The organism is Amycolatopsis sp. cg9, from assembly GCF_041346945.1.
GTDB lineage: Bacteria > Actinomycetota > Actinomycetes > Mycobacteriales > Pseudonocardiaceae > Amycolatopsis.
Window position 1 is genome coordinate 8,046,579 of record NZ_CP166850.1, and the last position, 115,343, is coordinate 8,161,921.

79 protein-coding genes, 2 tRNA genes and 1 pseudogene (2 of these 82 cut by a window edge) are annotated in these 115,343 nt (G+C 72.9%); 40 read left to right on the plus strand and 42 right to left on the minus strand.

All coding sequences use genetic code 11. The features are described from left to right. A protein-coding gene (locus AB5J73_RS37405; RefSeq protein ID WP_370963531.1) for an oxygenase MpaB family protein crosses the window boundary here: on the minus strand, positions 1-706 show its 5' portion. The gene continues 215 nt to the left of window position 1, outside the view; only the first 706 of its 921 coding nucleotides appear in the window; the start codon lies at positions 704-706; its stop codon lies beyond the left edge, outside the window. An 84-nt stretch (positions 707-790) separates the two neighbouring features. On the opposite strand from AB5J73_RS37405, the gene AB5J73_RS37410 reads away from it, so the two are divergent. The 5 genes from AB5J73_RS37410 (at position 791) to AB5J73_RS37430 (ending at position 5,587) form a co-directional block, all read left to right on the plus strand. Then, entirely contained in the window at positions 791-1,381 is a 591-nt protein-coding gene (locus AB5J73_RS37410) for a TetR/AcrR family transcriptional regulator (RefSeq protein WP_370963532.1), read from the plus strand. A 52-nt stretch (positions 1,382-1,433) separates the two neighbouring features. Beyond that, entirely contained in the window at positions 1,434-2,219 is a 786-nt protein-coding gene (locus AB5J73_RS37415; protein WP_370963533.1) for an IclR family transcriptional regulator, read from the plus strand. A 95-nt stretch (positions 2,220-2,314) separates the two neighbouring features. After that, positions 2,315-4,138: a glycosyl transferase gene (locus AB5J73_RS37420; protein ID WP_370963534.1), complete on the plus strand. Its 1,824-nt coding sequence runs from the start codon at positions 2,315-2,317 to the stop codon at positions 4,136-4,138. A gap of 17 nt (positions 4,139-4,155) precedes the next feature. Next, positions 4,156-5,004: a DUF4397 domain-containing protein gene (locus AB5J73_RS37425; RefSeq protein ID WP_370963535.1), complete on the plus strand. Its 849-nt coding sequence runs from the start codon at positions 4,156-4,158 to the stop codon at positions 5,002-5,004. Next, complete coding sequence (locus AB5J73_RS37430; protein WP_370963536.1) at positions 4,994-5,587, plus strand: class F sortase; 594 nt, start codon at positions 4,994-4,996, stop codon at positions 5,585-5,587. Before AB5J73_RS37425 ends, AB5J73_RS37430 begins: the two co-directional genes overlap by 11 nt. On the opposite strand, the gene AB5J73_RS37435 is transcribed toward AB5J73_RS37430, so the two are convergent. From AB5J73_RS37435 to AB5J73_RS37460, 6 genes are all read right to left on the minus strand, one after another. Further along, positions 5,584-6,687: an LLM class flavin-dependent oxidoreductase gene (locus tag AB5J73_RS37435; protein WP_370963537.1), complete on the minus strand. Its 1,104-nt coding sequence runs from the start codon at positions 6,685-6,687 to the stop codon at positions 5,584-5,586. The genes AB5J73_RS37430 and AB5J73_RS37435 overlap by 4 nt on opposite strands. Next, complete coding sequence (locus AB5J73_RS37440) at positions 6,684-7,694, minus strand: ABC transporter substrate-binding protein (RefSeq protein ID WP_370963538.1); 1,011 nt, start codon at positions 7,692-7,694, stop codon at positions 6,684-6,686. Before AB5J73_RS37440 ends, AB5J73_RS37435 begins: the two co-directional genes overlap by 4 nt. Further along, positions 7,681-8,385 (minus strand): ABC transporter ATP-binding protein, encoded by a 705-nt coding sequence (locus AB5J73_RS37445; RefSeq protein ID WP_370963539.1) that lies wholly within the window; start codon positions 8,383-8,385, stop codon positions 7,681-7,683. Before AB5J73_RS37445 ends, AB5J73_RS37440 begins: the two co-directional genes overlap by 14 nt. Continuing rightward, positions 8,370-9,185 carry an ABC transporter permease gene (locus AB5J73_RS37450; RefSeq protein ID WP_370963540.1) on the minus strand — a complete coding sequence of 272 codons (816 nt, stop codon included), beginning with the start codon at positions 9,183-9,185 and terminating at the stop codon, positions 8,370-8,372. The genes AB5J73_RS37445 and AB5J73_RS37450 overlap by 16 nt, the downstream gene beginning before the upstream one ends. A gap of 125 nt (positions 9,186-9,310) precedes the next feature. Then, on the minus strand, positions 9,311-10,021 hold the full coding sequence (locus AB5J73_RS37455; RefSeq protein WP_370963541.1) for an MBL fold metallo-hydrolase: 711 nt from the start codon (positions 10,019-10,021) through the stop codon (positions 9,311-9,313). A 57-nt stretch (positions 10,022-10,078) separates the two neighbouring features. Next, positions 10,079-11,230 carry a helix-turn-helix domain-containing protein gene (locus AB5J73_RS37460; RefSeq protein WP_370963542.1) on the minus strand — a complete coding sequence of 384 codons (1,152 nt, stop codon included), beginning with the start codon at positions 11,228-11,230 and terminating at the stop codon, positions 10,079-10,081. A 6-nt stretch (positions 11,231-11,236) separates the two neighbouring features. Between AB5J73_RS37460 and AB5J73_RS37465 the strand changes: the two genes are divergently transcribed. Beyond that, a complete protein-coding gene (locus tag AB5J73_RS37465) occupies positions 11,237-11,602 on the plus strand; it encodes a hypothetical protein (protein ID WP_370963543.1) in 366 nt (121 codons plus the stop codon). A gap of 5 nt (positions 11,603-11,607) precedes the next feature. On the opposite strand, the gene AB5J73_RS37470 is transcribed toward AB5J73_RS37465, so the two are convergent. Then, on the minus strand, positions 11,608-12,483 hold the full coding sequence (locus AB5J73_RS37470; protein WP_370963544.1) for a LysR family transcriptional regulator: 876 nt from the start codon (positions 12,481-12,483) through the stop codon (positions 11,608-11,610). A gap of 96 nt (positions 12,484-12,579) precedes the next feature. Here AB5J73_RS37470 and AB5J73_RS37475 point away from each other — a divergent pair, with 96 nt between their 5' ends. Beyond that, complete coding sequence (locus AB5J73_RS37475; RefSeq protein WP_370963545.1) at positions 12,580-13,185, plus strand: dihydrofolate reductase family protein; 606 nt, start codon at positions 12,580-12,582, stop codon at positions 13,183-13,185. On the opposite strand, the gene AB5J73_RS37480 is transcribed toward AB5J73_RS37475, so the two are convergent. Beyond that, positions 13,154-14,128: a zinc-binding dehydrogenase gene (locus AB5J73_RS37480; RefSeq protein WP_370963546.1), complete on the minus strand. Its 975-nt coding sequence runs from the start codon at positions 14,126-14,128 to the stop codon at positions 13,154-13,156. The two genes, AB5J73_RS37475 and AB5J73_RS37480, sit on opposite strands and share 32 nt — an antisense overlap. 79 nt (positions 14,129-14,207) lie before the next feature. Between AB5J73_RS37480 and AB5J73_RS37485 the strand changes: the two genes are divergently transcribed. Further along, on the plus strand, positions 14,208-14,777 hold the full coding sequence (locus AB5J73_RS37485) for a TetR/AcrR family transcriptional regulator (protein WP_370963547.1): 570 nt from the start codon (positions 14,208-14,210) through the stop codon (positions 14,775-14,777). Here AB5J73_RS37485 and AB5J73_RS37490 read toward each other — a convergent pair. Further along, positions 14,733-15,869, minus strand: coding sequence for a hypothetical protein (locus AB5J73_RS37490; RefSeq protein ID WP_370963548.1), 1,137 nt, complete (start codon positions 15,867-15,869; stop codon positions 14,733-14,735). The genes AB5J73_RS37485 and AB5J73_RS37490 overlap by 45 nt on opposite strands. A gap of 455 nt (positions 15,870-16,324) precedes the next feature. Next, the gene (locus tag AB5J73_RS37495) at positions 16,325-16,837 is read right to left on the minus strand and encodes a DinB family protein (RefSeq protein WP_370963549.1); all 513 of its coding nucleotides are present in this window, start codon (positions 16,835-16,837) and stop codon (positions 16,325-16,327) included. Positions 16,838-16,881: 44 nt separating this feature from the next. On the opposite strand from AB5J73_RS37495, the gene AB5J73_RS37500 reads away from it, so the two are divergent. Genes AB5J73_RS37500 through AB5J73_RS37510 form a run of 3 tightly spaced genes read left to right on the plus strand, consistent with a single transcriptional unit; the run spans position 16,882 to position 21,217 of the window. Continuing rightward, complete coding sequence (locus AB5J73_RS37500) at positions 16,882-17,745, plus strand: hypothetical protein (RefSeq protein ID WP_370963550.1); 864 nt, start codon at positions 16,882-16,884, stop codon at positions 17,743-17,745. Positions 17,746-17,798: 53 nt separating this feature from the next. Then, the gene (locus AB5J73_RS37505; RefSeq protein ID WP_370963551.1) at positions 17,799-19,469 is read left to right on the plus strand and encodes an ABC transporter ATP-binding protein; all 1,671 of its coding nucleotides are present in this window, start codon (positions 17,799-17,801) and stop codon (positions 19,467-19,469) included. Next, complete coding sequence (locus AB5J73_RS37510) at positions 19,466-21,217, plus strand: ABC transporter ATP-binding protein (RefSeq protein WP_370963552.1); 1,752 nt, start codon at positions 19,466-19,468, stop codon at positions 21,215-21,217. The genes AB5J73_RS37505 and AB5J73_RS37510 overlap by 4 nt, the downstream gene beginning before the upstream one ends. 65 nt (positions 21,218-21,282) lie before the next feature. Here the strand turns inward: AB5J73_RS37510 and AB5J73_RS37515 are convergent, their stop codons facing one another. From AB5J73_RS37515 to AB5J73_RS37530, 4 genes are all read right to left on the minus strand, one after another. After that, positions 21,283-21,492: an MbtH family protein gene (locus AB5J73_RS37515; RefSeq protein WP_370963553.1), complete on the minus strand. Its 210-nt coding sequence runs from the start codon at positions 21,490-21,492 to the stop codon at positions 21,283-21,285. A gap of 11 nt (positions 21,493-21,503) precedes the next feature. Beyond that, positions 21,504-22,529 (minus strand): ABC transporter substrate-binding protein, encoded by a 1,026-nt coding sequence (locus tag AB5J73_RS37520; protein WP_370963554.1) that lies wholly within the window; start codon positions 22,527-22,529, stop codon positions 21,504-21,506. A 97-nt stretch (positions 22,530-22,626) separates the two neighbouring features. Next, positions 22,627-23,037 carry an aspartate 1-decarboxylase gene (panD, locus tag AB5J73_RS37525; RefSeq protein ID WP_370963555.1) on the minus strand — a complete coding sequence of 137 codons (411 nt, stop codon included), beginning with the start codon at positions 23,035-23,037 and terminating at the stop codon, positions 22,627-22,629. A 4-nt stretch (positions 23,038-23,041) separates the two neighbouring features. Then, positions 23,042-41,236, minus strand: a complete 18,195-nt coding sequence (locus AB5J73_RS37530; RefSeq protein ID WP_370963556.1) for an amino acid adenylation domain-containing protein — start codon at positions 41,234-41,236, stop codon at positions 23,042-23,044. 136 nt (positions 41,237-41,372) lie between these two features. On the opposite strand from AB5J73_RS37530, the gene AB5J73_RS37535 reads away from it, so the two are divergent. The 4 genes from AB5J73_RS37535 (at position 41,373) to AB5J73_RS37550 (ending at position 44,852) form a co-directional block, all read left to right on the plus strand. Continuing rightward, positions 41,373-42,410 carry a FecCD family ABC transporter permease gene (locus AB5J73_RS37535; RefSeq protein WP_370963557.1) on the plus strand — a complete coding sequence of 346 codons (1,038 nt, stop codon included), beginning with the start codon at positions 41,373-41,375 and terminating at the stop codon, positions 42,408-42,410. Position 42,411: 1 nt separating this feature from the next. Beyond that, positions 42,412-43,470 (plus strand): FecCD family ABC transporter permease, encoded by a 1,059-nt coding sequence (locus tag AB5J73_RS37540; protein ID WP_370963558.1) that lies wholly within the window; start codon positions 42,412-42,414, stop codon positions 43,468-43,470. 3 nt (positions 43,471-43,473) lie between these two features. Next, the gene (locus AB5J73_RS37545) at positions 43,474-44,286 is read left to right on the plus strand and encodes an ABC transporter ATP-binding protein (RefSeq protein WP_370963559.1); all 813 of its coding nucleotides are present in this window, start codon (positions 43,474-43,476) and stop codon (positions 44,284-44,286) included. 80 nt (positions 44,287-44,366) lie between these two features. Further along, a complete protein-coding gene (locus tag AB5J73_RS37550; RefSeq protein ID WP_370963560.1) occupies positions 44,367-44,852 on the plus strand; it encodes a DinB family protein in 486 nt (161 codons plus the stop codon). Here AB5J73_RS37550 and AB5J73_RS37555 read toward each other — a convergent pair. Beyond that, a complete protein-coding gene (locus tag AB5J73_RS37555) occupies positions 44,839-46,146 on the minus strand; it encodes a lysine N(6)-hydroxylase/L-ornithine N(5)-oxygenase family protein (RefSeq protein ID WP_370963561.1) in 1,308 nt (435 codons plus the stop codon). The genes AB5J73_RS37550 and AB5J73_RS37555 overlap by 14 nt on opposite strands. Positions 46,147-46,261: 115 nt before the next feature. On the opposite strand from AB5J73_RS37555, the gene AB5J73_RS37560 reads away from it, so the two are divergent. From AB5J73_RS37560 to AB5J73_RS37580, 5 genes are all read left to right on the plus strand, one after another. Next, positions 46,262-47,206 (plus strand): methionyl-tRNA formyltransferase, encoded by a 945-nt coding sequence (locus AB5J73_RS37560; RefSeq protein ID WP_370963562.1) that lies wholly within the window; start codon positions 46,262-46,264, stop codon positions 47,204-47,206. Positions 47,207-47,262: 56 nt separating this feature from the next. Next, the gene (locus AB5J73_RS37565; RefSeq protein ID WP_370963563.1) at positions 47,263-49,353 is read left to right on the plus strand and encodes an alpha-galactosidase; all 2,091 of its coding nucleotides are present in this window, start codon (positions 47,263-47,265) and stop codon (positions 49,351-49,353) included. A gap of 109 nt (positions 49,354-49,462) precedes the next feature. Continuing rightward, positions 49,463-50,734: an extracellular solute-binding protein gene (locus AB5J73_RS37570; RefSeq protein WP_370963564.1), complete on the plus strand. Its 1,272-nt coding sequence runs from the start codon at positions 49,463-49,465 to the stop codon at positions 50,732-50,734. Between the two features lies 1 nt (position 50,735). Beyond that, positions 50,736-51,626 (plus strand): carbohydrate ABC transporter permease, encoded by an 891-nt coding sequence (locus AB5J73_RS37575; RefSeq protein ID WP_370963565.1) that lies wholly within the window; start codon positions 50,736-50,738, stop codon positions 51,624-51,626. Further along, complete coding sequence (locus AB5J73_RS37580) at positions 51,623-52,432, plus strand: carbohydrate ABC transporter permease (protein WP_370963566.1); 810 nt, start codon at positions 51,623-51,625, stop codon at positions 52,430-52,432. The genes AB5J73_RS37575 and AB5J73_RS37580 overlap by 4 nt, the downstream gene beginning before the upstream one ends. A 10-nt stretch (positions 52,433-52,442) precedes the next feature. Here AB5J73_RS37580 and AB5J73_RS37585 read toward each other — a convergent pair whose 3' ends face one another. Continuing rightward, a complete protein-coding gene (locus AB5J73_RS37585) occupies positions 52,443-52,943 on the minus strand; it encodes an N-acetyltransferase family protein (RefSeq protein ID WP_370963567.1) in 501 nt (166 codons plus the stop codon). After that, positions 52,940-54,577 (minus strand): ABC-F family ATP-binding cassette domain-containing protein, encoded by a 1,638-nt coding sequence (locus AB5J73_RS37590; protein ID WP_370963568.1) that lies wholly within the window; start codon positions 54,575-54,577, stop codon positions 52,940-52,942. The genes AB5J73_RS37585 and AB5J73_RS37590 overlap by 4 nt, the downstream gene beginning before the upstream one ends. Positions 54,578-54,724: 147 nt before the next feature. Between AB5J73_RS37590 and AB5J73_RS37595 the strand changes: the two genes are divergently transcribed. The 7 genes and pseudogenes from AB5J73_RS37595 (at position 54,725) to AB5J73_RS37625 (ending at position 63,758) form a co-directional block, all read left to right on the plus strand. Continuing rightward, complete coding sequence (locus tag AB5J73_RS37595; RefSeq protein ID WP_160694433.1) at positions 54,725-55,636, plus strand: PaaX family transcriptional regulator C-terminal domain-containing protein; 912 nt, start codon at positions 54,725-54,727, stop codon at positions 55,634-55,636. Between the two features lie 2 nt (positions 55,637-55,638). Next, a pseudogene (locus AB5J73_RS37600) lies at positions 55,639-56,416 on the plus strand (enoyl-CoA hydratase/isomerase family protein). 161 nt (positions 56,417-56,577) lie between these two features. Then, the gene (locus AB5J73_RS37605) at positions 56,578-58,791 is read left to right on the plus strand and encodes a glycosyl hydrolase family 18 protein (protein WP_370973449.1); all 2,214 of its coding nucleotides are present in this window, start codon (positions 56,578-56,580) and stop codon (positions 58,789-58,791) included. 166 nt (positions 58,792-58,957) lie between these two features. Further along, entirely contained in the window at positions 58,958-60,130 is a 1,173-nt protein-coding gene (locus AB5J73_RS37610; protein WP_370963569.1) for an alginate lyase family protein, read from the plus strand. A 118-nt stretch (positions 60,131-60,248) separates the two neighbouring features. Then, a tRNA-Pro gene (locus AB5J73_RS37615) sits at positions 60,249-60,322 on the plus strand. A 295-nt stretch (positions 60,323-60,617) separates the two neighbouring features. Beyond that, a complete protein-coding gene (locus AB5J73_RS37620) occupies positions 60,618-62,888 on the plus strand; it encodes a pentapeptide repeat-containing protein (RefSeq protein WP_370963570.1) in 2,271 nt (756 codons plus the stop codon). A 66-nt stretch (positions 62,889-62,954) separates the two neighbouring features. Next, a complete protein-coding gene (locus AB5J73_RS37625; RefSeq protein WP_370963571.1) occupies positions 62,955-63,758 on the plus strand; it encodes an SAM-dependent methyltransferase in 804 nt (267 codons plus the stop codon). Here the strand turns inward: AB5J73_RS37625 and AB5J73_RS37630 are convergent. From AB5J73_RS37630 to AB5J73_RS37640, 3 genes are read right to left on the minus strand one after another with little or no spacing between them, the layout of a single operon-like run. Then, entirely contained in the window at positions 63,748-64,098 is a 351-nt protein-coding gene (locus AB5J73_RS37630) for a ClpX C4-type zinc finger protein (RefSeq protein WP_370963572.1), read from the minus strand. The two genes, AB5J73_RS37625 and AB5J73_RS37630, sit on opposite strands and share 11 nt — an antisense overlap. A gap of 25 nt (positions 64,099-64,123) precedes the next feature. Continuing rightward, a complete protein-coding gene (locus tag AB5J73_RS37635; protein WP_370963573.1) occupies positions 64,124-64,513 on the minus strand; it encodes a hypothetical protein in 390 nt (129 codons plus the stop codon). Positions 64,514-64,564: 51 nt separating this feature from the next. After that, complete coding sequence (locus AB5J73_RS37640; protein WP_370963574.1) at positions 64,565-65,812, minus strand: GDSL-type esterase/lipase family protein; 1,248 nt, start codon at positions 65,810-65,812, stop codon at positions 64,565-64,567. Positions 65,813-65,943: 131 nt separating this feature from the next. Here AB5J73_RS37640 and AB5J73_RS37645 point away from each other — a divergent pair, with 131 nt between their 5' ends. Further along, a complete protein-coding gene (locus tag AB5J73_RS37645) occupies positions 65,944-66,192 on the plus strand; it encodes a hypothetical protein (protein WP_370963575.1) in 249 nt (82 codons plus the stop codon). On the opposite strand, the gene AB5J73_RS37650 is transcribed toward AB5J73_RS37645, so the two are convergent. From AB5J73_RS37650 to AB5J73_RS37660, 3 genes are all read right to left on the minus strand, one after another. Then, positions 66,189-67,031: a lysozyme gene (locus tag AB5J73_RS37650; protein ID WP_370963576.1), complete on the minus strand. Its 843-nt coding sequence runs from the start codon at positions 67,029-67,031 to the stop codon at positions 66,189-66,191. The genes AB5J73_RS37645 and AB5J73_RS37650 overlap by 4 nt on opposite strands. Positions 67,032-67,122: 91 nt before the next feature. Further along, on the minus strand, positions 67,123-68,571 hold the full coding sequence (locus AB5J73_RS37655; protein ID WP_370963577.1) for a radical SAM protein: 1,449 nt from the start codon (positions 68,569-68,571) through the stop codon (positions 67,123-67,125). Further along, positions 68,571-71,144 carry a glycosyltransferase gene (locus tag AB5J73_RS37660; protein ID WP_370963578.1) on the minus strand — a complete coding sequence of 858 codons (2,574 nt, stop codon included), beginning with the start codon at positions 71,142-71,144 and terminating at the stop codon, positions 68,571-68,573. The genes AB5J73_RS37655 and AB5J73_RS37660 overlap by 1 nt, the downstream gene beginning before the upstream one ends. A gap of 138 nt (positions 71,145-71,282) precedes the next feature. On the opposite strand from AB5J73_RS37660, the gene AB5J73_RS37665 reads away from it, so the two are divergent. From AB5J73_RS37665 to AB5J73_RS37680, 4 genes are all read left to right on the plus strand, one after another. Beyond that, the gene (locus AB5J73_RS37665; RefSeq protein ID WP_370963579.1) at positions 71,283-72,365 is read left to right on the plus strand and encodes a sensor histidine kinase; all 1,083 of its coding nucleotides are present in this window, start codon (positions 71,283-71,285) and stop codon (positions 72,363-72,365) included. Beyond that, entirely contained in the window at positions 72,362-73,015 is a 654-nt protein-coding gene (locus AB5J73_RS37670; protein WP_370963580.1) for a response regulator, read from the plus strand. The genes AB5J73_RS37665 and AB5J73_RS37670 overlap by 4 nt, the downstream gene beginning before the upstream one ends. A gap of 92 nt (positions 73,016-73,107) precedes the next feature. After that, entirely contained in the window at positions 73,108-73,497 is a 390-nt protein-coding gene (locus AB5J73_RS37675) for a hypothetical protein (RefSeq protein ID WP_370963581.1), read from the plus strand. Between the two features lies 1 nt (position 73,498). Continuing rightward, positions 73,499-74,809 (plus strand): DJ-1/PfpI family protein, encoded by a 1,311-nt coding sequence (locus AB5J73_RS37680; protein WP_370963582.1) that lies wholly within the window; start codon positions 73,499-73,501, stop codon positions 74,807-74,809. On the opposite strand, the gene AB5J73_RS37685 is transcribed toward AB5J73_RS37680, so the two are convergent. Further along, positions 74,775-76,331, minus strand: a complete 1,557-nt coding sequence (locus tag AB5J73_RS37685) for an alpha-L-arabinofuranosidase B (protein WP_370963583.1) — start codon at positions 76,329-76,331, stop codon at positions 74,775-74,777. The genes AB5J73_RS37680 and AB5J73_RS37685 overlap by 35 nt on opposite strands. Positions 76,332-76,591: 260 nt before the next feature. On the opposite strand from AB5J73_RS37685, the gene AB5J73_RS37690 reads away from it, so the two are divergent. Next, on the plus strand, positions 76,592-80,248 hold the full coding sequence (locus AB5J73_RS37690; protein ID WP_370963584.1) for a family 78 glycoside hydrolase catalytic domain: 3,657 nt from the start codon (positions 76,592-76,594) through the stop codon (positions 80,246-80,248). A gap of 282 nt (positions 80,249-80,530) precedes the next feature. Here the strand turns inward: AB5J73_RS37690 and AB5J73_RS37695 are convergent, their stop codons facing one another. Then, on the minus strand, positions 80,531-80,875 hold the full coding sequence (locus AB5J73_RS37695) for a hypothetical protein (RefSeq protein WP_370963585.1): 345 nt from the start codon (positions 80,873-80,875) through the stop codon (positions 80,531-80,533). Positions 80,876-81,056: 181 nt separating this feature from the next. Between AB5J73_RS37695 and AB5J73_RS37700 the strand changes: the two genes are divergently transcribed. From AB5J73_RS37700 to AB5J73_RS37710, 3 genes are all read left to right on the plus strand, one after another. Further along, positions 81,057-82,316, plus strand: coding sequence for a cation:proton antiporter (locus AB5J73_RS37700; RefSeq protein WP_370963586.1), 1,260 nt, complete (start codon positions 81,057-81,059; stop codon positions 82,314-82,316). 94 nt (positions 82,317-82,410) lie between these two features. Continuing rightward, positions 82,411-82,593 carry a CsbD family protein gene (locus AB5J73_RS37705; protein WP_247023071.1) on the plus strand — a complete coding sequence of 61 codons (183 nt, stop codon included), beginning with the start codon at positions 82,411-82,413 and terminating at the stop codon, positions 82,591-82,593. A gap of 67 nt (positions 82,594-82,660) precedes the next feature. Continuing rightward, positions 82,661-83,533, plus strand: coding sequence for an alpha/beta fold hydrolase (locus tag AB5J73_RS37710; protein WP_370963587.1), 873 nt, complete (start codon positions 82,661-82,663; stop codon positions 83,531-83,533). Here the strand turns inward: AB5J73_RS37710 and AB5J73_RS37715 are convergent. The 3 genes from AB5J73_RS37715 to AB5J73_RS37725 form a co-directional block, all read right to left on the minus strand. Further along, positions 83,530-85,251, minus strand: a complete 1,722-nt coding sequence (locus AB5J73_RS37715) for a SelB C-terminal domain-containing protein (RefSeq protein ID WP_370963588.1) — start codon at positions 85,249-85,251, stop codon at positions 83,530-83,532. The genes AB5J73_RS37710 and AB5J73_RS37715 overlap by 4 nt on opposite strands. Continuing rightward, positions 85,242-86,525 (minus strand): L-seryl-tRNA(Sec) selenium transferase, encoded by a 1,284-nt coding sequence (gene selA / locus AB5J73_RS37720; RefSeq protein WP_370963589.1) that lies wholly within the window; start codon positions 86,523-86,525, stop codon positions 85,242-85,244. Before selA ends, AB5J73_RS37715 begins: the two co-directional genes overlap by 10 nt. Beyond that, a tRNA-Sec gene (locus AB5J73_RS37725) sits at positions 86,525-86,619 on the minus strand. Before AB5J73_RS37725 ends, selA begins: the two co-directional genes overlap by 1 nt. Positions 86,620-86,673: 54 nt before the next feature. On the opposite strand from AB5J73_RS37725, the gene selD reads away from it, so the two are divergent. Both selD and AB5J73_RS37735 read left to right on the plus strand, forming a co-directional pair. Then, positions 86,674-87,666: a selenide, water dikinase SelD gene (gene selD / locus AB5J73_RS37730; protein WP_370963590.1), complete on the plus strand. Its 993-nt coding sequence runs from the start codon at positions 86,674-86,676 to the stop codon at positions 87,664-87,666. A gap of 34 nt (positions 87,667-87,700) precedes the next feature. Further along, positions 87,701-87,913, plus strand: coding sequence for a DUF2795 domain-containing protein (locus AB5J73_RS37735; protein WP_370963591.1), 213 nt, complete (start codon positions 87,701-87,703; stop codon positions 87,911-87,913). A gap of 3 nt (positions 87,914-87,916) precedes the next feature. Here the strand turns inward: AB5J73_RS37735 and AB5J73_RS37740 are convergent, their stop codons facing one another. Beyond that, positions 87,917-88,207, minus strand: a complete 291-nt coding sequence (locus tag AB5J73_RS37740) for a ribosomal protein L7/L12 (protein ID WP_370963592.1) — start codon at positions 88,205-88,207, stop codon at positions 87,917-87,919. A 54-nt stretch (positions 88,208-88,261) separates the two neighbouring features. On the opposite strand from AB5J73_RS37740, the gene AB5J73_RS37745 reads away from it, so the two are divergent. Continuing rightward, positions 88,262-88,828: an isochorismatase family protein gene (locus AB5J73_RS37745; RefSeq protein WP_370963593.1), complete on the plus strand. Its 567-nt coding sequence runs from the start codon at positions 88,262-88,264 to the stop codon at positions 88,826-88,828. Positions 88,829-89,137: 309 nt separating this feature from the next. On the opposite strand, the gene AB5J73_RS37750 is transcribed toward AB5J73_RS37745, so the two are convergent. Genes AB5J73_RS37750 through AB5J73_RS37760 form a run of 3 tightly spaced genes read right to left on the minus strand, consistent with a single transcriptional unit; the run spans position 89,138 to position 91,284 of the window. Further along, complete coding sequence (locus tag AB5J73_RS37750; protein ID WP_370963594.1) at positions 89,138-89,470, minus strand: antibiotic biosynthesis monooxygenase; 333 nt, start codon at positions 89,468-89,470, stop codon at positions 89,138-89,140. 45 nt (positions 89,471-89,515) lie between these two features. Beyond that, the gene (locus AB5J73_RS37755; RefSeq protein WP_370963595.1) at positions 89,516-90,418 is read right to left on the minus strand and encodes a serine hydrolase; all 903 of its coding nucleotides are present in this window, start codon (positions 90,416-90,418) and stop codon (positions 89,516-89,518) included. Continuing rightward, positions 90,415-91,284: a LysR family transcriptional regulator gene (locus AB5J73_RS37760; protein ID WP_370963596.1), complete on the minus strand. Its 870-nt coding sequence runs from the start codon at positions 91,282-91,284 to the stop codon at positions 90,415-90,417. The genes AB5J73_RS37755 and AB5J73_RS37760 overlap by 4 nt, the downstream gene beginning before the upstream one ends. A gap of 107 nt (positions 91,285-91,391) precedes the next feature. Between AB5J73_RS37760 and bla the strand changes: the two genes are divergently transcribed. Further along, complete coding sequence (gene bla / locus AB5J73_RS37765; protein WP_370963597.1) at positions 91,392-92,300, plus strand: class A beta-lactamase; 909 nt, start codon at positions 91,392-91,394, stop codon at positions 92,298-92,300. Positions 92,301-92,363: 63 nt separating this feature from the next. On the opposite strand, the gene AB5J73_RS37770 is transcribed toward bla, so the two are convergent. The 9 genes in view from AB5J73_RS37770 to AB5J73_RS37810 are tightly spaced (at most 57 nt apart) and all read right to left on the minus strand, a layout consistent with a single transcriptional unit that may run on beyond the window. Beyond that, positions 92,364-92,999, minus strand: a complete 636-nt coding sequence (locus AB5J73_RS37770; protein WP_370963598.1) for an NAD(P)H-dependent oxidoreductase — start codon at positions 92,997-92,999, stop codon at positions 92,364-92,366. Continuing rightward, positions 92,996-93,934, minus strand: a complete 939-nt coding sequence (locus tag AB5J73_RS37775) for a TauD/TfdA family dioxygenase (RefSeq protein WP_370963599.1) — start codon at positions 93,932-93,934, stop codon at positions 92,996-92,998. The genes AB5J73_RS37770 and AB5J73_RS37775 overlap by 4 nt, the downstream gene beginning before the upstream one ends. Further along, positions 93,931-95,193 (minus strand): ATP-grasp domain-containing protein, encoded by a 1,263-nt coding sequence (locus AB5J73_RS37780; protein ID WP_370963600.1) that lies wholly within the window; start codon positions 95,191-95,193, stop codon positions 93,931-93,933. Before AB5J73_RS37780 ends, AB5J73_RS37775 begins: the two co-directional genes overlap by 4 nt. Continuing rightward, positions 95,190-96,452, minus strand: a complete 1,263-nt coding sequence (locus AB5J73_RS37785; protein WP_370963601.1) for an ATP-grasp domain-containing protein — start codon at positions 96,450-96,452, stop codon at positions 95,190-95,192. Before AB5J73_RS37785 ends, AB5J73_RS37780 begins: the two co-directional genes overlap by 4 nt. Further along, a complete protein-coding gene (locus AB5J73_RS37790; RefSeq protein WP_370963602.1) occupies positions 96,449-101,848 on the minus strand; it encodes an amino acid adenylation domain-containing protein in 5,400 nt (1,799 codons plus the stop codon). The genes AB5J73_RS37785 and AB5J73_RS37790 overlap by 4 nt, the downstream gene beginning before the upstream one ends. Next, a complete protein-coding gene (locus AB5J73_RS37795; protein ID WP_370963603.1) occupies positions 101,845-104,829 on the minus strand; it encodes an amino acid adenylation domain-containing protein in 2,985 nt (994 codons plus the stop codon). The genes AB5J73_RS37790 and AB5J73_RS37795 overlap by 4 nt, the downstream gene beginning before the upstream one ends. A 10-nt stretch (positions 104,830-104,839) precedes the next feature. After that, positions 104,840-110,050, minus strand: coding sequence for an SDR family NAD(P)-dependent oxidoreductase (locus tag AB5J73_RS37800; protein ID WP_370973451.1), 5,211 nt, complete (start codon positions 110,048-110,050; stop codon positions 104,840-104,842). Between the two features lie 44 nt (positions 110,051-110,094). Further along, the gene (locus AB5J73_RS37805) at positions 110,095-113,529 is read right to left on the minus strand and encodes an amino acid adenylation domain-containing protein (RefSeq protein WP_370963604.1); all 3,435 of its coding nucleotides are present in this window, start codon (positions 113,527-113,529) and stop codon (positions 110,095-110,097) included. Positions 113,530-113,586: 57 nt separating this feature from the next. Then, positions 113,587-115,343, minus strand: partial view of a beta-ketoacyl synthase N-terminal-like domain-containing protein gene (locus AB5J73_RS37810; protein WP_370963605.1) — the 3' portion only. Its footprint extends 1,675 nt past the window's final position; the window shows 1,757 of its 3,432 coding nt (coding positions 1,676-3,432); its start codon lies beyond the right edge, outside the window; the stop codon is at positions 113,587-113,589.

Below are 115,343 nucleotides of genomic sequence, written 5' to 3' on the forward strand. Positions count from 1 at the left end.
GCTCGGACCAGCGCAGGCCGAGCAGGTCGCGGATCTCGGGGTCGTAGAGCCCGGTCGTCAGCCAGACGAAGTTCTTCGCGATCAGCGCGCTCAGCGGCCGCCAGAGCGGGTCCGGCAGCCACGGCAGGAACGGCGGTTTCGCGATCCCGCGCAGGTCGAGGACGTCGCGGGTGGCCTTGTTGTCCTCGAGGACCTCGGCGCACATGTGCTTCCAGTAGCGCTGGAAGTCCGCCCAGCTCTCCGGCACCGGCCGCATGGTCATGTCGTACATCCGCCACCACGTGACGTGCTCGTCGAACAGCCGGCGCTTTTCGGCCTCGCCGATCCCGCCCATGAAGTGGTCGGCGATGAGGATCGTGCTGACGAAGAACGTCGAGTGCGCCCAGTAGTAGGTGTCGGGGTCGAGGGCGTGGTAGCGACGCCCCTTGGCGTCGACACCCTTGATGCGGTCGTGGTAGCCGCGGACCTGCAGAGCGGTCGCGTGGGCGCGCGGGCCGTCGTAGACGACGCCGCCGATCGGGTAGAGCGAGCGGAACAGCCGCTGCCAGCGCTCCTCGAAGAACCGCGAGTGCTGCTCGACGCCGGCACCGAGACCGGGGTGCATGTTCTGCATCGACCCGGCCCACAGCGCGATGAGCAGGCCGCGCCAGTCGCCGAAGTACTTCCACGTCAGCGAGTCGGGGCCCAGCGGTTCGGGGGCGTCCATCGGCGGCTCCTAGTCGAGTCGAACTGACTACGGCTGTTGTCAGGCTAGGATCTGACAACACACGTAGTCAACCGAGGAGTGATCATGCCGGGCCGCACGTGGGCGGGCACGACCCTGGACGACCGCAAGGCGCAGCGGCGCGAGCAGCTCGTGGCCGCCGGCCTCGAACTGCTGGGCACCGACGGGTCGGCCGGGACGAGCGTCCGCGCGGTGTGCCGGCACGCGAAGCTGACCGAGCGCTACTTCTACGAGAGCTTCGCCGACCGCGAAGAGCTGGTCGCCGCGGTGTACGAGCACGTCGGCGAGCAGGCGCGGCAGGCGCTCGTGGCCGCGGTGCGGGACGCGCCGAGCCCGGTCCTGCGGGCCGAGAACGCCGTGCGCGCGTTCGTCGAGCTGATCGTCGACGACCCGCGCCAGGGCCGGGTCCTGCTGCTCGCCCCGCTGACCGACCCCGCGCTGACCCGCCGGGGCCTGCACCTGCTGCCGGTCTTCGCCGCGCTCGTCGGGGAGCAGCTGTCCCACGGCGACGACACCGAACGCCAGATGGTCGCTGTCGGGCTGGTCGGCGCGCTGAGCAACGTCTTCATCGCCTACCTCGACGGATCGCTGAAGGTCTCGCGCGAGCGGCTCGTCGCCCACTGCGTGAAACTCGTGCTCGGCGCCGACGATCACTGACCTCACCTCCGACCTGGTGACAGTCGCGCGGGCGATCGGGCACACTCAACCCATGCGTACCGCTGGGCGGAACGAGGGCGTGAGCGGCGACGGCCTCGTCGCGGCCCGGCTCGCCGCGCTCCTCGAAGCCTTCCGGCCGGGCGACGAGACCCTGGGCGTCTCCGAACTGGCCCGCCGGACCGGGCTGGCGAAGACGACGGTGCACCGCCTCGTCGGGCACCTCACCGGCACCGGCCTCCTCGAGCGCGAAGCCGGCGCGGTGCGGCTCGGGCTGCGGCTGTTCGAAATCGGCCAACTGGCCTCACCCCGCCGGGGACTGGTCGAGGCGGCCCGGCCCTACCTCGCCGACCTGCGCGAGGCGACGCGCAACACCGTCCACCTCGCCATCCTCGAAGGCACCGAAGTCGTCTACCTCGACGTCTTGCGCGGCCCGGACGCGCCGACGCTGCCCTCGCGCATCGGCGGCCGGTTCCCCGCGCACGCCACCGGGGTCGGCAAGGCGATCCTCGCCTTTTCTCCGGAATCCGTGGTGAACCAGGTGATCGACGCCGGATTGCCCCGGATGAGCCCGAAGACGATCACCGCGCCCGGCCTGCTCCGACGGCAGCTCACGCGGATCCGGGAGGACGGGATCGCCTTGGAGCGCGAGGAATCCGGCGTCGGCGTCGTGTGCGCGGCCAGCCCGCTGCTCGACTCGCGCGGCGTCGCGGTCGCCGCCGTCTCGATTTCCGGGTGGGCCAACCGGATGCGGACCGAACGGGTTGCGCCCGCCGTCCGGACGGTGGCACTCGCGTTGACCCGGACACTCTCCGGCTCCACTCGCGACAGTCGGAAATAATCTTGCCGGACAAGGGTTTCGCGGTGCATAGGCCGTCCGGCTGACATAATCGTCCCGAGCTGGACCGGTGATCGGGAGCGGCTACGATCCGTCCAATGGCCCAGCACAGCGCGGAAACGACCGGCCCGGGCCGCTCCCCCGCGACGATTCCCGGGCCGGCGGTCACCGGCTCCTCCGCCGCGCACCGGTTGCTGTCGCTCGACGTCGTGCTCGCGCTCCTGGCGCTGGCCGGCGGCCTGCGGGTGCTGTACCTCGCCGCGCCCGCGCCGGCCCTGCCCGCCGAAGCCGCGAACGTCGCCCACGCCTACGCGCTCGGCCACCTCACCCCGTTCACCGACGCCGGCGGCGCCGGGATCAGCCGGTTCGGCTGGTGGCAGCTCTCGGCCTACACGATGGTCACCGACGCGTTCGGGCGGTCGGCGACGGCACTCGCGGCGGTCCGCGAAGCCGTGCTCATCGCCGCGGTGCTCAGCGCCCTGCTGCTCTGGTTCCTGGCGCGCCGGCTCGGGTTGACGCGGTGGGCGGCCGCGGCCGCGGTGCTGCTGCTCGCGGCGTCCCCGCTCGCGCTCGGCCTGCAGCGGCTGGTCGTCGTCGAGCACCTGGCGGTGGTGTGGGCGCTGGGCGCGCTGGTCCTCATCACGAAACCCGGCGCGCGGATCCGCCACGATGCCCTGGCCGCGGCCTGCCTGCTCGCGGCCGTGCTCACTTCGCCGCTGGCGCTGGTCTTCCTGCCCGCGGCGGGCTGGCTGCTGGTGCGGCGCGCGCCGGCCCGCGCGGCCTTGGTGGCGGTGCTGCTCAACCTCGGGCTGGGCATCGCGTTCGGCCCGGCGGCCGCCGCCCTCCGGCCGCACCTCGCCGACAGCGGCCGCCCGTCGGTCGCCGACTGGGTCGCCCTCGACCCGGCGTGGGCGGTGCTCTCGACCGTGGCGCTGGTGGCCGCGCTGGCCGTGACCGCCTTGCGGCCGTTCGCGGTGTCCGGCCTGCTCCTCGTGGCGGCCCTGCTCGTTCCCGGCGTGCCGGACACCGCCGTGCTCGCGCTGCTGCTGCCGCTCACCCCGCTGCTGCTGGCCGCGCTCGTCCAAGCCCTGTCGCGGCAACCCGTCTCGGCGCACCGGTGGAACCCCGGCCGCGGTCCCGGCCGGGCGCTGGCCGCGGTCGTCCTCCTCGCCGTGGTCGCCGCCGGCTGGACCTACGGCTACCCGGCCCTGCGGCCGACGACCGACCGCGGCGGGCCGCTCACCGAAGCGCAGGAGTGGTTGCGGGCCAACGCTTCCGGCGCCCGGGTGCTGGTCGACGACGGCGCCTGGGCCGAGCTCGCCAAGGCCGGCTGGCCGACCGGGTTGCTCGTCCCGCCCGCCGCGTGCGCGGCCACCTGCCCGCCGGTCGAATGGGCGGTCTTCGCGGACGGCGCCACCGACCTCCGTGGCCGCTACCCCGCCATCGGCACCGCCTTGGCGGAGGCCGGCGCGACCGCGGTGTTCGGCACCGGCGACCGCGCGGTCACCGTGTCCCGCCTCGGCCTGCCGGCCGCCGACCCGGCCGCGCCGTCGGAGGAGTCCGCCCGCACCCACGCGGGCGAAGCCCTCGCGGCGTCGGCCCGGATCACCCTGCCCCCGGACGCCGCCGCCGTACTGCGCGCCGGTCAGGTCGACCCGCGGCTGATCGCGACGATCGCCGCGCTCGCGGCGCTCCGCCCGGTCAGCGTCGGGGCGTTCCCCGCCGTCCCCGGCGAAGACCCCGCCGGCCAGCCGCGCCGCCAGGTGCTCCTGACGGCGGGCAAGGACGCCGTGGCCGCGTTCTACACCGGCCAGCGCGACCTGTTCCGCCCGACCTCGGTCACCGAGACCGCGGCCGGCGTGCTCGTCACCTACCCGCTGTTCGCACCCCCGGGACTGCTGGTTCCGTTCTCCTCCCCCTGACGGCGAAAGGACCTCCCATGCGCACCCTCCCGTCCAGACTGCTCAGACCCGGCGGGCTGACCGCCGCGGCCCTCCTGCTCGTCGCGCTGGCGCCGGTGACGGCCGAGGCGGCGACCGCCCCCGGCCCGGGCGTCGGCTGGATCCGGGTCGGCCACCTGTCGCCGAAGGTCCCGCCGGTGGACATCTACTTCGCCCCCTTCGGGCAAGCCGAAAAGGTCGTCATCCGCAAGGCCGGCTACGGCGCCGTCACGCCGTACTCCTCGCTCGACCCCGGCAAGTACACGCTGTCGATGCGGCCTGCCGACGCCTCGTCGAGCACGCCGCCCGCGCTGTCGGCCACCATCGAAGTCGCCGAGCGCAGCGCCTACTCGCTGCTGGTGTTCGCGAACGGCCCGGACGGCACGCTCAAGGGCGACCTGGTCACCGACGACCTCAGCGCGCCCGCCGCCGGCAAGGGCCGGGTCCGGGTGGTCGAAGGGTCGGCGGCGATCGCGCCGGTCACCGTGGCCGGACCGCAGGGCGTCACCCTCGCCAGGGACGCGGCCTACGGCCAGACGTCGTCCTATGTGGACGTTGCGGCGGGACGCTGGCCGCTGCAGCTCTCGGGCGGGGCGGTGAAGTCGGCCGCCGACGTCGACGTCAAGGCGGGCTCGTCGACGACGCTGCTGGTCACCGAGAACTCCGGAGCGCTGAAGGCGAACGCCATCGCCGACGGCGCCTCGCTGCCCGAACCGCCGAAACTGGGCGTCGAGACCGGCGGTGGCGGCACCGCGCCGTCGTCCGGTACCCCGCTCTGGCCGGCGCTGGCAGCGGTGGGGTTGCTGGCCGCGCTGCTCGGGGGACGCCGGGCGGCTCGTGCGCGCTGACCTCGGCGCGCTGCTCGTCGCGGCGCTGCTGGCCGGAGGCTGCTCGGCGGCCCCGGCCGCACCGCCACCCGCCGTCCGGGCCCCGTCCGCGCCCCCGGCGGCGACCGGGCCCCTGCCGCTGCCCGCCGCGGCCGACGTCCGCCCGGTGCGGCTGCGCATCCCCGCCATCGGCGTCGACGCACCCGCGCTCGTCCCGCTCGGGCTCGGCGCGGACCACCAGCTCGAAGCGCCCGCGCGCTTCCAGGACGTCGGCTGGTACGCCGCCGGACCGGTGCCGGGTGACCCCGGCCCGGCGGTGATCGCCGCGCACGTCGACTCCCGCGCCGGACCGGCGCCGTTCTTCCGGCTGCGCGACCTGCACGGCGGCGACCAGGTGTTCGTCGCGCGCTCGGACGGCCAGGAGACCCGGTTCGTCGTGGACGCCGTCCAGCGCTACCCGAAGGACGCGTTCCCGACCGACGCGGTGTACGGGCCCGCGCCGGGCAGCGCGCTGCGGCTCATCACCTGCGGCGGCAGCTTCGACGCGGCGAAACGCTCGTACCGCGACAACATCGTCGTCTACGCCTCGACCCGCTGGGCCTAGAACTCCTTGATCAGCCCGCGCCGCGCCAGCTCCGGCCGGACGCCGTCGCCGAACCAGTACGCCTCCTCCAGGTGCGGGTAGCCCGACAGCACGAACTCGGTCACGCCGGCGCTGTGGTACTCCTCGATCAGGTCCGCGACCTCGCCGTGGCTGCCGACCAGCGCGGTCCCGGCGCCGCCGCGGACCAGGCCGACACCGGCCCAGAGGTTCGGGTGGATCTCCAGGCCGCGGACGCCGCCGTCGGTCCGGCCGCCGTGCAGCGCCACCATCCGCTGCTGCCCCACCGACTCGCTCGCCGCCAGCTGCGCCTGCGCCTTGGCGACCTGCTCCGGGCTCAACGCGTCCAGGAGCTTCTGCGCCTCCGCCCAGGCATCGGCCGAGGTGTCGCGGGAGATCGTGTGCAGCCGCACGCCGAACCGGATCGGCCGGTCGCCCGCCAGCTCGCGGACCTTGCCGATCTTCTCCGCGACCTGCGCGGGCGGCTCGCCCCAGGTCAGGTAGACGTCGGCGTGCCGGGCCGCGACCGGCAGCGCGGCCGGTGACGAGCCCCCGAAGTAGATCGGCGGGACCGGGTCCGGCGCGGCCAGCGTCGTCGCGCCTTCGACGCGCAGGTGCTCGCCTTCGAACGTGAACGGCTGCCCGGACCAGACCCCGCGCACGATGGTCAGGAACTCGTCGGTGCGCGCGTAGCGGGCGTCGTGGTCGTGCCAGTCACCGAAGCGCCGCTGCTCCACGGCGTCGCCACCGGTGACGATGTTGAGCAGCACCCGCCCGGCCGACAGGCGCTGGAACGTCCCCGCCATCTGGGCGGCGAGCGTCGGGGAGATGACGCCGGGCCGGAACGCGACCAGGAACTTCAGCCGGGTCGTCTCGCGGATCAGCGCGGCCGTGGTGAGCCACGCGTCCTCGCACCATGTGCCGGTCGGGGTCAGGACCCCTTCGAAGCCCTGCCGCTCGGCGGCGCGGGCGACCTGGGCGAGGTAGTCGAGATCCGGCTGACGCTGCGCCGACGGGCCCTGGGACCGGTTGGCGTGGAAGCGTTCCACGATCGTGCGGCCGTCGCCGCTGGTGGGCAGGAACCAGTGCAGCCTGATGCTCATCCGTTGCTCCTCGCCTGGTCCAGGTCAGGGGCGAACCGCCGGTCGGCGAACGCCGCGAAGTCCACCTTGCCCGGCAAAGTCTTCTCTTCGGTGAACGCGTCCGCGAGCTGCTGCTCGGACGCGATCACGGAGTCGTCCAGCGCGATCGGCAGGTCACGCCCGGCGTCGACCGCCTTCTGCGCCACTTCGAGCTTCAGTCCGGTCTCCTTCGCCCAGGCCGCCGCCCATTCCGCCCGGTGCGTGTCGGCCCACTTCTGCGCTTTGACCACGCGGACGGCGAAGTCGCGCAACGCCGAGTTCTTGCCGGGGTCGGCCAGCGCGACGGTGCCCGCGGTCAGGAACCCGAGGCCGTTGGAGGCACCGCGACCGTCGGCCAGCACTCGGGCGTGCGCTTCGAGCTGCGCCTGCGCGGTGTAGGGGTCCCAGATCGCCCAGGCGTCGATCGTGTGCTGGGTGAACGCGGCATAGGCCTCCGCCGGCTGCAGGAAGTTCAGCTTCACGTCCTTTGTGGACAGTCCGTTGTTGTGCAGGGTGTTCAGCAGCTGGCCGTGGGCCGAGGTGCCCTTGCCGACACCGATCGTCTTGCCCTTCAGCTCGGCCACGCCGCGCAGCGGCGAATCCGGCGGGACGAGCACGGCCTCCCGCTCGACGTTGCTGCGCGAAACGCTGATCACCTTGATCTTCGCCTTCGCCGCGGCCGCGAAGATCGGCGGCGTGTTGCCGACGCGGCCGGTGTCGATCGCACCGGCCGACGCGGCTTCCAGCAGCGGCGGGCCGGAGGTGAAGGTGGCCCATTCGATCCTGTACGGCGTCCCGGCCAGCAGACCGGCCGCGGTGAGCAGCGACTTGACGCCGCCCTTCTGGTCACCGACCTTGAGCGTCACCTTCGCCAGGTCCGCCGCGCTCACCGGGCCCGGCACGGCCGCCTGGTCGGTACCGGTCGCCGAGCCGCACCCGGCCAGCACGACCGCGGCCGCGACCGCGGCCACTCCCCTACGCCACAGCATCTTCGGTCACTCCCAGGTCCGCCAGCACGCGGCGGCGGAGGTCGTCGTGGTCGTCGGTTTCGCGCGGCCGGTGGGTGGCCACGATCCGGCCGCCGTCGAGCACCAGGACCCGGTCGGCGAGGCGCAGGGCCTCGTCGACGTCGTGGGTCACCAGCAGCACGCCGGGCCGGTGCCGCCGCCAGAGGTCCAGCACCAGGCCGTGCATCGCGATGCGGGTCAGCGCGTCAAGGGCGCCGAACGGCTCGTCGAGCAGCAGCAGGTCGGGTTCGCGCACCAGCGCGCGGGCCAGCGACACGCGCTGCGCCTCGCCGCCGGAGAGCGTGAGCGGCCAGTCGTCGGCGTGCTCGGTCAGCTGGACCTCGGCGAGCGCTTTCTCGGCCAGTGCCCGGTCGCGGGACCTGGTGACGCCGTCCTGGCGCAGGCCGAGGACGACGTTGCGCCAGACCTTCCGCCACGGCAGCAGTCTCGGCTGCTGGAACGCGACCGAGACCGTGCCGGTGACTTCCGCGCCGCCCTCGACGTCGCCGTCGAGCCCGGCCAGGACGCGCAGCAACGTAGACTTTCCGGACCCGCTGCGGCCCAGCAGGGCGACGAACTCGCCGCGCTCCACGGTCAGATCGAGTCCACTGAGGACGGTGCGGTCGCCGAACCGCTTAGTGAGGTCGCGGACCTCGGCTACCGGGTTCGCCACCGCAGCACCTTCCGTTCGAGCAGCCGGACCAGCGCGTCGGTGACCAGGCCGAGCAGGGCGTACAGGACCAGGCCGACGACCACGACGTCGGTGCGCAGGAACTCCCGCGCGTTGTTGATGAGGTAGCCGACGCCGGCGTCGGCGTTGACGGTCTCGCCGACGATCAGCGCGAGCCAGGCGATGCCGAGCGACTGCCGCAGCCCGACGAGCGCCTGCGGCAGCGCACCGGGGATGACGACGTGCCAGAGCCGTTCCGCGCGGCTGAACCCGAGCGCCCGCGACGCTTCGACGAGGTTCGGGTCGGCGCTGCGGATTCCCGAGTGGACGTTGAGGTAAAGCGGGAAGGCCACGCCGAGCGCGACCAGCACGATCTTCGTTTCCTCGCCGATGCCGAACCACAGGATGAACAGCGGGATCAGGCCGAGGAACGGCAGCGTGCGCAGCATCTGCACCGGCGGGTCGACCAGCACCTCACCCCAGCGGGACAGCCCGGAGACGATGCCGAGGACCACCCCGACGACGGCGCCGATCGCGAACCCGGCGCCGACCCGGCCGAGCGAAACCGCGAACGCGTCACCGAGTTCGCCGCTGCGCGCGACCTCGACACCGGCCTGCACGACCGTCCACGGTGAACTGAGCTTGTCGGGCGGCAGGACGCCGGTGGCGCTCGCGAGCTGCCAGGCGGCCACGAGCACCACCGGGCTGATCCAGCGCCGGAGGTCGAGGCGCCGCGCCTTGCGCGGTGGCCGGTGGCCGGCCGGCCGGGCGCGCGCGAGCACGCCCGTGGTGGAAATCGACACGGATTTCTCCCGGGGACGGGGGTTTCTTCGATTGCGTGGCCCCGACCTTCCGGCCCTTGGGAAGGGAAGTCAATCCGCGCCCACTCCGTGAACGCCCCGCGTTTCAGCCCGTGGAACGGCTTGGCTCAGCCGCCGAACATGACCTTCCATTCGTCGAGCGACCGCGGCCGGTAGACGAAGTTGCTGCGCTTGACCTCCGACAGCGCGGCCGACGGCTCGGCCGAGTACTGGTGCCCCGGGTAGACGACGGGATCCCCGGCCAGCCCGGCGAGCGCCTGCAGGCTGCGGTAGATCTCTTCGGCGTCCCCGCCGGGGAAATCGGTGCGGCCACAGCCTTCGAGGAACAGCGTGTCCCCGGAGACGAGCTTGTCCTCGACGAGGAAGCACTGGCTGCCCGGCGTGTGCCCGGGCGTGTGCAGCAACCGGATCGGGATGGCACCGACCTCGAGGACGTCGTCGTGGTCGTGCGCGCACAGGTCCGTCCCGGACACCCCGGTGACCCGCCGCACCCACTCGGTCTCGGCCCCGTTGACGTGGATCGGCACCTGCTCGACGGCCAGCAGCTCGGCGATCCCGGGGAGCGAGAAGCCGAGCATCTCGCCCCCGACGTGATCGGGGTGGTGGTGCGTGGCGAGCACCCCGGTCAGCCGCATCCCGTCGTTCTCGAGCACGTCCAGCAGATCCCGCACGGCGTAGGCGGGATCGACGATCACCGCGTCCCCGCTCTCGCGGTCGCCGATCAGGTAGGCGAAGTTCAGCATCTGCGTGGCCACCGGATCCCCGACGGCGAAGTCGCGGCCGGCGAGCAGCTGCCGGAAGTAGAGCCGATCAGTCATGCCGGACACCTTACGGTCCGCCCGCCGCCGAGGTGGCGGCCCGGACGAGGGATCGCGTCAAGCCGTCTTGAGGAGCCCCATCCGGTCCGCCATGCCCCGCACCTCGCGGGCGACGCCTTCCCGGCGCGTCCGAGCGAGCATGGTCGAGATGATCTCTCGCACGAAGGGATTGCTCCGGGTGCGGATGTGCCCGAGCTTCTCCGCGCGGACGAGCAGTGCGACGACCTCCTCGTCCGGCCTGCGGATGCCGTAGAGCGCACGTGCGTGCTCGATCAGGAACGTCGTCCGGCGCGAATCGATGGCCAGCTCCCCCGGATCGATGCGGTCGGCGAGCCGCGCGGCTTCGGCGTGGTCCCCGCGCTCGAGCGCGGACGAAATACGCCAGAGGACGACATTGACCGGACTGAACAGCAGGAAGTTCTTGTTCCCGTGTTCGACGTGCTCCGCCAGCCCGGCCGCTTCATCGAGGGCCGCGGTCGCGTCCCCACCCAGCACGGACTCGGTGTACCCGGTGGTCAAGGTGAGTGCACCGCGCACGTCGTAGGCATCAGCCGGGACACCGTCGAGGGCTCGTTCGGCGAGCTTCGCCGCACGCCGGTGCGCGCCGAGCCCCGACAGGGCCTGCGTGCGCGCGAACTCGGCCAAGGCGATCCAGCCGGGCTCCCCCAGCCGTTGCGCGGCCTCGTGTCCCCGATCCGCGGCTATCCAGGCCAGCTCGAACGCACCGAGTCCCTTCGTGAGGAGCGCGGCGGTGTGGGTGGCGGTCACCAGCGAACGCAACGCTTCGGGTTTGTCCACGTGGGTGTGCAGTGCCACCAGCAGATCGGGGAGCCGAGCACCCACCTCGGCATCCTGGTTCGCCTGCCGGAGCGCGGCCAGCAACTGCGTCTCCGACAGAAGCGCAGCGAGCTCACCGACCGGCGATTCCGCGCCCTCGAGGTCCGTGCTCAGCAGCGCGTCGCGGATCGCCGGAACGGCGGTGCCCGCCTGCGGGTCGCGGATCTCCAGTCCGTCGCCGGTGATGTCGTACAAGCTGACGCGCAACGCCCCGGCGATCGCCACGAGTGTCGAGCGCTTGTCGATCGCCGAGCGTTCGTTCTCGATCTTGGACAGGTAGCCCTTCGACAAGCCGGACAGGCCGGCCAGCTGGTCGAGCGACATACCGCGCCAGCGGCGGAACCGTCGAATCGTCACGCCGATCGAGTCCATGCGGACATGCTACTCAGCCGGGTTTCCTCCAAGGAAACGTTTGTGAACTGCGCGTTTGTAGATTTCCTGACCATGCGTGATCATTTGCTCACTCCGCGAACCTGCCCAGGCTCCGACCCGAAGGCGGTGATCTACATCGACCCGGAGGGAATCCACCCGATCGTCGACGGGGAATGGCACCGTGCCCGGCTGACCGGCATCCCGCAGGCCGGGCAGAGCGTCATGATGCTGTGCGGCGTCACCGCCTCCGCCACGTTCCGGCCGCTTGATCAACGCCGGGACCACGGGGTACCGACAGCGTGCTCACGCTGCGACTCGATCCACCGCCGGGAACGCGGCATCCCCCAGCAGCACACTCGACAGAGCGGCTGAAGGGGCTAGCTGTCCGCCGGGGTGGCGGCCCGGACCAGCGCCGCCAGGACCGCGGCCACCGCCGGGGGGTCCGGGGGATCGCCGTACGTGGCCGCGTGGATGCGGCGGTGGGCGCCCGGCAGCTCGGTCGCGTGGATGTCCGGGTGGCGGTGGGCCGCCAGGGCGAGGCCGGGCAGCGTGGCCACGCCGGTGCCCGCCGCGACCAGGGACTGGACCACCACCATGTCGTCGCTGTGCGCAGCGATTCGCGGGGTGAAGCCCGCTCGGCCGCACACCGCGTCCAGCTCCGCGCGGCAGTGGTCGCAGCCGCCGATCCAGGCGGAGTCGCGGTGGGCGGCCAGCGTGTCGCCCGGGTGGCGGCTGATGATGTGGATCGGGTCGTCGGCGAGGTGGCGGAACCGGAAGCCCTCCCCCTCGAGCCGGGAACCGGCGTACTGGAAGACCAGGGCGACGTCGAGGTCGCCGCGGCGCAGCAGGTCCAGGGCCTCCGCCGGGTGCTGGTCGGCCAGGCTCAGCTCCAGTCCCGGGTGGTCGCGCGCCAGGGCGGCGGCCGCTTTCGGGACCAGGGTGCTCAGCACGGACGCGTTCGCGGCCAGCCGGACGCGCCCGGCGCGCAGGCCGATCTGGGCGGCCAGTTCGGTGGCCGCCGCGTCGACGCGGCCGACGATCTCGGCCGCGCGGTCGGCGAGCAGCCGCCCTTCCTGGGTCAGGCGGATGCCGCGGCCGACGCGCTGGACGATCTTGGCGCCGGTGGCCGCTTCCAGTCGGGACAGGTGGTGGCTCACCGACGGCTGCGAATAGTGGAGCTCGCGGGCCGCGCCGGTCACCGACCCGTGCCGGGCCACCGCGGCCAGGACCTTGAGCTGGACCAGGCTGAGCATTCATCGAAGATATCAATGCTTCGACACCGCGATTGGCATTGGACGTCATGTCCGGCCCGGTCCATCCTGGTGCGAATCCCCGAGGAGGGCACGACGATGACGGTGACCTGCGATCTCACGATCACGCTCGACGGCTACGCGGCCGGGCTCAACCAGACCGAGCAGCGCCCGTTCGGCGACGACGGCGGCGACGGCTGGGGCGACCGGCTGCACGCCTGGTACGGCGAAGGCCACGACGAGCACCCGGCCGAGTTCGACCGGATGCTCACCGCCAAGGCGTTCATCATGGGGCGCAACATGTTCGGCCCGGTGCGCGGCCCGTGGGACCGGCCGTGGACGGGCTGGTGGGGCGAAAACCCGCCGTACCACGGCCCGGTCTTCGTGCTCACCCACCACCCGCGCGACCCGCAGCCGATGGCCGGCGGCACCACGTTCCACTTCGTCACCGACGGCATCGAGGCCGCGATGGACCGCGCGCGCGAAGCGGCCGGCGACGGCGGCATCTCCGTCCACGGCGGCGCGACCACCGTCAACCAGTACCTCGCCGCGGGCCTGGTCGACGAGCTGCGGCTGCACGTCTCGCCGTTCACCCTCGGCGCCGGCGTCCGGCTGTTCGACGGCGTGCCGCCGCTGAACCTCGAGCAGGTGGACTCACGCACGACGCCATCGGTCACGCACCTGCGGTACCGCGTGCTCCGCTGAAGCTCGCCGTGGTCAGCACGAGCCGGCCGAAGACCCCGCCCGCGTCCAGCTTCCGGTGCCCCGCCTCGGCTCGCTCCAGCGGCAGCACCTCGTGCACGACCGCCCGCAGGCCACCGGCGAAGAGGTCGGCGATCGCGGCGGACCGGTCGGCCACGGGCACGGTGTCCGCGCTGAAGGTCGCGAAGGACAACGACCGGCGGAACGCCGTGAACAGCTCTTTCCCGAAGTCCGCGGGCGGCTCGCCGGCCATGATCCCGACGGCCACCAGACGGCCGTTGGGGTTGAGCTTGGTGAAGAACGACGGGAGGTCCGGACCGGCGACGACGTCGAGGATGACGTCGAAGCCCTCCGCGCCCCCGCCGTCGCGGCCGAGCACGTGCGTCGCGCCCAGCTCCCGCAGCCGTTCGCCGCGCTCGGGCGACGACGTCGTCACCGCGATCGCCCCGGCCCCGCCGCGGGCCGCCAGCTGGACCGCCATGGTCCCGATGCCGCCGGCCGCGCCGCGCACCAGCACCGACTCGCCCGGGGCGAACCGGGCGTGGCGCAGGCCGAAGTGGGCCACCATGTCGGAGCTGCCGAGCGTCACCGCGTCGACCGGTGACAGGGCCGGCGGGAGCAGGACGAGCGTCTCGACGGGGGCGACCGCCTGCTCGGCGTACCCGCCGCCGACACCGGCGAAGGCCCAGACCCGCCGTCCGATCCACGCCCGGTCGACGCCCTCGCCGACCGCGGCCACCGTGCCGGCGATCTCGCCGCCGAGGACGTGCCCGGGCCGGAAGCCGTAGGCCGCGAGCGCGCCGCTGCGGATCAGCGCGTCGACACCGCCGACGCCGATTGCCTCAGTGGTGACCAGTACCTGCCCGCCGGCCGGGTCCGGGGCCGGGAGGTCGACGACGGCCAGCCCTTCAGGGCCGCCGAATTCCCGCACCGCGACTGCTTTCACTGTCTTCTCCGTCGTTCCGGGGTCCATGATCGACGCGGACGGTAACGGACGCCCCCGTCCGGTTGGCTAAACTGAGGGAGTGACCGAGGTTTTGCCTCACCTCCGGCGTTCCGACGCCCGGGACAACCGCGAACGCATCCTCGAAGCGGCCCGCGCGGTGTTCGCGGCCGACGGCCTGGCGGTGCCGATGCGCGAGATCGCCCGGCGCGCCGAGGTCGGCCCGGCGACCCTGTACCGCCACTTCCCGACCAAGGAAGCGCTGGCCACCGAAGCGTTCGCCGACCAGATGCGCGCGTGCTACGCGATCGTCGACGAAGGACTCGCTGACCCCGATCCGGGGCGCGGCTTCACCTCGGTGATCGAGAACCTGTGCGAGCTGTACGCCCGCGACCGGGGCTTCACCGCGGCGTTCACAGCGGTGTTCCCGCACGCGCTGGACTTCGCGGCGGACCGCGAACGCGCGGTGAAGTCGATCGCGGAGCTGACCCGCCGGGCCCGCGAAGCCGGTCACCTGCGCCCGGACGTCGGGCTCGACGACGTGATCCTGATCCTCATGGCCAACGGCGGCATCCAGGCCGCGTCACCGGCGGCCCACGTCGCGGCTTCACGGCGTTTCGCCGCTCTCGCGATCCGGGGCTTGCGGGCCTGACGCCCACTGGTGGCCGCTCCCCTGGTGCAGGGCGGCGTACGCGCGGTCCCGGAGGACGTTGGCCTCGTGGTCGGACAACGTTGCGCCCAGCGGGCGGAGCACCAGGCGGACCAGCAGGTTCTTCTGCCCGCGGTGCGCCCCGAGCCGGGCGAGCGCGGCCGCCGGCAGTTCCGCGCACGGCGTCTCCTGGCGGATCTCGACCGACTCGACGACGTCGGCTTCGTCGCCGAGCGCGTCCCGGACGCGGTCACCGAGGTCTTCGGCCCGGTCGTCCGCGTCGACCGCGATCGAGAGGTCGCGGCGCACGGGCGGCAGCGCGGACACCGGCCGGTAGGGCGCGAGGTCGGTCAGCTGAGCGGCGACGGCCGGTTCGGCCGACCGCAGGAGCCGGATGTCGGGAATGCCCTTGCGCAGCATCACCATCCGGTCGAGCCCCATGCCGAGCGCGAGCCCGGACCACCCGGGACCGAGACCGGCGCGCGCGAGCACGGCGGGGTGCGCGAGCCCGCACTCGGCGACCTCGACCCAGCGGCCGTCGTGCTCGACGTCGAGCTGCGCACCGTCCACTGTGTACGGATGGCGGCGCGGCTCGAGCCGCCACCTCGCGTCCGGCACGAGCGCGGCGACCATGTCCTCGAGGTCGGCCCGGCCGCGGGGGCCGCGGGTGATCCGCCACAGGTCGAGCTGGTGCGGCGTGCCGCTGTGCAGCCGGTCGATGCTGTCGCGCCGGTAGACGACGCCGGGGCAGACGAGCAGGACGTCGTCGGCCGGGCAGGCGGCCAGCGCCCGCAGCGCCGCGGGGACCATGGCGGTGGAGTGGCTGCGCAGAACGTGGTCGCGGTCGACGTACCGGGTGTAGCGGGCGTCGCGGGTGACGTCGGCGGGGTCGTAGCCGAGGTTGTCGTAGTTGTCGGCGACGGTGACGATCCGATCGCCGGGCCACCACCGCACGGCACAGCGCCATCGGGCGGCGAGCGCATCGACGGCCTGGCCGACGACGAGCTGCACGGCATGGGTTCCGGCCCGCGCATCGGTGAGATCCCGGACGGCGAGCGCACGGGTGAGCTGGGCAGGGGTGAGTGGTTCGGGCATGGGTGGGCCTCCGGGGTGAGCGGGTCGCGTGGAGGGACGGCTCCCCCTGGCCCGGGCGCTCCGGCGAGGTCAGTGCAGGCGGCGTCGCACCTGATCCCGGCCGTCAGCACATGCCGACGGCGGACGTGGCACCGGAACCCCGCTGGCACCCGCGAAGGGCCAGGGGGCCGGTAAATCGGCGGTACTCCGCAACGACGGCCACAAACCAAGGTTAGCGGCGCCGTCACCCGGATTTCCGCGTCGCCGCAGGGGGTCGCCGCCGGCCCACCGCTCGCGAGCGCCCGCCGGCCGCACCCGGGCGCCGGTCGCTGCCAAGCGGATCCCGCGCCGGCCGAAATCCCGGTCTGATCCCGCTCGCCGGCGGCCACCACCGCCTGCCCCCTTTCACCAACGGCGTGTCCCGCCCGGTCCGTCACCTCGGACCGTGCGTTCCCGCCGAACGGCTCACCCCTCCCTCACTCGCCCACCTCCCCGTCCGCCAGCTCGCGCAGCACGTCCAGGTGTCCCACGTGCCGCGCCGTCTCCTGGACCACGTGGGCCACCACCCAGCGCACCGTGAACTCCGACCTCCGCCGCGTCCGGTCGTCCGGGCCCAGCCGGCGCAAGGCCTTCTCCGCTCGGCCCCACTCCGCGCGGTACGCCGCGACCACGGACTCCGGGGTGTCGGACTCCGCCAGGTCCCAGCTCGGGTCCGGGGTTCCCGCCCACAGCGACGGCAGGTCCGCCCCGCCCGCCTCGATGCACAGCCACCAGCGCTCCACCGCCGTCAGGTGCTTCACCACACCCAGCGCGCTCAGCCGCGGCGAAGTGGGCAACGGGGTCGCTGCCGCCAGTGGACGTGGCAAGCCCGCCAGCTTGTTCACCGCCGTCGCGCGGAGGAACTGCAGGAAGTCCAGCTGAAGGCGCAGTTCGTCGGCCGCCAGCCTCGCGGGCCAGCGGCGGTGCGTCTTCGAACTCGTGTTCGACATGACCGCAACGTACCCCACGGGTCCGACAAAATAGAGTGATCGGCATGTGGTGGGGACTGCTCTGCGCCTTGGGCGCGGCTATCGCGTACGGCGTCGCTTCGGTGATGCAGGCGGTCGCCGCGCAGGCGACCGACACCGGGGCCGACGGCGGCGTCGATCCGAAGCTGCTCGTGCGCGTGCTCGGCCAGTGGAAGTTCGTCCTCGGCCTCGCGCTGGACATCCTGGGGTTCGGCGCGCAGATCGCCGCCCTGCACGTCCTCCCGCTGTTCGTCGTGCAGGCCGCGCTCGCCGCGAGCCTCGCCGTCACGGCCGTCGCCGCGCGGTTCCTCGGGGTGCGGCTCGGGCGCCGCGAGTGGGCCGCCGTTGCCGTCGTCTGCGCGGGGCTCGCGCTGCTCGGGGCCGCCGCCGAAAGCGAAGGGTCCGATCCCGTCGGGCTCGGGTTCCGGCTGGTGCTGATCGGCGCGGTCGTCGTGCTGGCCGGCGCCGGGATCGCCGCGGGGAAGGCGAGCCGCCGGGTGCGGACGCCGGCGCTCGGGCTCGTCGCCGGGCTGAGCTTCGGGGTCGTCGCCATCTCCGGGCGGATCATCCCGAGCCTCGCGCCGCTCGACCTGCTCACCGATCCCGCGACCTACACCGTCGCGGTCGCGGGCGGGATGGCGATGTTGTTCTACGCCACCGCGCTGCAACGCGGGAGCGTCACCACGTCCACGGCGATGATGGTGCTCGGCGAGACCGTGTTCCCGTCGCTGATCGGCGTGTTCGCGCTCGGCGACCGCACGCGGCCGGGCTTCGCGGTCGTCGCCGTCGCCGGGTTCGTGCTCGCCGTGGCCGCCGCGCTCGCGCTCGCGCGGTTCGGGGAACCGGCCACCGAGCCGCGGACTGAGACGAAGCCGACCGTTTTCCCGTAACTCTTTTACTTAGACTAGCCTTACCTATCCACGACGCGGACAGGGAGGCGCGGGTGAGCACGACGGGACGGGAAGTCCTCCGCCGGTCGATCGCCGGGCAACGACGATCGGTGACCCTCGCGGCGCTGCTGACAGCGTGCCACCAGGGCGGCGAAGCGCTGGTGCCGGTGGTGATCGGCGTGGTGATCGACCAGGCCATCGCCGACGGATCGGTGGGCACGCTCCTGCTCTGGCTCGCGGTGCTGGGCGTCCTCTTCGCCGCGCTGTCGACCAGCTACCGGCTGGGCGCCCGCTTCGGGGAGCGCGCCGCGGAACGCGCGGCCCACGAACTCCGGCTCGACGTCGGACGCCGGGTGCTGCACCCGGGCGGCGTCGCCGACTCCGGGACACTGGCCGGCGAACTGGTCAGCATCGGGACGTCGGACGCGAAGCGGGTCGGCACGGTCAACGGCGTCCTGCCGTTCGCCGCGGCCGGGCTGGCCGGGCTGCTGGTCAGCGCCGTCGCGCTGCTGACCATGTCGCTGCCGCTGGGCCTGCTCGTGCTGCTCGGCACGCCGCCGATGCTGTACCTGGCCCACCTGATCGGCAAGCCACTGGAACGCCGCAGCGAGGCCGAGCAGGAGCGGTCGGCGTTCGCGTCCGGCATCGCCACCGACCTCGTCGCCGGGCTGCGCGTGCTCAAGGGCGTCGGGGCCGAAAGCGCCGCCGTCGACCGCTACCGCCGCACCAGCCAGGACTCGCTGAAGGCGACGCTCCGGGCGGCGCGCGCCCAGGCCTGGCACAACGGCACGCTGCTGGCGCTCACCGGCGTCTTCATCGCGGTGGTCGCGCTCGTCGGCGGAAACCTCGCCGCGGCGGGCGACATCAGCGTCGGCGACCTGGTCGCCGCGGTCGGGCTCGCGCAGTACCTCATCACGCCGTTCACGATCTTCTCCTGGGTCAACGGCGAACTCGCGCAGGGCCGCGCGTCGGCCGCGCGCATCGCCGACGTGCTCAACGCGCCGCACGCGGTCGGCGCCGGGGACGCCACGCTGCCGGTCCCGGCCGCCGGGCACGTCAAGCTGGCCGCGCTGAACCGCGGTGCACTGCGAGACGTCGGGTTCGAAGCCCGGCCCGGCGAGCTGCTGGGCGTGGTCGCCACCGACCCGGCCGCCGCGACGGACCTGCTCGACTGCCTCGGCCGCGCCGCCGACCCGGCGAGCGGCTCGGTGTCGGTCGACTCGGTCGACCTGTCCACTGTGGACCCGAGCCGGGTCCGGGAGGTGGTGCTGGTCGCCGCGCACGACGCCGACCTGTTCGCCGGCACCGTCGCCGAAAACGTCGAAACCGGGCCCAGGACCGCCGAAGCGATGACCGCGGCGGCCGTCGACGAGGTGGCCGGCGCGCTGCCGGACGGCGTCGCGACCGCCGTCACCGAACGCGGGCGGTCGCTGTCGGGCGGGCAGCGCCAGCGGGTCGCCCTCGCCCGCGCACTCGCCGCGGACGCGCCGGTGCTCGTGCTGCACGACCCGACGACCGCGGTCGACACCGTCACCGAGGCGCGGATCGCCGCGGGACTGGCCGAACTGCGGCGCGGCCGCACGACGATCCTCGTGACCACCAGCCCGGCGCTGCTCGCCGCGACCGACCGCGTCGTCCTGCTCGACGACGGGCGCGTGACCGGCGAAGGCAGCCACGCCGACCTGGCGGGCCGGGATGACTACCGGGCGGCGGTGCTCTCATGACCCGTGAACTCCTCCCTGTGGCCGACGGCCGCCGGATCCGCGCCGTCGTCGGCGAGCTGCTCGGCCGCGCCAAGGGGCGCACGGCCGCGGCGGCCACGATGCTCGTCGCGGCGACGGCGATCGGCCTGCTCACCGCGCCTCTGCTCGGCCGGGTCGTCGACCTGGTCGCGACGCGCCACCCGGCCGCCGACCTCGTCACGCCGGTCGTCGGCCTGGTGCTGGTCGCGCTGGCCCAGGCGATCGCGACCGCCATCGGCGTGTCGATGGTGGCGCGCCTCGGCGAGACGATCCTTGCCGAGCTGCGGGAACGCTTCGTCGAGCGAGCCCTCGGGCTGCCGCTGGAACAGCTCGAGCGCGCCGGCTCCGGCGACCTCACCGCCCGCGTGACCAACGACGTTTCCGTCGTCGCGGAAGGCGTCCGGCAGGCGCTGCCCGAGCTGGGCCGGTCGGTGCTCACCGTCGTCCTGACGCTGGGCGCGCTGGCCGTGCTGGACTGGCGGTTCCTGCTGGCCGCGCTGGTGGCCGTGCCGGTCCAGCTGTGGACCGTGCGCTGGTACGTGCCGCGCGCGAAGCCGTTGTACGCCAGCCAGCGCGAGGCCGTCGGCGCGCAGCAGCAACAGCTGTTGGACACGATCGGCGGGGCGAAGACGGTCCGCGCGTTCCGGCTGGCCGACACGCACCTGGAGCGGGTGCGGCAGCGCTCCGACGGCGCCGTCGAGCTGGCGCTGCGCGGAATCCGGCTGGTGACGCGGTTCTACGCGCGGCTCAACCTCGCCGAGTTCCTGGGGCTGTCCGCCGTGCTGGCGATGGGGTTCCTGCTGGTCGGCGCGGACGCCGTGTCGGTCGGCGTGGCGACGGCGGCGGCGCTGTACTTCCACAGCCTGTTCGGGCCGATCACCACCGCGCTCGCGCTCGTCGACGACGCGCAGGCGGCCGCGGCGAGCCTGGCGCGGCTGATCGGCGTCGCCGACCTGCCCGCCGAGGCCACCCCCGCGCAGCCGGCCCGGCCGGTCGACGCGTCGGTGAAGACGGCGGGCATCGGGTACTCCTATGTGGACGGTCACCCGGTGCTGGGCGACGTCGACCTCGCCGTCGCCCCCGGCGAACGGGTGGCGCTGGTCGGCGCGAGCGGCGCCGGGAAGACGACGCTGGCCAAGCTGATCGCCGGCATCCACCGCCCGGCCACGGGTTCGGTCACCCTCGGCGGCGTCCCGCTCGACGAGCTGGGCCCGGCGGCCACCCGCCGGACGGTCGCGCTGATCAGCCAGGAGGTCCACGTCTTCGCCGGTCCCCTGGCCGACGACCTGAGGCTGGCGCGCCCGGCGGCGACCGACGCCGAACTGCGGGCCGCGCTGGCCAAGGTGGGCGCGCTGACGTGGGTTTCGTCCCTGCCGGACGGTCTCGCGACGGTCGTCGGCGAAGGCGGCCACCAGCTGACCGTGACTCAGGCGCAGCAGCTCGCCCTGGTCCGGCTGGTGCTGGCCGACCCGCCGATCGCGATCCTCGACGAGGCTACGGCGGAAGCGGGCAGCGCCGGCTCCCGGGTGCTGGAGTCGTCGGCCGCGGCGGCGCTGGAAGGCCGGACGGCGCTGGTGGTGGCGCACCGCCTGACGCAGGCGGCGGCGTCGGACCGGATCGTGGTGCTCGACGCGGGCGCCGTGGCGGAGTCCGGGACCCACGACGAGCTGGTCGCGGCGGGCGGCCAGTACGCGAAGCTCTGGACCGCCTGGTCCGGCCAGCGCGCCTGACCTGCCGAGCACGCGAAAGCGCCGGGAGCCACGCGGGCTCCCGGCGCTTTCGTCTTCCCGGAAGGTCAGTCGTCCATGGCGTCGGCCAGGGACTTCGGCCGCATGTCCGTCCAGTTCGCTTCCACGTGGTCCAGGCACGCCTGGCGGCCGGACGGCCCGAAGGCCACCGTCCAGCCGGCCGGGACGTCGACGCGCTCCGGCCAGAGGCTGTGCTGGTTCTCGGCGTTGACCAGCACCAGGTACGTGCCGTCGGGGTCTTCGAACGGGTTGGTCACGGCGGGCCTCCTCAGGCGGTGATGTCCGTGCGGGCGCCCTTCACCAGCGCGGTCAGCTTCTGGATGACCGGGGTGGCGAGCAGGTGGTTGAAGCGCGGCTCGGCCGACCAGTCGCCGAGCTGGTTGGCCTTGACCGCGGGGAGCTGGTTCCACGTCGGGAACTGCGTCATCTGGGCGCGCGGCAGGGCGTAGGAGCGCGAGTCGGTCAGGATCAGGTCCGCCGGGTACTTGCCCGCCTGCTCCCAGGACAGCTGCTCCCAGTAGTCCTCGGTGCCGCCGCCGGAGACGATGTCGAGGCCGAGCTCGCGGTAGTAGGCCAGGTCGGCGAAGAAGTCCGGCTTGGCGATGTACAGGCCGTCCTTGTCGCCGTAGAGCACCAGGACCTTGAGGCCGGCCTTCTCCTTCGCGGCCGCGCGCAGGTCCTCTGACGCCTTGTCGAAGTCCTCCTTGGCCTTCTTCATCGTCTCCGAGCCGGCGTCACCGCCCAGCGCGACGGCCAGCTGCGAGTAGCGCTCGATCACCTTCGGCAGCGTGACCTTGTACTCCGAGAGCGCGACGATCGGCGCGACCTGCTGCACCTTGGGGCCGAGGTCGTCGGTGAGCACCCACATGTCCGTCGGCTTCGCGCCAGTGAGGCCGGTGACGACGAGATCGGGCTTCAGCGCGGCGAACTTCTCCACGCTGAAGTCGTCCCAGGCGTTGCCGATCGAGGTCACGGAGTTCAGGTCGATGTTGCCCGCCTGGATCTCCTTGCCGCCGTCGGCGGTCTTCTGCGGGCCGAACACGCCGACCGGGCGGACGCCGTAGTCCCACAGCGCGGCGGCCGAGCTGGCGTAGGCCACCACCCGCGTCGGACGCTGGTCGCGCGCGGCCTTCTGGCCGCGGTCGTCGGTGAACTCCCAGGGACCGGAGGCGGCGCCCGCCTGCTTGTCGCCGCCGCTGCCGCAAGCGGTCAGTGCCGCCGCCGCGGCGACGCCACCGGCGCCGATCAGGAATCCACGCCGGCTGAGCCCGGCAGCGCCTTGAAACACGGACATGTGAACCTCTCGCGCAGCTTTTAGGATAGGCACACCTTATTTAGGGGGGCCTGACAAAGCAACCGCCGCGGCCGACCTGTGTCCACCCCCACCTGCGTCAATTCCGGCCCGACAGCTGGGCCTCGGCGCCGGGAACCGGCTCGGCGGGGTCCTGTCCCAGGTGGACCTGCCGGTTGTCGCCGTCCACGTGCACCACCCGCGGCCGGTGCGCGGCGCGCTCGGCCTCGTGGACCTGGGCGTAGGTGATGATGATGACCAGGTCGCCCGGGTGCACGAGGTGCGCGGCCGCGCCGTTGACGCCGATCACGCCGGAGCCCGCTTCGCCGGTGATGGCGTAGGTCTCCAGCCGGGCGCCGTTGGTGATGTCGACGACGTGGACCTGCTCGCCTTCGACGATGTCGGCGGCGGCCATCAGGTCCGCGTCGATGGTCAGCGAACCGACGTAGTGCAGGTCGGCCTGGGTCACGGTGGCGCGGTGGATCTTGGCGTTCATCAGGGTGCGGTGCATCGGATTACCTCGCGTCTCGGGTCACCAGCGCGGCGAGGCCGGCGGCGGTGGGGGTGCGGAAGAACTCGGCGATCGGCAGTTCGGTCCCGAGCCGTTCGGTGATCCGGTTGCGCAGGACCACGAGCAGCATCGAGTGACCGCCGAGGGTGAACAGGTCGTCGTCGGCGCCGACGGCGGCGACGTCCAGCACCTCCGCGAAGATTTCGCAGAGGGCTGTCTCCAGCGGTGTTTCCGGGGCCCGGCCCCGGGTTTCGAACTCGGGCACCGGCAGCGCGGCCCGGTCGAGCTTCCCGTTGCGGGTCACCGGGAACGCGTCGAGGGGCACGATCGCCGCCGGCACCATGTACTCCGGCAGCGAGCGGGCGACGAACTCCCGCAGCCGCACCGGGTCCGCGGTGGCCGGCGTCGTGTACGCGACCAGCCGCTTGTCCCGGTCCTCGCGGACGACGACGAGCGCTTGGGCCACGTCGTCGTGCCGGGTCAGCGCCGTCTCGATCTCGGCGGGCTCGATCCGGAACCCGCGGATCTTCACCTGGTCGTCGGTGCGGCCGAGGTATTCGAGCTGCCCGTCCGGCCGCCACCGCACGAGGTCGCCGGTGCGGTACATGCGTTCGCCCGGCGGGCCGAACGGGTCGGCGACGAACCGGTCCGCGGTGAGCGCGGGCCGGTCGTGGTACCCGCGGGCCAGCCCGGCGCCGGCCAGGTAGAGCTCGCCCGGCACCCCGGCCGGGACCGGGGTCAGGCCGCCGTCGAGGACGTACGCCCGGGCGTTGTGCACCGGACGGCCGACCACCGGCCGGTCCGCGTCGGCGAACCGGCCGACCAGAGCGTCCACAGTGGCCTCGGTCGGCCCGTACAGGTTGTACGCCGCCGTTCCCGGCATCGACCGCAACGCCTCCCACAGCGGCTGGGACACGGCTTCCCCGCCGACGCCGACGACGCCGAGCGCGCACTTCCCGTCTTCGACCACGCCCGCGTCGGCCAGCTGCGTGAAGTGCGACGGCGTGAGTTCGAGGAAGTCGAGCCCGCGTTCGCGCACCACCGTCGCCAGCCGCGCGGGGTCGCGGCGGGTGTCGTCGTCGACGACGTGCACCTCGTGCCCGTCGAGCAGCCACAGCTGCGGCTGCCAGGACGCGTCGAAGAAGAACGCCCACGCGTGCCCGACCCGCAGCCGCCGCCCGCCCGCGGCGGCGACCGCCGGGCGGTAGAGCGTTTCGCGGTGGCTGTGGAAGAGGTTCACCAGCCCCGAATGCGGGATGACGACGCCCTTCGGCCGGCCCGTCGAACCGGACGTGTAGAGCACGTACGCCGGGTTCGCGGGCGACGGCGGCTTCAGGGCCGCGTCGGTGTCCACGATGTCCTCGACGAACAACGCCCCGGGAACCGGTGAGGCCAGCGCAAGGCTGGTGAGGACCAGTGAAGCACCGGAGTCGGCGAGGATCGCGGCGATCCGGTCGGCCGGCTGGTCCGGGTCCACCGGCAGGTACGCCGCGCCCGTCTTGAACACGCCGAAGATCGCCTCGACGACCGCCGCCGACCGCGGCAGCACGAGCGCCACGACCTGTTCGGGGCCCGCCCCCTGCGACGCGAGCCACCGCGCCAGGCGGTCGGTCCGCGCGGCGAACTCCGCGAAGGTCCTGCTGGAATCGGCGTCGCTCAGCGCGGTCGCGTCCGGGGTCGCCGCCACCTGCGCGGCCAGCCGGTCGACCACCGTCGGCGCCGCCGTCGTCAGCGGCTCGCCGCTCCCCCACTCGCGCAGGATCCGGTCCCGCTCACCGGTTTCGAGGACGTCGATCCGGCTCAGCGGCCGGTCCGGGTCCGCGACGACGGCGGTCATCAGCCGGACCAGGCGTTCGGTGAGCGTCCGGGCGGACGGCTCGTCGAAGAGGTCGAGGCTGAACTCCAGGTCGCCCTCGATGCCGCCGGGGGTTTCGACCAGGTCGAAGGACAGGTCGAACTTCGCCTGCCGCAGCCCGGTGTCCCGGTAGGCCGCGTCGAGCCCGAGCAGCCGCTCCCGCTCGCTCCCGGAGTGGTACACCGCGAGCATCACCTGGAACAGCGGGTGCCGGGCCAGTGACCGCGCCGGGTTGAGCAGCTCCACGAGGTGCTCGAACGGCAGTTCCTGGTGGGCGTACGCGGCGAGGTCGGCCTCCCGGACGCGGGCCAAGAGCTCCCGGAACGTCGGGTCACCGCCGGTGTCGGTGCGCAGGACCAGCGTGTTGACGAAGAACCCGGCGAGGTCCTCCAGCGCGTGGTCGGTGCGGCCGGCCACCGGCGTCCCGAGCGGGATGTCGGTGCCCGCGCCGAGCCGGGTCAGCAGCGCGGCCAGCGCCGCCTGCAGCACCATGAACGTGCTGGTGTCGCTGCCGGTGGCCAGTGCGCGCAACCCGCGGTGGACTTCCGCGGGCACGGTGAACGGCACGGCGGACCCGCGGTTGGTCGAACGCGCCGGGCGCGGCCGGTCGGCCGGGAGCGCCAGCTCGTCGGGCAGCCCGGCGAGGGTGTCCCGCCAGAACGCCGCCTGGCGGCCGAGCAGGCTGTCCGGGTCGTCGGCGCGGCCGAACATCTCGCGCTGCCACAGCGTGTAGTCCGCGTACTGCACCGGCAACGGTGTCCACTGTGGACGCTCGCCGCGGAGCCGGGCCGCGTAAGCGGTGTCGATGTCCCGCTTCAGCGGCGGCAGCGACCAGCCGTCCCCCGCGACGTGGTGCACCAGGAGCACGAACACGTGCCGCTCCGGTCCGGCCGAGACGAGGGTCGCCCGGATCGGGATCTCGGCGTCGAGGGTGAAGCAGTACGACGCCGCCGCGGTGACGCGCTCGTCGAGGTCGGTGGCCGTTTCGCGGACCAGGGCCGGGCGGGCGCGGTCGTCCCCGGGGTCGAGGACGACTTGCCGCGGGGTGCCCTGCTCTTCGACCAGCAGGGTCCGGAGCACCTCGTGGCGCGCCACGACGTCACCCAGCGCGGCCTGCAGCGCGCCGGCGTCGACCGGGCCGGTCAGCTCCCACGCCCACGGGATGTTGTACGTCGCGGACAGCCCGTCGAGGCGGTCGAGGAACCACAGCCGCTGCTGCGCGAACGACAGCGGCAGGACGGCCGGCCGCTCGGCCGGCACCAGCGGCGGGCGGCTTCGGCGGCCCGGGTCCAGTGCCTCCGCGAGCCGGGCCGGGGTCGGCGCGTCGAACACCGCGCGGATCGGCACTTCGACGCCGAGCAGCGCGCGGATCCGGCTGACCAGGCGCGTCGCCAGCAGCGAATGCCCGCCGAGGGCGAAGAAGCCGTCGTCCGGGCCGACCGCCGGGACGCCGAGGACGTCGGCGAACAGCTCGCACAGCGCCTGCTCGGCCGGGGTCCGCGCGACGCGGCCCGAGGTCCGGACCTCCGGATCGGGGAGCGCGGCGCGGTCGAGCTTGCCGTTGGCGTTCACCGGGAGTTCCGGCAGCACGACGATCGCCGAGGGCACCGAGTACGCCGGCAGCCGCGCCGCCAGTGACGCCCGCAACGCGGCCGGGTCGCCCGCCGGCGCGACGTAGGCGATCAGCCGGTTCCCCCGGGCGACGACGACCGCGCGGGCGACCGAGGCGCCGGCCGTCAGCGCGGCTTCGATCTCGCCCGGCTCGACGCGGAAGCCGCGGACCTTGAGCTGCTGGTCGGCCCGGCCGGCGAAGTCGAGCGCGCCGTCAGGACGGCGGCGGACGAGGTCGCCGGTGCGGTACATCCGCTCCCCCGCTTCGAACGGCGAAGCCACGAACCGTTCCGCGGTGAGCGCCGGACGGCCGAGGTAGCCGCGGGCGAGCCCGGCACCGGCCAGGTACAGCTCGCCGCGCACGCCCGGCGGCACCGGCCGCAACGCGGCGTCGAGGACGTACGCGCGGGTGTTCGCGACGGGACGCCCGATGGCCACCGGCCCGCACTCCTGCGCGAGGCTGTCGCCGGCGACCTCCGAGCAGCCGTAGAGGTTGACCAGTTTCGCCGAGGGCCACCGCCGCGCCACCTTCTCGGCGAGCGCTTCGGAAAGCGGTTCGCCGCTGGTGATCCAGGTGGTCACCGAAGCGAACGCGCCGGCACGGGCGTCCTCGGCGAAGGTGTCGAGGAGGCTCGGCACCACGGTCAGCACCTGGGCGCCGGACGTCCGGGCGAGTTCGGCGAGCGCGTGCGGGTCCGTGGCGGTCGCGTCGTCGGCGAGGACCACCGGGTCGCCCGCGACGAGGCCGCCGAGCAGCTCGGTCGAGCCGTCGATGAAGGTCAGCGCGCTCTTCGCGACCCGGACGCCTTCGGTGATCCCGCGCCCCCAGTGCAGCCGGTTGGCCAAGGCGAGCTGCGTGCCGGCGACCGCCTTCGGGCGCCCGGTCGAGCCGGACGTGAAGATCACGTACGCCGGGTGGTCCGGGCGGATCGGCGGCCAGACCGGTGCGGGCCCGGTGTCGCCGGGCCGGACCAGCCGGTCCCCGAAGCCGTCTTCCGCGATGACCAGGTGCGGATCGGCGTCGGTGAGCATCAGCTCGACGCGCTCGGCCGGGTGGTTCAGGTCGAGGGGCAGGTAGGCGGCGCCGGTCTTGAGCACCGCGAGCAGCGCCACGACGAGGTCGGCCGACCTCGGCAGCGCGACCGCGACGACCCGCTCCGGCCCGGCACCCCGGGCGAGCAGCGCACGGGCGAGCGCCGTGGCCTTGGTGTCCAGTTCGGCGTAGGTGAGCCGCTCGCCACCGAAGACCAGCGCGGTCGCGTCCGGCGTACGTGCGACCTGAGCCGAGAACAGCTCGGCGGCCGTCTCCGCGGGCAGCGGGGTCGCGGGATCGGGGGCGAGCTGGTCGTGTTCGGCGTCGGTGAGCAGGTCGACGGCGCCGATCCGGGTGTCGGGATCGGCGACGACGGCGGCCAGCAGCGTCCGGAGCCGCGCCAGGATCGCTTCGACGCTCGCGCGGTCGAAGACGTCGCTGTTGTACTCGGCCGTGCCGCGGATCCCGGCCTGGGCACCCGGGCTCTCGCCGACGAAGAACACCAGGTCGGCGCGCGAAGTGCCGGTGCGAACCGGCTCCTCGGCGACGGTCAGGCCGGGCAGGGTCAGGTCGGCGACGGCGTTGTTCTGCCACGCCAGCATCGTCTGGAACAGCGGGTGGTACGCCAAGGACCGCGTCGGGTTCAGCGCCTCGACCAGCCGCTCGAACGGGACGTCCTGGTGGGCGTAGGCGTCGAGGCTTCGGTCCCGCACGCGGGCGACGAGGTCGCGGAACGTCGGGTCGCCACCGGTGTCGACGCGCAGGACCAAGGTGTTGACGAAGAAGCCGACGAGGTCGTCGAGCGCCTGGTCGGTGCGCCCGGCGACGGACGTGCCGATCGGCACGTCGGTGCCCGCGCCGAGCCGGGTGAGCACCGCGGTGAGCCCGGCGTGCACGACCATGAACACGCTGGCCCCGCACGCGCGAGCCAGGTCGACCAGTCCACTGTGGAGGCGCGCGTCCCAACCGAAGGCGAACTGCCCGCCGCGGTAGGACGCTTCGGCCGGGTGCGGCCGGTCGGTCGGCAGCTCGATGCGTTCGGGCAGCCCGGCGAGGGCCTCGCGCCAGTACGCCAGCTGCGGTTCGATCACCGGCTCGCCGAGGACGTCCCGCTGCCACAGCGTGTAGTCCGCGTACTGCACCGGCAGCGGAGTCCACTGTGGAGCGTCACCGGCCTGGCGGGCGGTGTACGCCGTGGCGAGGTCCCGCCACAGCGGCGCGGTCGACCAGCCGTCCGACGCGATGTGGTGGAACACCAGCACGAGGACGTGTTCCCGGGCACCCAGCCGCAGCAGCTCGGCGCGCAGCGGGATCTCCGACTCCAGCTCGAACACCGTCCGGGCCACTGCCGACACCGCGTCGGCGAGCGCGGCACCGGTGACTTCGCGGACCGGCAGGGGGATCGGCACGTCGTCGAGCAGCAGCTGCCGCGCTTCGCCGCCGACCTCGGGGAAAACCGTGCGGAGGGCTTCGTGGCGTTCGACCACATCGGACAGCGCGGTGCGCAGCGCGTCGACGTCGAGCGCGCCGGTGAGGCGGACCGCGGTCGGCATGTTGTACGTCGCCGACGGGCCTTCGAGGCGGTGCAGGAACCACAGCCGCTGCTGGGCGAACGACAACGGCAGCACCTCCGGCCGCGGCTCGGCGCGCACCAGGGCCGGCCGGGCGGCCGAGGCGTCGGCGGCGGCCAGCAGCGCGGCGAGCCCGGCCACGGACGGCGTTTCGAACACCGACCGCACCTGCAGCTCGACCCCGAAGACCGCGCGCAGCCGCGCGACCAGCCGCGTCGCCATCAGCGAATGGCCGCCGAGGGCGAAGAAGTCGTCGTCGACGCCGACCGCCGAGGTGTCGAGGACTTCGGCGAAGAGCCCGCACAGGACCTCTTCGACCGGGGTCCGCGGCGCCCGTCCGGTGGTGGCGGCCTGCTTGTCCGGGCTCGGCAGCGCGCGGCGGTCGAGCTTGCCCGAGGCGAGCAGCGGCAGGCGGTCCAGGAGCACGAACGCCGAGGGCACCATGTACTGCGGCAGCCGGTCGCGGACGTGCGCCCGCAGCGCCGCCACCAGCGCGCTCGTGTCCCGCTGCCCGGCCGGGTGGTTGCCGAGCGCCTCGAGGGCGGCCCGGACCGGGCGGGTGCGGTGGATCCGCGTCGGCGCGCCGGTGGTGAACACGACCTCCAGCGCGCCTTCGTCGGCGGTGAGCGTCGCGTACACCCGGTAGCTGTGCCGTTCGCCGAGGGCGTGCAGGGTCTCGGGGTCCACTCCGGACGGTGTGCTGTCCAAAGCGGACAGCGCGGCGTCGGCGTCCCCGCCCGCCAGCGCCGCGACGGCGGCCAGCTCGCCGGACAACCGCGCGTTCGGCACGCCGGTGACGCGCAGGCGGGCTGGTCCGCCTGCGAGCCGCGCTTCCAGCTCGGGAAGCGAAGTGAACGCGACGACGTCTTCGGCCACCGGTGCCGGCTTCGGCGCCTTCCGCAGCACCACGTCGTAGCGGTGCCGGGTCAGCTCGTTGTGCGCGTGACCGCGCTTGACCCACACGTCGACGTCGTCGAAGCCGTCGAGCTCCCGGCTCAGCGCCGCGAAGAAGTCCGGGTCGAGCACCAGCTCGCCTTCCCGGGCGATCGCCTGGTCGGCGGCCGCGGTGTCCCGGCGGCCGTGCCGCAGCTCGGTCGCGGTCCGGAACGCCCGCAGCGAGCGCAGGTTCCGGATGTCGCCGAGGAAGACGACCCCGCCCGGCCGGACCCGCGCGGCGGCCGTGCGGATCACCTCGGCCAGGTAGCCGACGCTCGGGAAGTACTGCGCGACGGAGTTGACGATCACCGTGTCGAACGGCTCGTCGGGCAGTTCGCCCAGGTCGTGCGCCGGGCGCGCGGCCAGGTGGACCTTGCCCGCGAACGACGTCGCCGCGAGTTCGCGCCGCAGGTTGGCGATGGCCTTTACGGAGAGGTCGACGCCCCAGTACTCCTCGGCGTCCGGCGCGATCCGCGACAGGATCAGGCCACTGCCCACGCCGATCTCCAGGACCCGCCCCCAAGCCGCACTTTCACGTGAAAGTGCGGCTTTCGCCAGCGAGCGGATGCGGTCGATCGTCGCCGCGTGCCACTCCCGCATCTCTTCGAGCGGAATCTCGGTGCCATCGTAGCTGGAGTTCCAGCCGGTGAAGTTCTCCTCCAGCCCGCCGGCCGCCGCGTCGGTGAAGACGTTCTCGTGCAGCTCGCGCCACTCGCCGACGTGCTCCAGCTCGGCTTCTTCGTCCCGCCCCGCCGAGGGCACGGCGTAGGCGATGAGCCGCCCGTCCTGCGCGGTGACGACGGACTGCCCGACCGCGGGGTGCTCGGCCAGCACGGACTCGATCTCGCCGAGCTCGATCCGGTAGCCGCGGATCTTGACCTGGTCGTCCGCCCGGCCCAGGAAGACCAGCCGGCCGTCCGGCAGCCACTTCACCAGATCACCCGTGCGGTAGAGCCGTCCGCCCGGACCGAACGGGTCCGCCACGAACCGCTCCGCCGTCAGCCCCGGCCGCCCGAGATAACCGCGGGCCAAGCCGGACCCCGCGAGGTACAGCTCCCCCACCACGCCGGGCGGGACCGGCCGCAGCCCGGCGTCGAGCACGTACGCCCGCGTGCCGGGGTCCGGAATGCCGATCGGGACGACCGTCGCGTCCGCCAGCTCGGCCGGGTCGCTCTCGCCGAGCGTCGAGTTGGTGGTCGCCTCGGTCGGGCCGTAGGCGTTGAACATCCGCCGCCCCGGCGCCCACCGCCGGACCAGCTCCGGCGACACGCGCTCGGTGCCCGCCAGCAGGACGCTGTCGCGCGGCAGGTCGAGGTCCGCCGGCATGGCGTCGAGCAGGGCGGGCGGCAGGATCATGAAGTCGACGGCGTGCCGGTGCGCGTACTCGGTCAGCGCGGCCCCGGCGACGCGGCGCTCGGCCGGGACGACCACCAGGCGCCCGCCGGACAGCAGCCCGAGGCACAGGTCCCAGAAGGCGACGTCGAAGCTCGGGGACGCGAACTGCAGCACCCGGCTGTGCGGCCCGATGCCGAACCGCTCGACCTGGGTGGCGACCAGCTTCGCGACGCCGGAGTGCTGGAGCACGACGCCCTTCGGCCGCCCGGACGAGCCGGACGTGTAGATCACGTAGGCCGCGTTCTCCGGCCGCACCGGCACCGCCGGGTCCACTGTGGACATCTCGGCCAGTGCCGGGTCGTCGAGCAGGACCCGCGGCAGGGTCGCGGGCAGCTTCGCTTCGACGTCCCGGGTCGTCACCACGCAGACCGGGCCCGCGTCGTCGGTCATGTAGGCGATCCGGTCGGCCGGGTAGTCGGTGTCGACCGGCAGGTAGGCGGCACCGGCCTTGAGGACGGCCAGTTCCGCGATGATCATGTCGGCCGACCGCGGCACGGCCAGCGCGACCACCCGCTCGAGCCCGGCCCCGCGGGCCACCAGCAGGTTCGCCAGCCGGTTGGCGCGGGCGTCCACTTCGGCGTAGGTGAGTTCCTCGTCCTCGAAGACGAGCGCCACCGCGTCCGGGGCCTCGGCGACGCGGCGGGCGAACATCCCGGGGAACGTCTCCGTGCCCGCCGGATCGAGCGACCCGGCCCACTCGGTGAGGACGCGGTCCCGCTCGTCCCCGGCGAGCAGGTCGAGCGCGCCGACCGGGCGGTCCGGTTCGGCCAGCGCCGCCCGCAGCAGCACTTCGAGGCGGCGCAGGATCGCGTCCGCGCCGGCGTGGTCGAAGACGTCCGCGTTGAACTCCAGCACGCCGGCGATCCCGGCGTCGCGTTCGGTCAGCGAGATCGCCAGGTCGAACTTCGACGTCCCGGTGGTCACCGGGATCTCGGACACGGCAAGGCCGGGCAGGGTCACCTCGGCGCGGGCGGTGTTCTGCCCGGCGATCATCACCTGGAAAAGCGGGTGGTACGACAGCGACCGCGCCGGGTTGAGCACCTCGACCAGCCGCTCGAACGGCACGTCCTGGTGGGCGTAGGCGTCCAGGTTGCGCTCGCGCACGCGGGCCACGAGGTCGCGGAACGACGGCTCGCCACCGGTGTCCACGCGCAGCACCAGGGTGTTGACGAAGAACCCGACGAGGTCGTCGAGCGCCGGGTCGGTGCGCCCCGCGATGGGCGAGCCGATCGGCACGTCGGTGCCCGCGCCGAGGCGCGTGAGGAGCGCGGCGAGGGCTGCGTGCACGACCATGAACACGCTGGCGCCGGACTCGCGGGCCAGCGCGGCGAGCTCCGCGTGGAGCCCGGCGTCCCAGGTGAAGGTGTGCAGCTCGCCGCGGAAGGTCGCGGTGGCCGGGTGCGGCCGGTCCAGCGGCAGCTCGATCCGGTCCGGGAGGCCGTCGAGCGCGTCGCGCCAGTAGTCCAGCTGCGCGCTGAGCACGCTGTCCGGGTCGTCCTCGCTGCCGAGCAGTTCCCGTTGCCAGAGCGTGTAGTCCGCGTACTGCACCGGCAGCGGCGTCCACTGTGGAGTCTCGCCGCCGCGCCGGGCGGCGTAGGCCGTGGCGACGTCGCGCCACAGCGGGGCCATCGACCAGCCGTCGGAGGCGATGTGGTGGAAGACCAGGGCGAACACGTGCTCGCGCGCGCCCAGCCGGAGCAGCTCCGCGCGCATCGGAGCTTCGTGCTCGAGGTCGAACGGCCCGCGGACGAGCCCGGTCAAGGCGGCGTCGAGGTCCGCGACCTCGCGGACCGGCAGGCTGACGTCTTCGGCCGGCAGGACGTCCTGGAACGGCACGCCGTCCCGCTGCGGGAACCGCGTGCGCAGGGCTTCGTGCCGGGCGACCACGTCGGTGAGGGCCGCGCGCAGCGCTTCGACGTCGAGGTCGCCGTCGAGGCGCATGATCAGCGGCACGTTGTAGGTGGCCGACGGTCCTTCGAGGTGGTGCAGGAACCACAGCCGCTGCTGGGCACCGGACAGCGGGACCGGCTCGGGCCGCCGCATCCGGACCAGCGGCGGGCGCGCGGTCCCGCCGGCGGTGGCGAGCACCCCGGTCAGTCCCGCGGCGGTCGGCGTCTCGAAGACCGAACGGACTTCCAGCTCGGCGTTCAGGGTCGTGCGGATCCGGGCGATCAGCCGGGTGGCCAGCAGTGAATGGCCGCCGAGGGCGAAGAAGCTGTCGTCCGGCCCGACCCGCGGCAAGCCGAGGACGTCGGCGAACAGCTCGCACAGCCGGCGTTCGAGCGGGGTGCGCGGCTCGCGGTCCGACGTCGGCGCCACCGGGTCCGGCGACGGCAGGGCGCGGCGGTCGAGCTTGCCGTTGGCGGTCACTGGGAGCGCGTCGAGGACGACGATCGCCGAGGGCACCATGTGCTCCGGCAGCCGCTCGGCGGCCAGCGCCCGCAGGTCCGCCGACAGGGTGCTGACGCGGCGGAAGCGGCCGGGGTTGCCGGTGTAGGACAGCAGCGGCCCGGAGCCGGGCCGGAACGCACCAGCCGGGTCGCCGGTCGCGAAGAGGACGTCGACCGAGCCGTCGCCGGTTGCGGACCAGGTCACGACCGTGCCGAAGCCGTGGGCCTCGCCCAGTTCGTACCAGTCCTCGGGGTTCACGCCTTCCGCGGTGCGGCCGTTCGGGACGCCGTCGACGCGCAGCCCGTCGCCGAGCCGCGCGGCCACCTCGTCCACAGTGGACACATCGGTGCCCCACCCGAGCACCGGGACGTCCGGCGCCGACGCGGTCCCCGGGCGCAGGACGACGTCGTAGCGGTACTGGGTCAGCTCGTTGACCCCGCGGCCGCGCTTGACCCGGATGTCCGCGGTGACACCACCGAGACCGGCGAAGAACTCGGGCGCGACGAGCAGTTCCTTCTCCCGCAGGAGGTTCTGCTCGACGTCGCCGCCGCGCGCCCGGGCCACCGCGGTGTGGAACGCCCGCACCTGGCGCAGGTCGCGGACGTCGCCGACGAACAGCGCCCCGCCCGGGGCCAGCAGGTCCAGCGCCTTCCGCACGACGTCCAGCAGGTACGTCCCGCTCGGGAAGTACTGGATGACGGAGTTGAGCACGATCGTGTCGAAGAACCCCGGCGGCAGCCCGGTGACGTCGGCGGCGTCGCCGGTGCGCAGTTCGACGCGCCCGGCCAGGGCAGGATCGGCCCCGACCCGGCGGCCCAGCGACGCGATCACCTCGGCGGAGAAGTCCGTGCCCCAGTACGTTTCGCAGTCCGGGGCCAGCTCGGTCAGCAGCAGGCCGGTGCCGACGCCGATCTCCAGGACCCGCTTCGGCCGCAGCGACCGGATCCGCGTGACGATCGCGTCCCGCCACTCGCGCATCTCGGCGACCGGGATCGGCTCGCCGGTGTAGCTGGAGTTCCAGCCGGCGAAGGCGTCGCCGTCGCCGGAGTACATCGAGTCGTACAGCTCACGCCACTCGCCGACCTGCTCGGTCTCGTCGCCGGCCGGGCTTTCGACGTCGGCGGGGACGACGTACCCGACGAGCCGGACGTCGCCGGGGCGGTCCTCGCGGGCCACGACCACGGCGTGGGCGACGTCGTCGTGCGCGGCCAGCGTCGCGGCGACCTCGCCGGGTTCGACGCGGAAGCCGCGGATCTTGATCTGCTCGTCGCCGCGGCCGAGGAACTCGAGGACGCCGTCGGCGCGGAACCGGGCGAGGTCGCCGGTGCGGTACATCCGGGCACCGGGCGCGCCGAACGGGTCGGCGACGAACCGCTCCGCGGTGAGCCCGGGACGGCCGAGGTAGCCGCGGGCGAGCTGGCTCCCGGCGAGGTACAGCTCACCGGGCGCGCCGGGCGGCACCGGGCGCAGGGCGGCGTCGAGCACGTAGGTCCGCGTGTTCCACACCGGACGTCCGATCGGGACGGTGGCGTCCGCGGGGGACGTCCGCCAGGCCGTGACGTCGACCGAGGCTTCGGTGGGGCCGTACAGGTTGTGCAGTTCGGCGTCGAGCGCCCGGCCGAACTGCGCGACGGCGTCCGGCGGCAGGGCCTCGCCGCTGCAGACGACCCGGCGCAGGCTCGTGCACTCCCCCGCGGCCGGTTCCTGCAGGAAGACCTGGAGCATCGACGGGACGAAGTGGACGGTCGTGATCCCCCGGTCGCGGATCAGCCGGGCGAGGTAGGCGGGATCCTTGTGCCCGTCGGGCCGCGCGAGCACCTCCGTGGCCCCGGTGAGGAGCGGCCAGAGGAACTCCCAGACGGAGACGTCGAAGCTGGACGGTGTCTTCTGCAGCACCCGGTCGCCGTCGGTGAGGCCGTACTCGTCCTGCATCCACAGCAGCCGGTTGACGATGCCCGCGTGCGGCACGACGACGCCCTTGGGGCGGCCGGTCGACCCGGACGTGTAGATGACGTACGCCGGGTTTTCCGGCCGGAGCACGACGTCGAGCGGCGTGTCCGGGACGTCGGCGACGCTGTCCGGGTCGTCGAGGAGGAGCGCGCCCGGGACAGCGGTCTCCTCGACCGCGAGCACCAGCGCCGGGGCCGCGTCTTCGAGCATGAACGCGATGCGGTCCGCCGGGTAGCCCGGGTCGAGCGGCAGGTAGGCCGCGCCCGTTTTGAGCACGGCGAGGATCGCCGTCACCAGGTGCGTCGAGCGCGGCAGCGCGAGGGCGACCACGCGCTCCGGCCCGGCGCCCCGGGCGGCGAGCACGCGGGCGAGGCGGTTCGACGCGGCGTCCAGCTCGGCGTAGCTGAGCTCTTCGTCCTCGAAGACCAGCGCGGGGTGGTCCGGGGTGCGGGCGGCCTGGGCGGCGAACAGCTCGGGCACGGTGACCGCGGGAACGTCCGCGACCGCGCCCGACCAAGCCGCTTCGAGGCCGTCGCGCTCGGCCGGGGTGAGCACGTCGAGCGTCCCGAGCCGGCGGTCCGGGGCCGAGACGACCTGGCGGAGCAGGACTTCCAGCCGGTCGAGCAGCCCGGTCACGGTCGCCCGGTCGAACACCTCGGCGTTGAACTCGGCCTGGCCGTGCAGCCCGTCGGCGCGTTCGGTGAAGGAGAACCAGAGGTCGAACTTGGCCGTGCCGGTGCCGACCGGCCGCTCGGTGACGGTCAGCCCGGGCAGCTCGACGCCGCTGCCGGGGGTGTTCTGCCAGGCGAGCATGGTCTGGAACAGCGGGTGGTGCGCCAGCGACCGCGCCGGGTTGAGCGCCTCGACCAGCCGCTCGAACGGCACGTCCTGGTGGGCGTAGGCGTCCAGGCTGCGTTCCCGCACCCGGGCGACGAGGTCCCGGAAGGACGGGTCGCCGCCGGTGTCCACGCGCAGGACCAGGGTGTTGACGAAGAACCCGACGAGGTCGTCCAGCGCCGGGTCGGTGCGGCCCGCGATCGGGGTGCCGATCGGGATGTCCGTGCCGCCGCCGAGCCGGGACAGCAGCGCCGTCAGGCCCGCGTGCACGACCATGAACGGGCTCGCGCCGCACGCCCGCGCGAGCTCGGCGAGCCCGGCTTGGAGGCCGGCGTCCCAGGCGAAGGTGAAGAACCCGCCGCGGTAGGCGGAGACCGCCGGGTGCGGGCGGTCGAGCGGGAGGGTGATCCGCTCGGGCAGGCCGTCGAGGGCGCCGCGCCAGTAGTCGAGCTGGGCGCTTTCTTCGGCGGCCAGGAGTTCGCGTTGCCAGAGCGTGTAGTCCGCGTACTGCACCGGCAACGGCGGCCACCCGGGAGCGTCGCCGCGGCGGCGGGCGCGGTAGGCCGTGGCGATGTCCTGCCAGAGCGGGGACAGCGACCAGCCGTCGGCGGCGATGTGGTGCACGACCAGGACGAGCACGTGCCGGCGCCGGTCCGCGGTCAGCAGCTCGGCGCGCACCGGGACGCCGGCGCCGAGGTCGAAGACCCCGCGCACGAGGGCGGCCACTTCGGCGTCCACATCGGACACTTCGCGGACGGCCAGTTCCACCGTCCCTTCGGGAAGGACCTCCTGGTACGGCACGCCGTCGGCGACGGGGAAGACCGTCCGCAGGGCCTCGTGCCGGGCCAGGACGTCGTTCAGCGCCGAGCGCAGCGCGTCGACGTCCAGCTCGCCGGACAGGCGCATGACGAGCGGGACGTTGTAGGTCGCCGACCCGCCTTCGAGACCGTGCAGGAACCACAGCCGCTGCTGCGCGAACGACAGCGGCAGCCGTTCGGGCCGCTCCGCGACGCGGGTCAGGGGCGGGCGTGCGGTGCCGGTGACGGCTCCGGCGAGGAGCTCGGCGAGCGCGGCCGGGGTCGGCGCGTCGAACACCGCCCGCACCGGCACCTCCGCGCCGACGGCCGCGCGGATCCGCTGGATCAGCCGGGTGGCCAGGAGGGAATGCCCGCCGAGCGCGAAGAAGTCGTCGTCCGGCCCGGCCTGCGGCACGCCGAGGACGTCGGCGAACATTTCGCACAGCAGCTGCTCGACGGGGTTGCGGGGCGCGCGGCCCGGCCCGGCGGTGAACCGCTCCGGGCTCGGCAGCGCCTTGCGGTCGAGCTTGCCCGACGCCAGTACCGGCAGCTTGTCCAGCACGACGAACGCCGACGGCACCATGTACCGCGGCAGCCGGTCGCCCACGTGCGCCCGCAGCGCCGCCACGAACGCGCCGGTCTCCCGCCGGGCCGCCGGGTTGTTCGCGTACGACCCCGGTGTCCCCGCCGGGCGCCCCGGCCGGTACGCGGTCCCGTCCTGCCCCGAGCGCCCCAATGTGGCATTGGGTGCGTCTGACGCACCCAATGTGGCGTTCGGTGCGTCTGACGCACCGAACGCCACATTGGGGCGCGAGAAGACGGCTTCCAGCACACCGCTTTCGGCGGCCCACGTCACCGCGACCCGGTAACCGGCCTCGTCGCCGAGCCGGTGCAGGGCTTCGGGATCGACGCCGTCCCGCCCGTCGAGGGCTTCGAGGGCGGCCGCCGGGGCGCCTTCGTCGAGGGCGCGGACCGCGGCCAGCTCGCCCGACAGCCGCGCGTCCGGGATGCCCGTGACGCGCAGCCGCTCCGGTGATTCGGCGGCCAGGAACCGGTCGACCGCACCGAGGTCGCCGAACGCGACGACCTGCTCGTCGACCGGAGCCGGCCGGGGCCCCTTGCGCAGCACGACGTCGTAGCGGTGCCGGGTGAGTTCGTTGTGGGCGGTGCCGCGCTTGACCCACAGGTCGACGTCGTCGAAACCGGCGAGTCCCCGGGCCAGCGCCGGGAAGAAGTCCGGGTCGAGGACGAGCTCGCCCTCGCGCGCGATGGCCTGGTCGACCGCCGCGACGTCGCCGCGGCCGTGCCGCAGCTCGACGGCGGTGCGGAACGCCCGCAGCGAACGCAGGTTCCGGATGTCGCCGAGGAAGATCGTGCCACCGGGCTTCAGGACACCGGCGGCGGTCTTCACCACCTCGGCGAGGTAGTCGGCGCTCGGGAAGTACTGCGCGACGGAGTTGACGATCACCGTGTCGAACGGCTCGGCCGGCAGCTCGCCCAGGTCGTGCGCCGGACGCGCGGCCAGGTGGACCTTGCCCGCGAACGACGTCGCCGCGACTTCGCGCCGGACGTTCTCGATCGCGCTCTCGGAGAGGTCGACGCCCCAGTACTCCTCGGCGTCCGGCGCGATCCGGGACAGGATCAGCCCGCTGCCGACGCCGATCTCCAGCACCCGCTTCGGTTCGAGGGACCGGATGCGCTCGATCGTCGCCGCGTGCCACTCCCGCATCTCGGCGAGGGAGATCTCCGAGCCGTCGTAACTGGAGTTCCAGCCGGCGAAGTTCTCCTCGATGCCCCGGGAACCGGCGAGCATCTCTTCGTGGACGTCGTGCCATTCGTCGACGTGCCCCTGTTCGGCCGCTTGGTCGCGGTCGGGCACCGGCACGGCGTAGGCGATCAGCCGGCCGTCCTGGGCGACGACGACCGACTGGCCGACGCGCGGGTGTTCGGCGAGGACGGACTCGATCTCGCCGAGCTCGATCCGGTAGCCGCGGATCTTGACCTGGTCGTCCGCCCGGCCCAGGAAGACCAGCCGGCCGTCCGGCAGCCACTTCACCAGATCGCCCGTGCGGTAGAGGCGCTCGCCCGAACCGAACGGGCTCGCCACGAACCGCTCCGCCGTCAGCCCCGGCCGCCCCAGGTACCCCCGCGCCAGGCCCGGGCCGGCGAGGTACAGCTCGCCCGCGGCGCCGACCGGGACCGGGGCCAGGTGCGCGTCGAGGACGTAGGCGCGGGTGCCCGGGTCCGGGACGCCGATCGGCACGGCCGAACCGGGCGCGATCGCCGGGTCGCAGAGCCCGAGCGTCGAGTTGGTGGTCGCCTCGGTCGGGCCGTAGGCGTTGAACATCCGCCGCCCCGGCGCCCAGCGGCGCACCAGCTCCGGCGACACGCGCTCGGTGCCCGCGAGCAGGACGCTGTCGCGCGGCAGGTCGCAGTCCTCGGGGAACTCGGCGAGCAGCGCGGGCGGCAGGATCATGAAGTCGACGCCCTTGGCGTGGGCGTACTCCGCGAGTTCGGGGCCGGGCACCCGCCGCTCGGCCGGCACGACCACCAGCCGGCCGCCCGAGAGCAGCCCGAGGCACAGGTCCCAGAAGGCGACGTCGAAACTCGGCGACGCGAACTGCAGCACCCGGCTGTGCGGGCCGACGCCGAACCGTTCCGACTGCGTGGCCACCAGTTTCGCCACGCCCGCGTGGGAAACCACGACGCCCTTGGGCCGTCCGGTGGATCCCGACGTGTAGATGACGTAGGCCGCGTTCGCCGGGACGATCCGGGCGGCCGGGTCCGTGGCCGGAGCGCCGGCCGGGTCGAGTTCGTCGAGGAGCAGGACGTCGCCGTCGAAGCGGCCGGCGAGCTCGCTCGTGGTCACCACGCACACCGGGCGGGCGTCGGACACCATGAAGGCGATCCGCTCGGCCGGGTAGTCCTGGTCCAGCGGCAGGTAGGCGGCGCCGGCCTTGAGCACCGCCAGCTCGGCCACGATCATCTCGAGCGAGCGCGGGACGGCGAGGGCGACGACGCGCTCCGGTCCGGCGCCGCGGCCGATGAGGACGTGAGCGAGCCGGTTGGCGCGCGCGTCCAGCTCGGCGTAGGTCAGCTCCTCGTCCTCGAAGACGAGCGCGACGGCGTCCGGGTGCTCCCGGACGCGGGCCGCGAACAGCTCCGGCAGGGTCGAAAGGGGCGTGGCGAGGCCGGTGTCGTTCCAGTCGCCGAGGATCCGCTCCAGTTCCGGCGCGGCCATCAGGGCGAGCCGGTCGACCGGCCACTGTGGACGCTCGGCCGCCGCGGCGAGGAGGTGACCCAGGTGCGCCAGCATTCGGTCCACAGTGGACTCGTCGAGGACGTCGGCGCGGTAGCGCAGCCCGGCCGCGCTCAGGTTCAGGTCGAGCGGGAGATCCGTCTCGGCGCCGAAGCCGACGTTGACCAGCAGCGATCCCCCGCGACCGGGCTCGGGGTCCAGTTCGGCGACCAGGTCGGCGAACGGCACCTCGTGCCTCAGGGCTTCCTCACGAGCCGCACGCACGCGCGCGACGACGTCGGCGAATCCGGGCGAGCCGCCCAGATCCACCCGCAGCGGCACCAGCGAGCCGATCCCGAGCACGACGTCGGCGGTTCCCGCGTACCGGGACAACAGCACCGTGAACGCCGCCAGCAGCGTCAGCTCGTCCGCCTCCGGCACCGGCCGGGTGTGCGGCACCGGGGCGGCGGGCTCCCCGGGGTAGGGCCGGTCGACCGGCAGCGGCAGCTCCTTCGGCGCCGAGGCGAGGCGGTCACGCCAGAAACCCAGCCCCGACACCTGCTGCACAGCGTCACCGTTGCTCACCGGTAGACCAGCCTCCCGCTGCTCACGGCGCCTCTGACGAGACGCAAACTTAGGCGACCCTAACAAACGGATGGTGAGGATGCACTCCTGTACCATCGGTTAGCCTTACCTAAAATGAGTACCAGTCGGAGGTGCGGTGCGAACAGACCCCGGAGGGATCGCTCTCACGCGACGCCCGCCACACACGGGCCGCGCGCTCGGTCTGCTGGCCGCACTCGGTGTCCTGGTTTTCCTGTGCCTGCTGAGCGTCTGGCTGGGCTCGAAGGAGATCTCGTTCGGCGCCGTCTGGCAGGTGCTGTGGCACGACGACGGCTCGGCCGACGCGGTGATCATCCACAGTGTCCGGATGCCGCGGACGCTGCTGGCCGTCCTGGTGGGAGCCGCGCTCGGGCTGGCGGGCACGGTGATGCAGGCCCTGACCCGCAACCCGCTGGCCGACCCCGGGTTGCTGGGCATCAGCGCCGGGGCGGCGTTCGCGATCGTCTTCTCGATCACCGTGCTCGGCGTCAGCTCGCTCTACGGCTACGTCTGGTTCGCCTTCGCCGGCGCGCTCGGCGCGACCGCCGTCGTCTACTACCTCGGCACCCGGGGCCGCAGCGGGTCGAGCCCGGTCAAGCTGGCCCTCGCCGGTGCCGCCGTCACGGCGCTGCTCGGCTCGTTCACCAGCGCGATGGTGCTGTCGGACCCGGTGGCGCTCAACCGCTTCCGGTTCTGGTCGGCCGGCTCCCTCGCCGGCGTCGACGGCGGTTCGCTGCTGCGGATCCTGCCGTTCCTGCTCGTCGGCGTGGTGCTGGCGATCGCCAGCGGCCCGGCGCTGAACAGCCTCGCGCTCGGGGACGACGTCGCCGTCGCGCTCGGGCGGCGGCTGGGCCCGCTGCGGCTGCGCGGCGCGCTCGCCATCACGCTGCTGACCGGCGCGTCGGTCGCCGTCGCCGGCCCGATCGTCTTCCTCGGCCTGATCGTCCCGCACGCCGTCCGGTTCCTCATCGGCCCCGACCACCGCTGGCTGCTGCCCTACACCGCGGTGCTCGCGCCGTGCCTGCTGCTGGCCGCCGACATCCTCGGCCGGGTCATGGCGCGGCCCGGCGAGATCCGCGCCGGCGTGATCGTCGCGTTCCTCGGCGCGCCGTTCTTCATCTACCTCGTCCGGCGCCGCAAGCTCGTGGAGTCCTGACATGAGCCTGCTGCAGGTGCGGCGCGACCGCGTCACCTTCCGCCTCGCGAAGCCCCCGGTGTCCGGCCAGGTCCGGCTCCGGCTCGCCGCCGTCTCGCTCGTCCTCGCCGTGCTGGCGTTCGCGTTGTTCTGCGTGGGCATGACGATCGGCGACGTCCCGCTCGGCGTGTCCGACGTCCTGGCGGCGGTGTTCGGCGGCGGCGACAGCGGAACCGCTTACATCGTCCAGGAACTGCGGCTGCCCCGGGCGCTGACCGGGCTGCTCGCCGGGGTCGCGTTCGGCGCGTCCGGCGCGGTGTTCCAGACCATCACCCGCAACCCGCTGGCGAGCCCGGACATGATCGGCATCAACGCGGGCGCGGCCACCGCCGTAGTCGCGGGGATCTCGTTCGGCTTCGGCGGCGGGCTCGGCACCACGACGCTCGGCCTGCTCGGCGGGCTGCTCACCGGGTTGCTCGTGTACGCGCTCGCCTGGCGGCGCGGCACCACCGGCTACCGGATCATCCTGGTCGGCATCGGGATCTTCGCGATGTGCACCAGCCTGACCGACTACCTGCTCAGCCGCGCGCAGATCACCGAAGCCCAGGCGTCGATCGGCTGGCTCGTCGGGAACCTCGCCAACCGCGGCTGGGAGCACGTCCTGCCCCTGGCGGGCGCGCTGGCCGTGCTGCTGCCGCTGCTGCTGGCGCTGTCGCGGTGGATGCGCACGCTGCAGCTCGGCGACGAGGTGGCCGCCGGGCTCGGCACCCCGGTCCAGCCGGTGCGGCTCGGCCTGCTGCTGTCCGGCGCCGGGCTGGTCGCCTTCGCGACGGCGTCCGCGGGCCCGGTTTCGTTCGTCGCGCTGACCGCGCCGCAGATCGCGCAGCGCCTGGCGCGCCAGACGTCGCCGCCGCTCGTCGCGTCCGCGCTGACCGGCGCGGTGGTGGTGCTGGGCAGCGACATCCTGGCGCGCACCGTCACGGCGTCCCCGCTGCCGGTCGGCATCGTGACCGGCGCGCTCGGCGCCCCGCTCCTGCTCTGGCTGCTGGCCAGGGCCAACCGATCCGGTTCCGGAGGCTGACCCATGGAAACACCGTCACTGCGGGTGCAGGGGCTGCGCGTCGCCTACGACGACCGGATCGTCATCGACGACCTCGACCTCGACGTCCCGCCGGGCCGCATCACCGCGATCGTCGGGGCGAACGCCTGCGGGAAGTCGACGTTGCTGCGCACGCTGGCCCGCCTGCTCACCCCGAAGTCGGGCGGGGTCTACCTCGACGGCCGCTCGATCCACGACCTGCCGACCCGCCAGGTCGCCCAGCGGCTCGGAATCCTCCCGCAGTCCCCGGTGGCGCCGGAGGGCATGACGGTGGCCGACCTCGTCGGCCGCGGCCGCGCCCCGCACCAGAGCTGGTGGCGCCAATGGTCCACTTCGGACGAAGGCGCGGTGCGCGCGGCCTTGGCCGCCACGGAGCTGACCGACCTGGCCGACCGCCCGGTGGACGAGCTTTCGGGCGGCCAGCGCCAGCGCGCGTGGATCGCGATGGCGGTCGCCCAGGGCACCCCGGTGCTGCTGCTCGACGAGCCGACGACGTACCTCGACCTGGCGCACCAGATCGACGTCCTCGACCTGGTCGTCGACCTCAACCGCGGCGAGGGCCGCACGGTGGTGATGGTGCTGCACGACCTGCCGCAGGCCTGCCGCTACGCCGACCACGTGATCGCCATGAAGGCGGGCCGGGTCGTGGCGTCGGGCGCGCCGGCCGACGTGATCACCGAAGAGCTGGTGGACGAGGTGTTCGACGTCCGCTGCCGGATCACCCCGGACCCCGTCAGCGGCACCCCGCTGGTGATCCCGATCAGCCGCCACCACCCGGCTCCGGTGCACCAGTCCTGAAAGTTCGGCTATCCTGGGGTCCGGCCCGCCTCGCGTGTTCCGAGGACCGTCCGGCCGAAACCCCTCCAGGAAGCAGAGCCATGTTCGTGCTGCCCGAAACCACCACCGGAACCGAGCGCCACCTGCTGGAAGCCACGATGGACCGCCAGCGGCGGGCCGTCGCCGACACCGCACGCGGGCTGTCGGAGTCCGACGCCCGCGAGCGGCTGGTCGCGTCCGTGACCACGCCGATCGGGCTGGTCAAGCACGCCGCGATGGCCGAGCGCCGGTGGTTCCAATGCCTGCTGCAAGGCCTCGACGAGTCCGAATGCGACGGTCCCACGACCCCGGGCGACCCCAGTTTCGCCGTCGCGGACGGCGAAACCGTGGCCGAAGTGATCGCCGAGTTCGAGCGGGCCGGCGCGCGCTCCCGCGAGATCGCGGCCCGTTTCGACCTCGACGACACCTGGAAGCACGACGTCCTCGGCGACGTCAGCCTCCGGTTCGTCTACCTGCTCCTGATCGAGGACTTCGCCCGCCACGCCGGCCACGGCGACATCCTGCGGGAGCAGCTCAGCGCGCGCTGACCGCGTACTCCCCCGCCGGCGCCGCGACCACCCGGCGGTCCACAATGGACTGCAGGATCTCCCCCACCCGCACCGCCGTGTTCGAAAGCAGCGACGACGTGATGCCGTGCGTGTGCTCGGTACCGCCCTGGAGGTAGATCCCGCCCCGCAGCTCGGCTTCCGTCGTGAGGCGGTAGTCGCGCTCGACGCGCAGCCGGCCTTCTTCATCCCGCGAGCAGCGCGGACCCAGCTCGCCCAGCAGCGGCGTCGGGTCGGCGGGCCGGTAGCCGGTGGCGTAGACGACCGCGTCGGCTTCCAGCACCGTCCGCTCGCCCGTCGTCAGCGACTCGACCGTGGCCGAGACGGACGTCCCGGTGTCGGTCACCTCGACCGGGCGGGAGACGTTGAACAGCCGCAGGCGTTCCACCCCGAGGACCTTCTCGCGGTAGACGCGCCGGTAGAGCTCGTCGATCAGGTCGATGTCGACGGCGGAGTAGTTAGTCGCGCCGTGGTAGCGCATCAGGCGGTCCTTGACCGGCTCGCCCGCGCGGTAGAACTGGTCGACGGCCTCCGGGTCGAAGATCCGGTTCGCGAACGCGCTGTCGTCGGCGGGGCTGTAGCCGTAGCGGGCGAACACCGCGCACACCTCGGCGTGCGGGAACTCGTCGTGCAGCAGCGCGGCGACCTCGGCCGCGCTCTGGCCGGCGCCCACGACGACGAACCGCCGGGGCGAGGTGCCGCGAAGGGCGTCGACGCGGAACAGCAGCTCGCTGTTGTGCCAGATCCGCGGCCCCGCGGTGATCCCCTCGGGCAGCTGCGGGCGCAGGCCGGTGCCCACCACCAGGTTCCGGGCGCGCAACGCCGAGCCGTCCGACGCCTCGACGTCGAAGTAGGCCACTTCCGGACCGTCGTACACCGGCTTCACCGACACGACCTCGGTGCCGTACGAGACGACGTCATCGACCTTCGCGGCCGCCCACTCGAAGTAGTCGTGGAACTCGACCCGCAGCGGGAAGAGGTTCTTGTGGTTGATGAAGTCGACCAGCCGCCCCGCCGAGTGGAGGTAGTTGAGGAAGCTGAACTCGCTGGTCGGGTTCCGCATGGTGACCAGGTCCTTCAGGAACGACACCTGCATGGTGGCGGTGTCGATCAGCATCCCGCGGTGCCAGCCGAAGCGCGGCTGCCGCTCGAGGAAGTGCGCGGTCACCGGCTCCCCGACTCCGGCGTTGTGCTCGGCGAGGGCGATCGCGAGGGCCAGGTTCGAAGGTCCGAAGCCCACGCCGACGATGTCGTAGATCGGGACCTCTGCAGTCATGTTGCTCCCTCGCGCGCTCCGGTACCGTTCAGGGAACCCTAACCTAACTTAGGCGAGCCTCGCCTAGTACGTTCGTGGTGATGTTCGTCCCCCGATCACGAAAGGGCACTCTCGAATGCGCGTGGCGATGTTCGGCTACCAGACCTGGGGGCACCGGACCCTCCAGGCGCTCATCGACGCCGGGCACGACGTCGCCCTCGTGGTGACGCACCCGAAGAGCGACCACGCCTACGAGCGGATCTGGGCCGACTCGGTCGCCGACCTCGCCGAGGCCAACGGCATCCGCGTCCTGCTGCGCAACCGCCCGGACGACGCCGAGCTGCTGGCCGAGCTCACGGCCGCCGACCTCGACCTGATCGTGGCGAACAACTGGCGCACCTGGCTGCCCCCGGAGATCTACGACCTCCCGCGGCACGGCACGCTCAACATCCACGACTCGCTGCTGCCGGCGTACGCGGGCTTCTCCCCGCTCATCTGGGCGCTGATCAACGGCGAGCCCGAGGTCGGCGTCACCGCCCACATGATGGACGGCGAACTCGACGCGGGTGACATCGTCCTGCAGCGCGCGATCCCGGTCGGCCCGGCGGACACCACGACCGACCTGTTCCACCGCACGGTCGACCTGATCGCCCCGCTCACGGCCGAGGCCATCACGAAGATCGAGACGGGCTACACCCCGGTGCCGCAGGACCGCTCGAAGGCCAGCTTCTTCCACAAGCGTGCCCGCCGCGACAGCCTGATCGACTGGACCCTGCCGCCGGCGGACCTCGAGCGCTTCGTGCGCGCGCTGTCCGACCCGTACCCGAACGCGTTCACCCACCACCGCGGCCAGGAGCTGCGGATCCTCCAGGCATCGGTCTCGGAAGGGCACTACGGCGGCACGCCGGGCCGGATCTTCATCAAGGAAGGCGACGGCGTCGTGATCGTGGCCGGCCCGGACGCGCGGAGCGGGCGGTCGCCCGGTCTCGTGGTCGAGCGGGTCCGCACCGCCGACGGGACCGACCTGAGCGCGCACGAGTACTTCAAGACCATGGGCGGGTACCTGACCGACCGGCCTTGACCCGGTGAGCGGGAAATCCTGGCCGCCACGGCGGTCCGGCGGCCAGGATGGCCCGCATGGCCGGGATCAGCTACCTCGAAGACCACCGCACCTGGGTGCTCACCGGCGAAACCAGCACCTACGCGCTGCGGCTCGGCGAAGCCGACGTCCCCACCCACGTCTACTGGGGTCCCCGGCTGTCCCCGGCCGACGTCGTCGAGCTCACCGGGAAAACGCTTCCCCGGTGGGATGGTTTCAACGACCCGAACGAAGGCCTCGGCGAACTCGCCGCGGCCGGCGGCACCCGCTACTGGACCCCGGCCTTGCAGCTGCGCTTCGCCGACGGCACCCGGGGGCTCGAATGGCGGTACCGGGGCCACGAAATCACCGGCGACCACCTCGGGATCTCCTTCACCGATCGCCACTACTCCGTGCGGATCACGCTCCACTACCGCTTCCGGGCCGACGTCCTCGAACGCTGGACCGAACTGTCCGCCGACACCGACGTCGAGGTCGCCCGCGCCGACTCCGCGACCTGGGTGCTGCCCGTCCTCGAGGACTACCGGCTCAGCCACACCACCGGCCGCTGGGCGGCGGAAACCCAGCTGCGCCGGGACCCCGTCCCGCACGGCGAAACCGTCTTCGGCAGCCGCCGCGGGATCACCAGCCACCACGCCAACCCGTGGGTCATGGTCGACGACGGCACCGCCACCGAACGCCACGGCGAGGTCTACGGTGTCGCGCTCGCGTGGAGCGGGTCGTGGCGCCTGACCACCACCCGGGCCTCGACCGGGCGCCTGACGGTCAGCGGCGGCTTCGGCCAAGACGGCGTCGTCCACCACGTCGGACCGGGACGGCCGCTGACCACGCCGGTCGCGGCCGGCCTCCGCACCGGCGGCGGGTTCGGCGCGGCGAGCCGCGCGTGGCACGCCTACACCCGCGAGCACGTCCTGCCGCACCCCGGCGAGCTGCGCCCGGTGCTCTACAACTCCTGGGAGGCCACGGGGTTCGCCGTCTCCGGGCGCGGCCAGCGCGCGCTCGCCGAGCGGGCCGCGGCGCTCGGGGCCGAGCTCTTCGTGCTGGACGACGGCTGGTTCGGCGCCCGCACCGGTGACCACGCCGGGCTCGGTGACTGGCACGTCGACCGCGACCGCTTCCCGGGCGGCCTCGAGTCGCTCGTGGCCGCGGTCCACGCGCTGGGCATGAAGTTCGGGCTCTGGGTCGAGCCCGAGATGGTCAACCCCGACAGCGACCTTTACCGCGCGCACCCGGACTGGGTGCTGCACCACCCGCACCGCCGTCGCTCGGAACTGCGCAACCAGCTCGTCCTCAACTTCGCGCGGCCGGACGTCGCGGCGTGGGCGTACGACTGGCTCGACCGGCTCGTCGGCGACCACGGCGTCGACTTCCTCAAGTGGGACATGAACCGCCCGTTCAGCGAAGCGGGCTGGCCGGGCGAGGCCGACCAGGACCGGGTGTGGGTCGAACACACCCGTGCCGTGTACGCGATCCTGGACCGGTTGCGCGCGGCCCACCCCGGCCTGCGGATCGAAGCCTGCAGCGGCGGCGGGGGCCGGATCGATCTCGGCGTGCTCGCCCGCACCGACCAGGTCTGGCCGTCGGACAACACCGACGCCCTCGACCGGCTCCGCATCCAGCACGGCTACAGCCAGCTCTACCCGGCCCGCGCGATGTCGGCGTGGGTCACCGACAACCCCGGCTTCGTCACCGGCCGCTCGGTGCCGCTGCGCTTCCGGTTCCACGTCGCCATGGCCGGGGTGCTCGGGCTCGGCGGGGACATCGCGCGCTGGCCCGAAGCCGACCTCGCGTTCGCCCGGGAGATGGTCGCGCTGTACCGCGACATCCGGCCCGTGGTGCAGCACGGGGCGCTGCACCGCCTCCGGCCGCCCCTCGACGACGGGCTCGTCGCGCTCCAGTACGTCCTCGGCGACCGGTCCGTCGTCTTCGCCTACCGCCACGCCGCGCACTTCGCCGACCCGGAGCGGCCGCTGCGGCTCGAGGGCCTCGATTCCGCTCACCGGTACCTCGATCCGGATTCCGGGACCACGCACAGCGGCGCGGTGCTGCTCGCCCACGGACTGCGGCTCGGCCTCCCGACCGGCGACTTCGCGAGCACGGTCGTCCGGCTGGAACGAATCCCGCACTAGAGATCGGATCTATCGGCCGCTCGTCGCCGGTTTCGCGGGGTTCTGCTGCTTGACAGGCCGTTAGACATCAGATCAAATGCGTCATACATCACATCTGATGGGAGGCGCGATGAGAAGGTCACTGGCGCTGGGCGCGGCCGCGCTCCTGGCGGTGAGCGCGTGCTCGGTCGGGTCCGGCACCGGAAGCGGCGGCGGCACCGAAATCACCTTCCTGACCTTCGAAACCCCGAACCTCACCCCGGCCTACTGGGACGCGGCCATCAAGCGCGTCACCGACAAGAACCCGGGCATCAAGGTGAAGAAGCTCGTCGCCCCGACCGCCGACGGCCGGACGTCCTACGCGAAGCAGCTCCTGCAGTCCGGCCAGTTCCCGGACGTGCTGATCGCCGTCGACTCGGCGGGCTTCGCCGAGGCCGGCAACCTCTACGCCTGGACGCCCGCCGAGCTCGCGGACTTCCAGTTCCCCGAAGCCAACCCGGTCAACGGGAAGTACTACCAGCTGCCGGCGAACACCCAGACCATCCCGCCGATCTACTACAACAAGAAGATGTTCGCCGACGCGGGCATCGCCGCGCCGCCGAAGACGTGGGACGAGCTGGTCGCCGACGCCGGGAAGCTCGAGGACAAGGGCTTCGCGCCGTTCACCATCGGCGGCGGCAAGGACGGCTTCCCGTCGTCGATGATCCTCTCCGGCCTGGTCGGCACCGAGGTCTACCGCACCACGCCGGACTGGCTGACCCGGCGCCGCCAGGACAAGGTCAAGTTCGCCGATCCCGTGTTCCAGCACGCGTTCGCGAAACTCGCCGACCTCGCCGCGAAGGGGTACGTGGACAAGACGAGCGTGTCCCGCGACTACGCGGCGACCGAGCAGGCCTTCCTCGACGGCAAGAGCGCGATGTACCCGATGGGCAACTGGTTCGCCGCGAACGCCGACTCGAAGAAGCACGACTTCGAGGTGGGCGTCTTCGACTTCCCCACCGAGGACGGCGAGCTCGTCGTCCCGGCCTACACCGGCGGCGGCATGATCGTGAACGCGAAGGCCGCGAACCTCGACGCCGCCAAGAAGTTCGCGCTCGGCTTCCAGCTGGACAAGGACCAGCTCGACGCGTCGGTCAAGGCCGACGGCCTGTTCCCGGCGATCAAGGGCTACACCCCGCCGGCCGACGTCGGGCCGACGTTCAAGGCCGGGTACGACCTCTACACCCGGGCGGTGCGGCAGAACGCCGTCGTCCACGCGTTCCGGTGGGAGACCGCCGACGACGGGCTGCTGCCCGGGATGAAGGACAAGGTCGACCAGGCCGCCCAGGACGTCATCACCGGCCGCAAGTCGGTGGCCGACGCGTGCGCGTTCCTGGACACCGAGTGGGCGAAGGCGGGCTGACTTGGCCACCCGCAGGCCGGTCCTGCCGCGGCTCGGGCACTTCGCGTCGTTCGGCGCTCCGGGCGTGCTCGTCTACCTGTGCTTCGTGCTGGCCCCGATCCTGATCAGCTTCGGGTACAGCCTCACGAACTACAACCCGTTCAAGCCGCCGGTGAAGTTCACCGGGCTCGACAACTACCGGCTGCTCTTCACCGACCAGCAGTTCCTCACCGCGCTGAAGGTGACCACGATCCTGACGCTGATCGTGGTCATCGTGCCCAACGTCCTCGGCCTCGGGGTCGCACTGCTGCTGGACCGGAAAGGCTGGCTGTACCACGCGTTGCGGAGCGTGTTCTTCACGCCGGTGATCCTCAGCTCGGTCGTCGTCTCGATCGTCTGGTCGCGGTTGCTCGACGGCGAGGGACCGCTCAACACGTTGTTGCGGGCACTGGGGGTCGAGCACCCGCCGGGCTGGCTGTCCGATCCCGACCTGGCGCTGTACTCGGTCGCCTCGATCGTGTGCTGGCAGCTGCTCGGGTTCTGCGTCGTCGTCTACCTGGCCGGGCTGCAGGGCGTGCCGGCGGAACTGCTGGAGGCGGCGGAGATCGACGGCGCCGGGCCGCTGCGGCGGTTCCGGGCGGTCACCTGGCCGCTGCTGGCGCCGTCGCTGACGATCACCACGGTGGTCCTGCTCATCTCCGCGTTCAAGACCTACGACTACGTCAAGGTGATCACCAACGGCGGCCCGGGTTCCGGCGCCACCGCGACGATCGCGTTCGACGTGCTGCAGACCGGCTTCGACGCCAACCACGTCGGCTACGCGTCCGCGATGGCGGTGCTGATGCTGGTGATCGTCGCGGTCGTGACGACCGTCGTGCTGAACTTCCTCCGCCGCCGGGAGGTGGACCTGTGACCCGCCCCGCGGTCGCCGTGCTCGTCAGCGCGGTGTTCTTCGTGCCGCTGTACCTGGTGCTGGCCAACGTGTTCAAGCGGGGCGACCTGATCGCGGCGGAACCGGCGGCCCCGCCGCTGCCGCCGACACTGGCCAACGTGCACGCGGTGCTGACCCGCCCGGACGGGCTGTTCTGGGTCAGCCTGACCAACAGCGTCGTGGTCACGGTGTCGTCGATCCTGGTCCTGACGGTGCTTTCGGCGATGCTCGGCCACTACCTGGCGCGCTCGGGCAAGCGGTGGACGAAGGTGCTGACGCTGGTGCTGCTGGCCGGGCTGATGATCCCGCCGCAGGTCATCCTGATCCCGATCACGGACGTCCTGCGCGTCACCCACCTGATGGCGACGCTGCCGGGGCTGATCCTGTTCAACGTCGGCTACTACGTGCCGTTCGGGGTGTTCGTGTTCTCGGGCTTCATCCGCGGCGTCCCGGTGGAACTGGAGGAAGCGGCGCTGCTGGACGGCGCGAGCCGGCTGCAGGTGTTCTGGCGCGTGGTGTTCCCGCTGCTGCGCCCGGCGACGGCGTCGGTGCTGATCTTCCTGGGCGTGTGGATCTGGAACGACTTCATCGACCCGCTGATCATCCTCGGGCCGAGCCAGGGCACGACGATCACCACCGGCATCTACCGCTCGATCGGCCAGTACCAGGCGGACCTCGGCAGCGTGTTCGCCCTGATGTTCCTGGCGACGCTGCCGGTGCTGATCTTCTACCTGGCGCTGCAGAAGCAGTTCGTGAAGGGCCTGACCGGCGGCGCGACGAAGGGCTAGCGCCGCACTTTCACGTGAAAGTGCGGCTTGGGAGGACCTTGACCATGGTGTCGGACTGCTCGGACCCCGCGCCCACGACCTCGTAGCCGGCCGCGAGGTAGAGCCGCTGCGCGAAGTTCTCGCGCTCGACGCTGAGGCTGATCCGCGCGATGCCGGCCTCCTTCGCGCGGGCCTCGACGGCGTGCAGCAACGCGCGTCCGATGCCGCGGCCGCGCCAGGCCGCCGCCACGCCGATGGTCAGCTCCGGGACGTCGGCGGCCACGAACCCGTAGCCCGGGTCGCCGGGCGGGAAGAAGCGCAGCCAGGCCGCGCCCGCCCGCTCGCCGTCCGCTTCGGCGACCACGCCCAGGTCGGTGTCCCGCGGCCAGCCGGCGATGTAGTGCGCGGTGTTCGGCGCGGCCAGTACGCGGCGGCGGCTCTTCGGCTGCCACGCCGGAGACCAGTTGACCGCGGCCACCAGCATGTCGGCCAGGAAGTCGCCGTCGTCGGCGGTCGCCGGGCGGAGCTTCACCGCTCGCGGACCTGCCCGCCGTCGACCTCCAGCCGGCGCGTGACGTGCACGGCTTCCAGCATCCGGCGGTCGTGCGTCACCAGCAGGAGCGTTCCCGGGTAGCTGTCGAGCGCCGCCTCCAGCTGCTCGATCGCGGGCAGGTCGAGGTGGTTCGTCGGCTCGTCGAGCACCAGCAGGTTGACGCCACGGGCCTGCAGCAGCGCCAGCGCCGCGCGCGTCCGCTCCCCCGGCGACAGCGTCGCCGCCGACCGGAGCACGTGCGCCGCTTTGAGCCCGAACTTCGCCAGCAGCGTCCGGACGTCGGCGTCGGCCAGCTCCGGGACCTCGCGCGCGAACGCGCCGGCCAGCGGGACGTCGCCGAGGAACAGGCGCCGGGCCTGGTCGACCTCGCCGACCACGACGCCCGGGCCGAGCGCGGCGTTCCCCTCGTCGAGCTGGACCCGGCCGAGCAGCGCGGCCAGGAGCGTCGACTTGCCCGCGCCGTTCGCGCCGGTGATGGCGACCTTGTCCGCCCAGTCGATCTGCAGGTCGACCGGCCCGAGCGTGAAGCCGCCGCGGCGGACGACCGCCCCGCGCAGGGTCGCGACCACCGCGCCCGCGCGCGGTGCCGCGGCGATCTCCATCCGCAGCTCCCACTCCTTGCGGGGCTCTTCGACGACGTCGAGCCGCTCGATCATCCGATCGGTCTGCCGCGCCTTCGACGCCTGCTTCTCCGTGGCCTCGGCGCGGAACTTGCGGGCGTTCTTGTCGTTGTCGGGCTGCTTCCGGCGGGCGTTCTTGACGCCCTTCTCCATCCACGCCCGCTGCATCCGCCCGCGCGCCTCGAGCGACGCCTTCGTGCCGGCGTACTCCTCGTACTCCTCGCGCGCGTGCCGCCGCGCGACCGCGCGCTCCTCGAGGTACGCCTCGTAGCCACCGCCGTAGCTGGTGACCTGCTGCTGCGCCAGGTCCAGCTCGACGACGCGGTCGACGGTCCTGGCGAGGAACTCGCGGTCGTGGCTGACCAGCACGGTCGGCGCCCGCAGCCCGGACACGAACCGCTCCAGCCGGGCCAGGCCGTCCAGGTCGAGGTCGTTGGTCGGCTCGTCGAGCAGGAAGACGTCGTAGCGGCTCAGCAGCAGCGACGCGAGCCCGGCCCGCGCGGCCTGCCCACCGGACAGCGACGTCATCGGCTGGTCGAGGTCGACGGCGAGGCCGAGGTCGGCGGCCACTTCGGCGGCGCGGTCGTCGAGGTCGGCGCCGCCGAGCGCGAGCCAGCGGTCGAGCGCCGCCGCGTACTGGTCGTCCGCGCCGGCTTCCCCCGCGGTGAGGGCGTCGGTCGCCGCGTCGAGGTCGGCCTGCGCCGCCGACACGCCGGTGCGGCGCGCGAGGAACGCCCGGACCGACTCGCCGTCCCGCCGCTCCGGCTCCTGCGGCAGGTGCCCGACGGTCGCGGTCGGCGGGTTCAGCCGGATCTCGCCGCCGTCCGGCTTCGCGAGCCCGGCGAGGGTCCGCAGCAGCGTCGACTTGCCGGCGCCGTTGACGCCGACCAGGCCGACGACGTCGCCCGGGGCGACGACCAGATCGAGACCGGAGAAGAGGGTGCGGTCACCGTGGCCCGCGGCCAGGTCCTTCGCGACGAGAGTTGCACTCATGAGGTGGCCGAGTCTACGGGGCTGTGCCGGACTGTCAGATCATGGTCAAAGCCACCGACTGTGTGTGTCGGGTGGCGCTTTGATCACTGAGTGTGGGTACCCTGTTCGGTTGTCGCGTCTTCCGTGCAGTGAGGTTGGTGAACACAGATGGGCGAACCCGCTCCCCCGGTGACCCTCGGCCGCAGGCCGAAACCGAGGGAAGGCCGCCCGTCCGCGCCCCGGCCCACGGTGAGCCGGCGCCGCGAGGTGAGCCACGCCAGCGCCCGGTCGCTGCTGATGACCGTGCTCGGCGAGTACGCCCTCCCCCGCGACAAGCCCGTGTGGACGTCGATGCTCGTCGAGGTCCTCGGCATCCTCGACATCGAGGAGAAGTCGGCCCGGCAGGCGCTGGCCCGCTCCGCCGCCGAAGGCTGGGTCGTCTCCGAACGCGTCGGGCGCCGGGTGCGCTGGTCGCTGACCCCGCCCGGGCGCCGGCTGCTGACCGAGGGCGCCGAGCGGATCTACGCGTTCGGCCGCGAACGGCCGCCCTGGAACGGGCAGTGGCTGATGCTGATCGTGTCCGTCCCGGAGGCCAAGCGCGACCTGCGGCACCGCCTGCGCACGCGGCTGACCTGGGCGGGCTTCGGGTCGCCGGTGGCCGGCGTGTGGGTCAGCCCGGACCTGTCCCGCCAGCGCGAGGCCCAGCAGATCGTCAGCGAGCTCGGCCTCGACGCGCAGGCGATGTCGTTCACCGCCGCGTACGGCGAGGTCGGCGAGCAGGAGTCGATGGTCGCCCGGTCCTGGGACCTGACCGAGCTGAAGGACCGCTACGAGGACTTCATCGACCGGTTCACCGGCCTGCACCCCACCGGTGGCCGGGCGGTGCTGCGCGCGCAGACCGAGCTGGTGCACGAGTGGCGGCGGTTCCCGTTCCTCGACCCGCAGCTGCCCGCCGAGCTCCTCCCGGCGAAGTGGAGCGGGACGAAAGCGGCGGAACTGTTCCATCACAAACACGTCGACTGGCGCCCCGAGGCCCAGCAGTATTGGGACGACATCGTCGAAGCCGAAGAAGCAGGGTGAACATGACTGAGCAGGTCCGCCTCGATCGTGACGGCGGGCTCGCCGTCCTGACCGTCGACGCTCCGCCGTTGAACCTCTACACGGCTTCGCTGCAGTCCTCGCTGGCTTCGGCTCTCGATTCGCTGGAGGCCGCCCCGGCGCGCCCTGCTGATCCGGGCCGAGGGCAAGATCGTCAGCGGCGGCGTCGACGTCTCGCTGTTCGACGCGCAGGGCTCGCCCGCCGAGGCGAAGGTGCTGTTCGACGAGATGCTCGCGGTGCCGGACCGGATCGCCGCGCTGCCGTTCCCGACGGTGTTCGCCGCCCACGGCCTGTGCCTGACGTGGGCGTTCGAGGTCGCGGTGGCCTGCGACCTCATCCTGGCCGCGTCGCGCGCCAAGTTCGGGCTGGTCGAGAAGGTCGTCGGGCTGACCCCGACCATGGGCGGCACCCAGCGGCTCGCTTCGCGCGCCGGTGTGGGCCGCGCGAAGGAGTTCGTCATGACCGGCGACACCTACGACGCGGCCACGCTGGAGCGCTGGAACGTCGTCAACCGGGTCCTGCCGGACGAGGGCTTCGACGAGGCGGCGCGAGAGTTCGCGCGGCAGCTGGCCGCCGGGCCGACCCGGGCCCACGCGGCGACCAAGCGCGTGCTCGACCACTACTCCGCCGGCGGAGTCCCCGAAGCGAACGCGCACATCACGGCGATCGCAGCCGAGCTCTTCGAGACCGAAGACCTCCGCGGCGCCGTGAAGTCGTTCTTGGCCGACGGGCCGGGCAAGGCGACGTTCTCGGGTCGTTAACCGTCCGTTCGGACGGCGGTTGCCACCGTTCGGGCCTGCGCGGTTCCCCTCGCACCGGGTTACATTCGATGTGGTCTAGACCACGTCGTCCCCGCCCCCGTGCCGTCTGGAGAACCGCCATGAGACGCACCCCCGCACGACTACGCTCCGCGCTCGCCGCCTTGCTGATAGCGCTCGGCGGCACCGCGGCCCTCGCCCCGCCCGCCGCCGCGGCCGGTTCACTGACCGCCACCCTCGCGCTGAGCGGCACGACCGGCACCTACACCGTCGCCAACACCGGCACCGCCTCGGTGAGCAACTGGGCGATCACCTTCACGCTGCCCGCCGGCGTCACCGCCTCGACCGGCGAAAACGGCACGGTGACGCAGAACGGCACGCAGGTCACGCTGATCCCCGCGTACTACATCGCGACCCTCGCGCCGGGCCGGAACACCTACCCGTACAGCCCGACGTTCCGGCTCAGCGCGGCCGCGACACCCACCCAGTGCCGCGTCGACAACGCCAACTGCGACGGTTCACCGGACACCCCACCGGGTGCGCCCAGCGGGCTCAGGCTGGTCACGAAGACGACCAAGACGGTGGCGCTGGCCTGGACCGCGTCGGCGGCCGGGTCGTTGCCGGTCACCGGGTACGACGTCTACCAGGGTGCTTCCCTGGCCGCGTCGGTGACCGGGACGAGCGCGACGATCTCCGGGCTCACCCCGGGCACGGCCTACTCGTTCACGGTGAAGGCCAAGGACGCCAAGGGGAACACGTCCCCGGCGAGCGCCGCACTGGCCGTGACGACGAACAGCCCCTCCGACGACACGCAGGCGCCGTCCGCCCCCACCGGGCTGCGCTCGACGGCCGCGGACTCGGGCAGCGTCTCCCTGGCGTGGACGGCGTCGACGGACAACACCGGCGTGATCGGCTACGACGTGTACCGCGGATCGGTACTGGCCACCACGGTGACCACGACGTCCGCCGTCGTGACCGGGCTGGCACCGTCCACTTCGTACACGTTCACGGTGCGGGCGCGCGACGGCTACGACAACGTGTCCGCGCCGAGCGCCGCGGTGACCGCCCGGACCGGCGACATCGTCTCGGGCTACGCGAAGGTCGGGTACTTCGTGCAGTGGGGCATCTACGGGCGCCAGTACTTCGTGAAGAACCTCGAAACCTCGGGCGCGGCGGCGAAGCTGACGCACCTGCTGTACGCGTTCGAGAACATCGACCCGGTGAACCTGACGTGCTTGTCCGGCGTCACGAAGGGCACCACCGCGAACCCGCAGGACCCGAACCAGGGTGACGGCGCCGGCGACGCCGAGGCCGACTACTCGCGGCCGTTCTCGGCGGCGCAGTCGGTGGACGGCGTGGCCGACACCGGCTGGGAGTCGCTGCGCGGCAACTTCAACCAGCTCAAGAAGCTCAAGGCGAAGCACCCGAACCTGAAGGTGCTGGTGTCGCTGGGCGGCTGGACGTACTCGAAGTACTTCTCCGACGTCGCGGCCACGGACGCGTCGCGCAAGAAGTTCGTGTCGTCGTGCGTCGACACGTGGCTGAAGGGCAACATCGCGCCCTACGGCGGCGCGGGCGGCCCGGGCACCGCGGCCGGCATCTTCGACGGCATCGACCTCGACTGGGAGTGGCCGGCGAGCGCCGACGGCCACCCCGGCAACCACTGGAGCCCGAACGACAAGGACAACCTGACGGCGCTCATGGCCGAGTTCCGCACGCAGATGGACGCGTACGGCGCTACGACCGGCAAGCGCTACCAGCTGCACGCGTTCACCCCGGCGGACCCGGCCAAGGTGGCGTCCGGCTGGGACCTGTCCCGCGTGTTCAGCTACCTGGACGTCGCGAACGTGCAGGGCTACGACTTCCACGGCTCGGGCAGCGACAACTCGTGGGAGCCGAACCGCACCGGTCACCAGGGCAACCTGTACGCCGACGCGGACGACCCGTACCCGTTCCACTTCAGCGCCGAGGCCGCGATCAACGCGTACACGAACGCGGGCGTCGATCCCCGGAGGCTGACGTTGGGCCTGGCGTTCTACGGCCGCGGCTGGCAGGGCGTCGCGGCGGGCGGCAAGAACGGCGAATGGCAGTCGGCGACGGGCGCGGCCCCGGGCCAGTTCGCCGAGGAAGCGGGGACGCGCGGCTACGCGAACCTGGTGGCGAGCGTCCCGAACTGCACGGTCTACCACGACACGGCCGCGGTGGCGACGTCCTGCTACACCGGCAACGGCGGCCAGTGGTGGACGTTCGACGACGCGTGGTCGATCGGGCTGAAGACGACGTGGCTCAAGCAGCGCGGCCTCCTCGGCGTGATGGCGTGGGAGATGTCGGGTGACACCGGCGGCTTGATGAACGCGGTCAGCGCCGGGCTCGGTTAGTTTTGTTCAGCCCGCTGAACGGAAGAGCGCCTTTCCGTTCAGCGGGCTGAACCTTTCCTTCAAATCGCGAATAAAGGCGCTTTCCTCCTTGACTCTTGATGGTCTGGACCATGAAACTGGGCGCAGCGCGCAGGGGATCCAAGACACCGTCGTCTCGAGGAGAGCCATGTCCCGCTTCCGCAGAGTTTTCGCTTTGGGCGCACTGATCCCGCTGGCACTGGGCCTGATCGCCACCCCGGCCCCGGCGGCCCCGGCGACGTTCACCCACCCCGGCGTGCTGGTGAGCCGCCCCCAGCTGGACTTCGTGAAGACCCAGGTGAACGCCGGCGCCCAGCCCTGGAAAGCGGCGTACGACCAGGCATTGGGGAGCACGTACGCCTCACTGTCCCGAACCCCGAAACCCCGCGCGGTCGTGGAATGCGGCTCCTATTCGAACCCGAACTACGGCTGCACGGACGAGCGCGAGGACGCGATCGCGGCGTACACGGACGCCCTTATCTGGTACATCTCCGGCGACGCCCGCTACGCCCAGAAGGCGATCGCCCTGATGGACGCGTGGTCCGCGACGATCACGAGCCACACCAACAGCAACGCACCGCTGCAAACGGGCTGGGCGGGCTCGTCGTGGCCCCGCGCGGCGGAGATCATCAAGTACACGTATTCGAGCTGGCCGAATTCGGGCCGCTTCGGCACGATGCTGCGCAACGTGTACCTGAACCAGATCATCAACGGCAGCAACAGCAACGGCAACTGGGAACTGTCCATGATGGAGGCCGCGGTCGGCATCTCGGTGTTCCTGGAGGACAAGACGAACTTCGACAAGGCTGTTTCGAGGTATCGCAACCGAGTCGCGGCCTATGTGTACCTGGCTTCGGACGGCTCGCTGCCGAAGACCGTCCCCGGCAGTGGCTTGTCCTCGCGCGACCAGATCGTGAGCTACTGGCAGGGCCAGTCGACGTTCGTGGACGGCCTGACCCAGGAGACGTGCCGCGACTTCACCCACACGGGCTACGGCATCGCCGCGATCGCGGACGTGGCGGAGACGCTGCGCATCCAGGGCCAGGACGTGTACGGAACGGACGTGGGCGAGCGCCTGCGTCAAGCGCTGGGCTTCCAGTCGAAGTACCAGCTGGGCACGGCGGTGCCGTCGTGGCTGTGTTCAGGGTCGCTGAAGCTGGGCCTGGGCCCGGTGACGGAGGTGGGCTTCAACGCCCTCCACACCCGCCTGGGCATCGCGATGACGAACACGCAGACGCTGACCGAGCGCCAGCGACCGGCGGGGTCGAACAACCTGTTCGTGGCGTGGCAGACGCTGACCCACGCCGCCAACCCGGCTTGATCTTGGGTATCGGTCCGCCTGACTTGTTTGCGCAGGTCAGGCGGACTGGGGACCCTGCTTGCAGAGGGGTTTGAGGGGCACGCTAGAGTACTTCTCACGCACTCAGCGAGTGCGGGTCCGGGCTGTGGCGCAGTTTGGTAGCGCACTTGACTGGGGGTCAAGGGGTCGCAGGTTCAAATCCTGTCAGCCCGACGGACAAGCCACGTTCACGCAGGTGAACGTGGCTTTCGTCGTATCCGGGTAGCGATACGCCAGAGGGATGTAGCGATCAGAGGCCGCTTGGCGACTCACATCACGTGAGGACATCGCCCCTCGGACAGCACGACGGCATGCCTGACTCCAGACATTCCGATCAAGCCGGCCGGCTGTGACCACCGCCGCCTCGGCGAACAGTGAGGACTGGCCGCGATGCGCGTCCAGCCGCGATGCGCGGGGTGAGCGACATCGCGAGTGTCGCGGGGTGCCCGCCACAGGCTTCGATCGCTGCTTGGCCCACCTGGACCCGGCGGAACTCGGCGAATACTTCTCACGCTTGACCCCGGGCGCCGACATCGACCTTCGTGGTACCACCATTGATTCGCCGTTGCTCAACCGCGTCAGCGAGGCTTTGACGCGGCCGGGTGATTCAGCTTCAACAGTGCGATACGGTCGTGCCGACTTTCGCGGTGCCATTTTCGTTCAGAATGTCGAATTCGGTCGCGTCAACTTTACCGGGAACACTTACTTCCGCGGTGCGACATTCAACAAAGAGGCCGACTTTCGCGACGCAGTGTTCGGCGATCATTCCGACTTTCGTGGAGCGCGGTTCACCGAACACGCGGACTTCCGGGAAACGACGTTCACCAAGCGAACCGACTTCGGCCGCGCCGCCTTCGCGCAAGGTGCAGACTTCGATGAAGCAAGTTTCACCGAGAACGCCGACTTCGGTGGAGCGTACTTCGCGCAAGGAGCTAGCTTTCAGTACTCGAAATTTGCCGAGTACGCCGACTTCGGACATGCAACCTTCAAACAGAACACCAGCTTCAACCACGCTACCTTTACCGAAAACGCCAACTTCCGCACTTCAAAGTTCAAGGACCGTGCCAGGTTCGACAAAGTCACCTTTGGGGACAACGTCAACTTTCGCGCCGCAACCTTTACCAACCATGCGAGTTTCGACGATGCAGTCTTCGCCAAGCAAGCCATGTTCAGCGGCGCTACTTCCATCGACAGCGTCGACTTCACAGGTGCAAATTTTGCCGAGGCCGTCGTCTTCCGCGGTATCAGCTTCACCGGATTTGCCGACTTCAGCGGCGCAACCTTCGCCAAGCACGCCAATTTTCTCGAAACCAATTTCGCCAACGATGCCGGCTTTCGTGGTACGAACTTCGCACGCGGCGCCGACTTCATCGGCACCCGATTCGGCGATCGCGCCACTTTTACCCGGGCAACCTTCACTCGGGACGCCAACTTCCGCAAAACGATCTTCATTCGAACCGCCGACTTCTGCGAAACATCTTTTTCCGAGGACGCCGATTTTTCGGAAGCGACATTCGCCCAAGACGCCATATTTCGCGGAGTGCATTTCGGCAGAGTCGTTAACTTCCACTACACAACCTGCGCCGGAAGCATCGATTTCGCGAACACCACCCTTGCGAACAACGAACGCTTGGGTCCACTCATAGCAGACCGCATCGACCTTCGAGGAGCACAGTTCGAGACCGCTACGACAATCGAGGCGGAGACCAGCGAGATCACTTGCCAGCGAGCGCGATTCACCGGCGGAGTGGAACTTCGCATCCGCCACGGACTGGTAGATCTTGCTGAAACTTTCATGGGAACGGCATCATCCTTGGCAACATCGGCAGGCGAATTCACCATCGACGGATTGGACGACTTACCCCCTCTACGGGTTCCGCAGGAGCAGATCGACAGATGGCGCGCCACGGGTTATTCGCTTGATCATCGCCCTGTTTTGAAGTCCCTTAGGGGTACCGACGTGTCAGAACTGGCCCTGACCGATGTCGATCTACGCTGGTGTCGCTTCGCCGGTGCACACCACCTGGACAAATTGCGCATCGAGGGTGACAGCCCCTTCTCGCGGCCACCGCGCGCTTGGTGGCGCGACGCGCGGCAGGTGGTTTTCGAGGAACATCCCTGGCGCGCCCGCTTGACGCCGAAGTCCGGCTGGTCGAAGGCCGCTCCGTTCGACAAGGCGAGGGACCAGGGCGAGCAGGTCGGAGCGGATCGCCTTGCAGCGCTGTACCGATCGTTGCGCAAGGCACTCGAAGACGGCAAGAACGAGGCTGGCGCAGGGGACTTCTACTACGGCGAACAAGAAGCTCGGCGACGCGCGGACGGCAGTTCACTTGCCGAACGGAAAATTCTATTGGCGTACTGGCTGATCTCGGGATACGGACAACGAGCGGCACGCGCCTTCGTCGCCTTGCTCGGGGTGATCGCCGTGACCACGGTCCTGCTCGTCACCTGCGGACTGCCGGCCCCCGGCCCCGCTTCACAATCCACGACGATCACACGGGGATCGCAGACGACCACGATCGTCGAAGACCCGCGACCGCAGCTACCCGCAAGCAACGCCCGGTGGACGTGGAGTCGCTTGGACGCCTCCGTGCGCATCGCGCTGGGCGCGGTGGTGTTCCGCGACGCGAGCCAAAAGCTGACCACTGCCGGCGTTTGGGCGGTCATGATCGCGCGGTTCACCGGCCCCATTTTGCTTGCCCTCACCGCGCTGGCCATCCGCGCTCGGGTCAAGAGGTGACGAGACGACCGAGCAAAGCGTTCACCGGCTAGAGTCACGTCAGCCGACGCCACAGGGGGACGCACCATGACCGAGCAGGAGGGGGCGGACTGGATTCCGCCCGGCGCCGATCTTTCCCGGCCCAGTGCCGCCCGGATCTACGACTACCTGCTCGGCGGGGCGCACAACCTCACCGCCGATCGGGAGGTTGCGCGGAAGCTCGAAGCCATCCAACCCCAGGTCGCCGCCGTAGCTCGGCGCAACCGGGCCTTTCTGCGGAGGGCCGTGAGGTTCCTCCTCGACCAGGGCGTGAGGCAGTTCCTCGACCTCGGCTCCGGCATCCCCACCGTCGGCAACGTCCACGAAGTCGCCCAAGCCACCGACCCGACCTCGCGAGTCGTCTACGTCGACTACGAACCCGTCGCCGTTGCGCACAGTCGGATGTTGCTCAAAGGGAACAACAACGCCGCTACCGTCGAGGCCGATGCCACCGATACCGAAGCGGTCCTGCACGCCGATGCCACCAAGCGGCTGCTTGACCTCGGGAAACCCATCGGGCTGCTGGCCATCACCCTCGGGCACTACCTCCCGGACGTCGAGACCATCTTCAAGGACTACCGCGAAGCCCTCGCCCCCGGCAGCTACCTCGCGCTCACGCACCTCACCAACGACTTCGCCGTCCTGAACGATCCGCGGGTCGCCGAAACCATGCGGCAGACGCAGGATCACATCTTCCCCCGGACGAAAACCGAAGTCAGAGCGCTCTTCGACGGCTTCGAGCTCGTCGAACCCGGGCTGACCACCTCGGCGAACTGGCGGCCCGACCGCCTGGCCGCCGTCGTCGATCCGGAAGAAGACGGGCTCTACGCCGGCGTCGGCGTCAAGCCGTAGAGCCGAAGCGCTCCCACGCCGACTGGCGGGTCATTCCCAATGCCTCGCCGATCTGGGACCACGTGCCACCCAGGGAGCGGGCCTTTCCGACCCACGCCGCCAGGTTCTGCTGGACCTGGGTGGTCGCCGCGGACACCGGAGCCAGGTTCTGGAGGACCTGTGCCAGCGGAAGGTCGTGTTCCCACGGCGCGATGAGAGGCGCGTCCGCCGGCTTGCCCTCGATCACCGACACGCACAACTTCACGCAACCGTCGCAGATGAAGACGCCTGGGCCGCCCACCAGGGTCTCCACCTCCGTGTTCGGCTTGGCGCAGAACGAACACCGGGCGATGACCACCATCAGGACCTCCTTGTCAGGGCCGACCTTACAGACGTAAGGGTGCGCCTGACAAGAGGAACGACGATGTCCACTCGGACAGCTCGGTGAACCGGCCCGTCAGCTCCTCGATCTCGGCCCAGCGGCGGTGCTCCCGCTCGAGGTCCGGCACCAGGAAGTCCTCCACCAGCAACAAGAGCGTCGCGATCTCGTACGCGACGTCGGCCAGCTGGAGGAACGGGCGGTACTCCGCAGGCGTGCCCGAACCACAACGCACGGCCCAGTCGCGGGCGCCGTGGCCCGCCTGCCGGCACACCGCCACCACACGGCGGCGCAGCTGGCCGCGGCGGGAGTCCGGGTCGGATTCGGCCAGCGGGGCGACGTTCCAGGCCACCGACAGCAGGCAGCAGCCGGCGTCGTCCATCGAGTCAGCGATCACACGGCGTACTCTGCGGACCCGCGCACAGTTCCGCCGCTCCGACTCGCCTGGTCAGCCTATCGAGTGAAGAACCGGCCCGGATCGGGTGAGCATCGGCAGCGAGATGAAATCGGCCAGGGCCTGCTGGCCGGCCGCGTTGGCGTGGATGCCGTCGCCGTTGTCGTAGGCCGGGAGGATGCTGTTGGGCTTCAGCGGGTCCTTGAGCACCTGGTCGAAGTCGACGACGCCCGAACAGGTGCCACCGCAATCGCTCCACCGGGAAACGAAGAGGCCGATCTCGTGCCGGGCCAGGTTCGCCGCGTCGCCGTAGCCGGGGCGCGGCGTGCTCGGCGTGACGTACACCGCGATGCCCGCCGCGCGCAGGCGCTGGAACACCGCGCGGTAGCTGTCCAGGATCGTCGCCGCGTCGCAGCCGTACGCGAGGTCGTTGGTGCCGTAGTAGTAGATCACCGCCGTGACGCCGTGCAGCGCCAGGACGTCCCGGTCGAGCCGGCTCTGCGCGTCCAGGCCCGCGACCGACGGCGGCATCCCGGGGCACGACGCGGCGCTCGTCGTGCCCGCGACGCCGGCATTGGCGACGGCGAGCGGTGCGGCCGAGGCGACGAGCCGCCGCGCCAGGTCGTCGGTCCAGCGCCGGTCGGCGCCGAGCTGCGTGCACCCCGGGCCGCAGTTCGTGCTGCCGATGCCGTCGACGACCGAGCTGCCGAACGGCACGACCGCGCCCTTCAGCGCGGTGTTGTGCACGTCGACCGCGCTGACGACGTACGTGGACCCGACCGTCGACGTGAAGGCGGTGCCCGGGCCGTCGGCGGCGTGGTCGCCCGAGCCCGGTGGGGTCAGGTAGTTGTCGCGCAGGGCCGCGCCGTGGCGGCCGACGACCGCCGTGCCCTCGACGGACATGCTCACGGCCAGGTTCGAGTCCGGCCTCGTGACCAGCCGCGTCTCGTCGCTCCAGACCTCGCCGCCGGCCGGGATCGTCACGCCCGCGCGGCCGGCGAACGTCAGCGGACGCGAGGTGGTCACCGCGGCGCCACCCGCGCTCGGGCCGGCGGTCGCGTGCCCGATGGTCAGCGGCCCGGTGCCGAAGGTGTTCTGGAACCGGACGCGGACCGCGTCCCCGCCCTGGCTGAGGTGGGTGATCATGCGCAGCGACTGCGCGGACACCGGCGCGTCGGCCCGGCCGTCCTGCGACTGGGCCCACGAGGTGAACCAGGCGGGCCCGGCCCCGGCGGCTCCCGGAGCCGAAGCGACGACCGCGGCGACCACGGAAAACGCGGCCAGAAGGGCGATCCTGCGCACGGCGCCTCCCACGTCCATTGAGGACAGTCGACGGCGACCGCCCCGCAGCCGATCGTAAGCAGCCGGTCACGCGAACGACAGGATTCTGTCCGATCTTGTCAGCGGCGGCGGAGGTGCAGTTCGATGGCGGCATGGAGCAACCACTCTTCGGCGAGCCCTTCGAGACCCCCGACGGCACCACGGTGATCCCCGTCAGCCGCCCGGTCGGGGTGTTCGCGGTCCGGGACGGCCAGGCCAAGTGGGAACCGGCCGTCGACGCCACGCGCGTCGCCCTGATCGCGGTGACGACCGGCCTGGTGGCCGCGGCCTTGGGCACGCTCGCGGTGCTGCGCCGGCCGCCGTGGCCGGACCTGCGGGCCGTCGAACCCCGGCGCCGCTAAGCGCCGCCGGTCGCCGCGCCCTTGGCCAGCGCCTGGACCCGGCCGAAGGGGCCGTTGTAGTAGTTCTGGTCCCCCGGCAGGCCGCCGCCGCGGGCGAACTGCCAGATGCTCTGCTTGTCCCAGCCCGCGGGCAGTTCGCCGACCTCCGGGCCGTAGCGCGCGAGCCAGAGCGGGTTGGTGTTGCCGAACCCCGCCGCGTTGCCGGTGCAGCGCTTCCACCACGCCGTGCTGGTGTAGATCAGCGCACTGCGCTTCACCTTCGCCAGGTACGTGCGGGTGAAGTCCGCGATCCACGCCGTCATGTCCGCCGCGTTCTTGCCGTAGCAGGTTTCGCCGTACGGGTTGTACTCGATGTCGAGCGCGCCCGGCAGGGTCGTGCCGTCGGCGCGCCAGCCGCCGCCGTGGGCGATGAAGTACTCCGCCTGCTCGGCGCCGCCGGAGACGTCCGGGCGGGCGAAGTGGTAGGCGCCGCGGATGATGCCCGCCGCGTGCGCGCCGTCGTACTGCTGCGCGTACTGCGGGTTGACGAACCCGGTGCCTTCGGTCGCCTTGACGTAGGTGAACTGCGCGCCGGCCCCGGCCGCGGCGGGCCAGTCGACCGGGCCCTGGTGCCCGCTGACGTCGTGGCCGAGCGTCTGCCCGAGGTCGTCCACGCGCGGGGTGCCCTGCACGCCTTCGTGCACCGCGATCTGCGTGCCGGCGTAGTTCGCGTCCGCCAGCGAATAGTCGGGGGCGGCCGCCGCGGGCGGGGCGGTGACCACCGCCGCGAGCGCGGCCAGCGCGCCCGCTCCGGCGAGCCGCGCCCGCCACTTCGGTTGTTCGGCCAGGCTTCGGCTCATCCGGGCTCCGATCTCGGTACTGGCACGTCCGGAGCCCATGCTGCCTGCCCGTGTCGCTCTTCGCGACACTTCTGTCACTCGATGTAGTGATCTACAGCTCGGTCGTGATGATCGCTTCCACGAGGACCTCCCCCACCCGGGTCAGTTCGACGGCCCCGTCGTCCGGGTGCAGCCGGACGAGCCCGCGCGCGGCCAGCGAGCGGAACCTGCCCAGCCACGGCTCCGCGAACAGCGACCGGCCGGGGAACCGCGTGCGGTGCAGCGAGTCCCGCAGCGGCTGCAACGTCGTCAGCGCCATCTTGACCGCCCGCGCCTCTTGCGCTTCGGGCGTGAACCGGGTCGCCGACCCCAGCGGGATCCGGCCGGCCGACACGGTTTCGGTGTACCGCAGGGAGTTCACGTCGGTGATCGCCTCCGACGCGCGGCAGCTCGAGCTGCCGCCGAGCCCGATCGCGACCTCGGCCTCCTGCCGGTCCTGGTCGACCATGATGGACTTCCACTTCTCCGGCCCGAGCCCGTCGCGCGCGAAGTACATCGTCGGGTGCTCGGTGTACCCCGCCGCGCGCAGGCCTTCGGTGAGCAGCTCGCGCATCTGGTACTGCTCGCCGAGGGTCGGCCAGCGGTGGCCGTCGCGCACCAGTTTGTCCCGGTAGGACGGCAGCTGCCAGGCGGCGGGCTTCTCCCCGGTGACGCCGGTGCGGGTGTCGCTGTAGGACGCCAGGTGCAGCTTCGTGCACACCACCGCGGTGACTTCGTTCTCCAGCACGACGTCCAGGTCGCGCCGGACGCTGTCGAGGGTCTGGTCGAGCAGGCCGTACATCAGGTCGATGCTGACCCAGTCGAACCCGGCGCGCTGCGCGTTGCGGACGAAGTCGACGCACATCGCCGCGCTGTGCTCGCGGCCGCACAGGTCGAGGACGTGGTCGTCGAACGACTGGACGCCGCTGGACAGCTTGGTGCAGCCCAGTTCCCGCAGCAGGTCCAGCTTCGCCGGGGTGAACGTGCTGGGGTCGCCCTCGAAGCGGATCGTCGTGTCCGGGGTGAACCCGAAGTGCGCGCGGTAGAACTCCAGCAGCCGGCGGATCTCCGGTTCCGGGAGCAGCGAGGGCGTGCCGCCGAAGACGTTGAACTCCCCCACCTCGGCCCCGGCCAGGTGCGGCACGGCGTCGAGCCACAGCTTCGCCTCGGCGATGTTCAGGTCGACCCAGTGCTTCGCCTTTTCGTACGTCACCTCCGGTTTGCCCTTCACCAGCACCACCGGGTACTGGCAGAACCGGCAGCGGTAGGCGCAGGTCGGGATGTAGGACCACAGGTGGATCGGGCCGGACGACGCGAGCTGCGCGTCCAGGTCCCGCAGGAACTCCGCCGGCGTGCCGGGGACGTTGCCGGGGAACACGTGCGCCCCGAACGGGTCTTCGCGGACGAACTCCAGCAGGTGCCGGTTCTCGGGCGCTTCCAGGGCGTCGAGCACGGCGGGCCGGGGCCACGCCGGGTCGAGGCCGTGCAGCGAGCCGATCGCGTCTTCGTAGGCGAGCGTCATCAGAACACCCCTCCGTTGCCGAAGTAGTTGTGGGCCTCCCCCGATTCGCGGTCTTCGCAGTAGTAGCGGACGAACTCCGCGAAGCGGCCGGACGGGATCTCCGCCAGGCACGGCGGCAGGGGCGGCGGGAAGCCGATGTCCTCGCCGACGTGGCGGCGCAGGCACGCGAACAGCTCGTCGGCGAATTCGAAGTACAGCCGGTAGGACGGCGTCTTGTAGGCGTGGATCGGCGTGAAGTCGACGACGCGCATCTCGCCGCGGATTTCCGCGATCCGCCGGGCCAGCCGGGCGGCGAACCCGGCGCCGAAGAACGCGATCACGGCGTCGTCTTCGAGCAGCCCGGGAGTGAGGAGCACCGGCAGGATGGTGTTCTTCGGCGTGAAGTCCTTGATCGAGAACTCCCACGCCTGCCGCGCCTCGGCCTCGGTCAGGTCCGAAGCGGCCGCGGGGACGGCGGGCCGGATGTCGCGCATGACGATGATGCCGTCCGAGCCGTACGCCCGGCCCGCGATGACCTCGTCGATGGCGTGGTCGACGCGCCGCGGGTTGATCTCGACGCGCGACCGCGGCGCGTAGGTGATCGCGTCCCCGCCGCTGGCCACCTTGATCCCGAAGTCCCAGTCGTCGGAGAGGTGGTTGACGAACTTCCCGTCCTGCAGCTGGTAGAAGATCTCGATGCCGCCGGCGCGCTCGTAGGCGTCGCGCTCGACGGCGAACCCCTTGCCGTCCGGGAAACCGCCGAACAGCGAAAACGTCACGGCGCGGCACCGCAGCGTCCGCTGGATCGCGTCCCACAGCCGCGGCCGCCCGGTGAAGTGCGCGGGGTCGTAGTAGTAGTCGCAGACGCCGATCGCGGCCTTGCTCGTCTCCATCGCGGCGAAGAGCTCGCTGAGCCAGTGCGCGTCGACCCGGCAGTCGGCGTCGGCCGAGACGAGGTAGAAGCGTTCGCCGGGGTCGGTGTCGGGCCGGTTGCGGCTGCGCGCCGCGGCGAAGTCCATCCCGGCCCGCCGCGCGCAGGAAACGCCCTGCTCGGACTCGTGGATGACGTGCAGCGCGAGCTCCGGGTGGGCCGCCGCGAAGTCCCGGGCGATCGCGACGGTGTCGTCGGTCGAGTTGTTGTCCACCAGCACGACCTCGTAGCTGCTCCGGTCGAGGGGCCCGTCGCCGTCGCGCTGGTCGTGCAGCGTCCGCAGCACCTCCGGCAGGTTCGCGGCTTCGTTGTACACCGGCAGCACGACGCTCAGCCGCGTGCCCGCCCCCATCGGCGGCGGGTAGAGCCGGTCGACGAGGCCGCCGACGACCGGCGTGCCGAACCGCGCCCGCCCGAGTTCCGAGTTCGCCCGCACCACTTCCGCCCGCTTCCCTTCGTCGGTGATCAGCTCGGCCACCTCGCGGGCGAACGCCGCGTCCGGCAGGTCGCGCGCCCGGATGTCCAGCACCGGGGCCCGGAACCCGCCGTAGACGACGTCGTACAGCTCGTACCCGCTGGTAATGTACGGCGTCCCGGAGGCGATGGCTTCGCTGACCGGGTTGCCGTAGCTCTCGTAGTCGTAGGAGGTCAGGAACGACACGACCGTCGCGTGCGCCAGGAGGTCGCGCACCGAATAGCGGCTGGGCACAGCGGTGTCGTACGGCGTCAGCCACCCGCCGAAGACGACCCGGTCGCGCACGCCGAGGCGGCCGGCCAAGGCGACGAGCCGGGCGTGCTCGGCGGGTGCCTCCTCGACGTCGCCGGCGACGAACAGCCACGCGTCCGGCAGCAGCGCCAGCAGGTGCAGGTCCCGGTCGACGCGCTTCTGCGGGATGATCCGCGTGATCCGGGCCAGCAGCGGGACGCCGGCGGGAATGCCGTGGTCCCGGCGGAAACCGGCGTTGCGCTCGTCGATCCGCGCCGGCGCGATGGCGAACGCGTTGGGCAGGACGTCGATGTTCCGCAGGCCGGGGACCCATTCCAGCGTCCGGGCCTTCGCCTGCTCGTGGAGCGCGAAGTAGTGGATGTGCGGCGAGTTCCGCGGCGCGGGGACACCGGGGTACGGGAACCGGCCGTACTTCTCGATCCCCGGTTCGCTCTGCCACATCAGGTCGTGGTCGCGCCAGAGCACGAACCGGCCGAGCCGGTGGCGGGCGCCGTAGCGGTCGATCGCCCGGTACAGGGCTTCGGTGTAGGTCAGGTTCTCCGGCAGGGTCCCGTTCTCCACCACCACCATGGTCACGCCGAGGCGTTCCCAGGTCGCCACGATCCGCGCGGCCAGCTCACCGGCGATCCGGTCGACCTCCGGGCGGAGGGTTTCGTCCCCGCCCTGGACCACCTCCCGCAGCACCTGCTCGACGAAGGCGCGGTCGTAGCCGCGGATCTCCTCGACGCCTTCGACGCGGTCGAGCGTGACCCAGTCCGGCAGCAGGCCCGCCTCGTCGCGGTACGGCCGGAAGAAGGCACCCTTGTCGGCCTTGATGTCGTAGCCGAGGTCGAGGTGCACCCGGCGCCCGGGCAGCCGGCCCGCCGTCTTGAGGAACTCGACCACGACCCCGGACAGCGGAGTGGCGTCGAAGGACACGCCCCAGAGCACTGACATCGATGTCGGACTCCCGTCTCGGCTTCGCCGTCACCGCCAGCCTACGGGTTGTGGCAGCGGGCGGCCGCGTGAGCAGAGAGCGCTTTCCTTGGGCCCGCGGTGGTTGACCGCGGGCCAGCGACACCCCAGAGTGGCTCCATGAACCGGGCCCTCGGGGTGCTGACCTGCGGCGCCTTCCTCTCCGTCGTGCTCGGGGTCCTCGGTTCCGGGGAGCCCGTCCTCTCGCTCGTGCTGGGCGCCGTCTTCACCGCGCTCGCCACGCTCGGCTTCGGCTGGGTGCAGGACCGCGGCCGGCTCGTGTGGGCCGCGGGCTACGTCGCCGTGCAGCTCCCGCTCGCCTTCGTCATCTTCACGGTCAACGCCGGTGTCGGCGCGACGCTGTTCCTGGTCGTGCTGGTCAGCCAGTGCGTGCTGCTGCGGCTGCCGCTCCCGGTCGTCGCGCTGGTGATCGCCGTGGTGCCGCTCGTGCACCTCGGGATGTCGCTCGGCGAAGGCCTGCGCGAAGGGCTCGGCACGCTGGTCTCCGTGCTGTTCGCGGCCGTCATCACCGAGCTGCTGGTGCGCGAGCAGCGGTCCCGCGGCGAGCTCGCCGAGGCGCACGAGAAGCTGCGCGACTACGCCACCCAGGCCGAACGGCTGGCGACCGCGCAGGAGCGCAACCGGGTCGCGCGCGACATCCACGACGGGCTCGGGCATTCGCTCACCGTCGTGCAGATGCAGGTCAAGGCCGCGCGAGCGGTGCTGCCGACCGATCCCGCCAAGGCCGACGACGTCCTGGCCAAGGCCCAGGAGCAGGCCGAGAACGCCCTCGCCGAAGTCCGCCGGTCGGTCAAGGCGCTGCGCGAACCGCGGCCGGCGCCGTTGCCGGAAGCGCTGACCGCGCTGGTCTCGGAGGCCGGTGTCCCGGCGCGGCTCACCGTGTCCGGCGCCGAACGCCCGCTGCCGGAAGAGCACCGGGAGGCACTGTTCCGGGCCGCGCAGGAGGGGCTGACGAACGTCCGGAAGCACGCGGCCGCCGCGCAGGTGGACCTCCGGCTGGACTACGCCGAGACGTCGGTGCGGGTCTCGGTGCGCGACGACGGCGTCGGCACCGGCGGTGGCGCGGCCATCGGTTTCGGCTTGCTGGGGTTGCGGGAACGCGCCGAGGACCTGGGTGGCAAGCTCGACTTCACCTCGGCGCCGGGCGAGGGCAGCGCGCTGAGCATGGAGGTACCGGGATGACGCCGGTCCGCGTCCTGCTGGTCGACGACCAGGCCCTCTTCCGCGAAGCCCTCGCCACCCTCCTCGCCACCCACGACGGCATCGACGTCGTCGGCGAAGCGGGCAACGGCGCCGAAGCGCTGAGCCAGGCCACCGCCCTGAGCCCGGACGTCGTCCTGATGGACCTGCGCATGCCGGTCCTCGACGGCGTGGGCGCCACCCGGCGGCTGCGGCTGGCGCACCCCGGTGTCCGGGTCATCGCGCTGACCACCTTCGACGACGACGAGGACGTCTTCGCTGCCCTGCGCGCGGGCGCCGTCGGGTACCTGCTGAAGGACGTCTCGTCGGCGCGCCTGGTGGAGGCGGTGCTGGCCGCCGCCCGCGGGGAATCCGTGCTGCAGCCGTCGGTCGCCGCGAAGGTCGTCGCGCGGTTCGCCGAGCTGCCGGCCGCGCCGGAGCCCCGGCCGCAGCCGCTGGTCGTGCCGCTGTCGGACCGCGAGCTCGAGGTGCTGCGCCTGCTCGCCGGCGGGCGCAGCAACCGGGAGATCGCCACGACGCTGTTCCTCGCCGAGGGCACGGTGAAGAACCACGTGACGAACCTGCTGGGCAAGCTCGGTGCCCGCGACCGCACGCAGGCGGCGTTGCGCGCGAGGGACCTCGGCCTGCTCTGACGCGGTCACATGACCCGGGTCATGACTTCCGGCACCTGGCAGCGCGGCACCGGACCGGGATTCTCGTCCAGGACACCCTGGAGGGACCCGAGATGACCACCACCGAGACACCCCGATCCACCCCCCGCAAACTGGCCCGCTTCGCCGGGCACTACGCCGAAATGGTCGCCGCCATGCTCATCGGCATGGTCGCGTTCGGTCCGCTGTGGCCGTCCGCCTGGCTCGAGCGGGCCGACGCCGGCGCGCTCGTGATGGCCACGAACATGACCGTCGCGATGGCGCTCGCCATGGTGCTGCGCCGGCACTCGTGGCCGCGGATCGCCGAGATGGCCGCCGTGATGTACCTGCCGTTCGTGGCGCTGCTCGTGCCGTTCTGGCTCGGCGCGCTGTCCGGCACCGCGCTGATGGTCGCCGGGCACGTGGTCATGTTCCCGCTGATGCTCGCCGCCATGGTGTGGCGCCGCGCCGAGTACTGGCACTGACGTGCGGACCTTCCTGAAGTGGTTCGCGCTCGTCGTCGCCGTGCTCGCCGTCCCGGCCACCGGTGCGACCGTCTCCGCCCTCTCGGCGTTCGACGCCCTCTACGCCCCCGGCCCGCCGCGGCCCCTCCCGGTCGCGGCGCCGCTCCCCCACGACCCGGCCAAGCCGACCGCGGTGATCGTCGTCGGCGACCACGGCGCGGTCGTCTCCGACGCGCTGGCGCCGTACGAGATCCTGGCCGCGACCGGGAAGTTCAACGTCTACACCGTCGCGCCGCACCGCGAGCCGAAACCGCTGACCGGCGGCCTCGACCTGGTGCCGGACTTCGGCTTCGACGAGCTCGCCGCACGGCTCGGCTCGAAGGCGCCGGACCTCGTGGTAGTGCCCGCCCTGCCCGACGTCGGCGAGGCCGGCAGTGACGTCGTCACGGCGTGGCTGCGCGCCCAGGCCGCCCGCGGCGCGAAGCTGCTGAGCGTCTGCAACGGCGGCGGCGTGCTCGCCTCGGCCGGGCTGCTCGACGGGCGCCCGGCCACCGCGCACTGGCTGAAGCTCGACGACTGGGCGAAGGAATACCCGGCCGTGAAGTGGGTGCGCGGCCAGCGGTTCGTCGACGACGGCGACGTCGTCACCACCGCCGGGATCCTCTCCGGCATCGACGGCACGCTGCACTGGGTCGAACGGCTCGCCGGGCCCGCGGTGGCGGCCGGCGCCGCGGCGAAGATCGGCTGGCGGCACTACGGCACCCAGGTGCCGGTGACTCCGCCCGCCGGGATCCCGGACGCGGCCGCGATCGTCAACGCGGGCTTCCGCTGGAACCCCGACACCGTCGGGGTGCTGCTCACCAACGGTGTCGGGGAGATCGAGCTGTCCTCGGTGTTCGACACCCAAGGCCAGTCGCTGTCCTCGCGCACGCTCGCCGTCAGCGCCGACGGCGGCCCGGTCCGGTCGCGGCACGGGCTGACCTTCCTGCCGCGGGCGGCCGTCACCGCACCGGGCCTGGACCGGCTGCTCGTGCCGGGCGCGGCGCGCGGGGTCACGCCGCCACCCGGCGGGCCGGCCCCCGAGTACGTCCACGACCGGCCCGGCTTCGCCTACGACACCGCGGTGAGCGGGCTCGCGCGCAGCACCGACGTCGCGACCGCCCGGTGGACGGCCAAGGTGCTGGAACTGCCGACGGACGGGGTCGTGTTCGAAGGCCGGGCCTGGCCGTGGCTGCCCACCGCCGTGCCGATCGCGCTCATCCTGCTCGGCGCGGCGGTGGTCGTGGCCGTCCGCCGGATCAGGGCGCCCAGGGCTGGGCCACGACCCAGCTGACGTCGTCGTTGTACGAGCCGGCGGCGTCCCAGGCGTGGGCGCCGCTGGTGTCGGCGATGTAGAGGGTGTTGTTGTAGTGGCGCAGGTACTTGCCGGAGTAGTTGTAGGACCGGAACGACGAGCCCTGGCCGTTCTTCCCGGCCACCGGGCAGAACGTCGCGTCGGCGCGGAAGGCCGCGCTGCCGTCCATCGGCTGGCGGTGGACCTGGAAGTCGAAGTGCCGCAGGAAGTCACCGGGGTAGTTGCGGGATTCGAACGACACGCAGGACGCGCTGGCGAGCCCGCGGCGGACGATCCAGGTGGCGTCGTTCTTGTCCAAAGTGGAGCTGATGGGCGAGATCACCGCGTTGTCGTTCTGGTGGCGGATGTAGTCACCGGTGCAGCACGCGGTGGTCGCGCGCAGGGAGATCTCCGAAGCGGGGTTCAGGGTGCCGGTGGACCCGGTCGGCCCGCCGTAGCCGACGGAGACGACGTTGGCCTGGACCGCGTTGTCGGCCGCGTCGGTCGGCAGGCCGGCGGTCATCACGCCTTCGAAGAACGAGCCGATCGACCCGTTGCTGTTGTCCCCGCCGGTGCCGAGCACGATCGCGCCTTCCTGGTGCATCGGCGAATACCCGGCCCGCGTCGGCTCCGGGCCGGAGTACGTCGTCCGCAGCCCGCCGGACTGGGCGTTGCCGTCCTTGAGCGCGAAGAAGTTCTGGCCGTTGTTCTTCAGCAGGGCCGTGACGAACGGTGCGGTGGTCCCGGTGTTGGCGGTGTTCTGGCTGCCGCCCGCGCTCGACTGGAACAGCCCGTTCTCGAGATCGGCCTGCACCCACGGACCGGCGCCGTAGCAGGGCTGGAACCAGCACTCGGTGCCGAAGTTGATGGCGTCCATGTGGCCGTTGCCGGTGTCCTGGTTGTTCGTCTCGGCGTTGCCGTAGTCGAAGCAGCAGGCCCCGTTGACGTGGGTGCCGGAGGTGATCATGTACATGCCTTCGGGCTGCCCGTTCTTCGCGACGCCGGACGTGGAGTTGTCGCGGTAGCCCATCCGGCCGGAGAAGGACGCGCCGTAGACCTGGTGCCCGCCGGCGGTCACCGGCAGGGCGTCGGCCGGCACCCCGGTGTCCTGCCCGCCCGCGCCGCCGGGACCTTCGATCGTCAGGTCGTTGTGGCGCGGGGACTGGTCGTAGAGCTCGGTGATCAGGCACGTCGTCCCGGCGCAGAACGAATCCTGGGCGGCGGCGTTGGCGTAGCCGCCGGCGGCCAGCAGGCCGATGTTCGCCTTCGCGCCGTCGGATGCGCGCTGGACCTGGTAGAGCGGGCCGTTGTAGGCGGCGTAGAGGGCGCGGGTGGTGCTGTGCGCGGCGACGCACGGCGTGCCGGCCGCCCCGTAGCTGTCGCAGGGCAGCGACGCGGCGGCCGAAGCCGTGGACGCGGACACGAGGCTCGCCAGAGCCAGTACCACCGCGCCGGTCAGCGCGAGCAAAAACCGGCGCCGGATGTTAGCGCTAACATTCTTGCCGTCTCGACGGTGAGACATAAAAGCCTCCATGGCTTGGCCGAATGATGTGAGCGTTACCAGCGAGCACTATCCAGTCCGGACCCCCGTTTCGTCAACGCTCCCATCAGGCGCAAAACGGACGGGCGGTCGACCTAAAACGATTTAGGCATCCGCGCGCCGGTGCGGCTCGTGCGCCCCGGTGGAGTATTGCCAACGTGTGAGTTCGTGATTACAGTCACGTATCACGTCATATTGAAACGTTCAAATTCGTCGCCCATCCCCGCCACCAGGGAGCCCGTATGCTGCCCTCCAAGCTTTGGCGCGCGACCACCACCACGCTCGCCGCGATCCTGGCCCTTTCGGCGGCCGCGGTCCCGCCGGCCGGCGCCGCCCCACCCGTCGACCTCGCCGGAGCGCATTGGATCTGGTACCCCGAAGGCGACGCCCGCGTCGCCGCGCCCGCCGCCACCCGGTACTTCCGCACGACCTTCACCGTCCCCGCCGGCGCGATCTCCGACGCCCGGTTCGCGGTCACCGGCGACGACACCGCCGACGTCTGGCTCAACGGCACCCCGCTGGCTTCCACCGCCCGCACCGCGGACTCCTGGCGGACGGCGCTCGCGGTGGACCTGAAACCGGCGCTCAAGCCCGGCGTCAACACCCTCGCCGTCGCCGCCCGCAACGCCGGCGGACCGGCGGGCCTGCTCGGCAGGCTGCGGGTCACCACCGGCTCGGGCACCACCGACGTGACCACCGGCAGCGCCTGGAAGAGCGCGGCCACCGCGGCGGAAGGCTGGGAGCAGCCCGGGTTCGCCGACGGCGGCTGGGCCGCGGCCCAGGACCTCGGCGCCTACGGCACCGCGCCGTGGGGCACCGGCGTCCGCACGCCGAACGCGGCGGACCCGACCCCGCTCTCGGTCGCGACCGCCACCGTCGGGCAGCGGGTGAACCCCCTCGGTGTCGACCCGGCGCAGCCGCGGTTCGGCTGGAAGCTGGGCTCGTCCGCACCGCAGCAGCGGCAGTCCGCCTACCAGATCGTGGTGTCCAGCGGCGGGACGGACGTCTGGGACAGCGGCCGCGTCGCTTCGGCGCAGCAGGCCGACGTCGCTTACGGCGGCCCGGCGCTCGCCTCGCTCACCGCCTACACCTGGCGCGTGCGCGTCTGGGACGGCCAGGGCCGGCAGAGCGGCTGGAGCGCGGTTCAGCGCTTCGAAACCGCGTTGCGCGCGCCCTCGGCCGAATGGACCGGGGCGTTCCTCGGCCGCGCCACCGCGGGCCCGGGCCTGACCGGCGCGAGCTGGATCTGGTACCCCGAAGGCGATCCGCTCGGCGGCGTGCCCCCGGCCACCCGGTACTTCCGCAAGACAGTGGACCTCGCGGCGGCGCCGGGGAAGGCGACGCTGGTCGTCACCGGCGACGACACCGCGACCGTGTGGGTCAACGGCACGAAGGTCAGCGATTCCCCGCGGGTCACCGACTCGTGGAAGACGGCGGCCGTCGTCGACGTCGGCGGCCTCCTCACGGCGGGGTCCAACACGATCGCGATCAGCGCCGAGAACACCACGCAGAGCCCGGCCGGGCTGATCGCCGAGCTGACCGTCCCCGGTGGACCGGCCGTGGTCACCGACGGTTCGTGGAAGGCGAGCCAGACCGGCCCGGACGGCTGGCAGCAGCGCGGTTTCGACGACAGCGCCTGGACCGCGGCCCGCGCGCTGGCCGCGTACGGCACCGGCCCGTGGGGTGCCAACGTCGCCGTGTCCGCGCCCTCTCCCCTGCTGCGCAAGAGCTTCACCGTGAGCAAGCCGGTCGCGAGCGCGCGGCTGCTCACCACCGCGCTCGGGCTGCAGGAGACCCACCTCAACGGCGCCAAGGTCGGCGCCGAGGTCCTCGCCCCCGGCTGGACCGACTACGCGAAACGCGTCCAGTACCGCGTTTCCGACGTCACCGGGCAGATCCGCCAGGGCGAGAACGCACTCGGCGCGATGCTCGGCAACGGCTGGTACTCCGGCAGCGTCGGCATCGCCGGCAGCCAGAAGTACGGCACCGAACCGTGGTATTCGGCGCAGCTGAAGCTGACCTTCACCGACGGGACCAGTACGACGATCGCGTCCGACGGCACCTGGAAGACCGCCGACGGCCCGATCCGCGCCGACGACCTCTACCAGGGCGAGACCTACGACGCCCGGCTCGCGCCGGCGGGCTGGGACCGGCCCGGGTTCGACGACCGCGGCTGGGCGGCCCCCCGCGTGCGCTCCGGCGCGAAGCCGAACCTGGTGTCCCAAGTGGACAACGGGGTCACGGTGCAGCAGGAGTTCAAGCCGGTCGCCTGGACCCAGCCGAAGCCCGGCGTGTGGGTGGCCGACCTCGGCCAGAACTTCAGCGGCTGGAACCGGCTTTCGGTGACCGGGCCGGCGGGTACCACGGTGACCGTGCGGCACGCCGAAGTGCTCAACCCGGACGGCACGATCTACACGACGAACCTCCGCGCGGCGCAGGCGACCGACCGGTTCACGTTGGCGGGCACCGGGAGCGCGGAGACGTACGAACCGCGGTTCACCGTGCACGGCTACCGGTACGTCGAGCTGACCGGCCTGCCCGCGGCCCCGACGGCGTCGACGCTGACCGGGCGGGCGATGTGGACGTCCGGCGCGCAGACCGGCACCTTCACGACGTCGAACGCGCTCGTGAACCAGCTGCAGCACAACATCCTCTGGGGCGAGCGCTCGAACATGCTGTCCGTCCCGAGCGACTGCCCCCAGCGCGACGAGCGGCTCGGCTGGACCGGGGACATCGGGATCTTCGCCGGCACGTCGACGTTCAACCTCGACGTCGCGAACTTCCTCGGCAAGTTCAGCGACGACCTGGTCGACGCCCAGCACGACGACGGGTCGTTCACCGACGTGGCGCCGGGCGTGCTGAGCGGCTCGGGCACGGCGGGCTGGGGTGACGCGGGCGTCATCGTGCCCTACACCTTGTGGCAGCGGTACGGCGACACCGGCGTGATCGACGAGCACTTCGCCGCGATGGTCAAGTGGGTCGAGTACCTGCGCTCGACGTCCGGTGCGGACCTGATCCGCGACCACCAGACGTACGGGGACTGGCTCAACGTCGACGACAACACCGCGCAGGACCTGATTTCGACGGCGTTCTTCGCGTGGTCGTCCCGGCTGGTGTCACGGATGGCCGCGGCGACCGGGCGGACCGCGGAAGCGACGAAGTACGGAACGCTCGCCGACCAGATCGGCGCGGCGTTCACGAACCGGTTCTCGCAGGCGGACGGCACGGTGGGCGCCGGTTCCCAAGCCGGTTACGTCCTGGCGCTGGCGTTCGGGCTGCTCCCGGCGTCCCGCGTCCAGCCGGCGGCGGACAAGCTGGCCGCCCGCGTGGCGGCCGCGGGCGGCCACCTCAGCGTCGGCTTCCTCGGCGTGGAGAACCTGCTGCCGGTGCTGGCCGCGCACGGCCACGCGGACGTCGCGTACCAGGTGCTGCTGCAGCCGGGCTTCCCCGGCTGGGGCTACATGATCGGGCACGGCGCGACGACGATCTGGGAGCGCTGGGACGGTATCAAGCCCGACGGCACGTTCAACGACCCGGGCATGAACTCGTTCAACCACTACGGCCTCGGCTCGGTGGGCGACTTCCTGTACCGCTCGGTCGGCGGGCTCGGCCCGGCGACGCCGGGTTATGCGTCGCTGCTGGTGGCACCGCGCCCGGGCGGCGGGCTGACGTCGGCGAAGTCGGCGTACGAGACCCCGTACGGCGGCGCGGTCAGCGACTGGTCGGTGTCGGCGGGGAAGCTGACACTGCGGGTGACGGTCCCGCCCGGTTCGTCGGCGACGGTGCAGGTACCGACGTCGAACCCCGCCGCGGTGACGGCACCGGCGGAGGCCGTCCCGTCGTCGGCGGGGACGTACTTCGTGCCGGCGGGTTCGTACGTGTTCACCGCTCCCGCGTAGGGAGTCGGCCGGTGCCGCCGCCTTCGCGGGGCGGCACCGGCCGCACGGTGAACTCCAGGTGGAAGGTGTCGAGGGTGGCCGGGATGGGGCGGTCCGGGGCCAGCGGCCGCCCGCCTCAGCAGTTTCGCCGCTGGGCGGTCGACCTACAGCTTGTCCGCCACGGCCAGGACCGGCGGGCGGCGCTTGACCACCCCCACCGACCGGCGTGGGCAGGACCACTCCGACGGCGACCCGGACCGTCTCGGCGCCCGGCTACTCGAGCCGGCCGCCGCGGAAACGCCGTCAGCCGCGCAGCGCGACGTTCAGCACGTCCCCGGCGTGGTCGAGGCAGTCCGCGCAGATCACCGCGTCCCGCGCGGCGCAGTCCACCCGCAGCAGCGGGCGCCGCAGGCCGAGGAACGTCCGGCGTTCGCGGCGGCCGCAGAAGTCGCAGACCGCGGCCAGCGGCGACGTCACCGCCGCCAGCACGTCCCCCGCCGGGGTCTCGCGGTCCGCGCCGTCGCGGATCACCCGCAGCCCAGCCCGCACGCAGTCCAGGCAGATCGGCCCGGCCCGGCCGGGCACCCGCAGGTCGCGGACCCGGCCGCAGAACCGGCACGGCCGGCCGGCCCCGTTGCTCGCCGTCACGCCGCCTCCTCACCGGTTTCGCCGCGCGCACACCGGGAACCCCGGGCGCGGCGCACCCTGACGGCCCACGCTACTCCCGCGCGGCCGATCCGGGGCGCCGGCGGACCCGGCTCACGCTCGGCCGGGTCCCGGCACGGACCTCCCGCCCGGGTGGCACGGCACGAGCGGGCAGGAGGAACCCTTGTCGTCGTTGACGGTGCTGTTCGGCGTGGCCGGCCTGCTGGCCCTCGCCGCGGCGATCGTCCCGAAACTCGTCGCCGACCGGCCGTTTTCGGTGCCGCTGGTGATGCTGATCGCCGGGATCGTCCTGGGCCTGCTACCGCTGCCCGCGCCCTACGGCAACGGCTGGAGCGACCCCGCCGCCCACCTGCACGGCGTCGAATCCTTCACCCAGCTCGGCATTCTCGTCGCGCTCGCCGGGGCGGGCCTGTCCGTCGACCGGACGTTCGGGCTGAAGCGCTGGGGCTCGACGTGGCGGCTGCTGGCGCTGACCATGCCGTTGTCGATCCTGGCGATCGCCGCGCTCGGGTACTGGTGGCTCGCGCTCGCCCCCGGCGTGGCGCTGCTGCTGGCCGCGGCGCTGGCGCCGACCGACCCGGTGCTGGCCGGCGACGTCGGCGTGCCGCACCCCGACGTCGAGCCGGACCTGGCCAGGAACAACGAAATCCGGTTCACGCTGACCACGGAAGCCGGGCTCAACGACGGCCTGACCATGCCGTTCGTCCTGCTCGGCCTGGCCGTGGCGGGAAGCAAGCCGGACCTCGGCCTCTCCTGGGTGCTGGTGGACCTCCTGCTGCCCGTCGCGATCGGCGTGCTGGTCGGCCTGCTCGCCGGCCGCGGCCTCGGCTGGGCGATCTTCCACACCGCGTCGGACCGGCTGCGGCTGGCCGAGTACGGCGACGGCCTGGTCCTGCTGGCGCTCGCCTTCCTGCCGTACGCGCTGGCGGAACTGGTCCACGGCAACGGGTTCGCCGCCGTGTTCGTCGCGGCGGTGGTCGTCCGCAAGCTGGAGCGGGAGCACGACTACCACGGCGTCCTGCACGCCTTCGGCCACCAGCTGGAGCGGTTGTTCGTACCGCTCGCCCTGCTGGGGCTCGGGCTCGCCATCGGCGACGGGCTGCTGCGCGGCCTGCGGGTGCTCGAAGTGGTGCTCGCCGTCGTCGCGGTCCTGGTCGTGCGGCCCGTGCTCGGCTGGCTCTCGCTGCTCGGCAGCTCCGCCGGACGCCCGGCCACCGCGGCGATCGCGTTCTTCGGCGTCCGCGGCATCGGCACGCTCTACTACCTCGCCTACGCGCTCAACCGGCTCCCGGTGCCGCAGCAGGACGTGCTCTGGCGGGTGGGCGCGCTCGCCGTCGCGGTGTCGGTGCTGGTGCACGGCGTCCTCGCGGAGCCGGCGATCCAGCGGATCGAACGGATGGGCGGCCACCTGCCGTCGACCTGATGTGTAGACCCGCGATGGCCGGGTAACCGCGTGTCAAGGCCCTCTTGGCGACTGGCCGATCCGGAAATGTCGCCGCGATGGAAGGTGCACCCCGATGAACGACAAGATCGAGAACAAGGGCGAAGAGCTCAAGGGCCGGGCCAAGGAAGCCGTCGGCGACGCCACGGGCAACGAGCAGTGGCAGGCCGAGGGCAAGTCCGACCAGGCCAAGGGCTCGCTCAAGCAGGCAGGCGAGAAGATCAAGGACGCCGTCAAGGGCGTCAAGGACAAGAACTGACCCGTACTTCCGCTGCCGCACCCCGGTCTCCCCGGGGTGCGGCAGCCTTTTCGCGCTGGGGCAACGCATGTACGACGGCTTCACGCTCGACCACGTCGACGTCGGCGACGTGACCCTGCGGGTGCGCCACGGCGGTTCGGGCCCGCCGGTCCTGCTGCTGCACGGCCACCCGCGCACGCACACGACGTGGCACCGCGTCGCCCCGCGGCTCGCGGAGCGGTTCACGGTGGTGTGCCCGGACACCCGCGGGTACGGCGCGTCGACGAAACCGCCGACCGATGCCGAGCACACCCCCTACAGCAAACGCGTCATGGCCGCCGACTGCGTCGCCTTGCTGGCGCACTTCGGGCATTCCCGGTTCTTCGTGGCGGGTCACGACCGCGGCGCGTACGTGGCGACGCGGCTGGCGCTCGACCACCCGGCCGTGGTCCGCGGCGCGGCGATCCTGGACGCCGTCCCGATCGGTGAGGCCCTCGCCCGCTGCGACGCGCGGTTCGCGCGCGAGTGGTTCCACTGGTTCTTCTTCGCCCAGCCGGAAAAGCCCGAACGGGTGATCACCGCCGACCCCGACGCCTGGTACAACGTCGGCACCAAGAACACGCCGGAACGCCTCGGCGAGGCGAACTTCGCCGACTTCCGCCGCGCGATCCACGACCCGGCGACGGTCACCGCAATGCTCGAGGACTACCGCGCGGGCCTGGGCGTCGACCGCGCCCACGACGACGCGGACCAGGCCGCCGGGCGGCGGATCACCTGCCCCGCCATGGTGCTGTGGTCGAGCGACGACGACCTGGAAGACCTCTACGGCGACGTCCTGGCCGTCTGGCGGCCGTGGACGACCGATCTGCGCGGGCACGCGATCAAGTCGGGGCACCACATGGCCGAGGACAACCCCGAAGCGCTGGCCACCGCGCTCGGCGAGTTCTTCGGCGGGGTCTAGCGCACCCGGCGGGTCCCGTCGCCGAGGGGTTCCGTGCGGCCCGCCGCGTCGAGGCGTTCCAGCAGGGGGATCATCACGCGCCGGGTGCTGTCGAGGGCTTTGCGCGCCTCGGAAACCGTGAACGGGCCCGGCAGCCGGCGCAGCTCGGCCACCGCGCGGTCCGCCGCGTCCGGGCCGAGCACGACCCCTTCGGCGAGCGCGGTCAGCCGGCCGAGGCGCGCGGCCGCGGCCAGTTCCCGCCGGCCGAGGCCCAGTGCCCGCAGTTCGTCCGCCTCCGGCGCGCGGAACGGGTGCTCCGCGAGCCGCTTCGCCACCGTCTCGAGCGCCTGCTCCACGGCCGCGGCGAGACCGGCGCCGGGCCGGCGGACGAGCCCGCCCGCCACCTCGAACCCGGTGCCCCGCAACACCGGGACGACCAGCTCCGGCGCGGGCAGGCCGAGTCGCTGCCGCAGCGCCTCCACCGGCACGCCCGCCGCGGTCCGGTCCCAGCCGCCCACGATCCCGGCCGCTTCCGCGCGCAGGGCGGCGAGCCGCTCCTCGTCCGCGCACCAGCCGCCCAGGCGCGCCCCCGTCTCGGACAGGCCCATCGCGGCGAAGTCGGCCGCGCGGACGAAACCGTGGCGGCGCAGGTAGGTCCGGGCGAGGTCGGGGTCGGTCAGCTCACGGCCGCGGTCCCGGGCCGCCCCGCGGCGGGACAACGGGGGCGGGCGGACGTCCAGGACGTCGAACCCGGCGGCGATCCGGTGCTCCCCCGGGTCGCGCACCAGGCCCCGGTCCCCGACGCGCAGCGGCAGCGCGGTGCTCGTCGTGAGCCGCGCGGTGTCCGTCCCCAGTGGACGGACGCGCACCGGCAGCGCCGCCGTGCCCAGGTGCAGCACGAGGTTCCGGTGCAGGTCGGCGGCGGCCGCGCCGCGCAGCCGGACGTCGAACTCGGCCGTGGTGCGCCACCGATCGGGCGTGAGCAGGACGTCGCCCCGGCCGGCGCCGGCCCGCGCGGTGCCCCGGAGGTTCACCGCCACCCTGGCCACGGCGCCGACCCGGTCGTGGGGCTCGCCGAGCGCCTGCAGGCCGCGGACCTTCACCGGTGCCGTGCCCAGCCGCAGCTCGTCGCCGACCGCGATCGTCCCGGCGGCCAGGGTGCCGGTGACCACCGTGCCGGCGCCGGACACGGTGAAGGCGCGGTCGATCCACAACCGGACGTCGGCGTCCCGGTCGGGCGCGGGCAGGCCGCCGGTCAGCACGGTGATCGACGTGCGCAGCTCGTCGAGGCCGTCGCCGGTCCGGCCGCTGACGGCCACGCTCGGCACGGTGCCCAGCGACGTCCGCGCGATCTCGCCGAGGGCCGCCCGGGTGGCCGCGGCCGGGTCGGCCCGGTCGGCCTTGGTGACGACCAGCAGGCCCCGGCCGACGCCGAATGCGTCCAGCGCGGCGAGGTGCTCGGCCGACTGCGGCATCCAGCCCTCGTCCGCGGCGACGACGAACAGCACGGCGGGCGCGGGGCCGGCCCCGGCGAGCATGTTGGGGACGAACCGCTCGTGACCCGGCACGTCGACGAACGCGACGTCCTCGCCGCCGATCCGCGTCCACGCGAACCCGAGGTCGATGGTGAGGCCCCGGCGGCGCTCCTCGGCCCACCGGTCCGGCTCCATCCCGGTCAGCCGCCGGACCAGCGTGGACTTCCCGTGGTCGACGTGGCCGGCGGTGACGATCACCCGCATCGGCGGACGGCTTCCCGCAGCTTCGCGTCCTCGTCCGGCCGCACGGTCCGCAGGTCGAGCAGGCAGCGGTCGCGCACGACCCGGCCGACGACCGCCGGCTCGCCCGTCCGCAGCGCCGCCGCGTACCGCGCGGGCAGGCTGACCGCGGCACTGGGCAGTTCGACGCCGGGCGCGCCCCCGCCGCCGACCGCGGCGACCGAGCCGACCGCTTCGGCACCGAGGTCCCGCAGGCTCCCGGCCAGGGTTCCGGCCCGGCGTCGCAACTCGCCGACGGACGCTTCGAGCGCGGCGCGCACCGGCGGTACCGGGCCGCGCAGCGTCGCTTCGAGGGCGGCGAGGGTGAGCTTGTCGACGCGCAGGGCCCGGGCGGCGGGGTGCCGCCGCAGCCGCTCGACGACGGCTTCGTCGCCGAGGAGCAGCCCGGCCTGGGGACCGCCCAGGAGCTTGTCCCCGCTGGCGGTGACGACGGTGGCGCCCGCCCGCAGCGCGGTCGCCGCGTCCGGTTCGTCCGGCAGGAGGGGGTGCGGGGCGAGCAGGCCGGACCCGATGTCGGCCACGACCGGCACGCCGAGCTGCGCGAGTTCGCCGAGCGGGGCTTCCGCCGTGAACCCGGTGACCCGGTAGTTCGACGGGTGGATCTTGAGCACGAACCCGGTGTCCGGCCCGAGCGCCGCGGCGTAGTCCCGGACCGACGTCCGGTTCGTGGTGCCGACTTCCCGCAGCCGCGCGCCCGTCGACGCCAGGAGGTCCGGGATGCGGAAGCCGTCGCCGATCTCGACCAGCTCACCGCGGCTGACGACGATCTCGCGGCCCGGGGCCATGGCGAGCGCGCAGAGCAGGAGGGCGGCCGCGTTGTTGTTGACGACGTGGACCGCGCCGGCGGCCGGCACGGCGGCGGCCAGGGCGGCGAGCGCGCCGCGGCCGCGCCGGGCCCGATCACCGGTCGCGAGGTCGAATTCGACGTCGGTGGCGCCGCCGGCCGCGACGAGGGCGTCGAGCGCGGCGGCCGAAAGCGGGGCGCGGCCGAGGTTCGTGTGCACGACGACGCCGGTCGCGTTGATCACCGGCCGCAGCGAAGACGCGCTCCCGGGCAGCCGCGCGAGCACGGTGGCGGCGACGTCGGCCGGGGCGACCTCCCCGGCGCGCGCCGCCCGCTGGACGTCCTGGACGACGGACTTGACCAGGTCACGGCCGAGGTCGGCGGCGGCCTTGGCGATCCCGGGCTCGGCCAGGAGCGCGTCGGTGCGCGGGATCGCGCGACGCGGGTCAGGCATGGCGGAGGCGGACGGGAATCGAACCCGCCGGCGGCAGGACCTGCCGCCCGGCGATGTTGAAGATCGCGCCGGTCACCAGGCCGGATACGCCTCCCTGCACCATGGCAGCCATCCTGCCAAGTTCGCGGCAGGCGGGCACGATGAACCCGTGGGTTACCGACTGACGCAGTACGCGCACGGTGGCGGCTGCGCGTGCAAGATCCCGCCCGGCGAACTCGAAGCGGCGGTCCGCGGCCTCACCGGCGCCTCGCCCGCCGACCCGCCCGGCGAGCTGCTCGTCGGCCTCGACACCGGGGACGACGGGGCCGTGGTCCGGATCTCCGGGGACACCGCGCTCATCGCGACGACGGACTTCTTCACCCCGGTGGTCGACGACGCCTACGACTGGGGCCGGATCGCCGCGGCCAACGCGCTGTCGGACGTCTACGCCATGGGCGGCACGCCGGTGGTGGCGCTCAACCTGCTCGGCTGGCCGCGGGAGACGCTGCCGTTCGAGCTGGCCGCCGAAGTGCTGCGCGGCGGGCTCGACGTCTGCGGCGAGGCGGGCTGCCACCTCGCCGGCGGGCACAGCATCGACGACCCGGAACCGAAGTACGGCCTGGCCGTCACCGGCGTCGCCGACCCTTCGCGGTTGCTGCGCAACGACGCCGGCCGCGCCGGGCTGCCGCTGACGCTCACCAAGCCGCTCGGCGTCGGCGTGCTGAACTCGCGGCACAAGGCCACCGGCGAACGGTTCGAGCAGGCGATCGACGTCATGACGACGCTCAACGCCCCAGCGGCCCGCGCGGCGCTGGCCGCCGGGGCCGCGTGCGCCACCGACGTCACCGGGTTCGGCCTGCTCGGCCACCTGCACAAGCTGGCGCGGGCCAGCGGCGTCACGGCCCGGCTGGACCCGGCGGCGGTGCCCTACCTCGACGGCGCGCGCGAGGCGTTGCGCGACGGGTACGTCAGCGGCGGCACCCGCCGCAACCTCGACTGGGCCGGCCCGCACACCGACCTGTCCCGGATCTCCGCCGACGAGGCGTTGCTGCTGGCCGACGCGCAGACGTCCGGCGGGCTGCTGGTCGCCGGGGAGCTGCCGGGGTACCCGGTGATCGGGGAGCTCGTGCCGCGCGGCGAGCACACGATCGTCGTGGGCTGAGTTTCGGGCCGGGTGCGGCGGGTACGCGACGGGCATGCCCGCTCCCGAACGAACCAGCCTCGAACAGCACCTGGCCGAGACGGAGTACCCGTGCGGCCGCGAGGAGCTCCTCCGCCGCGCGGCCGCGGCCGGCGGCGGCGACTCGGTGCTCGGTTCCCTCGGCGGCCTGCCCGAGGCCGACCGGTACGAGAACTTCGACGCCGTCTGGGCGGCGGTGTCGGCCAAGCACATCGGCGGGGCGCCGTAGGGATCAGGCCAGGCGCTCGACGGCGTCCTTGGCGTCTTTGAGGTCGGCCCCGGTGCGTTCGCGGTAGACCTTGATCGCCTGGATCTTCCGGCCCTCCCGCACCAGCGCGACGACCTCCGCGAGCCCGGGCTCCTCGACGACCACCCCGAGCTTCTCGGCGATGGCGTCGAGCTTGGTTTCCACCCGCGCGAGCCGCCGATCGACCCGCGTCAGCCGCCGATCGGTGGCCGACGAACCCAGCCCGACGACCACGACCAGTACGACGACACCCAGCAACAGCATCCCGTAGTCCATGGCGGGCCATGCTACTTGCGGAAATTGTCGGTGGCGGTGGTTATCGTTTCGCCCATGACCACACTGACCGACCGCCCGAAGACCGCCCTGCTCGTCGTCGACGTCCAGAACGGCGTGATGTCGTCGGCCCACGACCGCTCGTCGGTCCTCGCCAACATCGTGACCCTGGTGGACAAGGCCCGCGCGGCCGGCACGGACGTGGTGTGGGTGCAGCACACCAGCGCCGAGCTGCCGCGCGACAGCGAGACGTGGGCGTACGTGCCCGAACTCGTCCGGCGGGAGCCGGAACCGCTGGTGCACAAGGAATACGGGGACTCGTTCGAGGCGACAGACCTGGAGGCGGTGCTGGCCGAGCGCGCGGTGGGCTCGCTGGTGGTGGCGGGCGCGCAGACGGACGCGTGCATCCGGTCCACGCTGCACGGCGCGCTGGCGCGGGGGTACGACGCGGTGCTGGTGTCCGACGCGCACACGACGGAGGACCTGTCGGCTTACGGTGCGCCGCCGCCAGGACAGGTGATCGCCCACACGAACATGTACTGGCAGTACCAGACAGCGCCGGGCCGGACCGCGGGCACGGTGACCACGGAGGAGGTGGAGTTCGGGGTGAAGGCACCGGCTTGAGGCCGCGGCGAGCCGGATCGGGTGCGGTCCGGCGGCTTCGGCCCGGCCGCCGGGATCGGCTGAGCCGCTAGGTGCGGCCGGTCGGCGGCGGCTTGTGACGGCGGTGCGGCGGCGGCAAACATGGGTCCGGTGCGGGCTGGCGGGCGGCAAAGTTCGCTTCGCCCACGGCCCGGCGAGCGGCAAATCTCGGTGCAGCCGCAGGCCCGCGGGCCGCAAAGATCGGTGCGCCCGCGGCCCGGCGGCCGGCAAGATCAGTGCGCGCGGCCCGGCGGCAATCGTCCGGGTGCGGCCGCAGCCGCCCGGCCCCGCTTACGCCTGCCGCGTGAAGCCGTAGGCGCGCTCCACCTTCGCGACCTCGATGTGGTAGCTCGCGTACCACTGCTCCCGTCCCCGGCGCTGCGCCTCGAGGTGCTCCGGGTGCTGCTTCCACGCCTCGATCGCCTCGGCGTCCCGGTAGTACAGCACCGTCAAGTCGCGGCCGTCCGCGTCGGTCTTCGACTCGCGGCCGAGGTAGCCCGGCTGAGCGCGGCCCAACTCGGCCATCCGCTGGTCCATCGCCGCGTAGCCGTCGAGGTTGGTCTCGTCCAGGGCGCTCGTGATGATCACCGCGTAGTACGGCGGTTCCGGTCTCGTGAAGGGCACCGACGGAGCGTAGGCCGACGCAAACCGCCGTCCCAAGCGGTTTTCTCAGGCGCCTCGCAGGTGGTCGCGCAGGGCTCGGGCGACGCGGGACATCAGGACGTCCGCCTCCGGCTGGAGGGCCGCCGGGACCCGGGATTCCGTCAGGGCCACCACCGCGAACACGCCGCCGTCCGCGTGCTCGACGACTCCGGCCTCGTGGCGCATGTTCAGCAGCGTTCCCGTTTTCGACGACCACTTCGCCGCGTCCGAAGCGAAGTCCGGGGTCAGGCGGTGGCGGATCACGTTGTTCGCCATCAGCTCGCGCACCTCCGCCGCCACCGCGGGATCGATCTTGGACGGCGTCCACAGCGCCTGCAGCAGCTCCAGCAGCGCCCGGGCGGACGCCGTGTTCGCGCGCGACACGTCGAGCTGGGCCAGACGGTGGCCCTGGCCCGCCGTTCCCGCGCCGATCGCCAGCGCGTGCGCCAGGTCGGCCTCGCCGGCGTCGAAGCGCTCGGCCGGGGTGTCCACCAGGTCGCGCAGCTCGTGCCGCAGCGCGATTCCGGTCAGGCCCCAGCCGGTCAGCAGCGCCGCCACCTCGGCCGGGGGTGTCAGGCCGAAGAGGACGTCGGCCGCCTGGCCGTCGCTGAGGCAGGTGCTGAGGTAGAGGAGGTCCGCCACGGCGATGCGGGCCGGGTGACGGAAGCGGGTCACGCCGATCGGGCCGGGGGTGGTGACACGACCGGGCGGGACCTCCAGCTGGGTCGCGCCGTCGAGCTCGCCGCGGCGGATGCGCTCCAGCGTCGCCGCCGCCAGCGGGACCTTGACCAGGGACGCGATCGGGTACTCGCGGTCCGGGTCGATCCCCACCTCGGCGCCCGTTCGCAGGTCGCGCACCAGGAACGAGCCGCGCAGGCCGCCTTCGTCCAGCTCCAGCCGCAAGTCGCGCACCAGCGCTTCGGTGCTCACGACTCGGCTCCGAGACAACGTCCGACAGCCGCGCGCAGCACCGTGCGCAGGCGCTCGGCGTCCTCGCCCAGCGTGGCCGCGACGCCGTAGCCGCGCGCCAGGTCGAGCTCGCCGATCGGCCGCCAGTGCAGCCCGAGCTCGACGGCCTGTGCGACCGAGCAAAGCAGCAGGTCCGCCGAGGCGAACACCTCCGCGGCCGCCGCGGTGAGCGAGCCGGCCACCGCGACCTGCGCCGGCGGGAGGCCGACTGCGTCGCGGACGCGCAGTACCCGGTCGCGGACGTGCGGGACGTCGTCCTCGGGCTGGATCCAGACTCTCCGCCGCCGGCCACCGGACCGGCCGGTCCGCAGCGTCTCGAGGTGCACCACCCGCGATCGCGGCGGCGCCACCCCGGCGACACCCAGCGGCACCGGCCACACGCCTTCCTCGGCCGGGACGGCGGTGAGCGCGGCCCGCACTTCGCTCGTCCGGACGAGTTCGGCCCGCTCCCCCGGCTCCGCGGCACGGAACTCCAGGTGGACCTCGAGCGCACGGGCTTCAGCGGCCAGTTCGGCGAGCCGGCGCACCCCGCAGGTGCCCGGCACGGCCACCCGCATCGGCCGCAGTCGCGCGCGCTGGGCGTCGTGCTCCAGGGAGTCGGCCAGCCGGACGAGCCGCTGGGCGGACGGGAGCAAGTCGCGGCCGAACGCGGTCAGCCGGGCGCGGCGGGTGGAGCGGTCGAAGAGCCGTTCGCCGAAGTGCCGTTCGAGCGCGGCGATCCGCCGGCTCGCGACCGGCTGGGGGATGCGCGCGAGCGCCGCGCCCGCCGTGAAGCTCCCCGTCTCGCTCACGCTCACGAACGCCCTGCAGCCGCCGACCAGGTCCACGACCTCACTCTATGCGCTTCCGGCATCAATCGGCGTGTTTCCGTCTTGGACAGCATGACCGAACGCGGTGAGACTGCGGATGTCGATCAAGACCGGAAGGAAGCACCGTGCCGTTCCCCCACGTCCGGTGGGCCGCGCTCGCCGCGCTGGTCCTCGTCCCGCTCACCGCGTGCGCCGCTGAAACGCCGGCCGCGCCGCCGGCCCCGGCACCGCCGTCGACGTCGTCGGTCGCGCCGGCGCCGCAACCGGACTTCGCACCGCTCGAACGCGACTTCGACGCCCGCCTCGGCGTGTACGCGATCGACACCGGCTCGGGCCGCGAGATCGCCCACCGGGCCGACGAGCGCTTCGGCTACGCCTCGACGCACAAGGCGTTCTCCGCCGCGGCCGTCCTCCAGCGCACGAGCATGGCGGGGCTGGCGAAGGTGCTGCCGTACACCCGGGCCGACGTGCAGGAGAACTCGCCGATCGGCGAAAAGCACGCCGGAACGGGGCTGTCCCTGCGCGACGCGATCGACGCGGCGTTGCGCTACAGCGACAACACCGCCGCCAACCTGCTGTTCCGCGAACTCGGCGGACCGGCGGGGCTGGCCGCCGCGTTGCGCGGGATCGGCGACACGACCACGCACGTCGACCGGATCGAGCCGGGCCTCAACGACCTGGCCCCGGGCGACGTCCGCGACACGAGCACCCCGCACGCGATGGCGACCGACCTGCGCGAGTTCGCCCTCGGCACGGCCCTGCCGGCGGAGCAGCGGACGTTCTACACGGACACGATGCGCGCCAACCTGACCGGCGCCGCGGTGATCCGCGCGGGCACCCCGGCGGGCTGGACGGTCGCCGACAAGACCGGCACGGGCGAGTACGCGACGCGCAACGACATCGCGGTCGTCTGGCCGCCGGGCCGCGCGCCGATCGTGCTGGTGGTGATGTCCGACCGCAAGACCGAGAACGCCGAGCACGACGACCGCCTGATCGCCCAGGCGGCGAAGCTCACCCTCGACGCCTACCGCTGACCGCCCGGGCGCGACGCGAAGGTCGCGAATGACTCATTCGCGGCCTCCAGCGTCCCGAATGAGTCATTCGCGACCTCGCGGCGGCGCGCCGAATAGCCGGGCCACCTCGCCTTCGACGTCGTCGAGCCACCGCGCGCGGGTGTCGGCACCAGCGTCGGCCACCACCCGCAGCACCAGCCGGCGGACCTCCGGCTCGCCGAGGTACGGCGCCAGGCAGCGGCGCCAGATCGCGTCGAGCGGGTCGCCGAACAGCGTGCGCTCGCGCTCCTCGGTGGTGTCCGACGTGTTCACCACCAGCAGCCGCCGCAGGGGAAGCAACGACTCGGGTGCGCCGCCCGCGTCGTCGAGGCGGTAGGCGACGCCCGGGACGAGGATCCGGTCGAGCCAGCCGCTGAGGATCGCGGGCGGCTTGCCCCACCAGTTCGGGTGGATCGCGACGAGCCCGCCCGCGTCGCGCAGTTCCTCGCGGTGGCGCCGCACGAGCGGATCCGGTTCGGCGGCGAGGAACTCCGCCGCGCGGGTTCCGCCGGTGTAGGCCTCTTCCGCGGTCAGGACCGGGTCGAAGCCTTCGGCGTACAGGTCGTGGAACCGCACCGGCACCCCGGCCCGCTCCAGGACCGCGACAACGCGGCCGGCGAGCACGTGGTTGAAGCTCCCGGGCCGCGGGTGCGCGAGCAGCACGACGACCGGTGCGGTCATCCCGTCATCGCCACCAGGATGCGCCGCTTGCCGGTGAACGGCTCGCGCCCGTGGGCCATCAGCATGTTGTTGATCACCATGATGTCCCCACTCTGCCACGGGAACGCGTAGCTGACCTCGTCGTACACCTCGCGGACCTTCGACAGGTCTTCGACCGGGATCGGGCTGCCGTTGGCGAAGTAGGCGTTGCGCGGCAGGTCGGCTTCCGGGTACAGCTCCAGCAGCGCCTCGCTGACCTCCTCGCCGAGGCTCGAGACGTGGAACAGGTTGGCCTGGTTGAACCACACGGTGTCCCCGGTGTGCTCCTCCACCACGAACGACGGCCGGACGTGCCGGGTGCGCAGGCCTTCCTCGGTCCACTCGAACGTCTGGCCGTTGCGCGCGCAGTACTCCTCGACGACCGCGCGGTCCTCGGTCTGGAACGCCTCCTGCCAGGTCAGCCCGAGCCCTTCGCGGAACGCGCGCGTGTAGGCGACGCCGCCGGCGAACCGCTCGCGGAGGTCCGCCGGCAGCAGCCGGTACATCGCCCGGCTGTCCGCGATCGGCGTGGCCCCGCCGGTTTCGGCGGCCGTGTCGCACAGGAAGAACAAGCGCGCGGGCCAGCTCGCCGAGTACGAGTTCTCGTTGTGCATCGGGATCGACTCGGCGGGCGGGTACTCCGTCGAGGTGTAGATGTTGCCGGCCACGTTCGAGCGCGGCGTGGACCGCTCGGTGTAGGTGAGCAGGGCCCCGCCGATCGTCTCGGTGACCCGGTTGAACAGGTCGAGGTCGGCGGGCAGCCCGCGCAGCAGGATCGCGCCGTGGTCGCGCAGGTGTTCCCGCAGCTGCGGGAGCTGCGCGTCCACGGCCGCGAAGTCCGCGGCCGGGAAGACGGCGATCTTGGTGTGCTCGTTCCCGTGCAGCTGGCCCAGCGGCGCCGCGAGATCGGCGGTCATGACTCCTCCAGTTCGAATCGGACAAGCTTCGCGGCTTCGGCGTGCAGCGCGGCCAGGTCGTCGACGTCGGCGAACCCGGCGACGAGGACGTTGACGGCGTAGATCTCCTGGTCGTCGCTGAGCACCTGGCCGGGGGAAACGATGGTGACGACGTCGAGGACCTCCGGCAGGTCCGCGACTTCCGCAGTGCCCTCGACGCGCACCAGCCGCCCGGTGCCTTCGGCGTAGACGATCAGATAGCCGACCGGCACCGGCAGCCCGGTCCCGCGCGCGGGTGGCGGGGTGCCGAGGGCGAGGGAAACGGCTTCGGCGGTGACGTCGATGCCGGTGGCGAGCCGCAGCAGGGCCGGTTGCGCTCCCCCGGCGGGCCGGCCGGCGTTGACCTCGACGACCACCGGCCCGAGCGCGGCGTCGTCGATCACCTCGACGTGCGCGCACGTCGAGGTGAGGCCCAGGGCGAGCACGGCGGCCGACGCCGCTTCGGTGATCAGCCCGGCTCGCTCTTCCGGCAGCCCGAACGGCGGGCAGACCATGCCCAGCTCGAACTTCCGCTCGTCGATCAGCGGCTTGCCGACCACGGTGACGGGTTCGGCGGTCCCTTCGCGGACGAGCACGTCGACGGCGTACTCCGGGCCGTCGAGAAGGCTCTCGACGAGGAACACCCGCAGCGGGTCGAGCGGGCCCGGCAACAGGCGGTGGTACCGCGCGTCGGAGTTCTCCGGCAGCCGCGTGGCCAGCAGGTGGTACGCCGCGGTCAACTCATCCACAGTGGACACCGTGCGGACGAGGGCGCTCGCGGCGCCGTTGACCGGCTTGACGATCGCCGGGAGGCCGACTTCCGCGGCGATCTTCGCGGCGTCCGCGGGGTCGGCGAACAACGCGGCCCGCGGTCCCGGCAGCCCGGCCGCGGCCAGTGCCCGCCGGACGGCGAACTTGTTGTGCGCCAGCGTGAACACCTCCGCCGGGCAGCGGGCGACGCCCAGCAGCTCGGCGATCCGGGCGGTGCTCGCGATGATCCCTTCCGCCGCGGTGAGCACCGCGGCGGGCGCCCGGTCCCGGAGCGCCTCGGCCACCGCCGGAGCGTCCCGGACGTCGTCGACCACGACGAAGCCGTCGACCAGGGCCCCCAGCTCGGCCCGCTCGGCGTCGCCCAGCGGCTCGGTGACCAGTTCGGCCCGCCACCCGGCGGCGCGGACGGCGGCCGCGAAGTCCCCGATCCACTGCCCCCGCGTCTCCCGGACGATGAACGCGGTCTTCACGCGACCTCCAGCCGGATCAGCTTGCTCGCCTCGGCGTGCAGCGCGGCCAGGTCTTCGTGGCCGGCGAACCCGGCCACGACCAGGTTGACCGCGTACGTCTCCTGCTCGTCGGTGAGCACCTGGCCGGGCGAAACCGTCGTGACGACGTCGACGACCTCCGGCAGCGCGGCGACCTCGTCGAGGCCGCCGATTCCGGTCAGGGTGCCGGACCCGGCCGCGTAGAGGATCAGCATGCCCAGCGGGATCGGCAGCTTCGCCGGCTCACGCGCGGGCGGCGGCGCGCCGAGAGCGAGGGCGGTCAGCTCGGCGAACACGTCGACGCCGGTGCGCAGCTTGGCCAGCAGTGGCATGATCGAGCCCGCCGGGCGGCCCGCGTTGACCTCGACGATCGTCGGGCCGCGCCGCTCGTCGTCGATCACCTCGACGTGCGCGATCGTGTTGTCCAGCCCCAGCGCGAGCACCGCCGCCGACGCCGCCGCCGTGACCAGCGCCGCCCGCTCCGCCGTCAGCCCTTCCGGCGGGCAGGACAGGGCCAGCTCGAACTTCCGCTCGTCGATGAGCGGCTTGTCGAGGACTTCGACCGGCTCGGGGACGCCGTCGCGGATCAGCACGTCCACCGCGTACTCCGGGCCCCGCAGCAGGCCTTCGACGAGGAACGTCGCGGCCGGGTCGAGCGTCCCCAGTGGACGGTGGTAGCGCGGGTCCGCGGACTCGGGCAGCCGCGCGGCCAGCAGCTCGTAGGCGGCCGCCAGTTCATCCACAGTGGACACCGTGCGGACGAGGTTGCTCCCGGCGCCGTTGACCGGCTTGACGATCGCCGGCAGCCCGACCCGGCCGGCGACGGAGGCGGCTTCGGCGGCCGACGAGATCAGCGCCGCCGCGGGCCCCGGCAGCCCGGCCGCGGCCAGTGCTTCCCGGACCGCGAACTTGTCGGCGCACCGGGCGAACACCGACGCCGGGCACCGCGCGACGCCGAGCAGCTCGGCGACGCGGGCGGTGCTCGCGATGGCCCCGTCCGAACCGGTCAGCACGGCGGCGGGCGAACCGACCGCCGAGCGGATCCGCGCGGCGACGGCTTCGGCGTCGTAGACGTCGTCCACGGCGACCACCTCGTCCACCACCGCGGCGAGCGAGGTCCGCTCGGCCGCGGCCACCGGCGGTGCGAACAGCACCGCGCGGTGCCCGGCCGCGTGCACCGCCGCGGCGACTTCGCCGACCCAGTGCCCGCGGGCTTCCCTGATCAGCACGACGTCGCTCACGCGGCCTCCTTCCCGGCGAGCCTGCGCTCCCGTTCCTGCGCGCCGACGAGGTCGTCCGGCAGCGAATCCGGCACTTCGGTGTCGAACCGGCGCAGCAGCTTCACGGCGAACCCGCCGGCGTTGATCAGCAGCAGGACCAGCGCGTAGACGACGTAGGCGAGCCCGACCCCGCGGCCCTCGCCGGTACCGAGGATCGAACCGACCGACCCGGACAGCGCGCCGCCGGGCGCGAGCAGCGGCGAGAACCACCCGACCGCGAGCGGGGCGAGCACGGCGAACCCGATCGGCAGCGTCGACCAGGTGATCGTCTGGTTGATGGCGAACACCCGGCCGTGGTAGCGCTGCGGCACCTTGACCTGCACCAGCGTCGCGTAGATGCCCTGGGACACGGCCATCGCCGCGGCCAGCAGGAACACCCCGGCCGCGACCACGATCAGCGACGGCCGCAGCCCCATCACGAGGCTGCCGAGCGCGATGCCGACGTTGCCCGCGAGCACGCCGACCATCCGCCGCTTGCGCGGGCCGCCCCACAGCGCCATGCCGATCCCGCCGGCCACCGCGCCGACCGCCTCGGCGAGCGCGACCTGGGCGACGTCGGTGACCGTGCCGAAGGACAGCACCAGCGGCGAGACGAGGACCAGCGCGGGCGCCAGGAAGACGTTGGCCAGCGCGAAGTACAGCAGCATCGTCCGGAAGCCGCGGTGGTTCCACGAGTACTTCAGCCCGCCCGCGATCGCCGTCAGCAACGGCTCGCGCGGCCGCCAGCCGAGCAGGTCGGGGAACCGCACGAACAGCAGGCTGACGATGGCGAAGACGTAGCTCGCCATGTCGAGGACGAGGATCCCCCGCAGCTGGATCGCCGCGAGCAGCCCGGCCGCGATCACCGGCATCAGCAGCTGCGCGAAGCCGTTGGACAGCTGGGCGAGCCCCATCGCGTGCCCCAGGTACTGCTTGGGCACCAGCTGCGCCACCGACGACTGGTAGGCGATGCGCTGGATCGACCCCGCGACCGAGCCGAGCGGGATCAGCGCGTAGAGCCACCAGAGCTGGAGGTTCCCCACCGTCAGCAGCACCGCGAGCGCGAGCTGGATGACGCCGGCGATCGCGCTGGCCGCGATCATGATCTTGCGGCGGTCGCCGCGGTCGACGAGCGCGCCCGCCACCGGCAGGACCAGCACCCCGCACAGCAGCGCCAGCGCCCAGAGCAGGCCGAGGTCGGTGACCGAGCCGGTCTTGGTGTAGAGCCAGATCGGCACCGCGAACGACGTCAGCGCGGAGCCGGTCGACGACACCAGCTGGCCGACCGTGACCGTGACGAACCTCGCCATGCTCGGCTTCACCGCGGGCGTCTCGTCCACTTCGGACCGGTGGGTGTCGTGCACCGCCCAGCCCGCCGTCTCCTCCCGCGCCGAAACGTGCAGTTCGCCGGGTTCGTCCAGGGCGGGGTGCACCCGGGTGAGGATCTCCGCCAGCTCTTCCGCGCGGTAGCGGAGGAAGAAGTGCCCCGCCTGGTCCAGCACCACGAGCGCGGTGCGGTCGGTGAGGAACTCCCACTCGCGGTAGCGCTCGGCGTAGTAGTCGGTGACCGGGTCTTCCGAGCCGACCACCGAGATGATCGGCGCGCGCAGCTTCGCGACCCGCGCGTCGAGCAGGCCGCTGAAGTACTCCTCGGCGGCGCGGCTGTCGGCGCGCATGTTGCTGATGATCCGGTCGGCCTGCGCCGGGTCGAGGTCGTCGGTGTCGACGCCCATGCCCTTGAGCCAGTTCGCGTAGTACCGGTTGCTGCGCAGCTTCTCCAGCCGCGTCCGCAGCGTCCCGACCGCGCCCTTGATCCGCGCGAACGGGAAGATCGCGCCGATGTGCACGACTTCCAGCTCGCGGCCGCGCTCCTCGAGACGCCGGGACACCCCGACGGCGAGAGCGTTGCCGACGCCGCAGTGGCCGTAGATCGCCAGCGGCCCGTCGATCCGCTCGAGGACCTCGTCGGCGAGCCGCTCGACCAGTTCGTCGAACGGCACCGCCTCCTCGGACAGGCCGACGTCGTGGCCGGGGATCGCGACCGAGAACAGCGAATACCCGCTGGGCAGCGCGTCCGCGAGGGGCTGGTAGACGATCGCGCTGCCGCCGCCGTAGGGGAAGCAGACGTAGGTGAGCGTCGGCTTCGCGACCGGCTTGGTCAGCTCGTAGAGCAGGTGTCCCGAGTCGTCGCGGTCACCGGCCAGGAACACGGCAAGCTCGCGGATCGTGCGGTGCTGGAACAGGTCCATCACGCCGGCCTGGTGCCCGGCCTTCGCGATCCGCGCCACCACCTGGGTGGCGAGCATCGAGTGGCCGCCGAGGTCGAAGAAGTCGTCGTCGACGCCCAGTTCCTCGACCTTGAGCACGTCGCGCCAGATGTCCGCGAGCAGCACCTCCAGCGGGCTGGACGGCTCGACCAGCGTGGTGCTCGCGTCGCGGGCGGCGACCGGGGCGGGCAGGGCCTTGCGGTCGAGCTTCCCGTTCGGCGTCAGCGGCAGCGCGTCGAGGGTGACGAACGACGGCGGCACCATGTAGTCCGGCAGCGTTTCCTTCAGCGCGGTCCGGAGGGCACCGGTGTCCGCGTCGCCGACGACGTAGCCGACCAGGCGCTTGTCCCCCGGCGTGTCCTCCCGGACCAGCACGACGGCGTCGGCCACGCCGGGCTGTTCCCGCAGCCGGGCCTCGATCTCACCCAGCTCGATGCGCAGGCCGCGCAGCTTGACCTGGTGGTCGAGGCGGCCGAGGAACGCGATCGTCCCGTCGGCGCGCCAGTGCGCGAGGTCGCCCGTGCGGTACATCCGGCCACCGTGGAAGGGGTCGGTGACGAACCGCTCGGCCGTCAGCTCCGGCCGGTTGTGGTACCCCAGCGCCAACCCGACCCCGGCGATGTGGAGTTCGCCGGGTACGCCGACCGGGCACGGGTTGCCGCCCCGGTCGAGGACGTAGATCCGGAGGTTGCGGATCGGCGCCCCGATCGGCACGGCCGCCACCTCGGCCAGCGCTTCGGGCGTGCAGTGCCAGGCGGTGACGTCGATCGCGGCTTCGGTCGGGCCGTACAGGTTGTGCAGCTCGCAGTGCGGCAGCCGCCGGACGAACTCGCGGGCGGTGTCGAGCGGGAGTTCCTCGCCGCTGCAGACCACGCGCCGCAGCGCCGTCACCGCCTCGATCCCCGGCTCCGCCAGGAACAACGTCAGCATCGACGGCACGAAGTGCGCGGTCGTGACGTTCTCGGCGTCGAGGAGTTCGCGCAGGTACGCCGCGTCCTTGTGGCCGCCGGGCTCGGCCAGCACCAGCCGGGCACCGGTCATCAGCGGCCAGAAGAACTCCCACACCGACACGTCGAAGCTCGCCGGGGTCTTCTGCAGCACCGCGTCCGAACCGTCGAGGCCGTACGCGCGCTGCATCCAGTCGAGCCGGTTGACGATGCCGCGGTGCCCGTTGGGCACGCCCTTCGGCCGTCCGGTGGAGCCGGAGGTGTAGATGACGTACGCGGGATCGTCCGCGCCCGCCAGGGGTTCCGGGGGCGTGACCGGGCCGGTCACGCCGTCGAGCACGACGACGGTCGCGGCTCCCGGCGGGAGGGAGTCCCGGAGGGCGGCCTGGGTCAGGACGACCGGCGCGGCGGCGTCTTCGAGCATGAACGCGAGCCGGTCCGCCGGGTACTCCGGGTCGAGCGGCACGTACGCGCCACCGGCCTTGAGCACCCCGAGCAGCGCGATGACCAGCTCGAAGGAGCGGTTCGCGAAGACACCGACCAGCGTGCCCGGGCCGACGCCCAGCTCGCGCAGGCGGTGCGCCAGGCCGTTGGCGCGCTCGTCCAGGTCCCGGTAGGACAGCGACTGCCCGCGGAAGGTCAGCGCGGGTGCCTCCGGCGTCCGGGCGACCTGCGCTTCGACCAGTGAGTGCAGCGTGCCCGGCGGGATCTCCCCGGCGGTGTCGTTCCACCGGTTCACGACCAGGTCGCGCTGCGCCCCGAGGATGTCCAGTTCGGACACCGGGCGCGCCGGGTCGGCGACGATCGAGCGCAGCAGCGTGACCAGGCGCTCGGCCATCCCGGCGACGGTCTCCCCGCCGAAGAGCGCGGTGTTGTGCACGAACTTGCCGATCAGCCCGGACTCGACCTCGATCGCGTGGAACTCGAAGTCGAACCGGGTGGCGGGCAGGTCCATCGGCAGCCAGCGGAAGTCCACTTCGGACTCCCCGGCCGCGCCCAGCCGGCCCATCTCGTAGTTCTGCAGCACGAACATCGCCTGGAACACCGGCGAACGGCTGACGTCGCGCGGCACGCCGAGGGCGTTCACCAGGCGCTCGAACGGGACGTCGGCGTGGTCGAACGCGTCGAGCACGTGCCGCCGGGTCCGCGCCAGCAGCTCGGTGAAGCCCGGGTCGCCGTCGAGCTGGGCGCGCAGCGGCAGCATGTTGATGAACATGCCGACCACGCCTTCCAGCTCGGGCAGCCCGCGCCCGGCCGACGACGAGCCGACGGCGAAGTCCTCCTGCCCGGAGTACCGGGCCAGCAGCACCTGGTACGCGGCCAGCAGCGTCATGAACAGCGTGACGCCGTGCTCGCGGCCGACCTCGCCGAGCGCCCGGACGAGGTCCTGCTCGACGAAGAACTCGTGGATCGCGCCGTCGAACGCCTGGGTCGCCGGCCGCGGCCGGTCGGTGGGCAGCTCCAGGGGTTCGACGCCGCGGAGGGTCTCCTGCCAGTGGTCGAGCTGCCGGTCCAGTTCGGCGCCGGTCAGCGTCCGGCGCTGCCAGTGCGCGAAGTCGCCGTAGCCGATGGACAGCGCGGGCAGCGCGGCCGCCGTCCCGTGGTAGCCCGCCGCGAGGTCGCGCAGCAGCAGGTCGACCGACCAGCCGTCGCCGACGATGTGGTGGGTGCACACGGCGAGGAGGTGCTCCTCGGCGGAGACGCGGGCGAGAGTGGCGCGCAGCAACGGCCCTTCGGCCAGGTCGAACGGCTCGGCCGCGGCGGCGTCGACCGCCGCCCGTGCCGCCTCTTCGGAACCGGTGTCCACCACGGACAGCGGCACGGTCACGACCGGTTCTAGCTTGACCGACGGCTGCCCGTCGTCCCCGGCCGGGAACCGCATGCGCAGGGCCTCGTGCCGCACGGGCAGGGCGTCGAGGGCCGCCTGCAGCACGCCGACGTCGAGCCGGCCGGTGAGCCGGATCGGCACCGGGATGTTGTACGACGTGGTCCCCGGCGCGAACTGCTCCATGAACCAGACGCGTTCCTGCTGGTACGACAGCGGGACGGGGTCGCCGTCCGGCCGCCGGGTGATGGTCGCGGCCGGCTCGGCGCGCCGCCGCAGCCGCCGTTCCAGCAGCGCCCGGCGCGCGGCCGCGCTGCTGGTTTCGTCGATCGTCGTCACGCCCGCTCACCTTCGGCCAGCTGCGCCCGGACCTCTTCGTCGCTGAGCTGGTCCAGGTCCGCTTCCAGGCGCCGCTCGACCTCGGCGGCGAGCCCGGCCACCGTGGTGAACGAGAACAGGCCGCGGACCGGCAGCTCGACGCCGACCTGCTTGCGGATCCGGGCCATCGCGCGGATCGCGAGCAGCGAATTGCCGCCGTGGGCGAAGAAGTCGTCGTGCACGCCGAGCTTCTCGATGCCCAGGAGCTCACCCAGCACCTCGGCGACCAGTTCTTCGGCCGCGGTGCTCGGGGCCACGTACTCCGTCGCGCCGCCCGGGTGCGGATCGGGCAGCGCGGCCCGGTCGAGCTTGCCGCTCGCGGCCACCGGCAGCGCCTCCAGCGTGACGAACACGGTCGGCACCAGGTACTCGGGCAGCGCGGCCCGCAGCGCTTCGGCCGCGCCGTCCGCGGTACCGACGACGTACCCGACGAGGGTTTCCCCGCGGACCGCGACCGCCGCGTCCCGGACCTCCGGCAGCTCGCGCAGCGCGGCTTCGACCTCGCCCGGCTCGATCCGGAAGCCCCGCAGCTTGACCTGGTCGTCGGTCCGGCCGAGGTACTCCAGGGTGCCGTCCCGGCGCCAGCGGGCCAGGTCGCCGGTGGCGTACATCCGCCCGTACGGCCCGTCCGGGAAGCGCTCGGCGGTCAGCTCGGGCAGCCCGAGGTAGCCGTGGGCCAGCTGCTCCCCGGCCAGGTGGAGCTGACCCGCGACGCCCGGCGGCACCGGCCGCCGGCGCTCGTCGAGGACGTAGGCGCGGGTGCCGGGGATCGGGCGGCCGATCGGGACCGGCCCGTCGACCGGGCCGTCGAGCCGGTGGGCGACGCAGCCGACGGTCGCTTCGGTCGGGCCGTACTCGTTGGTGACCGCGATCCCGGCGAACGGCCGGACGGCTTCGCCCGTCAGCGCCTCGCCGCCGAGCACGAGATCCCCGGTGGGACGGGACTCCGCCGGCAGCACGGCGAGGTGCGTCGGGGTGGCCTTGACGAAGTCGGGCCGCCCGGAGTCCACAATGGACCCGCCGGCGGTGAGCGGGCCGAGCAGCGTCGTGACGGTCAGGTCGAACGACGCCGAAGTGTGCAGCAGCGCGCGCCCCGCCAGGCTCGGGTACGCCTCGCGGGCCCAGCCCAGGTAGGTGGCCAGCGCCCGGTGGCCGACCTGCACGCCCTTGGGGCGGCCGGTCGAGCCGGACGTGTAGATGACGTAGGCGATGTCGTCCGGTCCCGGCCGCGCGGGGTTCTCGCCGGCCGGCTCCGCCCACACCGCCGGATCGTCGAGGGCGAGGGTCTCGGCCGCCAGGGTCACCTCCCCGGCGGTCAGCACGACGCGCGCCCCGGCGTCGGCCAGGATCAGCTCCTGGCGCGCCGCCGGGTTGGCCGGGTCGAGCGGGACGTAGGCCGCGCCGCTCTTGAGCGCACCCAGGATGCCCACGACCAGCTCGGCCGAGTTCGGCGCGCACACGCCGACCACGCCACCGGCGCCGAGGCGGTGCGCGACCCGGTCGGCCCGCGCGTTCAGCTCGGCGTAGGTCAGGACCGAGCCGCCGAGGTCCACCGCGACCGCGCCGGGCGTCGAGCGGACCTGCTCTTCGAACCGCTCGACGACCAGCGGCGCGTCCGAAGTGGACGAGCCGCTCCACGCCTCCACCTCGGCGCGCTCGGCCTCCGACAGCAGCGGCAGGTCCGCCACGGCGATCGAGGCGTCCTCGACCGCGGCCACCAGGACGCGCAGGAACCGGTCGGCCATCGCTTCCGCGGTCTCGCGGTCGAACAGGTCGGTGCGGTACAGCAGCCGGCCACCGGTCGCGGTGAGGTCGATCGCGACGTCGTCCTTGGCGGTGGCGTAGCGGACCGGCTCGATGCCCGAGTCGGGGATGAAGTTGAAGCCGATCTGGTACAGCGCCTGCACGCCCCCGTCGCGCTCCGGGCGCACCTCGTCGGCGACCAGCTGGAACGGCACGCGGCTGTGCTCGATGGCGTCGAGCACGGCGGTGCGGACCCGGCCGACGAGCTCGGCGAACGCCGGGTCGCCGCCGCAGTCGACGCGGATGGCGAGCTGGTTGACGAACATGCCGATCAGCGGCGCCAGCTCGGGCAGGTCGCGGCCGGCGACCGGCACCCCGACCACGACGTCGGTCGTCCCGGACAGCCGCGACAGCAGCGCGGTGTACCCGGCGAGCAGCACCATGAACGGCGACGCCGACAGCTCGCGGCCGACCTCGCCGACCCGGTCGAGCAGGCCGTCCGGGAGGGTGAAGTCGACCTGGCCGCCGCCGAACCCGAAGTCCGCGGGCCGCGGCCGGTCGGTGGGCAGGCTGTGCACCGGCGGGAGCCCGGCGAGCCGCTCGCGCCAGTAGTCCAGCTGCGCGCGCACGAGCGGCAGCTGGCCGCGCTGCCACGCCGAGTAGTCCGCGTACTGGATGGCCAGCTCGGGCAGCTTCGGCAGCCGGCCCTCCGCGACCGCGTTGCAGGCCTCGTTCAGCTCGTTCGCCAGCACCAGCACGGAACCGGCGTCGAACACCGTGTGGTGCACGACGAAGGTCAGCAGCCAATCGGCGTCGCCGAGCCGGCAGAGCTGGGCCCGCCACGGCGGGGCCGAGTCCAGCGGGATCGGGCGGCGGGCGATCGCCTCGGCCAGCTCGGCCGCGCGCGCTTCCCGCTCGGGCAGATCACGCAGGTCGTGCACCTCGGGCTCGATCGGGACGTCGGCGTGCACCACCTGGACGAGCTCGCCGCCGTCCATCCGGAACGCCGTGCGCAGGGCCTCGTGCCGCCCGACGACCACGCCGAGCGCGGCCCGCCACTGGCCTTCGGTGAGCGGCAGGTCCTGCCGCACCTGGCAGGGGAGGTTGTACACCGGGGACGCCGGGTCGAGCTGGTTCGACAGCCAGATCCGCTCCTGCCCGAACGAGGCCGGGAACGTCCATTGCTTCGTGTCGGTCATGTCTCCTGCTTCAGCGCTCGAGCTTGGGGATGGTGGTTTCGCCCGCACTTTCACGTGAAAGTGCGGCGGTCCGCAGCTCCTCGATCCGCTCGGCCAGCGCGGCCACCGTGGAGGATTCGAACAGCGTCTTCATGGCCAGCCGGGCGCCGGTGGTCTTGCGGACCTGGGCGATGAGCTGGATGGCGACCAGCGAGTTGCCGCCGAGGGCGAAGAAGTCGTCGTCGACGCCGACGCGCTCGACGCCGAGCACCTCGGCCCACTGCCGGGCGATCTCGGCCTCCAGGTCGGTCCGCGGGGCGACGTAGTCGTCCTGGGCCTGCGACTGGACGGTTTCAGCGACCTCTTCGGTTTCTTCCAGCGCTTCGGCGGTGACCCGGCGGGCGAACAGGTCGCGCACCGGGCGGGTGCTGATCACCACCTGGCCGCCGAGCCCGGGCGTCAGCGCCCGGAGGAACGCCTCGGCGCCGTCGACCGGCCGGATCCCGTTTGAGTCCACAGTGGACTTGGCCACGGGGGCCGTGAGCCCGCCGCTGACCGCGCCCTCGTCGACCCGGCGGAGCACGAAGTCCTCGATCTCGACGAGCACGCGGCCGTCGTCGCCGCACAGCGTCAGGTCGGCGGCGATGACCTGGTCACCGCCGGAGTCGCGGTAGCGCAGGTGGCTGTGGAAGCTCGCCGGCAGCGGGGCGTGCACGACGACCCGGCCGTAGCTCATCGGCAGGTACGTGCCGCTCCCCCGGCCGCGGCCGAACGCGGTCGCGACGTCGAGCAGCGCCGGGTGCAGCCCCCAGCCGGTGTCGAAGACCGGCGCGACAAGCGACGCCAGCTCCTCGTCCGCGCCGACGTGGTGGGTGCGCAGCGCGGCCCAGCGCGGGCCGAAGGTGACCATGCTGGTCCGGCCGGTGCCGAACGCGTTGCCGTCGTCGAGCACGCTCGTCCGGCCCCGCACCGCGTCGAGGTCCACAGTGGACGTCACGGGCGCCGGGACCCAGCCCGCGGAGCCCCGGACGTGCGTCTTCGTCACCCCGCCCGCGCGGCTGGTCACCGCGAACCCGTCGCCGTCGAAGCCGACCCGGTACTCCGCGACCGTGCCCTCGGGCACCGAGAACGGCTCCAGGAAGGCGACATCGCGCAGTTCGACGAGGTGGCCGTCACCCGGCTTCGGCAGCGCCGCCTCGACGGCCGCCCGCACGATCTCCAGGTGCCCGGTCCCCGGCACGACCGGGACACCGGCGATCCGGTGCTCGTCGAGCAGCCAGTGCGCGGCCGCCGAGACCAGCCCGTGGCAGTCCTCGCCGGTGCGCGTGCTGAGCACCGGGTGCGCGATCGGGCCGTCCGCTTTCGTGCGGGCGGACCGGATCGTCGTCGGCGCGGCCACTTCGGCGGCCATGCCGACCTCGTCCCAGCCACCCCAGTCGTGCGAGACGACCCGGGCCCGCCAGCCGTGGTCGCCGCGGGCGTAGGCGTCGAGGAAGTTGTTGGCCGCGCAGTAGTCGACCTGCCCGAAGTCACCCGAGACCGCGGTGACCGACGAGCACAGGGCGACGAAGTCCATGGGCAGGTCGGCGAAGGCCGAGGCCAGCGCCAGGGTGCCGGCGATCTTCGGGGCCAGCACCGCTTCGGCGACCGGGCGTTCCTTGACCTCGGTGACGCCGCCGCCGGGCAGGCCGGCCGCGTGCACGATGCCGTCCAGCCCGCCGAACTCGCGTTCGGCCAGTTCCCGGACCTCCCGCAGCCGCACCGGGTCGGTGACGTCGGCGGCGACGACGTGCACCACCGAGCCGGCCGCCTCCATCCGCCGGATCGCCCGGATCGCCCGCGCGGCCCGGTCGGTTCCGTCGCAGGTGTCCCACTCCTCGCGCGGTGGCAGGCCGGAGCGGGTCAGCAGGATCAGCTTCGCCCGGACGCGCAGGGCGAAGTCCTCGGCGAGGGTGACCCCGATGCCGCCGGTGCCCCCGGTGATCAGGTACCGGCCGTCCTCGCGCAGCACCGGCGCCGCTTCGGGCACGGCGAGCTGGGTGTACTCGAGGACCCAGCGCCGCCCTCGCCGCAACGCGACCTCGGATTCGGCCGGGCGGAACAGCTCCGCGACGACCTCCGCGGTCACGGTCTCGACGTCGATCCGCCGCACGACCGTGCCGGGGACTTCCAGGGGCAGCACCCGCGCGATGCCCGCCAGGGTCGCGTGTTCGGGCCGGGTCAGGTCGCTGCCGGTGACGTCGGCGGTGCCGGTGCTCAGCACGTCGATCCGCACCGGCTCGCCCCACGCCTGGACCAGGTTGAGCACGCTGAAGAACCCGCGCTCCTGGGCGGCCATCCCGGTTTCGGTGCCGTCGAGGGCCCACGCGTGGACCACCCGCTCGGGGCGGTCGCCGAGGGCGGCGACCAGTTCGTCGTAGTCCTCGCGCACGCCGGGCCGGACGGTGAAGCCGCGCTCGGTGGCGGTGAAGGCGTCACCGGGGCGGACCTCGGTGACCGCGACCCCGGCGGCCCGCAGCAAGCCCGGGAGGACGTCGCCGTCGACGAACGCCAGGCAGGACGCGAAGGGCTCGCGCCGCAGGTCCGGACCGGCCTGCCGCCAGGACGGGACCGCGAACCACTCGTCGAGCGGCAGCGGCCCGCTCGGCCGCTCCGGCTCGGCGAGCGTCCCCTTCGGATCGGGGTCGACCCAATACCGCTTGCGCGCGTACGGGTAGCCGGGCAACGGGACGCGGTGCCCGGACGTCGTGGGCTCCACGGGCACCCCGTGTGTCCACAACAGACCGGCCGCGGCGTACAGCGTTTCGACGTCGCCCTCGCGGTCGGTGCGACCGGGCAGGCTCGGCAGCGGCGCCGGCAGGCCCTTGGGCACCTGGCCGCGGGCGAGCCCGGCCAGCTGGTGGCCCGGGCCGCACTCGACGAGCGCCCACCGCTCGCCGCCGTCGAACAGCGTCCGCACGCAGTCGCCGAACCGGACCGCCTGCCGCAGGTGCGCGGCCCAGTACGCCGGGTCGGTGGCCTGCTCGGCGGTGATCCAGCCACCGGTCAGGTTCGAGAGGAACGGCAGCGACGGCGCCGACCGCGGCACCGCGGCGACGGCCTCGGTGAACCCGGCCAGGATCGGGTCCATCATCGGCGAGTGGAAGGCGTGCGAGGTCACCAGTTCCCGGCACTGCACGTCACTCGACTTCAGCAGTGACGCGAAGTCCGCGACGGCGCCGGACGGCCCGGCGACGACGCACGTCCCCGGCCCGTTGACCCCGGCGATCGACAGCCCTTCCGGCAGCCGCTTCGCGACGGACTCTTCGTCGAGCTGGACGGCGAGCATCGCACCGGCGGGCATCGCCTGCATCAGCTCGCCGCGCCGCACGACCAGCCGCACCGCGTCGGCGAGGGTGAACACCCCGGCCACGGTCGCGGCGACGTACTCCCCGACCGAGTGCCCGAGCATCGCGCCCGGCCGCACGCCCCAGCTGCGCCACAGCCGGGCCAGCGCGTATTCGACCGCGAACAGCGCGGGCTGGGTGTACCGCGTCTCCCGCAGCTCGGCGTCCCCGCCGCGGCCGAGGACCAGCTCCTTCAGGCCGGGAAGGCCGGACAGCTCGCAGCACTCGTCGAACGCCGTCGCGAAGACGGGCTCGCTGCGGTACAGCTCGGCACCCATCCCGGCGTACTGCGAACCCTGCCCGGAGAACAGGAACGCCACCTTGAGCTCACCGGCCTGCGCCGTGGCCAGCCGGCGGGGGTCGCGCAAGCCGTCGACGGCGTCTTCGGAGTCACGGGCGACGACGACCGCGCGGTGCGGGTACTCCGTCCGCCCCGCGGCGAGGGTGTGCGCGACGTCGGCGAGGTCGAGGTCCACGTCCCCGGCCAGCCGGTCGGCGAGCCGCTCGACCGCGGTGGCCAGGGTCTCCGGCGTCTTCGCGGACACCCGCAGCAGGTGGGCCGGGTGGGGCCGGCGGTGCCGCCGCGGCGCGGGTGCCTCCTCCAGCACGACGTGGGCGTTGGTGCCGCCGACGCCGAACGAGCTCACGCCCGCCCGGCGCGGGGTGGCGGCGGCTTCCCACTTGGTCACCGTGGTCGCCGGGTGGAACGGGCTGTTCGGGAAGTCGATGCCCGGGTTGGCTTCTTCGTAGTTGATGGTCGGCGGGATGAGCCCGTGCTCCATCGCCAGCACGGTCTTGATCAGCGCGACGACGCCGGCCGCCTGGGACAGGTGGCCGATGTTCGACTTCACCGAGCCGATCGCGCACCAGCCGGTGTCCGGGACGCCGTGACCGTACACAGTGGACAGCGAGGTGATCTCGATCGGGTCGCCCAGCGCGGTTCCGGTGCCGTGCGCCTCGACGTAGCCGATCGTGCGCGGGTCCACCCCGGCCATGCCGACCGCCTGCGCGATGGCCTCGGTCTGCCCGGCGACGCTCGGCGCCGAGAAGCCGACCTTGGTGGCGCCGTCGTTGTTGATCGCGTTGCCGAGCACGACCGCCCGGATGTGGTCGCCGTCTTCCAGCGCCTGCGAGAGCCGCTTGACCAGGACGACGCCGACGCCGCTGCTCCACACCGTGCCGTTGGCTCCGGCGTCGAACGCGCGCACGTGCCCGTCCGGTGAGGTGAAGCCCTCGACGCCCATGTACCCGATGCCGTGCGGCATCTCCAGGTTCACCCCACCGGCCAGTGCCAGGTCGCACTCGCCGTTGCGCAGGGCCTCGCACGCCAGGTGCACCGCGACCAGCGACGTCGAGCACGCGGTGTGGATCGCGAGGCTCGGGCCGCGCAGGTTCAGCTTGTAGGACACCGACGTCGTCAGGTAGCTCGGCTGGTTGCCGGTGGACATCCCGATGCCGCCGTGCTGCGAGGCCATCACGCGCTCGTTGCGCAGCAGGTTCTCGATCAGGTAGCCGGTCCGCCCGGTGCCGCCGTAGACGCCGATCGCGCCGCCGTAGCGGGCCGGGTCGTAGCCGCCGTCGGTCAGCGCCGAGTGGCACGCTTCGAGGAAGACCCGGTGCTGCGGGTCGGTGATCTCGGCTTCGCGGCTGGTCATGCCGAACAGGTCGGCGTCGAACTCGTCGAAGCCGTCGACCACCGTGGTCGCGTTGACCCAGCTGGGATCGTCCAAAGTGGCCGGATCGGCACCGCGGGCGAGCAGCTCTTCCCGGCCGGCGGGCTTGATGGACTCGACGCCGTCGACGAGGTTGCGCCAGAACTGCCGGAGGTCACCGGCACCGGGGACGCGGGCGGCCATGCCGACGATGGCGATGGGTTCGGCGCCCGGTTCGAGGTCGTTCGTCACTGGTGTCGCTCCTGTTCGTGGCCGGTCGTGCCGGCACTGCGGCGGGGTCTTCTGGACGGGGTGCGCCCCCGGCGGGCGGCGACCCGCTCGGCGGCCCTGGCGAGTTCCGGGCTGGGCGCGGCCCCCGCGTGGAGGTGGGTGGCGAGGGCGCGGACGGTGGGGTGGGTGAACAGGTCGACCATCGGGATGCGGCGGCCGAGCCGGGCGGTGACCTCGGCGTGCACCTTGGCCAGCGCGAGGGAATGCCCGCCGACGTCGAAGAAGTTGTCGGTCACCCGGACGGCGTCGAGGCCGAGCACTTCCCGCCAGGTCGCGGCGATCAGCGCCTCGGTGGCCGCCAGCGCGGCCGGGTCGGCGACCGGCGCCGGCTCGGCTTCCGGCCGCGCGGCCGCTTCCGGCGCGGCCGCGCGGACCGAGGCCCGCGGGAGTTCCGGCGCGCACGCCCCGGCCGGCCGGTCCGGCTCGGCGACCAGCGCCGCGAGGAGCGCGGTGAAGTCCTCGGCGAGTGCCGCCATCCGGGCCGCGTCGAACAGGTCCGGGTTGTACAGCAGCTCGACGCCGTGCTCGAGGACGTAGACCGTCAGGTCGAACGGCGAACCGGGCTTCTCGACCGGCACCCACGTCCCCCGCACCCCGGGCAGGTCGAGCCGGGGTTCGGTGAAGCCGAGGACGTTGACCATCACCTGCACCAGCGGCGCCCGCGACGGGTCGCGGGGCACGCCGAGCGCGCCGACGAGCCGGTCGATCGGGGCCGCCGGGTGCGCGGTGGCGGCCAGCAGCTCGGCGCCGCCGCGGCGCACGAGCGTGGCGAAGTCCGCGTCCCCGCCGCGCAGCCGCACCGGGACGATGTCCACGAAGAACCCGGCGACGTCCTGGGTTTCGGCCAGCTGCCGGTCCGCGACGACGGTCGCGACCAGGTGGTCGTCCCCGCCGGTCAGCCGCCGCAGCAGCTGCCCGAACGCGGCCAGCACCACGCCCGCGCGGGTGGTCCCGGTGCGGGTGGCCAGCGCCCCGACGGCCTCGGTGACGCCGTCGGGGAAGGCCTGGTGGCGGGTCGCGCCGCGGTAGGTCTGCACGGCCGGGCGCGGCCGGTCCCGCGGCAAGTCCACTGTGGACGGCGCGCCCGCGAGGTGGCCGGCCCACCAGTCGAGGTCGACGGCTTCGCGGCGGCGGTCGCGGTCGGCGCGCCACACCGCGTAGTCCGCATAGGACACCGGCAGCGGCGGGAGGGGCTCGCCGCGGTAGGCCGCGGTGAGGTCGGCGCAGAGCAGTTCTCGTGACCAGCCGTCGAACACGGCGTGGTGCAACGTGAAGCCGAGCACGTGGTCCTCGGGCCCCAGCTCGTAGAGCCGCACGCGCCACGGCGGTTCGCGGTCGAGCCGCACGGGCGCCGCCGCGTCGGCGGCCAGCCGGGCACCGACGGCGGCTTCGGTCAGCGCGACCACCGGCAGCTCGACGTCGCTCGGTGGCGAGCACTCCGCCCGCGGGACCCCGTCGACCGGCCGGATCCGCCAGCGCAGCACGTCGTGCCGCTCGGCCACCGCGCGCAAGGCCACGCGCAGGGTGCCGACGTCGAGCGGCCCGGTCAGCCGGAACGCCATCGCGATGTTGTACGGCGCCGCGTCCGGGGCGAGCTGGTCGAGGAACCACAGCCGCCGCTGCGGCGGGGACAGCGCGGGCGCGTGGCCGGTGGTCAGGCCCGGACCGGTCAGCGGCGCGGCCGCGGCCACCCGCCGGGTCAGCTCCTCGAGCGTCCGGCCCGCGAAGACGTCTTCGACCGACACGTCCGCGGCGAGGTCCTTCCGCAACGCGGCGACCAGCCGCATCGCCGCGATCGAGTCGCCACCGGAGCGCAGGAAGTCCGCTCCGGCACCCGCCCCGAGCACCCGCCGCCACACCTCGGCGACCGGCGAGCCGCCCAGATCCTCGACCGGTTCGTCTTCGGCGAGCGCGCGCAACCCGGGCCGGTCCACCTTCCCGGTAACGGGGTTGACCGGCAGCACGTCCAGCCGCCGGAGCACGGCCGGGCGCATGGCTTCGGTGAGCCGCTCCCCCGCGTACGCGAGCAGGTCCACATCGGACGGTGCCGACGCCGGGCTGAGGAACGCGACCAGCCGGGTGCCGCCCGGACCGGGCACGGCTTCGACGGCGACGGCGCCGACGTCCGGGTGGGCGCCCAGCGCGGCCTCGACTTCGCCGAGCTCGATGCGCTGCCCGCGGATCTTCACCTGCCGGTCGGCGCGCCCGGCGAACTCCAGCCTGCCGTCGAAGCGGAGCCGGGCCAGGTCGCCGGTGCGGTAGAGCCGTTCCCCCGGCAGGAACGGGTCCTCGACGAACTTCCGCGCGGTCAGCTCCGGGCTGCCGAGGTACCCCGCGGCGAGACCGGGTCCGCCGACGACCAGCTCGCCGACCTCGCCCGGCGGGACGGGCCGCAGCTCGTCGTCGACGACGTGCGCGCGGTGCTGCGGCGTCGGTGTGCCGAGCGGCAGCGGGTCGGCGGGCACGCCGGTCACCTCGTCGGTGACCACGACGACGGTGGTCTCGGTCGGGCCGTAGACGTGGAAGAACCGGCGGCCGGGCAGCCAGCGGGCGGCCAGCTCGGCGGGCACCGGCTCGCCGCCGCAGGCCACGGTCCGCCAGCCGGGCACGTCGGCCGGGTCCAGGAGGGACAGCAGCGTCGGGGTGATGAACCCCCAGTCGACGTCGTGCTCGACGATGAACCGGCGCAGCCGTTCCGGGTCGGCCCGGTCGGCCGTGCCGGCCAGCTGCACCGAGCCGCCGACCGACAGCGGCACGAAGACGTCCATCGTGAACGCGTCGAACCCGAGCGAGGAGATGCCGAGCGTCCGGGTGCCGGGGCCGACGCCGAGCCGGCCGGCGAACCCGGTGACGAACGCGACGATGTTGCGGTGGCTGGTGAGCACGCCCTTGGGCCGGCCGGTCGAGCCGGAGGTGTAGAGCACGTGCGCGGTCGTGTCCGGGGTGGCCGGGCAGCTGCCGGGTGCGGCGGGCGGCGGGACGTCGATCCCCCGTTGCTCCCCGAATTCCGCGACCGCGGCGTCCCCGACGACGAGGGAGACCCCGGCGTCGGCGGCGATCGCGGTCAGCCGGGCGCGCGGCCCGCCCGGGTCGAGCGGGACGTAGCTGCCACCGGACAGCAGGACCCCGAGCACGGTGCTGACGAGCGCGGGCGTCCGGTGGGCGCACACCCCGACGCGGGTCTCCGGGCCGGCCCCCCGCTCGCGCAGGGCGGCCGCGACACCCCAGGCCGCGGCGACGAGCTCAGCGTAGGTCAGCCGGGTGGCACCCTGCCGCACGGCGAGCGCGTCCGGCGTCTTCGCGGCCTGCGCCAGGACGAGCCCGGCGACCGTGGTGTCCGGGTGGGACAGCGGCGGGCCGTGCGTGCCCGCGACGGGCAGCGTGTCGGTCACGAAGAACTCCCCAGTTCGGCCCGGCCGCGGTGGCGGCCGGGTGGTCGTGCGTGCGGCTCACGGGCGGTGTCCCGGAACCGGCGGGTCGATCCAGTACCTGGCGCGCTGGAACCGGTAGCCGGGCAGCGGCACCCGGCCCGGCTGCGCGCCGTCGTGGCGGGCGGCCCAGTCGACGTCGGCGCCGCCGGCCCAGCGGAGCGCCAGTTCCCGCGCGGCACCGGGCGGCCCGGTGACGTCGCCGCCCTCGGCCAAGAGGGTGCCGAGGGCTTCGACGGCTTCGACGGCGGTCGACGCGACCACGGCCGCGCGGCAGGCGAACTCCCGGCGTCCCACCGCGAGGGTGTAGGCGGTGTCGGCGAGGTCCGGCGGGTCGGCGGCGAGCCGGTCCCGCAGCACGGAAAGGGCCTGGCGCAAGGCTTCCGGGTCCCGCGCCGACACCGGCAGGACGTGCGGGCCCGCCGCCGTCACGCGCGGGCCGGGCGCCGGTGCTTCTTCGACGACGACGTGGACGTTCGTGCCGCCCAGGCCGAACGCACTGACCCCGGCCACCCGGCGGGGCGCGTCAGGCCAGTCGGTGGCCTTGACCGGCACGAAGCACGGGCCACCGGCCAGGTCGACCTCCGGGTGCGGCGCGGTGAAGTGCAGGTTCGGCGGGATCACGCCGTGGCGCACCGCAAGCACGGCCTTGATCAGCCCGGCCACCCCGGCGGCCGCGTCGAGGTGCCCGATGTTCGTCTTGACCGAGCCGAGCGCGCACGTCCCGGGCGGGACGTCGCGGTACACCCGGTTGAGCGCGGCGACCTCGATCGCGTCGCCCAGCGGCGTGCCGCTGCCGTGCGCCTCGATCAGCCCCACCTCGGCCGGGTCGACCTCGGCCACGGCCAGCGCCTCCGCGATCGCGGCCGCCTGGCCCGCCGGGCTCGGCACGGCGTACCCGGCGCGGTCGGCGCCGTCGTTGGTCATCGCCCAGCCGGGCAGCACGGCGTGGATGTGGTCGCGGTCGGCGAGCGCGTCCGACAGCCGCCGCAGCACCACGACCCCGGCGCCGGAACCGAACCCGGCCCCGTCGGCCGCCGCGTCGAACGAGCGGCAGCGGCCGTCCGCCGACGCGAGGCCACCGGCGCGGTACCGCGGCCACGTGACGCTCACGCCACCCGCGATCGCCAGGTCGCAGCGGTATTCGGCGAGGCTCTGCGCGGCCAGGCCGACCGCGGCGAGCGAGCTGGAACACGCACTTTGGACGGCGACCGCGGGCCCGGTCAGCCCGAGCCGGTAGGCGACCTGGCCGGGCAGGTGGTCGGGGAGCTGGCGGCCGGGCAGCCGGCCCTCCCAGTCGTCCGGGTCGACCTCGCCGGTCACCGCGGGGTTCCCGAAGAGGTGGAAGAGGAAGTACCGGTTGACCCCGGCGGCGGTGAACACCCCGACCGGGCCGGTCTCCCGCGCCGGATCGCGGCCCGCGTCCTCCAGCGCGCGCCACGCGGTCTCCAGGAACAGGCGGTGCTGCGGGTCGGTGCGCGCCGCTTCCTCCGCGGTGAACCCGAAGAACCCGGCGTCGAAGTCCTCGACGCCGTCGAGGCGGCCGCCGGCCCGCACGTGCGCGGGGTCGGCGCGCAGGCCGGACCCGATGCCGAGCGCGGCCAGCTCGTCGTCGGTGTAGTCGTGGACCGCGTCGGCGCCCGCGCAGAGGTTCCACCAGAACGCGTCGGCGTCCGGCGCGCCGGGGAACCGGCAGGCGAGCCCGACGACGGCGATCAGGTCGCTGCCCGGCTCGTCCTCCCCGGGTTCGGCGACCGCGGCACGGGGACCGTCCGAAG

What these genes read in the sequence shown, in the direction of transcription:
- AB5J73_RS37455 (WP_370963541.1), bottom strand. Translation starts at nt 10,021, where the DNA reads ATGACTGATCGGCTCTACTTCCGGCAGCTGCTCGCCGGCCGCGACTTC.
- AB5J73_RS37735 (WP_370963591.1), top strand. Translation starts at nt 87,701, where the DNA reads ATGCCCGCTCCCGAACGAACCAGCCTCGAACAGCACCTGGCCGAGACG.
- AB5J73_RS37570 (WP_370963564.1), top strand. Translation starts at nt 49,463, where the DNA reads ATGAGAAGGTCACTGGCGCTGGGCGCGGCCGCGCTCCTGGCGGTGAGC.
- AB5J73_RS37560 (WP_370963562.1), top strand. Translation starts at nt 46,262, where the DNA reads ATGCGCGTGGCGATGTTCGGCTACCAGACCTGGGGGCACCGGACCCTC.
- selA (WP_370963589.1), bottom strand. Translation starts at nt 86,525, where the DNA reads ATGCCTGACCCGCGTCGCGCGATCCCGCGCACCGACGCGCTCCTGGCC.
- AB5J73_RS37545 (WP_370963559.1), top strand. Translation starts at nt 43,474, where the DNA reads ATGGAAACACCGTCACTGCGGGTGCAGGGGCTGCGCGTCGCCTACGAC.
- AB5J73_RS37740 (WP_370963592.1), bottom strand. Translation starts at nt 88,207, where the DNA reads ATGGACTACGGGATGCTGTTGCTGGGTGTCGTCGTACTGGTCGTGGTC.
- AB5J73_RS37470 (WP_370963544.1), bottom strand. Translation starts at nt 12,483, where the DNA reads ATGCTCAGCCTGGTCCAGCTCAAGGTCCTGGCCGCGGTGGCCCGGCAC.
- AB5J73_RS37555 (WP_370963561.1), bottom strand. Translation starts at nt 46,146, where the DNA reads ATGACTGCAGAGGTCCCGATCTACGACATCGTCGGCGTGGGCTTCGGA.
- AB5J73_RS37410 (WP_370963532.1), top strand. Translation starts at nt 791, where the DNA reads ATGCCGGGCCGCACGTGGGCGGGCACGACCCTGGACGACCGCAAGGCG.
- AB5J73_RS37460 (WP_370963542.1), bottom strand. Translation starts at nt 11,230, where the DNA reads ATGGACTCGATCGGCGTGACGATTCGACGGTTCCGCCGCTGGCGCGGT.
- AB5J73_RS37655 (WP_370963577.1), bottom strand. Translation starts at nt 68,571, where the DNA reads ATGACGCTCGCCTACGAAGACGCGATCGGCTCGCTGCACGGCCTCGAC.
- AB5J73_RS37650 (WP_370963576.1), bottom strand. Translation starts at nt 67,031, where the DNA reads ATGAGCCGAAGCCTGGCCGAACAACCGAAGTGGCGGGCGCGGCTCGCC.
- AB5J73_RS37495 (WP_370963549.1), bottom strand. Translation starts at nt 16,837, where the DNA reads ATGTCGAACACGAGTTCGAAGACGCACCGCCGCTGGCCCGCGAGGCTG.
- AB5J73_RS37705 (WP_247023071.1), top strand. Translation starts at nt 82,411, where the DNA reads ATGAACGACAAGATCGAGAACAAGGGCGAAGAGCTCAAGGGCCGGGCC.
- AB5J73_RS37690 (WP_370963584.1), top strand. Translation starts at nt 76,592, where the DNA reads ATGCTGCCCTCCAAGCTTTGGCGCGCGACCACCACCACGCTCGCCGCG.
- panD (WP_370963555.1), bottom strand. Translation starts at nt 23,037, where the DNA reads ATGCACCGCACCCTGATGAACGCCAAGATCCACCGCGCCACCGTGACC.
- AB5J73_RS37795 (WP_370963603.1), bottom strand. Translation starts at nt 104,829, where the DNA reads ATGACCGACACGAAGCAATGGACGTTCCCGGCCTCGTTCGGGCAGGAG.
- AB5J73_RS37550 (WP_370963560.1), top strand. Translation starts at nt 44,367, where the DNA reads ATGTTCGTGCTGCCCGAAACCACCACCGGAACCGAGCGCCACCTGCTG.
- AB5J73_RS37685 (WP_370963583.1), bottom strand. Translation starts at nt 76,331, where the DNA reads ATGTCTCACCGTCGAGACGGCAAGAATGTTAGCGCTAACATCCGGCGC.
- AB5J73_RS37415 (WP_370963533.1), top strand. Translation starts at nt 1,434, where the DNA reads ATGCGTACCGCTGGGCGGAACGAGGGCGTGAGCGGCGACGGCCTCGTC.
- AB5J73_RS37630 (WP_370963572.1), bottom strand. Translation starts at nt 64,098, where the DNA reads ATGGTGGTCATCGCCCGGTGTTCGTTCTGCGCCAAGCCGAACACGGAG.
- AB5J73_RS37565 (WP_370963563.1), top strand. Translation starts at nt 47,263, where the DNA reads ATGGCCGGGATCAGCTACCTCGAAGACCACCGCACCTGGGTGCTCACC.
- AB5J73_RS37610 (WP_370963569.1), top strand. Translation starts at nt 58,958, where the DNA reads ATGTCCCGCTTCCGCAGAGTTTTCGCTTTGGGCGCACTGATCCCGCTG.
- AB5J73_RS37645 (WP_370963575.1), top strand. Translation starts at nt 65,944, where the DNA reads ATGGAGCAACCACTCTTCGGCGAGCCCTTCGAGACCCCCGACGGCACC.
- AB5J73_RS37660 (WP_370963578.1), bottom strand. Translation starts at nt 71,144, where the DNA reads ATGTCAGTGCTCTGGGGCGTGTCCTTCGACGCCACTCCGCTGTCCGGG.
- AB5J73_RS37710 (WP_370963587.1), top strand. Translation starts at nt 82,661, where the DNA reads ATGTACGACGGCTTCACGCTCGACCACGTCGACGTCGGCGACGTGACC.
- AB5J73_RS37440 (WP_370963538.1), bottom strand. Translation starts at nt 7,694, where the DNA reads ATGCTGTGGCGTAGGGGAGTGGCCGCGGTCGCGGCCGCGGTCGTGCTG.
- AB5J73_RS37595 (WP_160694433.1), top strand. Translation starts at nt 54,725, where the DNA reads ATGGGCGAACCCGCTCCCCCGGTGACCCTCGGCCGCAGGCCGAAACCG.
- AB5J73_RS37770 (WP_370963598.1), bottom strand. Translation starts at nt 92,999, where the DNA reads ATGACCGCACCGGTCGTCGTGCTGCTCGCGCACCCGCGGCCCGGGAGC.
- AB5J73_RS37490 (WP_370963548.1), bottom strand. Translation starts at nt 15,869, where the DNA reads ATGCCCGAACCACTCACCCCTGCCCAGCTCACCCGTGCGCTCGCCGTC.
- AB5J73_RS37520 (WP_370963554.1), bottom strand. Translation starts at nt 22,529, where the DNA reads ATGTCCGTGTTTCAAGGCGCTGCCGGGCTCAGCCGGCGTGGATTCCTG.
- AB5J73_RS37665 (WP_370963579.1), top strand. Translation starts at nt 71,283, where the DNA reads ATGAACCGGGCCCTCGGGGTGCTGACCTGCGGCGCCTTCCTCTCCGTC.
- AB5J73_RS37465 (WP_370963543.1), top strand. Translation starts at nt 11,237, where the DNA reads ATGCTACTCAGCCGGGTTTCCTCCAAGGAAACGTTTGTGAACTGCGCG.
- AB5J73_RS37590 (WP_370963568.1), bottom strand. Translation starts at nt 54,577, where the DNA reads ATGAGTGCAACTCTCGTCGCGAAGGACCTGGCCGCGGGCCACGGTGAC.
- AB5J73_RS37675 (WP_370963581.1), top strand. Translation starts at nt 73,108, where the DNA reads ATGACCACCACCGAGACACCCCGATCCACCCCCCGCAAACTGGCCCGC.
- AB5J73_RS37715 (WP_370963588.1), bottom strand. Translation starts at nt 85,251, where the DNA reads ATGCGGGTGATCGTCACCGCCGGCCACGTCGACCACGGGAAGTCCACG.
- AB5J73_RS37670 (WP_370963580.1), top strand. Translation starts at nt 72,362, where the DNA reads ATGACGCCGGTCCGCGTCCTGCTGGTCGACGACCAGGCCCTCTTCCGC.
- AB5J73_RS37775 (WP_370963599.1), bottom strand. Translation starts at nt 93,934, where the DNA reads ATGACCGCCGATCTCGCGGCGCCGCTGGGCCAGCTGCACGGGAACGAG.
- AB5J73_RS37540 (WP_370963558.1), top strand. Translation starts at nt 42,412, where the DNA reads ATGAGCCTGCTGCAGGTGCGGCGCGACCGCGTCACCTTCCGCCTCGCG.
- AB5J73_RS37420 (WP_370963534.1), top strand. Translation starts at nt 2,315, where the DNA reads ATGGCCCAGCACAGCGCGGAAACGACCGGCCCGGGCCGCTCCCCCGCG.
- AB5J73_RS37625 (WP_370963571.1), top strand. Translation starts at nt 62,955, where the DNA reads ATGACCGAGCAGGAGGGGGCGGACTGGATTCCGCCCGGCGCCGATCTT.
- AB5J73_RS37745 (WP_370963593.1), top strand. Translation starts at nt 88,262, where the DNA reads ATGACCACACTGACCGACCGCCCGAAGACCGCCCTGCTCGTCGTCGAC.
- AB5J73_RS37800 (WP_370973451.1), bottom strand. Translation starts at nt 110,050, where the DNA reads ATGGCCGCCCGCGTCCCCGGTGCCGGTGACCTCCGGCAGTTCTGGCGC.
- AB5J73_RS37435 (WP_370963537.1), bottom strand. Translation starts at nt 6,687, where the DNA reads ATGAGCATCAGGCTGCACTGGTTCCTGCCCACCAGCGGCGACGGCCGC.
- AB5J73_RS37500 (WP_370963550.1), top strand. Translation starts at nt 16,882, where the DNA reads ATGTGGTGGGGACTGCTCTGCGCCTTGGGCGCGGCTATCGCGTACGGC.
- AB5J73_RS37510 (WP_370963552.1), top strand. Translation starts at nt 19,466, where the DNA reads ATGACCCGTGAACTCCTCCCTGTGGCCGACGGCCGCCGGATCCGCGCC.
- AB5J73_RS37475 (WP_370963545.1), top strand. Translation starts at nt 12,580, where the DNA reads ATGACGGTGACCTGCGATCTCACGATCACGCTCGACGGCTACGCGGCC.
- AB5J73_RS37425 (WP_370963535.1), top strand. Translation starts at nt 4,156, where the DNA reads ATGCGCACCCTCCCGTCCAGACTGCTCAGACCCGGCGGGCTGACCGCC.